This is a genomic window from Alkalihalobacillus sp. FSL W8-0930 (assembly GCA_037965595.1).
Taxonomy (GTDB): Bacteria; Bacillota; Bacilli; order Bacillales; family Bacillaceae_D; genus Alkalicoccobacillus.
In genome coordinates, this window is sequence record CP150183.1 from 3,746,027 (window position 1) to 3,861,369 (window position 115,343).

At 40.8% G+C, this 115,343-nt stretch carries 102 protein-coding genes, 5 tRNA genes and 2 riboswitches (2 of these 109 running past the window's edge); of the genes, 27 read left to right on the forward strand and 80 right to left on the reverse strand.

Annotation, left to right across the window (positions count from 1 at the left end):
* The 4 genes from NSQ54_19295 to yeiL all read right to left on the reverse strand — a co-directional run.
* On the reverse strand, positions 1–1,523 hold the 5' portion of the coding sequence (locus NSQ54_19295; GenBank protein WYP26442.1) for a beta-glucoside-specific PTS transporter subunit IIABC. The gene continues 409 nt to the left of window position 1, outside the view; only the first 1,523 of its 1,932 coding nucleotides appear in the window; it begins with the start codon at positions 1,521–1,523; the stop codon falls past the left edge of the window.
* Between the two features lie 130 nt (positions 1,524–1,653).
* Positions 1,654–2,517 carry a PRD domain-containing protein gene (locus NSQ54_19300; protein ID WYP26443.1) on the reverse strand — a complete coding sequence of 288 codons (864 nt, stop codon included), beginning with the start codon at positions 2,515–2,517 and terminating at the stop codon, positions 1,654–1,656.
* A 230-nt stretch (positions 2,518–2,747) separates the two neighbouring features.
* Positions 2,748–4,271 (reverse strand): malate:quinone oxidoreductase, encoded by a 1,524-nt coding sequence (locus tag NSQ54_19305; GenBank protein WYP26444.1) that lies wholly within the window; start codon positions 4,269–4,271, stop codon positions 2,748–2,750.
* A gap of 241 nt (positions 4,272–4,512) precedes the next feature.
* Positions 4,513–5,178: a transcriptional regulator YeiL gene (yeiL, locus tag NSQ54_19310; GenBank protein WYP26445.1), complete on the reverse strand. Its 666-nt coding sequence runs from the start codon at positions 5,176–5,178 to the stop codon at positions 4,513–4,515.
* 79 nt (positions 5,179–5,257) lie between these two features.
* On the opposite strand from yeiL, the gene NSQ54_19315 reads away from it, so the two are divergent.
* Positions 5,258–6,409 (forward strand): MFS transporter, encoded by a 1,152-nt coding sequence (locus NSQ54_19315; protein WYP26446.1) that lies wholly within the window; start codon positions 5,258–5,260, stop codon positions 6,407–6,409.
* A gap of 117 nt (positions 6,410–6,526) precedes the next feature.
* Here NSQ54_19315 and NSQ54_19320 read toward each other — a convergent pair whose 3' ends face one another.
* From NSQ54_19320 to NSQ54_19345, 6 genes are all read right to left on the reverse strand, one after another.
* Complete coding sequence (locus NSQ54_19320) at positions 6,527–7,783, reverse strand: hypothetical protein (GenBank protein ID WYP26447.1); 1,257 nt, start codon at positions 7,781–7,783, stop codon at positions 6,527–6,529.
* Between the two features lie 67 nt (positions 7,784–7,850).
* A complete protein-coding gene (locus NSQ54_19325; protein WYP26448.1) occupies positions 7,851–8,633 on the reverse strand; it encodes an HAD family hydrolase in 783 nt (260 codons plus the stop codon).
* Positions 8,626–9,765, reverse strand: a complete 1,140-nt coding sequence (locus NSQ54_19330) for an ABC transporter ATP-binding protein (protein ID WYP26449.1) — start codon at positions 9,763–9,765, stop codon at positions 8,626–8,628. The genes NSQ54_19325 and NSQ54_19330 overlap by 8 nt, the downstream gene beginning before the upstream one ends.
* A 3-nt stretch (positions 9,766–9,768) precedes the next feature.
* Positions 9,769–11,574, reverse strand: coding sequence for an iron ABC transporter permease (locus NSQ54_19335; GenBank protein WYP26450.1), 1,806 nt, complete (start codon positions 11,572–11,574; stop codon positions 9,769–9,771).
* Positions 11,575–11,593: 19 nt separating this feature from the next.
* Positions 11,594–12,775 carry an extracellular solute-binding protein gene (locus NSQ54_19340; GenBank protein WYP26451.1) on the reverse strand — a complete coding sequence of 394 codons (1,182 nt, stop codon included), beginning with the start codon at positions 12,773–12,775 and terminating at the stop codon, positions 11,594–11,596.
* A 14-nt stretch (positions 12,776–12,789) separates the two neighbouring features.
* Positions 12,790–13,563, reverse strand: a complete 774-nt coding sequence (locus NSQ54_19345) for a PHP domain-containing protein (protein WYP26452.1) — start codon at positions 13,561–13,563, stop codon at positions 12,790–12,792.
* 149 nt (positions 13,564–13,712) lie between these two features.
* Here NSQ54_19345 and NSQ54_19350 point away from each other — a divergent pair, with 149 nt between their 5' ends.
* Complete coding sequence (locus tag NSQ54_19350) at positions 13,713–14,540, forward strand: MurR/RpiR family transcriptional regulator (GenBank protein ID WYP26453.1); 828 nt, start codon at positions 13,713–13,715, stop codon at positions 14,538–14,540.
* 187 nt (positions 14,541–14,727) lie between these two features.
* Here NSQ54_19350 and rhaM read toward each other — a convergent pair whose 3' ends face one another.
* The 3 genes from rhaM to NSQ54_19365 all read right to left on the reverse strand — a co-directional run bounded on the left by rhaM (position 14,728) and on the right by NSQ54_19365 (position 16,836).
* Positions 14,728–15,042: an L-rhamnose mutarotase gene (gene rhaM, locus NSQ54_19355; protein WYP26454.1), complete on the reverse strand. Its 315-nt coding sequence runs from the start codon at positions 15,040–15,042 to the stop codon at positions 14,728–14,730.
* 225 nt (positions 15,043–15,267) lie between these two features.
* The gene (locus NSQ54_19360; protein ID WYP26455.1) at positions 15,268–15,945 is read right to left on the reverse strand and encodes an AIM24 family protein; all 678 of its coding nucleotides are present in this window, start codon (positions 15,943–15,945) and stop codon (positions 15,268–15,270) included.
* A 15-nt stretch (positions 15,946–15,960) separates the two neighbouring features.
* Positions 15,961–16,836 (reverse strand): hypothetical protein, encoded by an 876-nt coding sequence (locus NSQ54_19365; GenBank protein ID WYP26456.1) that lies wholly within the window; start codon positions 16,834–16,836, stop codon positions 15,961–15,963.
* 174 nt (positions 16,837–17,010) lie between these two features.
* Here NSQ54_19365 and NSQ54_19370 point away from each other — a divergent pair, with 174 nt between their 5' ends.
* The 3 genes from NSQ54_19370 to NSQ54_19380 all read left to right on the forward strand — a co-directional run bounded on the left by NSQ54_19370 (position 17,011) and on the right by NSQ54_19380 (position 22,011).
* Positions 17,011–17,787, forward strand: a complete 777-nt coding sequence (locus tag NSQ54_19370; GenBank protein ID WYP26457.1) for an SDR family oxidoreductase — start codon at positions 17,011–17,013, stop codon at positions 17,785–17,787.
* Positions 17,788–17,970: 183 nt separating this feature from the next.
* Positions 17,971–20,334, forward strand: coding sequence for an EAL domain-containing protein (locus NSQ54_19375; GenBank protein WYP26458.1), 2,364 nt, complete (start codon positions 17,971–17,973; stop codon positions 20,332–20,334).
* A 42-nt stretch (positions 20,335–20,376) separates the two neighbouring features.
* Positions 20,377–22,011, forward strand: a complete 1,635-nt coding sequence (locus tag NSQ54_19380) for a thiamine pyrophosphate-binding protein (GenBank protein WYP26459.1) — start codon at positions 20,377–20,379, stop codon at positions 22,009–22,011.
* Between the two features lie 350 nt (positions 22,012–22,361).
* On the opposite strand, the gene NSQ54_19385 is transcribed toward NSQ54_19380, so the two are convergent.
* The 5 genes from NSQ54_19385 to NSQ54_19405 form a co-directional block, all read right to left on the reverse strand.
* The gene (locus NSQ54_19385; GenBank protein ID WYP26460.1) at positions 22,362–23,249 is read right to left on the reverse strand and encodes an IS3 family transposase; all 888 of its coding nucleotides are present in this window, start codon (positions 23,247–23,249) and stop codon (positions 22,362–22,364) included.
* Between the two features lie 11 nt (positions 23,250–23,260).
* Positions 23,261–23,551: a transposase gene (locus NSQ54_19390; GenBank protein WYP26461.1), complete on the reverse strand. Its 291-nt coding sequence runs from the start codon at positions 23,549–23,551 to the stop codon at positions 23,261–23,263.
* A gap of 478 nt (positions 23,552–24,029) precedes the next feature.
* The gene (locus tag NSQ54_19395; protein ID WYP26462.1) at positions 24,030–24,572 is read right to left on the reverse strand and encodes a hypothetical protein; all 543 of its coding nucleotides are present in this window, start codon (positions 24,570–24,572) and stop codon (positions 24,030–24,032) included.
* A 92-nt stretch (positions 24,573–24,664) separates the two neighbouring features.
* Positions 24,665–25,582 (reverse strand): UDP-N-acetylmuramate dehydrogenase, encoded by a 918-nt coding sequence (gene murB / locus NSQ54_19400; protein ID WYP26463.1) that lies wholly within the window; start codon positions 25,580–25,582, stop codon positions 24,665–24,667.
* A gap of 167 nt (positions 25,583–25,749) precedes the next feature.
* Positions 25,750–26,142 (reverse strand): GntR family transcriptional regulator, encoded by a 393-nt coding sequence (locus NSQ54_19405; GenBank protein ID WYP26464.1) that lies wholly within the window; start codon positions 26,140–26,142, stop codon positions 25,750–25,752.
* 163 nt (positions 26,143–26,305) lie between these two features.
* On the opposite strand from NSQ54_19405, the gene NSQ54_19410 reads away from it, so the two are divergent.
* The 4 genes from NSQ54_19410 (at position 26,306) to NSQ54_19425 (ending at position 30,615) form a co-directional block, all read left to right on the forward strand.
* On the forward strand, positions 26,306–27,253 hold the full coding sequence (locus tag NSQ54_19410) for a LytTR family transcriptional regulator DNA-binding domain-containing protein (GenBank protein WYP26465.1): 948 nt from the start codon (positions 26,306–26,308) through the stop codon (positions 27,251–27,253).
* A gap of 165 nt (positions 27,254–27,418) precedes the next feature.
* The gene (locus NSQ54_19415; protein WYP26466.1) at positions 27,419–28,267 is read left to right on the forward strand and encodes an ABC transporter ATP-binding protein; all 849 of its coding nucleotides are present in this window, start codon (positions 27,419–27,421) and stop codon (positions 28,265–28,267) included.
* A complete protein-coding gene (locus NSQ54_19420) occupies positions 28,267–28,962 on the forward strand; it encodes an ABC transporter permease (protein ID WYP26467.1) in 696 nt (231 codons plus the stop codon). Before NSQ54_19415 ends, NSQ54_19420 begins: the two co-directional genes overlap by 1 nt.
* A gap of 114 nt (positions 28,963–29,076) precedes the next feature.
* Entirely contained in the window at positions 29,077–30,615 is a 1,539-nt protein-coding gene (locus tag NSQ54_19425; GenBank protein ID WYP26468.1) for an FAD-dependent oxidoreductase, read from the forward strand.
* A gap of 60 nt (positions 30,616–30,675) precedes the next feature.
* On the opposite strand, the gene NSQ54_19430 is transcribed toward NSQ54_19425, so the two are convergent.
* Both NSQ54_19430 and NSQ54_19435 read right to left on the reverse strand, forming a co-directional pair.
* Positions 30,676–32,697: a methyl-accepting chemotaxis protein gene (locus NSQ54_19430; GenBank protein WYP26469.1), complete on the reverse strand. Its 2,022-nt coding sequence runs from the start codon at positions 32,695–32,697 to the stop codon at positions 30,676–30,678.
* Between the two features lie 327 nt (positions 32,698–33,024).
* Positions 33,025–33,924, reverse strand: coding sequence for a LysR family transcriptional regulator (locus NSQ54_19435; GenBank protein ID WYP26470.1), 900 nt, complete (start codon positions 33,922–33,924; stop codon positions 33,025–33,027).
* A 147-nt stretch (positions 33,925–34,071) separates the two neighbouring features.
* Between NSQ54_19435 and NSQ54_19440 the strand changes: the two genes are divergently transcribed.
* From NSQ54_19440 to NSQ54_19460, 5 genes are read left to right on the forward strand one after another with little or no spacing between them, the layout of a single operon-like run.
* Positions 34,072–35,040 carry an ABC transporter ATP-binding protein gene (locus NSQ54_19440; protein WYP26471.1) on the forward strand — a complete coding sequence of 323 codons (969 nt, stop codon included), beginning with the start codon at positions 34,072–34,074 and terminating at the stop codon, positions 35,038–35,040.
* A 4-nt stretch (positions 35,041–35,044) separates the two neighbouring features.
* Positions 35,045–36,085, forward strand: a complete 1,041-nt coding sequence (locus tag NSQ54_19445; GenBank protein WYP26472.1) for an ABC transporter substrate-binding protein — start codon at positions 35,045–35,047, stop codon at positions 36,083–36,085.
* Between the two features lie 30 nt (positions 36,086–36,115).
* The gene (locus NSQ54_19450; protein ID WYP26473.1) at positions 36,116–37,771 is read left to right on the forward strand and encodes an iron ABC transporter permease; all 1,656 of its coding nucleotides are present in this window, start codon (positions 36,116–36,118) and stop codon (positions 37,769–37,771) included.
* Positions 37,768–38,844, forward strand: coding sequence for an MBL fold metallo-hydrolase (locus tag NSQ54_19455; protein ID WYP26474.1), 1,077 nt, complete (start codon positions 37,768–37,770; stop codon positions 38,842–38,844). The genes NSQ54_19450 and NSQ54_19455 overlap by 4 nt, the downstream gene beginning before the upstream one ends.
* The gene (locus NSQ54_19460) at positions 38,841–39,635 is read left to right on the forward strand and encodes a hypothetical protein (protein ID WYP26475.1); all 795 of its coding nucleotides are present in this window, start codon (positions 38,841–38,843) and stop codon (positions 39,633–39,635) included. The genes NSQ54_19455 and NSQ54_19460 overlap by 4 nt, the downstream gene beginning before the upstream one ends.
* Before the next feature lie 33 nt (positions 39,636–39,668).
* Here the strand turns inward: NSQ54_19460 and NSQ54_19465 are convergent, their stop codons facing one another.
* The gene (locus NSQ54_19465) at positions 39,669–40,901 is read right to left on the reverse strand and encodes an MFS transporter (protein ID WYP26476.1); all 1,233 of its coding nucleotides are present in this window, start codon (positions 40,899–40,901) and stop codon (positions 39,669–39,671) included.
* A gap of 86 nt (positions 40,902–40,987) precedes the next feature.
* Between NSQ54_19465 and NSQ54_19470 the strand changes: the two genes are divergently transcribed.
* The gene (locus tag NSQ54_19470; GenBank protein ID WYP26477.1) at positions 40,988–41,293 is read left to right on the forward strand and encodes a hypothetical protein; all 306 of its coding nucleotides are present in this window, start codon (positions 40,988–40,990) and stop codon (positions 41,291–41,293) included.
* A gap of 43 nt (positions 41,294–41,336) precedes the next feature.
* On the opposite strand, the gene NSQ54_19475 is transcribed toward NSQ54_19470, so the two are convergent.
* The 3 genes from NSQ54_19475 to hxlA form a co-directional block, all read right to left on the reverse strand.
* The gene (locus tag NSQ54_19475; protein ID WYP26478.1) at positions 41,337–42,056 is read right to left on the reverse strand and encodes a 3-ketoacyl-ACP reductase; all 720 of its coding nucleotides are present in this window, start codon (positions 42,054–42,056) and stop codon (positions 41,337–41,339) included.
* A 139-nt stretch (positions 42,057–42,195) separates the two neighbouring features.
* The gene (gene hxlB / locus NSQ54_19480; protein ID WYP26479.1) at positions 42,196–42,756 is read right to left on the reverse strand and encodes a 6-phospho-3-hexuloisomerase; all 561 of its coding nucleotides are present in this window, start codon (positions 42,754–42,756) and stop codon (positions 42,196–42,198) included.
* 3 nt (positions 42,757–42,759) lie between these two features.
* On the reverse strand, positions 42,760–43,392 hold the full coding sequence (gene hxlA, locus NSQ54_19485) for a 3-hexulose-6-phosphate synthase (GenBank protein ID WYP26480.1): 633 nt from the start codon (positions 43,390–43,392) through the stop codon (positions 42,760–42,762).
* Positions 43,393–43,568: 176 nt separating this feature from the next.
* Between hxlA and NSQ54_19490 the strand changes: the two genes are divergently transcribed.
* The gene (locus NSQ54_19490; GenBank protein ID WYP26481.1) at positions 43,569–43,910 is read left to right on the forward strand and encodes a winged helix-turn-helix transcriptional regulator; all 342 of its coding nucleotides are present in this window, start codon (positions 43,569–43,571) and stop codon (positions 43,908–43,910) included.
* A 190-nt stretch (positions 43,911–44,100) separates the two neighbouring features.
* Positions 44,101–45,540, forward strand: a complete 1,440-nt coding sequence (gene zwf, locus NSQ54_19495; protein ID WYP26482.1) for a glucose-6-phosphate dehydrogenase — start codon at positions 44,101–44,103, stop codon at positions 45,538–45,540.
* A 158-nt stretch (positions 45,541–45,698) separates the two neighbouring features.
* On the opposite strand, the gene NSQ54_19500 is transcribed toward zwf, so the two are convergent.
* From NSQ54_19500 to tpx, 5 genes are all read right to left on the reverse strand, one after another.
* A complete protein-coding gene (locus NSQ54_19500; GenBank protein ID WYP26483.1) occupies positions 45,699–48,365 on the reverse strand; it encodes a cation-transporting P-type ATPase in 2,667 nt (888 codons plus the stop codon).
* A 105-nt stretch (positions 48,366–48,470) separates the two neighbouring features.
* Positions 48,471–49,022 carry an NDxxF motif lipoprotein gene (locus NSQ54_19505; GenBank protein WYP26484.1) on the reverse strand — a complete coding sequence of 184 codons (552 nt, stop codon included), beginning with the start codon at positions 49,020–49,022 and terminating at the stop codon, positions 48,471–48,473.
* Positions 49,019–49,588: a DUF1700 domain-containing protein gene (locus NSQ54_19510; protein WYP26485.1), complete on the reverse strand. Its 570-nt coding sequence runs from the start codon at positions 49,586–49,588 to the stop codon at positions 49,019–49,021. The genes NSQ54_19505 and NSQ54_19510 overlap by 4 nt, the downstream gene beginning before the upstream one ends.
* Entirely contained in the window at positions 49,585–49,905 is a 321-nt protein-coding gene (locus NSQ54_19515) for a PadR family transcriptional regulator (GenBank protein ID WYP26486.1), read from the reverse strand. Before NSQ54_19515 ends, NSQ54_19510 begins: the two co-directional genes overlap by 4 nt.
* Positions 49,906–50,091: 186 nt before the next feature.
* Positions 50,092–50,586, reverse strand: a complete 495-nt coding sequence (gene tpx, locus NSQ54_19520; protein ID WYP26487.1) for a thiol peroxidase — start codon at positions 50,584–50,586, stop codon at positions 50,092–50,094.
* 127 nt (positions 50,587–50,713) lie between these two features.
* Here tpx and NSQ54_19525 point away from each other — a divergent pair, with 127 nt between their 5' ends.
* The 4 genes from NSQ54_19525 (at position 50,714) to pfkA (ending at position 54,324) form a co-directional block, all read left to right on the forward strand.
* A complete protein-coding gene (locus tag NSQ54_19525) occupies positions 50,714–51,547 on the forward strand; it encodes a transketolase (protein ID WYP26488.1) in 834 nt (277 codons plus the stop codon).
* Positions 51,547–52,500 (forward strand): transketolase C-terminal domain-containing protein, encoded by a 954-nt coding sequence (locus tag NSQ54_19530; GenBank protein ID WYP26489.1) that lies wholly within the window; start codon positions 51,547–51,549, stop codon positions 52,498–52,500. Before NSQ54_19525 ends, NSQ54_19530 begins: the two co-directional genes overlap by 1 nt.
* 33 nt (positions 52,501–52,533) lie before the next feature.
* Positions 52,534–53,292: a 3-oxoacyl-ACP reductase family protein gene (locus tag NSQ54_19535; protein WYP26490.1), complete on the forward strand. Its 759-nt coding sequence runs from the start codon at positions 52,534–52,536 to the stop codon at positions 53,290–53,292.
* 78 nt (positions 53,293–53,370) lie between these two features.
* The gene (gene pfkA / locus NSQ54_19540; GenBank protein ID WYP26491.1) at positions 53,371–54,324 is read left to right on the forward strand and encodes a 6-phosphofructokinase; all 954 of its coding nucleotides are present in this window, start codon (positions 53,371–53,373) and stop codon (positions 54,322–54,324) included.
* 77 nt (positions 54,325–54,401) lie between these two features.
* Here the strand turns inward: pfkA and NSQ54_19545 are convergent, their stop codons facing one another.
* The 4 genes from NSQ54_19545 to NSQ54_19560 all read right to left on the reverse strand — a co-directional run bounded on the left by NSQ54_19545 (position 54,402) and on the right by NSQ54_19560 (position 57,982).
* Entirely contained in the window at positions 54,402–55,100 is a 699-nt protein-coding gene (locus NSQ54_19545; protein WYP26492.1) for a FadR/GntR family transcriptional regulator, read from the reverse strand.
* A gap of 91 nt (positions 55,101–55,191) precedes the next feature.
* Positions 55,192–56,460, reverse strand: a complete 1,269-nt coding sequence (locus tag NSQ54_19550; protein WYP26493.1) for a TRAP transporter large permease — start codon at positions 56,458–56,460, stop codon at positions 55,192–55,194.
* A gap of 38 nt (positions 56,461–56,498) precedes the next feature.
* Positions 56,499–56,963, reverse strand: coding sequence for a TRAP transporter small permease (locus NSQ54_19555; protein WYP26494.1), 465 nt, complete (start codon positions 56,961–56,963; stop codon positions 56,499–56,501).
* Positions 56,964–56,965: 2 nt separating this feature from the next.
* On the reverse strand, positions 56,966–57,982 hold the full coding sequence (locus tag NSQ54_19560) for a TRAP transporter substrate-binding protein (protein WYP26495.1): 1,017 nt from the start codon (positions 57,980–57,982) through the stop codon (positions 56,966–56,968).
* A 431-nt stretch (positions 57,983–58,413) separates the two neighbouring features.
* Here NSQ54_19560 and NSQ54_19565 point away from each other — a divergent pair, with 431 nt between their 5' ends.
* A complete protein-coding gene (locus NSQ54_19565) occupies positions 58,414–59,016 on the forward strand; it encodes a transglutaminase family protein (protein ID WYP26496.1) in 603 nt (200 codons plus the stop codon).
* Between the two features lie 21 nt (positions 59,017–59,037).
* Here NSQ54_19565 and NSQ54_19570 read toward each other — a convergent pair whose 3' ends face one another.
* From NSQ54_19570 to NSQ54_19590, 5 genes are all read right to left on the reverse strand, one after another.
* Positions 59,038–59,886: a M23 family metallopeptidase gene (locus tag NSQ54_19570; protein WYP26497.1), complete on the reverse strand. Its 849-nt coding sequence runs from the start codon at positions 59,884–59,886 to the stop codon at positions 59,038–59,040.
* Positions 59,887–59,911: 25 nt separating this feature from the next.
* On the reverse strand, positions 59,912–60,217 hold the full coding sequence (locus NSQ54_19575) for a hypothetical protein (GenBank protein WYP26498.1): 306 nt from the start codon (positions 60,215–60,217) through the stop codon (positions 59,912–59,914).
* 86 nt (positions 60,218–60,303) lie between these two features.
* Positions 60,304–60,867 (reverse strand): flavodoxin family protein, encoded by a 564-nt coding sequence (locus NSQ54_19580; GenBank protein ID WYP26499.1) that lies wholly within the window; start codon positions 60,865–60,867, stop codon positions 60,304–60,306.
* 495 nt (positions 60,868–61,362) lie between these two features.
* Positions 61,363–62,580, reverse strand: coding sequence for an amidohydrolase (locus tag NSQ54_19585; GenBank protein ID WYP26500.1), 1,218 nt, complete (start codon positions 62,578–62,580; stop codon positions 61,363–61,365).
* A 13-nt stretch (positions 62,581–62,593) separates the two neighbouring features.
* On the reverse strand, positions 62,594–63,811 hold the full coding sequence (locus tag NSQ54_19590; GenBank protein WYP26501.1) for an amidohydrolase: 1,218 nt from the start codon (positions 63,809–63,811) through the stop codon (positions 62,594–62,596).
* A gap of 124 nt (positions 63,812–63,935) precedes the next feature.
* Here NSQ54_19590 and NSQ54_19595 point away from each other — a divergent pair, with 124 nt between their 5' ends.
* From NSQ54_19595 to NSQ54_19605, 3 genes are all read left to right on the forward strand, one after another.
* Positions 63,936–64,799, forward strand: a complete 864-nt coding sequence (locus tag NSQ54_19595; protein ID WYP26502.1) for a LysR family transcriptional regulator — start codon at positions 63,936–63,938, stop codon at positions 64,797–64,799.
* Between the two features lie 64 nt (positions 64,800–64,863).
* Positions 64,864–65,379: a hypothetical protein gene (locus NSQ54_19600; GenBank protein ID WYP26503.1), complete on the forward strand. Its 516-nt coding sequence runs from the start codon at positions 64,864–64,866 to the stop codon at positions 65,377–65,379.
* A 55-nt stretch (positions 65,380–65,434) separates the two neighbouring features.
* Positions 65,435–65,776 carry a cupin domain-containing protein gene (locus NSQ54_19605; GenBank protein ID WYP26504.1) on the forward strand — a complete coding sequence of 114 codons (342 nt, stop codon included), beginning with the start codon at positions 65,435–65,437 and terminating at the stop codon, positions 65,774–65,776.
* Between the two features lie 650 nt (positions 65,777–66,426).
* Here NSQ54_19605 and NSQ54_19610 read toward each other — a convergent pair.
* The gene (locus NSQ54_19610) at positions 66,427–66,807 is read right to left on the reverse strand and encodes a hypothetical protein (GenBank protein ID WYP26505.1); all 381 of its coding nucleotides are present in this window, start codon (positions 66,805–66,807) and stop codon (positions 66,427–66,429) included.
* Between the two features lie 289 nt (positions 66,808–67,096).
* Positions 67,097–67,834 (reverse strand): SDR family NAD(P)-dependent oxidoreductase, encoded by a 738-nt coding sequence (locus tag NSQ54_19615; GenBank protein ID WYP26506.1) that lies wholly within the window; start codon positions 67,832–67,834, stop codon positions 67,097–67,099.
* Between the two features lie 197 nt (positions 67,835–68,031).
* Between NSQ54_19615 and NSQ54_19620 the strand changes: the two genes are divergently transcribed.
* Complete coding sequence (locus NSQ54_19620) at positions 68,032–68,634, forward strand: TetR/AcrR family transcriptional regulator (GenBank protein WYP26507.1); 603 nt, start codon at positions 68,032–68,034, stop codon at positions 68,632–68,634.
* Positions 68,635–68,677: 43 nt separating this feature from the next.
* Here NSQ54_19620 and NSQ54_19625 read toward each other — a convergent pair whose 3' ends face one another.
* The 8 genes from NSQ54_19625 to NSQ54_19660 form a co-directional block, all read right to left on the reverse strand.
* Entirely contained in the window at positions 68,678–69,538 is an 861-nt protein-coding gene (locus NSQ54_19625; GenBank protein ID WYP26508.1) for a sugar phosphate isomerase/epimerase, read from the reverse strand.
* Positions 69,535–70,551, reverse strand: a complete 1,017-nt coding sequence (locus tag NSQ54_19630) for a Gfo/Idh/MocA family oxidoreductase (protein WYP26509.1) — start codon at positions 70,549–70,551, stop codon at positions 69,535–69,537. Before NSQ54_19630 ends, NSQ54_19625 begins: the two co-directional genes overlap by 4 nt.
* Before the next feature lie 14 nt (positions 70,552–70,565).
* Positions 70,566–71,717, reverse strand: coding sequence for a Gfo/Idh/MocA family oxidoreductase (locus NSQ54_19635; GenBank protein WYP26510.1), 1,152 nt, complete (start codon positions 71,715–71,717; stop codon positions 70,566–70,568).
* 36 nt (positions 71,718–71,753) lie between these two features.
* On the reverse strand, positions 71,754–73,364 hold the full coding sequence (locus tag NSQ54_19640) for an AraC family transcriptional regulator (GenBank protein ID WYP26511.1): 1,611 nt from the start codon (positions 73,362–73,364) through the stop codon (positions 71,754–71,756).
* 7 nt (positions 73,365–73,371) lie between these two features.
* Positions 73,372–75,165, reverse strand: coding sequence for a sensor histidine kinase (locus NSQ54_19645; protein ID WYP26512.1), 1,794 nt, complete (start codon positions 75,163–75,165; stop codon positions 73,372–73,374).
* 71 nt (positions 75,166–75,236) lie between these two features.
* A complete protein-coding gene (locus NSQ54_19650; protein WYP26513.1) occupies positions 75,237–76,550 on the reverse strand; it encodes a sugar ABC transporter substrate-binding protein in 1,314 nt (437 codons plus the stop codon).
* 58 nt (positions 76,551–76,608) lie between these two features.
* Positions 76,609–77,442, reverse strand: a complete 834-nt coding sequence (locus NSQ54_19655) for a carbohydrate ABC transporter permease (GenBank protein ID WYP26514.1) — start codon at positions 77,440–77,442, stop codon at positions 76,609–76,611.
* A gap of 12 nt (positions 77,443–77,454) precedes the next feature.
* Complete coding sequence (locus NSQ54_19660; protein WYP26515.1) at positions 77,455–78,402, reverse strand: sugar ABC transporter permease; 948 nt, start codon at positions 78,400–78,402, stop codon at positions 77,455–77,457.
* Between the two features lie 360 nt (positions 78,403–78,762).
* Between NSQ54_19660 and NSQ54_19665 the strand changes: the two genes are divergently transcribed.
* Positions 78,763–79,371 (forward strand): DUF624 domain-containing protein, encoded by a 609-nt coding sequence (locus NSQ54_19665; protein WYP26516.1) that lies wholly within the window; start codon positions 78,763–78,765, stop codon positions 79,369–79,371.
* Between the two features lie 197 nt (positions 79,372–79,568).
* On the opposite strand, the gene NSQ54_19670 is transcribed toward NSQ54_19665, so the two are convergent.
* From NSQ54_19670 to NSQ54_19825, 32 genes are all read right to left on the reverse strand, one after another.
* Complete coding sequence (locus NSQ54_19670; protein ID WYP26517.1) at positions 79,569–80,426, reverse strand: lysostaphin resistance A-like protein; 858 nt, start codon at positions 80,424–80,426, stop codon at positions 79,569–79,571.
* A gap of 308 nt (positions 80,427–80,734) precedes the next feature.
* Positions 80,735–81,670 carry a homocysteine S-methyltransferase gene (gene mmuM / locus NSQ54_19675; GenBank protein ID WYP28601.1) on the reverse strand — a complete coding sequence of 312 codons (936 nt, stop codon included), beginning with the start codon at positions 81,668–81,670 and terminating at the stop codon, positions 80,735–80,737.
* Between the two features lie 143 nt (positions 81,671–81,813).
* Positions 81,814–81,922: riboswitch (SAM riboswitch) on the reverse strand.
* Between the two features lie 68 nt (positions 81,923–81,990).
* Positions 81,991–84,216 (reverse strand): glycosyl hydrolase 53 family protein, encoded by a 2,226-nt coding sequence (locus tag NSQ54_19680; protein ID WYP26518.1) that lies wholly within the window; start codon positions 84,214–84,216, stop codon positions 81,991–81,993.
* A 189-nt stretch (positions 84,217–84,405) separates the two neighbouring features.
* A complete protein-coding gene (locus NSQ54_19685; protein ID WYP26519.1) occupies positions 84,406–86,130 on the reverse strand; it encodes a glycoside hydrolase family 35 protein in 1,725 nt (574 codons plus the stop codon).
* 151 nt (positions 86,131–86,281) lie between these two features.
* Positions 86,282–87,139 carry an AraC family transcriptional regulator gene (locus NSQ54_19690; GenBank protein ID WYP26520.1) on the reverse strand — a complete coding sequence of 286 codons (858 nt, stop codon included), beginning with the start codon at positions 87,137–87,139 and terminating at the stop codon, positions 86,282–86,284.
* Between the two features lie 99 nt (positions 87,140–87,238).
* A complete protein-coding gene (locus NSQ54_19695) occupies positions 87,239–87,979 on the reverse strand; it encodes an amino acid ABC transporter ATP-binding protein (protein WYP26521.1) in 741 nt (246 codons plus the stop codon).
* Complete coding sequence (locus NSQ54_19700) at positions 87,976–88,698, reverse strand: amino acid ABC transporter permease (protein WYP26522.1); 723 nt, start codon at positions 88,696–88,698, stop codon at positions 87,976–87,978. Before NSQ54_19700 ends, NSQ54_19695 begins: the two co-directional genes overlap by 4 nt.
* 21 nt (positions 88,699–88,719) lie before the next feature.
* On the reverse strand, positions 88,720–89,529 hold the full coding sequence (locus NSQ54_19705) for a transporter substrate-binding domain-containing protein (GenBank protein WYP26523.1): 810 nt from the start codon (positions 89,527–89,529) through the stop codon (positions 88,720–88,722).
* An 89-nt stretch (positions 89,530–89,618) separates the two neighbouring features.
* Positions 89,619–89,727: riboswitch (SAM riboswitch) on the reverse strand.
* A gap of 76 nt (positions 89,728–89,803) precedes the next feature.
* On the reverse strand, positions 89,804–90,856 hold the full coding sequence (locus NSQ54_19710; GenBank protein WYP26524.1) for a restriction endonuclease: 1,053 nt from the start codon (positions 90,854–90,856) through the stop codon (positions 89,804–89,806).
* Entirely contained in the window at positions 90,843–92,936 is a 2,094-nt protein-coding gene (locus NSQ54_19715; GenBank protein ID WYP26525.1) for an AAA family ATPase, read from the reverse strand. The genes NSQ54_19710 and NSQ54_19715 overlap by 14 nt, the downstream gene beginning before the upstream one ends.
* A gap of 1,771 nt (positions 92,937–94,707) precedes the next feature.
* Entirely contained in the window at positions 94,708–97,029 is a 2,322-nt protein-coding gene (locus NSQ54_19720) for a DEAD/DEAH box helicase family protein (protein WYP26526.1), read from the reverse strand.
* Positions 97,030–97,041: 12 nt separating this feature from the next.
* Positions 97,042–98,274, reverse strand: a complete 1,233-nt coding sequence (locus NSQ54_19725; protein ID WYP26527.1) for a restriction endonuclease subunit S — start codon at positions 98,272–98,274, stop codon at positions 97,042–97,044.
* Positions 98,271–99,725, reverse strand: coding sequence for an N-6 DNA methylase (locus NSQ54_19730; GenBank protein ID WYP26528.1), 1,455 nt, complete (start codon positions 99,723–99,725; stop codon positions 98,271–98,273). The genes NSQ54_19725 and NSQ54_19730 overlap by 4 nt, the downstream gene beginning before the upstream one ends.
* Before the next feature lie 415 nt (positions 99,726–100,140).
* On the reverse strand, positions 100,141–101,637 hold the full coding sequence (locus NSQ54_19735; protein WYP26529.1) for an Eco57I restriction-modification methylase domain-containing protein: 1,497 nt from the start codon (positions 101,635–101,637) through the stop codon (positions 100,141–100,143).
* Positions 101,638–101,820: 183 nt separating this feature from the next.
* Positions 101,821–102,486 (reverse strand): MAE_28990/MAE_18760 family HEPN-like nuclease, encoded by a 666-nt coding sequence (locus NSQ54_19740; protein WYP26530.1) that lies wholly within the window; start codon positions 102,484–102,486, stop codon positions 101,821–101,823.
* On the reverse strand, positions 102,467–103,660 hold the full coding sequence (locus NSQ54_19745) for a DUF262 domain-containing protein (protein ID WYP26531.1): 1,194 nt from the start codon (positions 103,658–103,660) through the stop codon (positions 102,467–102,469). Before NSQ54_19745 ends, NSQ54_19740 begins: the two co-directional genes overlap by 20 nt.
* A gap of 114 nt (positions 103,661–103,774) precedes the next feature.
* Positions 103,775–104,254 (reverse strand): 23S rRNA (pseudouridine(1915)-N(3))-methyltransferase RlmH, encoded by a 480-nt coding sequence (gene rlmH, locus NSQ54_19750; protein ID WYP26532.1) that lies wholly within the window; start codon positions 104,252–104,254, stop codon positions 103,775–103,777.
* A gap of 70 nt (positions 104,255–104,324) precedes the next feature.
* A complete protein-coding gene (locus NSQ54_19755; GenBank protein WYP26533.1) occupies positions 104,325–104,483 on the reverse strand; it encodes a CxxH/CxxC protein in 159 nt (52 codons plus the stop codon).
* A gap of 144 nt (positions 104,484–104,627) precedes the next feature.
* Entirely contained in the window at positions 104,628–105,911 is a 1,284-nt protein-coding gene (locus NSQ54_19760) for a trypsin-like peptidase domain-containing protein (protein WYP26534.1), read from the reverse strand.
* A gap of 241 nt (positions 105,912–106,152) precedes the next feature.
* Positions 106,153–106,695 (reverse strand): GNAT family protein, encoded by a 543-nt coding sequence (locus NSQ54_19765; protein ID WYP26535.1) that lies wholly within the window; start codon positions 106,693–106,695, stop codon positions 106,153–106,155.
* Positions 106,696–106,723: 28 nt separating this feature from the next.
* On the reverse strand, positions 106,724–108,322 hold the full coding sequence (locus NSQ54_19770; protein WYP26536.1) for a hypothetical protein: 1,599 nt from the start codon (positions 108,320–108,322) through the stop codon (positions 106,724–106,726).
* Positions 108,323–108,604: 282 nt separating this feature from the next.
* On the reverse strand, positions 108,605–109,399 hold the full coding sequence (locus NSQ54_19775) for an MBL fold metallo-hydrolase (protein WYP26537.1): 795 nt from the start codon (positions 109,397–109,399) through the stop codon (positions 108,605–108,607).
* An 18-nt stretch (positions 109,400–109,417) separates the two neighbouring features.
* Positions 109,418–110,278 (reverse strand): two-component system regulatory protein YycI, encoded by an 861-nt coding sequence (gene yycI, locus NSQ54_19780; protein WYP26538.1) that lies wholly within the window; start codon positions 110,276–110,278, stop codon positions 109,418–109,420.
* Positions 110,265–111,590: a two-component system activity regulator YycH gene (yycH, locus tag NSQ54_19785; GenBank protein WYP26539.1), complete on the reverse strand. Its 1,326-nt coding sequence runs from the start codon at positions 111,588–111,590 to the stop codon at positions 110,265–110,267. The genes yycI and yycH overlap by 14 nt, the downstream gene beginning before the upstream one ends.
* A 2-nt stretch (positions 111,591–111,592) precedes the next feature.
* A complete protein-coding gene (gene walK / locus NSQ54_19790; GenBank protein ID WYP26540.1) occupies positions 111,593–113,413 on the reverse strand; it encodes a cell wall metabolism sensor histidine kinase WalK in 1,821 nt (606 codons plus the stop codon).
* Complete coding sequence (gene yycF, locus NSQ54_19795; GenBank protein WYP26541.1) at positions 113,413–114,126, reverse strand: response regulator YycF; 714 nt, start codon at positions 114,124–114,126, stop codon at positions 113,413–113,415. The genes walK and yycF overlap by 1 nt, the downstream gene beginning before the upstream one ends.
* Before the next feature lie 192 nt (positions 114,127–114,318).
* Positions 114,319–114,391 (reverse strand) — tRNA-Thr (locus tag NSQ54_19800).
* 3 nt (positions 114,392–114,394) lie between these two features.
* Positions 114,395–114,470 (reverse strand) — tRNA-Phe (locus NSQ54_19805).
* A gap of 20 nt (positions 114,471–114,490) precedes the next feature.
* Positions 114,491–114,567 (reverse strand) — tRNA-Asp (locus tag NSQ54_19810).
* 7 nt (positions 114,568–114,574) lie between these two features.
* Positions 114,575–114,649 (reverse strand) — tRNA-Glu (locus tag NSQ54_19815).
* 35 nt (positions 114,650–114,684) lie between these two features.
* A tRNA-Lys gene (locus tag NSQ54_19820) sits at positions 114,685–114,757 on the reverse strand.
* Between the two features lie 176 nt (positions 114,758–114,933).
* Positions 114,934–115,343 carry the 3' end of an adenylosuccinate synthase gene (locus NSQ54_19825; protein ID WYP26542.1) on the reverse strand. The gene runs 877 nt beyond the window's last position, so 410 of the gene's 1,287 nt are visible here — the last part of the coding sequence; the start codon falls outside the window, past its right edge — the gene reads right to left on this strand; it ends in the stop codon at positions 114,934–114,936.

Here is a 115,343-nt window from a genome sequence, read left to right on the forward strand (position 1 = left end):
TTTACCTGATCAAGAGGAACAATCTTTCCTGTTAATGGACTTACAAAAATCTCATCTTTTTTAATCTCATTTGATACGTTAGTTACTGTTGGTTTCACTTCTTCTACCTTTTCTGGTTCCGTCACTTTGTTCACGCCTCCGAATAGGTACGTCAGAATAAAAGCGATGACGAATGCAACTGGCATGGAAGCCATTGCGCCCCAGAAACCTACATTTAACCCTTCAGGACCAATAAAGGAAGGAACTTGGAAAATACCTAATCCTCCGATCATATAACCTGCGCCACCACTAAAGCCAATGATTGCGCCTCCAATACCTGCCCCTACTAAGCTGAACAAGAATGGTTTTTTCAAAGGAAGGGTAATACCATAGATGGCAGGCTCAGTAACTCCAAAGATTCCTGAGATGAATGCAGGGAAGCTAAGTGTTTTGAGTTTGTCATTCTTCGTACGGATCCATACAGCAAGCACGGCTCCAATCTGTGCAAATGATGCAGCAAAAATCATGGCTAATACAGGATCAGATCCCGTAGACACGAGGTTATTAAGAGCAATTGGAACAAGACCCCAATGCAATCCGAAAATAACAATAACCTGCCATAGTCCGCCAAGAACTAAACCAGCAACGACTGGACTTAAATCATATACAAAGATCGTAGCTTGACCTAAAAGCTGACTTGCCCAAGTAGCAATTGGTCCAATGATAATAAATGTAACTGGAATAACAATTAGTAATGTTGAAAAAGGAACCAAGAACATTTTCACAACATCTGGAATGATTTTCTTAAAGAAACGCTCAACTTTTGAAGCAAAGAACGCAGCTAAAATGATCGGAATAACAGATTGCGCATAGCTCATTAAGATAACCGGTATGCCTAAAAACGTAATATAAATTGGTGATTCAAAGATTGTACCGCCAAATAACACATAAAGTGGTTCACCACTCATAATCTCTGAGATAGACGGATAAACAAGAGCCGCTCCAATCGCTAAACCAAGAAACGGATTTCCACCAAACTTCTTAATCGCTGTGTATCCAAGGAAGATTGGGAAGAAGTAGAACAAACAATCTCCGATAATATTAAGCATCAAATACGTGCCATCGGTTTCCTCTAACCAGCCAGTCGCAAGGAACAGTGCATTAAACCCTTTAATCATCCCTGTTGCAGCTAGCACACCTAGTATTGGTGTAAAGATGCTTGCGATGATATCAATGAATCGATTAAATAAGCTGCCTCCTTGCTCTTCCTCACCTTGGTCTACTTGGGAAGCGTTTGCAAAACCGCCAATTAACGTAACTGCTTTATACACATCAGGTACGTGGTTGCCGATGACTACTTGATATTGACCACCACTCTTCATAACCGTGACAATACCATCCATGTTTTTCAATACTTCCGTTTGAGCTTTACTTTCATCTTTTAATTTAAAACGTAACCGTGTGATACAGTGCACGACACTATTTACATTTTCTTTTCCGCCAACTTTTTCAATAATCTCTTTGGCTAATTGTTCGTATTTCATAATGAGTAACCTCCCATTTAACGTTTTGAGTATAAAAAAAACCCGAACCAGCTCATGGTGTACGCGACACCGCTAAGCCAGATCAGGTTATGCCCACTTAAGGTAACACCCTAATAAAGAGATATATAATTTATGATTCCATTGTTTGATCCGTTTGACGTTTGGTTACCCGATGAGTATGAAGAATCAAATACGTTTCTTCATCTTTAGAGATGTCCCAGTTCAAACTTTTGTTAAGATAGGCTTTAATTTTTTGCGTACATTCAAATGCTTCTGGATACTTTATCTTAATTTGATCATATAAGAAGTAATCTTCATCACTTGAATACTCTTCCTCCATTCGTGAATAACGAACGGCAAAGAAACGAAGATGTGTAATGAATCGCTCATAATTAATCGAATTCTCATCTAATTCCATTTCATAATGGTACTTCACAATGTTTAATACGTCGTTAACGAGTTCGGTTACCTGAACAGCCATCTCTAAGTTTCCACCTGACATAGCGCTGTTCACAAGATGTAGCGCAATGGATGCTGCTTCATCTTCAGGAAAATCAACTCCCGTATCTCGTTTTATAATCTCAAGCGCCTTAAGAGCTACTTGATATTCAGACTTATAATACTTACGAATTTCCCATAAAAGCGGGTTCTTCAATTGAATGTTTTCTTTGTGTCTCCTGATTGCGAAGGCAATATGATCGGTTAAGGCGACATAGAGATAATCATCTAACGTATAGGATAACTGTGACCTTGCATGATCTAAGATCCTAGCCGCTATCACTAGGTATAGCTCCGATGTCTCCCTTAAAAGGGTAGCAAGCTTATCAGAGACCCCATCCTTTTCAAGAATAAATGTCTTTTCAATCTTTGCTGGATCAATGCTGTCACCTGTTTTCTTCTGAAAAGCCAGACCTCTACCCATGACGACTTGCTCTTGTCCATTATCATTAAATGCAATAACCACGTTATGATTTAGTACCTTTTCGATTTTCAACCGCTTCACCTCGTTCGACTCACCCATTCATGTAAGAAAGCGATTGTTCAAAAAAAACCTAACACTAATACGCACGGATCCCATGGTGAGCCCCACATAAAAGAAGTTAGGTTTTGCCTGCCGAACAGTAACAATCCAAGTTATTGGTTTGTAATCGCTTACCTATTTTTATCATAAACAAATATATACTGTCAAGAGCGTTTTTCGACAAAAAAACTGGTTGAGTAAAATCAACCAGCTTGATGATTTGTATGAGACCCCTTTGCTTTATTAGGGTCATTTAACTCCAATACTTCCGCCGTCGAAGCATGAACATGATCAAGAAGTTCTTGGTTGTTCATCAATAATTGTCCGTAGGACGGAACCATTTCCTTGATCTTTCCTTCCCATTCTTTCATATGAGTAGGGAAACAGCGTTTAATGACATCGAGCATGACATGGACAGCTGTTGATGCGCCTGGCGATGCTCCCAGTAATGCAGCGATTGAACCATCTTCCGCACTAATAACTTCTGTACCAAATTGAAGTGTTCCTTTTCCGCCTGCTTCCGTATCCTTAATAACCTGAACACGTTGACCGGCAATAACAAGATCCCAATCTTCTGTCTTGGCATTCGGAATAAAGTCACGCAAGTCCTTCATACGTTGCTCTTTAGAAAGCATCACTTGTTGAATCAAATATTTTGTCAGTGACATATTCTTTGCTCCTGCAGCAAGCATCGTCACTAAGTTATCCGCTTTCACAGATGTAAAGAGGTCTAACACGGATCCATGCTTTAAGAACTTCGGCGAAAATCCAGCAAACGGTCCAAACAAAAGCATTTTTTGATTATTAATAAAGCGTGTATCAAGGTGAGGTACAGACATCGGCGGTGCACCGACTTTCGCCTTACCGTACACCTTTGCGTGATGCTGATTGACAACTTCAGGGTTGTTACAGGCCATAAAGATACCACTAACCGGGAATCCACCGATGTGTCTCCCCTCTGGAATGCCTGACTTTTGAAGAAGGTGCAGACTTCCACCTCCTCCGCCAATGAACACAAACTTCGCTTTGTGAACTGCCGTTGTACCGCTTTCAAGATTACGTACCTTTACTTCCCACAACCCATCATTTGTGCGTGTTAAGTCGGTTACGGTATGTTGGTAATGCATATCTACACCTAAAGACTCTAGATGATCAAACATCTTGTGCGTTAACGAGCCAAAATTCACATCCGTACCCGTATCAATCTTTGTTGCTGCGATGTGATCCTCTTGGAGACGACCGTTCATCATTAGTGGGATCCATTCCATCAATTTCTCTGGATCCTCTGTAAATTCCATACCTTTAAAGAGAGGGTTGTCTGAAAGCGCTTTAAAACGTTTTTTAAGAAACTCGATATTGGCTTGCCCTTGTACCATACTCATATGTGGTAGAGATTTAATGAACTCCTGCGGGTTTTGTATTCTGCGTTGGCTAACCAAATAAGACCAAAACTGCATAGAGACTTGAAACTGTTCATTAATGTTAATTGCCTTGCTAATATCCATCGTACCATCGGGTTTTTCTGATGTGTAATTTAATTCACATAAGGCCGCATGACCTGTCCCCGCGTTATTCCATTCATTCGAACTTTCTTCACCTGCATTTGATAGCTTTTCAAAAACTGTCATCTTCCAGTTCGGTGCTAATTCCTTTAACAGTGCGCCCAACGTTGAGCTCATAATGCCAGCACCAATCAATATAACGTCCGTACTTTGTGTGTTCGTCATATATTTTCAGTCCTTATACGTTAAGATTCGAAGAAAAATTTGAAATTGTACTTTTCTTATTGTACCACTTTCAGGACCAATTTAAAATATCACCCGCTTTTTTACATAAAATATCGTGGAAAATATAGGTATATTAGTATAACATCTCATGATTATCTTAGGCTCATTACTTACTATATGTATTTCTATACAGACTTGTTATTCATGTAGATTGAAATTGGTTTACTTTGATATCCCCCATTCATCTTAATCCTTTGGCAAGTGACCGTAATGCTTCTAAGTTATGAATGTTATATGCTTTACCTGCTTTACTCAGGTACCCCTTTTCACAGAATAACTGAAGCACATGTAATAAATGCCTATACGAAACGCCAAGATAATCACAAACCGTCACATGTTTTTCTCGGTATATGCCTTGATCAGCCAATTCTAAAATAAAGTGTGCGAGACGATTCTCAAGTGGAAAGGCCTGGCTTTGAGAAGACTTCGTCGACATAAAGGTTGCCTTTTTACTTAAAAAGATTGCTAGCTCCCGTAGAAACACCACATCCTCCAACAGGTTCGTTCTACAAGTCACAAGTGGGATAGCAAAGCACACTGTTCTTGTCGCAACCTGAATCCCTTTAGAATAATAATTCTCATGCAGCAGCTCCATTTCCCCGATATAATCGCCTGGGTTCACAAAATTAATGAGTGAAACCTTACCATTCAAATGCGTTGTATAAATCTTCGCCTTGCCCTCTACCATATAAAAGAGTGCATCCGGTTTTGTGCCCTCGCGAACAATCCACTCGTTTCGCTGAAATTCATGAACAGTCATGTATTCATGTACCGGAAAAGAAAATCGATGCGCAATGGAATGTTCTTTTATATATTGATTCATTTTTTCTGTTGTCACCTTAGTCATCTTACACCTCAAATATGAGAAATCTCCTATTTCTAACCTTCCATAACATGATACCATGCATAAGAATGGAGGATGCATCATGAATACACATCGCTGGATGAGCACGCAGTTTTTTAGTTTCTTTGTTACATGGGGAATATTCCTGCCTTTTTGGACAGGTTGGTTAGTCTATTCAAAAAATCTTTCTATAACGGATGCAAGCTTAATCATGAGTATGGGACTAGTGGCACGCGGACTTTCTACACTTTTTGCCTTTCCTTACTTATCTGGATGCTTCAGTAATAAGGTTGTTTTAAAGGGAGCCGCTATTGGAACGTTGATTTCAGTCCTTTGCTATATCCCGTCTCAAACCTTTACTAGTTTACTTCTCGTTACGATTTTCTTTCACTTTTTTTATCCACCACTCATGCCTATATTGGATACAGCAGCAAGCCGACTCGTGCAGCATAAACAATTAGAGCATTATGGCAAAACGCGTCAGTGGGGATCAATCGGTTTTGTGAGTGTAGGGATCGTTCTTTCTCTTTTTATAACAGCATATAGCGAGGACGTTATTTATTACGCTTTCCTACTTGGCATTTCTGTTCTAGTATTCTTAGCTTTTCAAAAAGCACCATTGGTTTTGTCAGAAAAACCTGTCAAAAACCCAGCAGTGACGGGCGGTTTCATGAAAATGTTTCATATGAAACATTTTTGGCTTGTTCTATTAATTGTTGTTTTACTGCAGGCAGCTCATGCATCTTACTATAATTATGGATACATTTACTTACAGGACATTGGGGCACCTGATTACTTGATTGGCGTCATTATTAACATTGCGGTCATGGCTGAAATTATCTTTTTCTCCACGGCAGATAGAGGGTTTAAACGATTCTCCATTGGATCTCTACTTGCACTTGCTGCATTTGGATCCTCGCTTCGGTGGCTGTTAGTCTTTGCGTTTCCAAGTGTAATTGTTTTTTCCTTTGCCCAAATTCTTCATGCATGCTCGTTTGCCATGGCTCATTACGCATTTATGCAATACTTGATCCGATATATCCCTCAGCATCAAATCCCAAAAGTACAAGGCCTGTACTCAGCGCTTGCACTGAGTTGGAGCACCGCTGTCTTCACATTATTCGGCGGGTACCTTTATGAGATTAAACCTGGATATGCTTTCTTAGGAATGGTGGTTTCAACGCTACCTGCTTTGCTTCTGGCATTAAGATATCGGATGGTTGAGGATAAGTGATAACATGAGGCTGGGACATAACATTAATGTAGTGAGTAAAACAAGAACACAGCAAATAATTCGCTACAGGAGAATCATTTACCATTTTCTCGTTGATTTTTAGTTATGTCCCGGCTTCTAAATGTCTTTCTCGTCTACCACGGTTCCACGATCAGCGAGAACTACTTTTTGGCAGTCTAATTTGCCGCAGAGGACAAAGCGCTTTTCTTCCTCATCGTAGACATAGTAAGGTTCGAGTGTGAGGTGCTTCCGTAATGTATGAACAGCTTCCTCTTTAAGAATCCTTAAATCTCCAGACATCTTAAACGATTCATACATCGCAGCAAAGTCACTTGTATCCAAGATATTCATTACTTTAAAATCTTGAGGGTCAATCATAAAAACAAGCTTGGCTTGAAATGCCTTCGCTCCCTTCTCAACTGGACGTGTAACTGCATGGATTACTCCCCACTCCCGAAACATTCCTGAAAGCATCCATTTTCCGCTATCATGCGGATAGAAGGAAGACACATAGTCTGTAACGATCTCCTTTACTCTCAATTGATCAATCTCATTAATTGGTTGAGCATCTACGCTTTCTTCATTTTTAAAAGCCGTCTCAATCGATACTTCACGGCTCATCGATAATTCTGTTCTTACTCTCCCTCGTGCTCCTGGCCTACTCCATGTCAACGGCTTATTCAACAAAACATAAGGTCGTTCAAGGAGAGAATAAGGGTATGTCTTCTTTAAATCGTGACGTATAAATAATTCCTCCACCATATAGACCTCTTGTATCGCTTCTTTATCAAAGTCCGGTAAGGCATACCGATCCACTTGCTTTTCAAATAAATCGTGAACATCCTCCACTTGTAAAAGATAATCTTCCTTTGCTGCCACGCTTTGATTGGGGAAAACACCATGCTTAGAAAATAGAGTCAGTTGATTTAAATCATTCCACTCAACATGTATGTACCCTCCAGGATCGGTTGGAATTCCATCTATACAACTTTTAAATCCATAGCTTCGTTCATCTTTCTGTTCAATCATAAAACTGTCAGCATGCAGTCCGGTCATCTTTTTGACCCATTTGATAACCTCAGCTTGATTTGAAAATGAGTAAGACGTCTCAGCAAAGGATGTATCTCCTCCAAAAATCACTCGACTAAAAACCTGTTCATGAATATCCAGCTCAATCGTCGCTGCCCCCTCAGGATACATATCCTCTTCCGTTATACCTTCGACTCCTTTTGGCAACCATTCCGTACATAATACATACCTCGTGTCATTTAATGCGTTTACTTCCTGCAAAATAGTATGCTTATGCAAGGTGTAATTTGTTAAACCCCACTTAAGCTTCATTTCATTAATCATTGTTTCAATCGTTGAATTCAACCCGCCACCTCCATACGATTCTTACTCTACTATAATAAAAAATCCGTCTATTAAGATAGACGAATTTTTACGCTTTTAGTAGTGAATTTGTCTCTCTAATAACTGAAGCAACTGCGTGGTTTGTGTGGTGCACAGTCTGATGAGTGGCAATGCACTTCAAATTGGGGTGGGCATTTTCTACGGCATAACCATAGTCCGCTGCTTCTAATAGAGAGCAGTCATTCATTTGATCTCCAACGGCTATAACTTGATCCACTTCAATATCCATTTGATTTAAAAGTTCATAAAGAGCCTGGCCTTTTGAAGCTCCAGTTGGAAGAATTTCTAGGTAGCTTGTATCTGATTGAATACACACTTCGTTTAATACTCCTGCGAAGCGCACTGCATCTTCTAACTCTCTACCAATAATTAATACTTTGTTTATCTTTTGTGGTGGCACTTCCGTAAAGAGACATGTCACATTTTCTTTTGCCTCATACGCGTGAATAAGTGAATGAGGTCTAGGTGTATAAATGCTTTGTGCGTCATATGCAATCACTACAGCATGCTTACTAACTACATGCCACAATGTATGCACTTCTTCCACATGCTCTGTTAAAACCATTGACCACACTATCTTTTGTTCTTTTGGACAAAAGATCTGTGTCCCGTTTCCTAAAATAACAGGCGCCTTAATACTCAGCTCATTAATATATGGAAGTGCTGCTTGTAGCATTCGTCCCGTAGCAATCGTAAAGATATTCCCTTCTTTTATAAACTGATCAATCGCTTCCTTATTTTCTCGACTAATCTGGTGGTGGTCGTTTAGAAGTGTCCCATCAAGATCAGAAATCAACAGCTGTTTAGCCATATACATTCAAATCCACAGCTTGCTGTTCTGGAACTTTGTTCAAGCGATGTCCGGAAGTAGGGTGATAGAGATTTAGTCCATCGAGATTTGCTTTCACATAAACGGTACTGTCTGGAAAATAGTTTACAATCCCCATCTGTTTTGCGAGTAGCATCGTCTCCCCGCATTGGATATGAATCGTTGTTTCTGGACCCGCAGGAAGAACGGCTCTCACTGTTCCTTGAACAGTCCCTTTTTGCGGTGTACGAGATAAAACAAGATCCTCTGGCCTAACAGTAAGAACCACTTCTTTTGAAAAGTCCTCTAGCCAGCTTGTATTCATTACAAAGTCACCTAGATCTGAGTGAATGATAAAAGACGAATGGGAGGATTCCGTGCACGTAGCATTTAAAAAATTATTGGCTGGATTCCCAACAAACTGAGCGACTGTTAAATGCGCTGGATATTGATAGAGTTGGATCGGTTTATCCACCTGAAGGATCTCTCCCTCTGAAAAAACAGCAATTTTGGTTGACATGGTCATCGCTTCTACTTGGTCATGCGTCACATAAATCATCGTTGTCCCTAGCTCATGGTGCAAACGTTTCAGCTCTGCACGCATTTCAACACGAAGCTTTGCATCCAGGTTCGATAAAGGTTCATCCAGCAAGAGGATTTTTGGCTCTGTGACAATCGCTCTGGCAATCGCAACTCGTTGCTGTTGCCCACCTGATAACTCAGATGGATATCGATCTTTATAGTCGAGAATTTGAAGCTTTTGCAAAGATGCCTCCACACGCTTTTTTATTTCCTTTTTAGGAAATTTCCGTCCTTCAAGCCCAAACGAGACGTTCTCATAGACCGTCATATGTGGCCAAAGCGCGTAGTTTTGAAATACAAGATTTAACTTTCGATCTGCAGGTGGAGCGAAATATTGAGTTTGTCCATCAGCAACGAGCTTGTCGCTAATAACAATCAGACCCTCTTCCTGCTGTTCAAGTCCAGCAAGAATTCGAAGTGTGGTTGTTTTCCCACATCCAGACGGTCCAAGGAAGGTCATAAAGTCTCCTTCCTCGATCTCAAGGCTAATGTTTTTTAAAACATGCTGACCACCAAAATGTTTATTAATTCCTTCAAGCTTTATGAAAGACATGGTTTACCCTCCAATTCCTTTAGTAAAGTCAATCTTTCCGATCTTACTCGCAATGAAGTATGTGATTAGGATGATACCAACGATGATTAACATTAGAGCATTGGCATATTGCTGGAATCCCGATTCTGCGTACTTAAACATGAGTGTTGGTAGAGTTCCGTTTTCTGGAGTAATGAGCAAGATAATTAAGTCAAGCTCCTTAATGACACTGATAAAGAGAAGCAAAAACATTGTAAAGAGTGTCTTTTTACTTAAAGGGAGCATGATTCGCGTGAAGCGTCTGCCCCAGTTTGCTCCTTGTACATAAGCTGCTTCCTCCAGCTCTCCACCAATCTGGTGCATCGTACTTGCTCCTGAGCGTGTAGCAATTGGTAATTCATTCACCACACATATTAAGATAATCAACGTGATCGTTCCGTATAGGCTCGGCATAAACCAACTCGGAGTAGCAAACATAGATAGGTAGATAGCAGAAAATGCAATACCAGGAATTAAGTATGGAAGATAGCTTAATTGCTCAATGGCTCGCCCATCTAAACGATTACGACGCTTTGAGACAATGTAGCCAAATAACAACCCCATCAATGCCGCAATACTTGCAGCAATAAAAGCGATTTTGAGTGAATTTCCAATGGCAGAAAATAGAGCATCATTCTTCAATACGCCTACCTCCCCAGACGCAATCGCTGGATTGGACTCACCTATCCAAAAGTGTAACGTGAATTGATCCAGTGAGAACTGGCTATTAGACATCATAAATGTTTGTAGAGTTAATACGATAAGTGGTAGAGCAGACACTGCGCCCATAAATCCGAGCACTGTCCATGTAATAGGTCTGTGCCACTTCTTTAACGAATACAAATGCTTTCGTGAATCTTTTCCTGTAATCGTCGCAAAGCTTCGGCGTTTTCCGATCGCCTTTTGGTTAAAGAAAATGAGCAATGCACACACCATTAAGAGTACAATACATAACACGTAGGCTTCTTGGATCATGCGGTTTTGAATACTTGAATGAAGCATGGTGGCAATCGTATAGTACTTAGTTGGCAATCCCAAAAAGGCCGGGACGCTAAACGAACCTAGTGCCTTGGAGAACGTTAAGATAAAGCCTGATGAAATAGCTGGGATCAGTAGCGGTAATGTGATCTTACGAATCGTTCTCGCACTGCTCGCTCCTAAGATACGTGCTGATTCTTCTAAGCTAGCATTTACAGCCCCAAGTGCGACCGATAGTAGTAAAAAGAAAAAGGTGAAATAATTTAACGTCATCGTTAGAACAATAGGTAGAAACCCATAAGCAAGCCTATCAGGGGGGCTTATTTGAAACACAGAATAAAATAACCCTTGTCCTCCACCGATTCGATCATTTTTAAATACAGACATCCAGGCAAAAGCCATAACCCAGGAAGGAAGCATATAAGGAAGAATAGCTAGCATGGTCATTGATTTTTTATAACGGAAGTCCGTTCGCATGACAAGCCACGCTAGACCACCACCAAGCAAAAAGGAAAGAATAGAGACTGTTAACCCAATGGATAAGGAATGAAACAGTGGCTTGTAGAATAACGGCTGGCTTATGCTGCCTGAAAGAACATTCACCCAGTTCGCAGCTGTAAGACCGCCTGATGCTGCTCCCCCTCGTCCATCCTCTTGAAACGTCTCCAAGAGGATCTGTCCGATTGGGAAAGCCACCATATACACTAGAAAAATCAAGGCGAGAGCTGAGATGACGTGTACAGGATTTGTGAAAATACGAATCAGTTTATTTAACAGCCTTGACCGTGAATGGTAGCGCGAAATCTGAATCATTGATTTGCCTCCTCCCACTTTACTGATTTGCTAAGATAAAATTCCGTACATCATTTGAATGGTCATATAAGTATTCTCCGTCATATGGCCACAGGGAAAGATCGCTGCTTGGACGTTGTCCTTCGACTGACACATCCGTACGGGTTGACCAAGAACCAGGCACATTGTATGGTCTAAATCCTTCACCTTGTCCATCTGCTTCTCCTGCCATCCAACGAATTAATAGCTTCGCAGCAGCTGTATGCTCGGCATTGTTAGCCATATACAAGTAAGATGTACCTGCTACAGACATTTTAGGCTCCACATCATATAGGAACTCCGCTGTGTAACCTTGCTCTTCAATGTGACGTGATTTACTTGAAGTGGTGATACCTACTGGTGGTTTTTCCTGACCTGGTGTCCCTACTGCTTCAACAACATCATCGCCTGAGCTCACAAATACAGGATCGTTGGCTAATAATTGTTTGATAAATTCATAGCCTGCATTGTCCGTTCCATCAAGCTCAATGGCATTCCCAAACTTCTCTTCATAGGCAGCTTCCATGTCATCAGCGTTTTGAACAATGGTTGTAAACAGATCAAGTGTGTCAGATGACAGCAACGGATCATCCATCACAATTTTGCTTTTCCATTCTTCATCCGTTAAATCCCACCAGTTTGTGATGGTTGATTCATCATATACCTCGTTATTCATGAAAATGGCTCGAGTAGAAAAGTAAAAAGGTAATCCTGGCTCATCAAGAAAGGTTTCGTCGAGTTTTTCAACTATGTCATCTGGTGCGTACTTATGAAGCATCCCTTCGCTTAACAACTCACCTGATACAACACCTCCACCATCTTTTACAAAGACAACGTCAGCCGTATTTAGACCAGCTTCCTGTTCACGAGCTACTTTTTCCACGATTTCAATCGTCCCCAAATCAAAAGCGTCAACCTGAATACCAGGGTATTCTTTTTCGAAGCTAGCCTTCACGTCCTTAATGCGACTTGACTGAGAGTAAACAACAACCTTTCCTTCTTCCTTTGCTAGCTCATACAATTCATCAGGGGTTTCATTGGCATCAAGATTCGCTTCTTCAAGCCAGCTTGAACCTTCTTCTGCATTTGCTTCATTCGTTGAGTCATTACTACACGCTGTAACTGCTAACAACGATGAAAGGGCTAGTCCTGCTGGGATCCATTTACGAAGTGTTTTATTCATGTGTTTACTCTCCTTTAGACGCTCACGATGGAGTCGTTGATTTTTTCTACCTTCCAAGCTTCTTTCATTCGTTCAGCAGCATCGACTCTTGTTTGCAATACAGGAGAAATGATGGCTCGATATGCGCCTTGCTCGATCACTTCCTTTAATTCAAGTGCTGTATCACATGATCGATCAAGCTTGTTGTAAACCACTCCATATTGAATAGGAAGATGTGTGTCACTCCCACAGACAAATGGTTTTGAAAGGGGCTTAACAAATGCCTCTACTTCCTGTTTTGCTGTATCCATTCCTTTTCTAAATAAATCTCGACCATTCAAATCAAATGCATCCATCTGCTGAAGTAGCTCAACCGAATGATTCGTTAAAGGCGTTCCTTCTCTTAAAGGATGCGCGCCAATTTTTAATAAAGGATGACCCTCAGCTAATGCCAGTAGCTTAGTTAAAGTGATAAACTGATGCTCCTCTGTGTGTGGTGACAACTGGTTTCGAATCTCTCGAATAGAAGCACGAGGACCAATAAAGAGAATATGTCCATTGTCCTCTACATCAATCTCCATTCCAGTAAACACTTTTACTCCGTCTGCATGATAATGATCGCCGATATATGAATAATGCTCGTCCAACGTATCAAATACGTCTGAAAAACGATGTGTATTAAAATGCTCCGTTAAAGCGATCGCATCAAGTCCAGACTCCTTAGCGTTCGCAAGCATCTCTTTAAAATAGGTAATGTCGAATTCCGTCTTTTTTGTCCATTTACCATGAGTATGCAAGTCAATGTTCATATCAAATCTACCTCCTGTGTCGTTCGTCTACACCCATAGCATGCCTGTGGAGTGTTAAGACAATATAAAGAGAATGTAAAAAAACCAACATCCATCAAAAATGAAGGATTTCATACATTATAATCACGGGTATATAAGGAGGAGATAAAGTGATTGGGTTTGATGAGGTGACGTTAACCAAAAATCAACAGCGAGTCGCAAACTTTCTAACGAAAAACGGAGAGAGAATTGCGTTTTTAACAGAACAAGAAATCGCAGACGCTTGCTTAGTGAGCAGCGCAACCGTTTCTAGGTTCTGGGGAGCAATTGGCTACAAGAATTTTAAAGCATTTAAGCGAAGTCTTCAGCTTGAACATGTATCCACACCCGTAAATAAAACGGAGAATACATTTCAAAAATACGGTCAACATCCGTTTTTACCAATGCTTAACGCACACATTCATAATCTTGAAACAACATTGACCCGGTTATCAGAAGCTGATTTTAAAGCCAGTACAAACATGCTCGTTCATGCTTCTCGTATTCATGTCTATGGGAATGGGGCTGCTCAATTTTTAGTAGACCTTGTCGGCTTTCGCTTACAACGATTTGATTGTGAGGTTACCTGTATGGCTCCAAGTGGGCATGAAATCTTTGAGAATCTCATTCATTTTCACTCTGATGACGTCGTCGTTGTCTTCGGATTTTTGAACTATTCGCCAGAGCTTCAGGTCATTTTTGACCTTTGTCAAAAGCAGCAGGTGCCCATCATCCTTATTACGGACAGGCTAATCTCACCTATGCGAGAAAAAGCGACAGCCGTTCTTTACTCTGAACGTGGAGAGAACAATGAATTTCATTCCCTTGTCGCAACTCTCGCCATTGTTGAAGCGTTAATCCTAGAGGTTGGACGTGGAAAGGGAGAGAACGCACTAGCTAAATTAAAGCAGCTTCAAGAGATGAGGAAGCAGTATTCGGGGATGTTGCCTAAGGAGTAGCGGTGGAGGGGTGAAACGAATCTTCTTCATACAACATGAAAAGCGGATGAGTCTCCCGATTAAGTAGACTCATCCGTTTGTTTTAGAATTATGCTGCAACAGTGGCTCCATATTCTAAATAATTTGACATAAATATGGTAATAATTGCTTTCATTCCACTTCTTTACTTAGCCAGGATTGTCTCTCCTCACGCTAAATAAAACACTTCATTTAACTCTTTTGATACTGGGCTATTATCTTCATTTGTCTCCATTATTGGCTCCATATAAGCCCACCACTTTCGGCAAATCTCAGTTTCTGATACCTGTGCATATAATGCTTCATCCTGAACAAGAAGGTAGGCAAATAACTGACCCGTTTCCTCTAACAAGAAGATCGAGTATTCGCTTACACCATGCTCCTTAAGCATCTTTTCCATCTCAGGCCACAATTCATCATGGCGTTTCTTGTACTCTTCATATTGGTCTTTGTACACCTTCATGACACTTGCTTTGCGTACCATTTACACCACTCCTTTTTTGTCATTACCTCAATATAGTAACCGCTCTCAAAACAAGAGACTATAACCTCCTTGACTTAATAAAATGTCCTTATTTGCACTCTCTTAAATGAATTGCGATGCAATCAGATAGATCATTGCAAAAATCAACAAGTATAATAGTATTTTTCGTACCATTCTTTTCTCCTTTAAAAAGAAACGGCTACATAAGAGCCGTTTCCTGGTTTTTTATTCCACTTCAAACCCCGGCTGAACAATGACAAATCCACTTCCAGTAAACTTCATCTGAATCGATTCACCGCTTCCCTTTCCAAGGAATGTTCGATAACTAATGTCCGTGTGAAATTCTGGTTTTAAATCTCCTGACCAGGCAACTGTTGCGGTTGGATCCGTGTACACTGGAAGCTCCGGTGTCACTTCTAGTGTAAGTGGTTCAAAATAAGTGGTGATCGCCACCTTGCCGTGCCCATTTAATGTCACATTAAACAATCCACCCGACATTAACCCAGCCATCTTCCGCATCATCTCAATATCCCATTCAACGGTTGGTTCAAATGCAAGCAAGTCATTTCCGTTTACCGTAATTTGTTGGTTACCAAGCTCAAGTATAGTAATCCTCTTACCCTGATCGGCGAGGAACAACCTGCCTTCACCTGTAGCCTTCATGAGCTCCTGCCCTTCAGTAGTGAAGGACTTTTTGAATGCCCGTCCTAAACCGTGTTCGAGAATTCTTTCACGTTCAAATTTAATTTCGCCTTGATAACTAATCATGGATCCCATTTTCGACCAGATCTCACCACTTAGATCTATTTCTAAAATTCGTTCAGACTGTAGAGCAAATGAATCCGTGGAGGTTTTCTGCTGTTTGGTTTTGCTTAAAAATTCATCTACGGAATACGTTGTCATCTACTGAGACCACCTTTAGTTATTCATATTTGAGCCGAATGTGTCTTCAAGCTCTCCATCAACGACTTCTACATCATCTGGCGCTTGAAAAAGAGATTCATCAAAATCAGGATTCACTTCATATTCAATGACTGCGCCCGAGCTACTCGTATCTCCGGCAGCATGCTCCGCGTCCTCTACCGCAGTCTCACTTTCCATTTTAATTTCATAGAATGTTTCTTGATCAAACCAATATTCGGTTACCTGTCCGTCACGATCTGCCTCGATATGATAGGTGGAGAAACCATTAATCTCTTCCTCGCCTACATAAGTCAGCTCCGCATTCTCTAGTAGATTCTCGTATAAACTCGCCCAGTCTGATAAATCATCCTGCGTGGGATCAACGCCTTGTTCATAGCGAATAGCTTCCTCGTCGCCTTCATCGTATGTGATCGTGAAAACAGGATCATCTAGGTCACTGAATTGATATGAGGGTGGCATCTCATCAGAAAAGGCTTCGCCGTCCTCTTCACCCTCTGTTGAGAATTCCAGGTCCATTCGCGTATATAACTCTCCATCTTGAATGAAATTCCAATGTGTTTCAGTGATTGACGTTGAAACATCACCTTCAGGCACATTTTCCTGATCCGCATCAAAATCTACACTAACCTCTCCTTCTGATACCATGTAAAGACTAGTTAATCCATCATAGAAAGCAATCGCTTCTTCTACGATCTCTTCTGCCGAAGGTGTATCCTCCGCATCTTCATCCGACTCCTTTTCTTCATTCATCGTCTCTTCTGTACCTGTTTCCGCTGTTTCGTTTGCTGTTGCCGTTTGACTTTCATCCTCACTACCGCACGCCGCCAAAAAGACAGCGCCTGTTACTGTAAGTACAATCGCCTTTTTCATCTAGCATTCCTCCCCTTTTGATCTCTCTACCCTCCTATTCACCAAGTTACTAGAAGCTAAACTTTAAATTGTATGCAGTTCCTTTATTTTCTTTTCATTATAGATTGCTTACTTTTTCTAGAAAAGGTTATAGAGAACTAGAACGTCATTCTTACGAAAAGAGGAGTGAATCGGGTGAGTATCATTGAGAAATTTAAGTTAACAGGTCAGAAAGCGTATGTAACTGGAGGAGCAAGAGGTATTGGGAAAAGCATTGCCACTGCCCTTGCGGAGGCTGGAGCAGACGTTGCGATTGTAGACCTTGATCTGGAGGAAGCCAAAAGAACAGTCGCTTCAATCAAACAAGCAACGAGTACTCAACCCATAGCGATTGAAACGGATGTAACGAGCCCTGAAGATGTTGAACGAATGGTTTCGGAGATCGTGAATGAATACGGTCGAATCGATATTGCTTTTAACAACGCCGGCATTTGTATCAATACTCCTGCAGAAGAGATGACCTTCACACAATGGAAAAAAGTCATAGATATTAATCTCTCAGGTGTCTTCTTAACCTCCCAGGCTGTTGGAAAAGTCATGCTTGAACAAGGGAAAGGGACCATCATTAATACAGCTTCTATGTCTGCCCATATTGTGAATGTGCCTCAGCCACAAGCTTCATATAACGCTTCCAAGGCTGGAGTTATCCAATTAAGTAAGTCACTTGCGGTGGAGTGGGCAAAAAAAGGTGTACGCGTAAACACAATAAGTCCTGGTTATATTGGAACAGAACTTACACTGAACTCTCCCGACTTAAAACCACTCATCAACGAATGGGAAAGCGTATCACCACTCGGCCGAATCGGAAAACCTGAGGAACTGCAAGCCATTGCCGTTTATCTAGCAAGCGATGCAAGTTCGTTTACAACAGGGTCGGATTTGGTGATTGATGGAGGATTCACGAGTGTCTGACATTTTGTTCTTATATTGCATAGTCTAGTGGCTATGCATTTTTTTATAAACATTCGACTATTTTCAACAAATTTTCACTATAATTCCTAGGATTAAGGTAATATGAAATAAAGACTATAAAAAAACAATTATAATGAATAACCAACCCTAAGTTCTGAATCTATGAAAAATGGAGGCCTTTGAATGAACGAGGAACAGACAAGGTATTCTCGACTTGCTAATATTACAAAGTTGATTAATTCAAAGCTTGAATTACGAGACATGCTTGAACAGGTTACACAGGCTATATCCGAAGAAATTGTTCGTTGTGATTCTGTTGGCATTTATCTGCCTCAAAGAGATGGTACATTCAGAGGCTACGTTGGTAAGCCTGACACACTTAATGGCTGGACTTTGGACATGCATGTCATTGATACAGACTATGATTTACTCGCGAAGGAAGTCATTGAAACAAGAAAAACGATCTATATTCCTGACACATCAAAGGATCATCGCCCTGATCCTAGAGCCGTAAAGGGGTTCTCCATTAAATCCTTATTAGTCCTTCCGATTTCATTTGAAGATGAGCTGTTTGGACTTGTCTTTTTATTTGATTATGGGATTCCTATGAATTTAACGGAAAAGGAGATTCAAACCGTTGAGGCTTATGTCAGCATGGCAGGGGTGGCCATTTTAAATGCAAACACATTAGCTCACAAGGAGCAATTAATAACGGATAAGCAAACGCTTCTTGATGTGACACGTGAATTATCAATGTGTTCCTCCCTGCAGGAAAGTATTGATTTATGCTTCTCCTATTTAACAAAAGTAATGGCAAATCCTAATATTGGCGTTCATTTACTAGATCCGATTGCTGAACAAAAGGTGAAACCAGCGAAGCTAAGCAAAGAGAGTGAATGGACTGAGGAGAATTGGAAGAAAACACATGAAAACATAGGTTTTGACCAGAGTAATGATCTCGTGATGAAGGAAGTTTTCGAAACAAAAAAGCCTATTATTATCCCTGATGTCTATGCTGATCATAGACCTAATCATGAACTATGCCATAACTTTGGAATCAATGGTTTAGCGATGTTTCCATTGATCTCTATGGGTCGGATTTTAGGACAGATTTCCATCGTCAATTTAAAAAAGGATCCGATTCACTACACTGAGGCAGAGATTGAACTCGCTCAATCCATTGTTGATGCAACCGCTTCTACCTTGGCCAACTTGATCTATATGGAAAAGCAGGAAATGATTATTGAAGAGCGCACGTCAGAGGTACGCTTTCATGCGTATTTTGATAGCCTTACTAACTTGCCAAATCGATCCTTACTATCCGATCGCCTATCTCAAGGCTTAAAGTACGCAAAGATAAACGATGAAAAAGCGGCCATTCTTTCCTTAGATTTGGATCGATTTAAGCTTGTGAATGACACATTCGGACACAGCTACGGGGATCAACTATTAAAAGACGTAGCCACACGATTGTCGGAGTGCGTACCGAGAGATGCCACCGTTTCAAGGCAAGGCGGAGATGAGTTTATTATTTTCCTACCTACTATAAAAAACGAGAAAGACATTCTGGATGAAATACATTGTATTCAGGAGGCTTTTAGTACGCCTTTTCAAATTGGAGATACAGAGCTTTTCGTAAAGACAAGCATTGGTGTCAGCATATTCCCGGATAATGGTCTTGAAGGGGAAGTTCTCATTAAACACGCGGACACCGCTATGTATAAGTCAAAGGCGGTACCAGGTAATAGCTATCATTTCTTTAGCGAACGACGAGATAATCGAACCATCGATCGAATTATGTTTGAAAACGATCTCTATAAAGCGTTAGAGCAAAATGAACTCTCTGTATATTATCAACCACAAATTGATTACCCAACGAATACAATTAAAGGTGTGGAAGCCTTATTACGATGGAACCATCCCATAAAAGGAATGATTCCTCCTGATACATTTATTCCTATTGCAGAAGAAACAGGCTTAATCGTTCCAATTGGTGAATGGGTCCTAAGACAAGCTTGTAAGCAGTTAAGGGAATGGCATGATGCTGGTTCTCCACTCATTACGATGGCTGTGAACTTATCTGTTCAACAATTTGAACACGATGAATTAGTAGAGACCGTCCAAACGGTTCTTCAGGAAACAGGGATTTCATCTGAATACCTTCATCTAGAACTAACAGAAAATGTGATTGTAAAGAACACAGAATCCATTGTACTCACAATGAAACAATTAAATGAGCTAGGCATAAAGCTTGAGATTGATGATTTTGGAACAGGGTATTCCTCCTTGGGTTATCTAAAGAATTTACCTATCTCTACTCTGAAGATTGACCGGTCATTCGTTAAAGACATGCTTAAAGATGACGCAGCGATTACAAAAACAATCATCACACTTGCTCATAACCTCAATTTAGAAGTCATTGCTGAAGGTGTCGAAACAAAGGAACAGGCTGACTTTTTGCTTTCACTAAATTGCGAACGAATGCAGGGATATTTTTTCAGTAAACCAGTACAATCGTCCGACATTATGATAAAATATTTCCAGTAGTATCTGGTTATATAATCCAAAGGAGACAAGGAGATTGTCATAATGAAAGCAGCACGCATGGTCTTAGAGTATTTAAAAGAGAATGGTGTAACACACATCTTTGGTATTCCAGCCGGTTCAGTTAACGCGTTTTTTGATGAACTATACGACATGAAGGAATTAACACCTGTAGTCACAAAACACGAAGGTGCCGCTACCTATATGGCCGCAGCATACGCTAAGTATTCTGGTCATTTGAGTGTGGCAATTGGTTGTAGTGGTCCAGGCGGCACGAATTTAGTAACTGGAGCCGCAAATGCCATGCGAGAACACTTGCCTGTCTTATTTATTACTGGTGCTGTGCCAGTTAGTACGGTCGGCTTAAATGCATCTCAAGAATTAGATGCAGAGCCGATCTTCCGTCCCGTAACAAAGTATAGTGTCACGGTCAACGAATCAGGAAATGTTCTAAGTGAAATTGCAAAAGCTTGTGAAATCGCTATCTCTGGAGTTCCTGGCCCTGTGCACGTGGCGCTTCCAATTGATGTTCAGCATGGAAGCGTAGACACTCTAACCGTTCCTGTCCTTCCATCAAGAGAACAACTTGTTCCTGACCTGCAGACGATCAAGCACGTAGCGGACGAGCTCGTATCGCGTGAAAAAGGAATCGTGTTTGTCGGCCAAGGTGTCAGAGGAGCCGTTGAACAATTAGTCGAACTTGCAGAGTTACTAGATTGGCCGATCATCACGACACCACAGGCTAAAGGGTACATACCTGATACCCATCCACTTTTAGTTGGAGTGTACGGGTTTGCAGGTCACGAAGCAGCCTCTAACCTTATTGCTGAGGGAGATGCAAACGTATTATTGATTGTTGGATCAAGCCTCGGTGAAACAGCAACCAATAACTATAATGTGAAGCTGACTGAAAATCGTTTTACGATTCAATTAGACTTTGACGAAACCGTTTTTAACCGTAAGTACACAACTGATTTGCCAGTACACGGAGATATTAATCTAAGTCTCGTATTTTTAATAGAAGAATTGCGTAACAGAGGACTGACACAAACAAGCTATGAGCATAAGCTAGTCGAGGATGAGACAAACCTTGAAGACTACAATACAAAAAACGTCATGCTGAACCTACAAAACCTTCTTCCACCATCAACTCGATACACGATTGATATCGGGGAATTTATGGCCTATGTTATCAACCATATGAGCGTGAAAGAGTCTGATACTTTTGGTATAAACGTTCACTTTGGCGCGATGGGTACTGGTATTGGTTCGGCAATCGGTTCTAAGCTAGCAGAACCCGATCGTCCAGTCGTTTGTGTAACAGGAGATGGCTGCTTCTTTATGCATGGTATGGAAATCTTAACGGCAAAAGAATATAACCTCCCTATTCTCTTTGTTGTCATGAACAATGCCCGACTAGGCATGGTTTATCATGGACATGCATTGCAGTTCAAGCGAACACATCCTTCATTTGAACAACAGCAAATTGATATTAGCGCAATGGCCGCCGGAATGGGTGTTCCAAGCTTCCGCGTGAACTCAATGGATGATCTCAACCAAGCAACAATTGATCATTTAATGAACGGAAATGGTCCTGCTGTACTAGAAGTTGCACTTATTGATCAAAACACCCCTCCAATGGGAGATCGAGTGAAGTTTTTGTCTTCATTTGGGAAGTAGGAAATAAGAGAAGAGTGACTGCCGAGTGTTTCGGTAGTCTTTTTCTGTTTGTGGGGAGATTTTCGGTTCAGGTGAGCAGAAGTTCTTGATTTTCTAGCCGAAGAGCTTGGTAAAGAGCTACATGTTCTTAGTTTTATGAGGTCGAGCTTAGTTTTAGTGTCTAGCTACTTAGTAGAGTATTGGTTCTTCTTGATATTGGGGGTCGTTTCTTGCTTCAGCTCTCTGTGGTGGTCTTCTGTCAAGAAAGTGGACACTAAAAAGTAAGAGTGATTCCTCTCGAAGCCTATCTTACTGCCTCTTACGGAGATAAATGAAATCTTATCTAAAAGTCTGGAGAAACGTTCTTTTGTCTAACTAATTGTTTTTTGCGAGTCATGATTGGTCCTTTGTGCGTAGGTTCTCTCAAATTGGTTTGGGGATTGGTAGTTCAAAGTCGAATGCCTTCTCGTTTCATTGTACCGACTGTAAATGTAGTGATGAATGGATTTCATCGCCTCGTTTCTTGTTTGAAATCGAAAACGATAGATGAGTTCTCTTTTAATGGTCGCGTGAAACGATTCAATACACGCATTGTCATAGGGATCGCCTTTTCGGCTCATACTTATAGTGGCTTTCACTTGAGTAAGTGCCTCGATATACTCGTTTGAACAATATTGAGCTCCTCGATCAGAGTGGTGAATAAGCCCCTTCGGGGGGCGTCTAGTCGCTATCGCACGCTCAAGAGCGTGTAACACAAGGTCTTTTTCCATCGAATTACTCATATTTAGGCCCACAATTTTTCGAGAAAACAGGTCCATAATGGATGCGACGTATAACCAGCCCTCTAATGTCCGAACATACGTAATATCTGTCACCCATATGGCATTTGGGTACGCAGCTTGAAACACTCTCTTCAGTAAATTGGGATACACATGTAGAGTGTGCGTGGAATCCGTTGTGACGACATATCTCGCTTTAGGCTTTGCGCTAACCTTCATTTCTTGCATATATCGCGCCACCGTTTTTTGCGAGATCACATAGCCCCATTCGATTAGATCCTGATGGACGCGAGGACTTCCGTACGTAGCCAAGCTCTCGTGGAACGATTGACTAATCTTCTTTTTTACGTCCGCTTTCCGTTTTTCACTCTCTGTTTTCCCACCGCGTAGTTTGGCTTTCCACTTGTAGAATCCACTGGTCGAGACTTGAAGGACTGAACACATCTTCACAATGGAATGTTCATCTTGATGAGCATCCATAAAATGAAATTTTATTTGGGCTTTTGCGTGAAGATGTGCATGGCCTTTTTTAAGATCTCGTTCTCCTCTCGAAGAGAGAGCATTTCCTTTTCATGATGCTTCTTTAACTTCTCCACTTCGGATGGAGTCAAATAATCGCCTGAATTTGGCTTTTCTTGTTTCTTCTTATAATCTTGAACCCAGCGGTGGATGGAGGAAACATGAACTTCCAATTCATACGCCATGTCGCTCGCCTTTTTGCCTTCTTCGATGATTAACTTCGCCACATACTCACGATAATCAAGAGAATACTTTTTCGTCATAGGAACACGTCCTTTGTCAGATTAGATTTAGTGTACAGAGAATCAAATTAACGTGTCCACTTTTTAGACTAACCTCAGTGGGCTTAATAGATTTGGTGATTTTCTTGGTAAGAGGCTCTGGCTCTTGGTTGGGCTAAGTCTCTTCTTAGTATTGAGTACGTGTTCTTGATAAAGCGGTGAACTTCCTTGCTACATGCCCCCTGCTTAGTCGTGACGTTCCTCCACCCTCCATTTTGAGCCTGGTTCTTGCTAATGCACCTAACCTTCTTGGTACTTAGACGCGTTTTCTTGTTAACAGAGCTACCGGGCTTGGTATCGACACTCCCATCTTGGTAAAACATCAATTCTTCTTGGCATTGAGGGTCGTTTCTTAGTTGGCCCCCCCTGTGAGCTTACTAAAGATCGCATTTTTCTTGATAAGAGGAAGCGATTCTTGCTAAAATCTGCTTCCTCCTTACTAGCTCACTTGTTCTTCTTACTAACTCAGGTTCATCCCCCGCACAACCTGCGATATCGCTCCCATCGTTTGTCTTTTAAAGGAATCTGGCACAGATTGTCCGGTTGGATTTTCGTAGTAATAATAGCTCCCGTTTTCTTCGGGCCAATATCCTAATGTTCGTAATGAATTTTCCAATTCGCTAGGTAGTGATGAGGTGTTTGTCTTATTTTTATATAGATCGGTTGGATAGATTTTTACGTCAACATCACCAATCCCCGTCCAGACCACAAAAAGATCTTGTTCATCTTGAACAATCCACTGATTTTTGGAATAGAGGGAAATGTGTGTTCCTTCTAGAGCAGAGATCCCATCAAGGTTAATCCCGTAATTCTGATTGATAAACAGACGAATGTCCTGACCCGAATGGCGTTCTTTTAAAAATTCAGTGAAGGTCTGATCCTGTACGATTTTATCACTTAACTCCATTTGATATGCAGCTTGTACCACTTTATGAATATCGGTCGTTTGAATAGGTGGTTCCATTTTCTCTAAGTACTGATCCATCTTTTCTACCTTTTTCATCAATTGGCCCCCATTTAAATGAATGATTGTATGTATCTCCCTTATTTTACTATAAAAAAGAAGCGTAGAGTATATTCTACACTTCTCCTTCTTTATTCAAGATCTTCACCAAGCACGATGACTTCGGTATCTAATTCAACATGGAAATTGGTTTTTACTGTTTGTTGGACGAGTTTAATTAAGTCTAGGTAATCTTTTGAAGTAGCTCCATTAATATTTACAATAAAGCCTGCATGTTTTTTGGAAACCTCGGCTCCACCAATCCTTGTTCCCTGTAGGTTACTGTCTTGAATAAGCTTTCCTGCAAAATGACCAGGCGGACGCTTAAAGACACTACCACATGAAGGGTACTCGAGTGGCTGTTTCGATTCTCTTGCTTCGGTCAACGCATCCATTTTTGCCTTGATGACGACTGGATCCCCTACTGTCAGTTTAAACTCACCTTCAAGAATGATGTAATCGTGGCTTTGGAACGTACTCTGTCGATAGCCAAGGTTTAGGTCTTCCTTTTCAATCGTTAGAATCTCGCCTTCCTGAGTCATAACCGTTGCTCGTTCTAATACCTCAGAGATTTCTCCACCGTATGCCCCTGCATTCATATATAAGGCGCCACCCACACTGCCAGGGATCCCACATGCAAATTCAAGACCGGACAAGTTGTGATCCAATGCTTTTCTGGAGGCCCCAATAATCGTTCCGCCGGCTTGGGCAATCATTTTGTCTCCTTCTATAAAGAGATTTGTTAATTTGCCCATGCCAATCGTCATCCCACGAATGCCACCATCTTTGATAATGACGTTCGAGCCGCTACCAAGGATTGTGAGTGGCAAGTCGTAGGTCTTACAAAGATCTAACGCTGCTTTTAATTCGTCTATACTCTCAGGTGTCACAAATAGATCGGCTTTCCCACCCATTCTTGTGTACACATGCGTTCTAAGAGGTTCTGCGAGACATACATTTTCTGATTTTATAGTTGTTGTTAATTCTTGATAAATCGTTTCAAGGTTCATTATACTTGCACCCCATCGTTTAAAATAAACTAATACCTAGTATACAATATGACAGCAGATTGGCTATCGTTCATTTGAATGAATTTTAACTCTTTACACTGTAAGAAAATAGAATCTTTACATTGGTTAGAACTTTCATCATAACACGGTAGCACGTGCACTTATAGTTATCCTTCTTCTATTGGTCTAAGTTCAGTAAGTACCTCTTTATAAAGATCAATTAGCTCGTTTCCCTGTAACTCTTTGCACAATGCCTCAGCCATAATTGGCTTGAGCGTTTGCTTTAAGGTTTCTTTATAATCAATATCGGCCTTTTTTACTCCCTCAGGATGAACAACCACACCTTTTTGTCGATGAATAAGTATGTAGCCTTCTTGTTTTAAATGCTGATAGGCCTTATTCACTGTATGTAAGTTAATCCCAATATCAGAGGCCATCGCACGAACAGACGGTAATGGATCGTTTGGCTGCAGCTCTTTCTTTGCAATACCAATCACAATTTGCTGAATGATTTGTGTGTAGATGGCATCCTTCGATTCAAAATCTAACGAAACGTTCAACTCAAAGCCTCCCCATTTTAACTGTTATACTTATATTATAACAGATAGAACCAAGAGACAATTATTTTCGAGGAAATAATACAAATTATTAAATTGACATTACTCTCCAATATTGTACGCTTAACAAAAGACTACAAGAATGATTGTACAAAGGGGTTACGTCATGACTACTTTCAGCATTGATCAAGACATGATTTCATCTGAATCCATTCCTGCATTTTCTCTAACTACTAGTGATAAAGAAGTGACAACAGTCTATTGTAATACGGATATGCAAACAGAGATTATTAAAACATTACAAACTCAACTAACTACACCCATCTTTGATCAGAAGGATGGCTTATATACTCGTTTAACCGTTCAAGAGAATGTTTCCTTTTATCATAAATGGTTCGGATGTAAATTAACGCTTCACGAACTTCTTGTTCAATTTGAATTAGCCTCCATAGCAAAAAAGCCGTTACATAAATGCTCGGTTTCTGAGGTACGCCGGGTTCATTATATAAAATATCTACTAAGTGCTCCTAGCGCTATGGTCTTTATCGAACCCATTCACGGAGTAGACGTTCAGACAACACAAACGTTTATCGCTATGCTTGAACGAATAAAACAAGACACCATTCCAACATTAATTTTTGTTTCGAATATGGAGCATGCTCTCCTTTTAGGGGATATCCCTTATAAACTACAACAAAGTGGCTTAAACAAAATTGAAATTGATGAAGAACCAAATGAGTTAGAAACAGAAAACGCACCTAAAACCTCATTTGATCATCTATTCAAAATCCCTGCGAAGGTTGATGACAAGATCATTCTATTTGATCCATTAGAGATTGATTACATAGAAAGTCAGGACGGGAAAGGTAAGATTGTGATTAATGATCAATCTTACTTGATGGATCTCACTCTTTCAGAGATTGAGAAGAAGTTAAATGTGTACGGATTTTATCGGTGCCACAGATCTTATATTGTGAACCTGCAAAAAGTACGTGAAATCATCACTTGGTCAAAAAATGCGTATTCACTTCGAATTGATAACAGCGTTCAATCGACGATTCCGTTATCTCGGACAAAGATCCAAGAGATTCAGGAAAGATTTAGCTTACGGTAGGTACCGTTCATCGAATGAAGCGAAACATGTATAGAGAAATGGACACCATTCAAACGAAATCTAGGTACCATTCGGCATCTTTTAAGTACATTTCGTACTGAATCGAATGCGACAATCCCTTGTGCGGTCTATGATAGAAGCAGATAAACAAGGGAGGGCAACAAAATGGAAAACGTAATCGAAGTGAACGGATTAAAGAAAACATTTGGCTCACATACAGCCATTAAAAATGTAACGCTACATGTTAAAAAAGGAGAAATCTTTGGCTTACTAGGACCAAGTGGATCTGGGAAAACAACAACTAATAAAATACTCACAGGTGAGTTATCACCAACATCTGGTGAGGTAAACGTACTCGGAATGACATCATCTAAATTTGGATCTGCTTCATTTAGATCAAAGATTGGTATCTTATCTGATAATAGTTCTTTATATGAACGACTGACTGTTTATGACAATTTAAAGCTTTTTTGTAAATTGTATGGAGTTCCTGTTTCACAGATTGATGTTCTTTTAAAAGAAGTTAACTTACAGGATGACGGTTCTCGCATCGTTTCTAAATTATCAAAAGGAATGAAGCAACGTGTTCTACTGGCTAAAGCATTGATTCATAAACCAGAGCTTGTTTTTCTAGATGAACCAACATCTGCACTAGATCCCGGAAACATGACACACATTCATCGTGGATTGCAACGACTAAACGAAGCCGGAACAACAATATTCTTAACAACCCATAATATGGAAGAAGCAACTGAGCTATGTGACCGCGTTGCATTCCTTCATGAAGGTGAGCTCCAGGAAGTGGATAGTCCATCTGCACTTAGATATAAGTACTCTACAGGAGCATTCCATGTGGAAACGCATGATGGCGAACAAATGGTGATTAAAAACAAACCAGAAAATGCAAACCAGATTCAACAGCTGATCGCAACCAATCAAGTTAAGTCCATGCATTCAGACCACCCAACGCTTGGCCAAATCTTCTTAAAAGTTACAGGAAAGGAGCTTGTCTAATGAATACTCAACGCATAGCTGCCATTTTTGAAAAGGATTATAAGGATTTCTTGAAAAATTCATCATTACTTGTTACAGCTGCTATTCCTATCTTCATGGCTCTCCTCTACAGTCAAATTGATTTTGGTGGTGAGATGACCTTTGCAGTATTTATCGTCGTTGGCATAACATTTTCAGCTGTGACAGCCGGTTCTATGATAACAATGATGGCTGAAGAAAAAGAAAAAAATACACTAAGAGGGTTAATTCAATCTCCTGCTTCATTTATTGATATTATTATTGGAAAATGTCTATTGACGAGTGTGGTAACGATCATCGTTCTTGGCATTTCATTACTTCTTATTGGGTTTGAACCCTTATTAGAAACTAGAATGATCATTGGAACGATTTTAGCTTTTATTTTCTTTCTTTTTCTTGGCATTGGCGTAGGACTTTTTGCAAAAACACTCGCATCAACTTACGTGTATACTACACCAATCATGTTAGTGTTTGGTTTTACACCGATGTTTTTAGCAATTGATTTCTTCATAAACAATAAGGTTGCTTCTACAATCATTGAGTATTTTCCGATGATACAGCTTTTAGAAATTGATGAAACGTCCTCATGGGCTCCGATTGGAATCATTGGAATATGGCTAGTCGCTTCAATTATATTTGCCTTTGTTTTATTCAAGAAAGCTGTAAAAGACGATTAAACCTTTTTAAGACAAAACACACCCGCTCCCCCGAGCGAGTGTGTATTTTTGTTTAGGCTCATCATCCTAAAGGGTATAGCGCGTAGTACTAGTCAACTTAGGAGGAGATTCATGATGAGTCAGGTTACTATCCCAAAGTACCCCCACTCGCTTTGGCAGGCAGGGCGTCACAAAGATTCATTCCCAGCCCTTGATCGAGACATTCACGTAGATGTTTCGATTATTGGCGGAGGTGTTACAGGCCTTACTTCTGCTTATTTATTAGCGAAGAAAGGGTTAAAGGTTGCGCTAATTGAGGCCGATCAGCTTCTAAGTGGAACAACAGGGTACACAACTGCTAAGGTCTCTTCTCAACACGGAGCGATTTACCAGAAACTTATTAAACAATTTGGGAAGCGACACGCTCGGTTGTATTATGAGGCTAATGAAATGGCATTAACATTTATTAGAGAGACTATTAAAGAAGAACAGATAGATGCAGAGCTTGAAACAAAGGATGCCTTTATCTACGCTACAAGCACCGACTATGCGAAGGTGATCGAAAAAGAAGTAAAAGCATATGAGAGTTTAGCAATTAATGGAATCTTAGAAGAAGGCGACGTTGGCCTGCCTTTCAAAGTGAATAAAGCCCTACGCCTTAAGGAACAAGCCCAATTTCATCCAGTTACTTTTTTCAAAGGACTCATCTCAACCATTCTTCAAAATGGCGGTCAGATCTATGAAGGTACTCGCATTCAGACAGTTAAAGGAACAGATGAACCTAAAGCGGTCACATCGGATGGCCACACGATCACAAGCAAACATTGTATTGTTAGCACACACTTTCCAATAAATGATAAGACAGGGCTCTATTTCACCCGTCTTCATGCAGAACGATCCTACTGCTTAGCGGTTAAGCCAACGTCTCCTCTCCCTGATGGAATGTCATTGAACATTGAACCAGGTGGGACATCACTCCGCACTGCGTCTAGTCCAGAGGGAGACCCTTTATTATTAATAGGAGGCGCAGGTCACCCTGCAGGGAAAAATGAGGGAAGTCAGTTTCAATCCTATGAAGAGTTACAGCAGTTTGCTGAAAAATGGTTCGGCGTTGAAGCAATCCCTTATCGCTGGTCATCCCAGGATTTAATTACCCTTGACTCGCTTCCATATATCGGTCAAAATGTGGCTGGCGAACCTCATACCTATGTGGCAACAGGCTTTGGAAAATGGGGCATGACCAACGGAGTGGCTGCTGCTCTCCTTTTAAGGGACAAAATCCTCGGCGAAGTTCAAGACAATCCTTATCACGTATTATTCGACCCTATGCGTTCAAAAGTAAAAAAGACAGACATTACTAGCTTTATTAAAGAGAATACAGGAGTGGCCAAGGAGTTTGTAAAAGGTAAAGTACAATCCAGCGATAAGAGCGTAAGCGACTTAGGACTTGATGAAGGGGCCGTTGTTAAATATAAAGGCAAACAAGCAGGAGCTTACAAAGACAAAGAAGGAAACACATACATTGTCTCAACTACCTGTACTCACATGGGCTGTACACTTAATTGGAATGACGCAGAGCGTTCATGGGACTGCCCCTGTCACGGTGGCAGGTTCTCTTATAAAGGGGATGTGTTAGAAGGCCCACCGGTAAAAGATTTAGAGCGACTAGACTGATATAGATGCAAAAACACCCCAAACAATATCTAGAAATGTTTGGGGTGTTTTCAATTTTACTTACTTAGTTTTGTCTTGTTTTTCTAGCTCAAATCGCAACGCCAAGTCCTGCAGCTCCTCCGCTACTTGCGAAAGGCTTGTAACAGATGCGGCAATTTCCTGCATCGATGCAAGCTGCTCTTCAGTGGACGCTGTCACGTTTTCAGAGTTGGCTGCAGTCATCTCTGCAATCATAGAAATCTCTTTAAAGGCTTCTATAAATTGCTTGGTTCCTGCATCAAGGTGCTTGGTTTCCTCATGAACGTTTTGGACGTCGTCTGAGACGCCTTCCATAAATTTCTGTACTACATTAAAGGTAGTACCCGCTTGGTTCACCACTTCAATTCCTTTTTGTACTTGCTCTGTACTTTCATTCATTTTCAAAGTGGTTTGGTTTGTTTCTTTTTGCACTGACTCAAGTGTCGATTTGATCACCTTGGCAGAGTCCGCTGATTGTTCGGCAAGCTTGCGAACCTGCTCGGCAACAACGGCAAAGCCTTTTCCTTGCTCGCCTGCACGTGCTGCTTCAATGGCTGCATTTAAAGCAAGAAGGTTGGTTTGTTCAGCAATTCCCGTAATTTCATCAATGACTTTTGTGACCTCTGTTGCTTTGCTGCCAAGACCTGTGACACTAATTGAAAGCTCTTCAACCGTTTGCTTTACCTGCTGCATCTGTTGAATGCTACTCGAAATGGCTGTGTGTCCATCTTCTACAGCCTGTGTGGCCTGCACCGTATTTTGAAGAACCGCATGCGCGCGGCCTGTTACAGATGAGACGCTTTCTGTCATCTTCTTCGTTGCCACGTTTCCTTGTTTGATTAAGTCTTTTTGTCTGTCTACCTTATGTGCCATTTCCTGCACGTCTGCTGAAATTTGTTCTGTCGCTTTTGTATTTTCCTCTGCACTTGCAGACAGCTCCTCAGCAGAAGCAGCCACATATTGAGACTTGTCCTGAACCTGTGAAATCATGTTTGCTAGTGATTGTCTCATTGTTTCAAATGCCCTACTCAGACGATTAATTTCGTCTTTATCATTATTGGTTGTATTAAATGCTACCCTCAAATCTCCTTCACTCATCTGTTCAGCAGAGTTTGTCAATTTACGAAGAGGTCCAGTAATCGATCGAACCAACAGCAATACAAGCGCCATTCCAACAACGATTGAAGCCACTGTGACGATTCCCGAAGTGGTTAGGATTGGTTGTGTTGCCTGACCCACTTCCTTATCAAAGGAAACTGCAACGATCTTCCATCCTGTTTCTGGGTTTGTTAAGAAGGTAAGCGTTGTTGCATCTCCATTAACATTTGAATCCACTTGACCTGAATCCGACTCTTGAAAAACTTGATATTCTTCACTTGCCTCTTCCCCCACAGTTTCTGTAGGATGGGCAAGATATCGATTCTCTTCATCTAGCAAGAAAACGTACCCTTCTTCTCCAATAGAGAGGCTTGAAAATAGCTCGGTTAAGGCATCGAGTGTGATATCAATTCCTGCTACACCTAGTCCGTCATCTGTTGTTTTCGCAATCGTTGTGACAAGGGAACCTGTTGATGCTGATACATAAGGAGGAGTTATGACGGCCTCACCACTTTGTCCTTCAGCTTGCTGATACCAGGCTCGTACACGTGGATCATAATCCGCACCTACAGGAGAATCATTAGGAGATTGCATAAAATGCCCCTCCCCTGTTCCTACAAAGGTCAGCTCCACATTCGTTCGCGAATCTTGAAAATCATCTAAAAGCAATCGTTGCTCTGGTGTATCCTCCAATAAAAAGGAGCCCACGTTACTTGTACTGGCTAGGTAATCGATATTTTCTTTTTGACTTAAAATAAAACTACTAATTGTATGATTAATAATATATACACTTTCTTCAGCCGACCCCTTCAATTGCTTATCCACGTTCTGACTTGCACTGAGAAAGGAGATACTCGCAATTAGGAAGCTAGGTATAATGAGTACCAATAAAAAGGAAAGAATGAGTTTAGATTTTAACGACATCTTTAATCCTGCTGGTACAACTTTTCTTTTACTGTTTGACATATGGTGTGGTCCCCATTCCTAAAGTTTCATCTACACATGTCCATTTGAGACAAACATGTATTACTTCATCTATCGGACGGTATTCAACCACTTTTTATAGATGTTACGGCCACCGAATCAATCTTTTTTGTGAAAACGTCACCTTCTGTAAAAAGGTTGTTTGAATGGTGAATTTATAGGCTATCAGATGTTAAAAAGGAGGAGCATTCCCATGCACCCACCAGAAAACGAACGGCTTAAAGACCCGAAAAAGCCGTCCTATAAAAAGCTACTTATCGCCCTTTTTCTAGGAAAGCTCTCTGCAGTTGTATTTGTTCAATGTGTGATCTAACTTGTTAGATGCGAATCATCCAATTCTCTTAATTCTCCTACCAGCTTCTGAAAATGTTTAAACGGAGCTCCCATCCATAACTCTTTGTGGTACACAAAATAAATGTTCCGTTCGAGCTCCGAATTATCAAACTCAATATAGGCCAAATGGTCCTCTTTTTCAATTAACTTCTTAGAAATCAGCGCAACCGACTTCCCGTAAGAAAGCATTCGACTAATCGTTGAAACCGAGTCAAGCTGAATCATCTCCATCTCTAGGTTCTGTTCTCTAAGCCATGTTTCCGAGAAATGACCAGTTGAACTTGAAAGTCGATGAACGAGTAGAATCTGGCCCCTCATATCAACCTTCTCAACAATTGGCATAGTGGAAAATGGGTGGTTTGTGCTGAATGCAAGTACAATCTTGTCACTTGCAATCGGTTCATAGTGAAGTTCAGGTTCTTTTTTGCCTGTTTCCATAACTAAACCACAATCAAGCTCTTGTAATAGGAGCTTTTTTTCTATTTCAGGGGCCGTCTGTACGTCGAGTGATACCTTAATTTTTGGATAATGTTCTGCCAGCTGATGAATCAGCTTAGGCATATAGATTTGTGCTGGCACCCCACTTGCTCCAAGCATGATGGAGCCGTGTCCCCCTTGCTTATAATCCTCCACACTTTTCTCCATCGCCTGGTTCACTTGGTTCAGCTGCTTCGCGTAATGGTATAACATTTCACCTACATCTGTTAGTTTATAGCCACCCGCATTGGTTCGAAAGAGCTTCACTCCGTATTCTTCTTCTAACGATTTAATATGGAACGAGACAGTTGGAGTAGACAGCCCTAGAAGTCTGGCGGTTTGAGTCATTTTTTTCGTTTCAACTAAAGAGAGAAAGACGTGCAGCTTTTGAATATTCACTTGGGTCTCCTACAGTATTTTAGATAAATTCTAATGATGTGTTGAGTTTATCAGAATCGTTTTAACGTATTGTTAACAATCCATTAATCCTTTCTAAATACTTTGTCCCTAAACTAAAGACGAAGAGAAAAATGAGGAGAGGGTAACATGATCATTCGCTTGAATGGGATCGAGAAACGATTTGGCTCCGTACAAGCAGTCAAACCAATTGATCTCACAATTAAAGACAGCTTTGTCACCATCCTCGGTCAATCAGGCTGTGGAAAGACCACTTTATTAAAAATGCTGGCCGGTCTGACTGAACCCACTGCGGGTGAGTTAACATTTGATGAGCGTACGATTTTCTCTAAAACAAAGAAAATCAACGTGAAGCCAAATAAGCGAGAGATCGCAATGGTCTTTCAGGACTTTGGGTTGTGGCCTCACATGAATGTGCTAGATAACATCGCGTTTGGCCTTCGTGGCAAAGTTTCTAAACGAGAGCGACTGACCCTGGCACGCGAGGCACTAAGTCGGGTGAAGCTTGAGGCTAAAGCGAACATGTTGCCCGGTGATTTGTCCGGTGGTCAACAACAACGTGTGGCTCTCGCACGAGCGATTGCCGTCCAGCCAAAATTGACCTTGTTTGATGAAGCATTAAGCGCACTTGACGCGGTACTACGTGATGAAATGCGCGAAGAAATACTAACGATCCTTCAGTCCATCGGATCCCAAGGGATTTTTGTTACACATGATCAATCAGAAGCAATGGCGATGTCTGATTCGATGATTGTGATGGATGCTGGTTCTATTGTTCAAACCGGCTCTCCAGAAGAGATCTATCACACGCCAGCTAATTCCTACGTGGCAAATTTTATTGGAAAGACCAACTGGTTAGAAGGAGAAGATCAGATGATTCGCCCAGAGAATATTACTCTAAACCCTCGAAAGCACACCATCCTGAGATCGGGTGTTGTGGCAAAAAGCATGTACGAGGGCGACCGCTATGTCATTTTTGTAAATACGCATGGACAGCTATGGAAGGTCTATGATCATAAACCTCATGAAGAAGGTTCAGCGATCACCCTTTATATTAACGAGCACTCAATCCATTCACTAATGAAACGGGAGGCATAATAATATGAAAAAACGTAACCTATTAACGATTGCAGGGGTATCAGCATCACTTTTTCTACTTGGAGCTTGTGGAGATAATGCCGAAGCCACGGAAAAAACAGAGAACACGAACACAGAAACAGCTGCAGCCCAAACTGACTCAACAAGTGATACATTAACCGTTTACTCTGCTGGACCTGAAGGATTAGCTGAGAACATTCAAGCTGCATTCGAAGAAGAAACAGGCTTAAAGGTTGAAATGTTCCAAAGCACAACTGGTAAAATTCTTTCTCGTCTTGAAGCAGAATCCAATAATCCGATTGCCGATGTTGTTGTTCTAGCATCTATTCCTTCAATGGAAGGACTAAAATCTGAGGAGAAGCTTCAACCCTACGAGCCTGAAAATGCAGATCGTATGAACCCAGATTGGAATGATTCTGACCATTACTACTATGGCTACAGTGCTTCTGCTCTAGGTGTTGCCTATAATACAAACCAGGTTGAATCTCTTAATGCAGATTGGGAAGCATTTGGGGAGGCTGAATGGGAAGGCCGCGTCACAATGCCTGACCCAACCTCATCTGGCTCTGCCGTAGATTTTTTATATGGACTTACAGATAGCGATGAAAAAGGCTGGGATATCATTCAAAGTTGGAAGGATAATGGCCTTCTTGTTGCAGGAGCAAATAAGGAGTCTCTTGATGCAGTGATTACTGGAGATAAAGACGTTGTTGTTGCGGCTGTCGACTACATGACGTACAAAGCGAAGGATAGTGGTGAGCCGGTTGACATTTACTATCCTGAAAGTGGTACTGTGATCAGCCCACGTGCAGCTGGGATCGTAGCTGATTCTAAAAACCTAGAAGGTGCAAAGGCCTATATGGACTTCCTTTTGTCTGACGCGGCCCAAGAGCTTGTTGCAGATGCATACATCCTACCAGGAAATGCGGACAGTGAGTTAAGCAACCGCGCACCATTAGCTGATATTCCTACTCTTCCATTTGATTTTGAAGGCATCGAAGACAAGCAAATTGAAACGCTGAATACCTTCTTATCTATGGAGTAATTCGCTACGACGCACATTGGAGGTATCCACATGATTATACAGAAACACGCGCCTTATACGATCCTATTAATCATTGTTAGCTTACTAGCAGTAGCACCTTTGTTTTCCGTCCTCATCTACACATTTGTAGATGAGGGTTCTCTATCATTTGAATCTATGCAATATGTGCTATCTTCCAATCAAATTCTTCAAACGATGCAGAACTCCCTATTGCTTGGTGTGTACGTAATTGCTTCAACAACACTGATCGCCCTACCACTTGCGATTATTCGTACAAAAACATCTCTTGCACGTCACAACTGGCTTGATCTTGTGTTTGTCATTCCGTTTATGACCCCTCCTTACATCGGGTCTATGGGATGGATTTTATTTATGCAGAACAATGGCTACTATGAGCAATTATTTGGCGGCAAGTTCCCTTTTACCTTCTTTCATGTTGCAGGAATGGTCTTTGTGATGAGCATGCACCTCTATCCATTCTTGTATCTAATGTTAAAAAATGCTCTCCTCAGAATGAATGGATCCTTTCTAGATGCAACCTTAATCTATGGGCGTAATCCTGTTTGGAACTGGTTTCGTGTGGTCATGCCACTACTCATTTCAAGCTACGTAATGGCGAGTCTCCTTGTTTTTATTAAGACATTAGGAGAGTTCGGTACACCAGCTACATTTGGTAAACGAATTGGGTACGACGTGCTTACAACAGATATTCATGCCTATCTATCTCGCTGGCCGATTAATATCTCAGCGGCTACCAGCCTATCACTCATTCTATTAAGTGTATGTATGGTCATTTGGTATCTTCAGAATGTGATTAGTAGAAAGTATTCGTTTGGGATTCACTCGGGGAAATCAGGCAGTAGCGCCAAACCAAAAGACACAGGTCTTGTTCGATTGATCTCAAGTGGCTATGTTCTAATTATCCTAGGTCTTTCCATTGGAATTCCTTACTTTTCTATCATCGTGACCTCCCTATTAAATATTCGCGGAGATGGTCTCAGCTTCAGCAATCTGACGTTCACTCATTATGCAGACTTATTTACCATTGGCTCCTCGAGCTTTAAAGCACTGATGAACAGTATAAATTTTGCCTTTATCGCTGCTACGGTTGCAGCCGTTATTGGCTTTTGTGCCGCGCTTATTATTCGTGAGGGGCAAAAGAAATCACAGCAGGTGCTAGATTTTACAAGCATTCTATCAAATATTGTTCCCGGCATTGTCTTTGTTGTGGGTCTGATTTTATTTTGGAACACCCCATGGTTTCCATCGACCATCTACAACACAACCTGGATGCCGATCGTCACGTACATTGTGCTCTTTCTGCCATATTCCGTGCAATACACAAAGTTTGCCTTATCACAGCTTCATTCATCCATCCACCAATCAAATGCGGTCTTTGCTCACAACGAGTGGCTTGTCCTCATTCGAGTCTGGTTACCTCTTCTAGGGCAAGGAATTCTAGCAGGATGGGTGATGACCTTTATTATATCAATGCGTGAATTGGTTGGTTCCTTACTTATTCTTCCGCCTTCTGTAGAAACAAGTGCAACATTTATCTATAGCCAATTTGAACAAGGAGATGTCTCAAAAGGAATGGCCATGGCTGTTGTGACTGTTTTATTGACCATCCTTTGTATCTTCGTGGTCGAGTCGCTGCAACGAAAGGCCCTGCGAACGAAATCATGATGAATCTCACCACTCTTGGAGGCGTAAAAGAATACGGTCGAAATTGCTTTCTTCTAACCGACCACACAACCAACACACGTATCATGCTAGACTGCGGCGTCAGAAACGGCACGCCCGAAGTGTACCCTGAGATTACCGAGGAAATCGCTCAGTCGCTTCAAGCCGTCTTCATCTCACATGTTCATAATGACCATATCGGAGCACTACCCTTACTTGCGAAAAAAGGATTCAATGGAGAGGTATGGATGTCAGAAGCTAGCCTTGCTCAGCTTCCTCCTATCATCTCTTCGTGGCAGCAAAAGAACCCGGATGTCTCCCTTGCCAACCTTCAATTTCGTGCATTTCCTAAACAAACACGGGGCAAGGAGGTTTCCTTAACGAAGAGTCTACACGTAACCTGGGGCTACAGCGGACATATGTTAGGCAGCGTCTGGTATATCTTTCGAGTGAATGAGGAGACATTCTTTTTCTCCGGCGATATCGCGCTTGATGCACCTTTGTTAGTTACAGATCAACCAATCCTTCGTTTCTATGATCACGCATTAATTGATAGCGGTCATGCTGCCTATACCATGCCTTATCAAAAAAGTATTCAAAATATCATGGCCGTTCTTTCAGATCCACTTGAGCCGTACCATGTTCCGGTCAATCTCTCTGGCAAAGCCTGTGACCTTTTGTTTTCACTCTATCACGCGCTACCTGATCGAACGTTCTTTATAGACCAAGCACTAAACGATCACCTCCTTGCCTATCTGCAGTACCCCGATCATATGCGCAAAGAGCGAATGCACGAGTTTACGGACATGCTTCAAAGCGATCGATTGCAGCTCGCATCAGAAAAAAAGCAGCCTGGAATCTATTTGATGAAACAAGCACCTTTTGAAATGACTAAAATTCAGACGGGCATCTATCTTGATCAATCTTCTCCCTTTTACAAGTCGCATCCAGATCGAGATGATCTTTCAAAAATACTTTCTTATATAGAAGCAAGTCATGTCACATTTTTTCATAGTAAGGAGCAGGACTTGAAGGTTATCTTAAAACATCAGACAAATGGAGGAATCATGTTATGAAAAAAGTGAGTTTCGTAGGCGCATTAACTATTGCATTCTTTACAAGTTTCGCCCTTCCCGCGCAAGCAGAAAGCCCCATTGAACCAGGGTATGAAGTGAAATTCAACCTAGATCTCGACTCATTCTCCAATCAAGAAGACATTGTTCAAACGTTTAATGCTACACATGACGAAGATGTTAAAGTCTATTACTTTGATACTCCAGACCAACAATTCCGAGATCAGGGCTACATACACCGCCTCAGAATCTACGCGAGTGATAAAAAGACAAATATCACTTATAAGAAAGTCTTTCCTGGAATTACTGTAGAAGACGCAATCGCAGAAGCAACAGCAAAAGGGTTCCATAACGACATGTCCAATTACAAATTTGAGAATGATCGTAAAGAAGGTACCGATACATTCTCTATTAGTCGAAAAGAAACCTTTAAACAAAACAAAAAGCTAACATTTGATTCAATTGACGCAGATTATGCTATTAAGCTCTTTAAAGAAGAAGCTCCAAAGAAATATCGCACATGGGATCAAGAAGACTGGTATCAGGACACACTTAGCCAGACCATTCCATACGGACCTGCCCTTGCCGAAACCTTTGAAGGCGAATATCTAGGGGTGGACGCGGACCTTGAAATCTGGACATACAAAGGAGACACGATCGCCGAAATCTCAACAAAAGTTGGTGAAAAAGAGCAAGCTGATCAAATAGAAGAAAGCTGGTTAGACGGGTTAACTGAATCTGGTTGGTTAAGTGACGAACAAACATCGAAAACAGGATTTGTGATGGATAAATAACAGAAAGGCTGTCTCACATACGAGACAGCCTTTTTATGTCTTGATTGAGATCGGTTTAATGTCCCCGAACCTTGAACTGTATTTTTGCCACCTCATTAGGAAAATTGCCGGCAATAATAAACTTAGAAAGCCAATAAATAAAGATACATAGGATGAGAGAAGCTCGGGAATCATGCCAGCTAGAAACGTCCCCATCATTGCAAACAATCCGCCAGTCACAAAGGTGGCGCTTCTAACTCTAGTTATGTATTCATCTGGGGTGATCCCTTGATGTACTGAAATTTGAGCGACAAAAGCCATTGATAATGCACCATCAAAGAAAACCATCCCGGTTGATAAGATATATAGATTTTCACTTAAACAGATCATTAAAACTCCAACTGAGGACGTGGCGAGTAACGAGCATAGGAGTGTAAGCCAGTTCATCGTTCTAAACCACTTCATAATCAATACACCTATTAAATTTCCAATGCCTGCACAGCTTAAGATGATCCCAATTTCACCTGCTGATAGCTGTAAGAGTGTATCCGCATGAAAAATAACCGTTAGCGGAATAAATACTGTTGCAAAACTTAACACACAGTGGCTAAATGAGATCATTCTTTGAGTAGGATTTGCCAAAAGGATGGTCAAGCCTACGAATGACTCTCTAGTGAACGTGTGTAGATTCACTTTTCTTTTCTCGTGAGTTGGCTGGACCGTTTTTACTCTTTTTATCAGAGAGAGAATCATCATTCCTAAGATAGACAATACCCCACAGATAACTAAAGTTGGGCTGGCACCTATTTGACTTAATAGAATTCCACCTAATACAGGACCGATAATTGTACAAACTGCATCGGCACCTTCAAGACTCGTATGTGCTCTTAAAAGATTTTCTCTTCCTGAAATTTCTGGAATCATAGCAGCAAAAGCTGTGCGACTGATTAAAGCTAACAGACCCATGATAAATAAAATCATTGCACTTAGTAAGGAATTCAGTTCATCGAAGCTGAAAATATAGGCCAACAGAAACAAACAGATACCATAGAAAAAGTTACTAACAGAGGCGTACAAAACTTTGTTCTTAGCTTCTAGCCAAGTACCAATCGGGATGGAGAAAAGAACGGCTCCTACTTGCTGGGAAAGTGCAACAAGAGCTGTAATGAAAGGGGACTGAGTAAATCCTAGAACAATTAGAGGGATGACTAACTCCCGGAATCGTCCATTTAAGATAGAGGTAAAGTTATAGAACCACATGAGGGAGAAATTCTTGTTTATAAACAATCTGTTCACCTGCTTATCTATTTACTGGTAGTTAACATGTTATCATTGTTATAACATATAATTGTAAATAAATTGGAGGTAATGAGATGGAACATTCCAAAAAATTAGGCTTAGGAAGTTTTTCTTTGGTTCTTTTTTTAGTTAGTTCCATTCTCTTGTTTGCGAGCGATAAAGGCTACACTGCAGGGGAATACTTACTTAAGTTAGTAGGCCTTAACGTGCATGAACTGGTCATTGCCGTTATTCTTTTATTACTAGCAGTCTTTATTGCAAGAAAGTTCCCTACTCACTTATTCTCCAAGTCTGGATTGATCTCATCCTCGATTTTATTAGGTCTTATTTTAACCTTAGCACTTATTGATCTCATCTTAAGATTTGTTAGTTTGTTTTAACAAAAAAGCCAGAGACTGAGTCTCTGGCTCCTTTCAATTCCAATTAAGGATTCGTTGACCACATACCTGCTGATTTGATGAAGATACGTGGGTGTAATTTTAGTTGTGACACGATAATCTCTGCTAAGTCTTCTGGTTGCATCACTTTTTCAGGATTGCCATCCGTCAGGTTCTCTCTAACAGCAAGATCTGTTGCGACCGTACTCGGTGTAAGAGCTGTTACACGTACGTTATGCTTACGTACTTCAAGTGCAAGAGACTCTGTAAGTCCAAGTAATCCAAACTTAGAGGCGCTGTAAGCACTTGTTGCCGGTGCTCCTTTTTGTCCCGCTGTTGAAGAAATATTGATGATGTCTCCGCCTTGTTTTTCAATCAGCTGCGGAAGCACCGCTCTTGTTACGTAATATGTTCCTGTTAGGTTCACGTCTACAATGTTTTTCCACTCTTCTGGATCTAAGTCCATAAAGCCACCGAACTTACCGATTCCTGCATTGTTAATCAGGATGTCAAATGTGCCAAGCTCGTTTGTTAGTGAATCAACTGCTTTATTTACTTGCTCAAGTGATGAGATATCAGCTGTTGCAATCGCTACCTTCACACCTTTTTCTTTAAGCTCTTCTGCAAGACCTGTTAAGTCTGCTTCTGTACGGGCAACTAGACCCACGTTTACTCCTTCGTTTGCAAGCGCAATCGCTGTCGCTTTTCCGATTCCTTTACCAGCGCCAGTGATTAACGCTGTTTTTCCTTTTATCGTTTGTGCCATGGAAATCCCTCTTTTCTGTAATCTATTCTACTCATTTTACTGAGTTCAAGACTTAAAGTGAAGTAATGCGCTCTATCGAATGCGATGAAAAAACACCTTTGATTCCTGTATGATACAGAAATCAAAGGTGCTACGTTATCTATTCAAGATTGGCATGTTTGCCGTACATCTGCTTTGAATTCAGTTCTTTCTTTTCCATAAAACACAGAATGACTGCATCATAAAAAAGAAGAGATGTCTGTTCAAATAATGATCCCATTGGTTGAATGGTCTCGTATTCACTACCTTCTGCACGGTCCTTTGGTGCTCCAGGAAGGATAACAGTGAGATCGGCAAGCTCTCCAATCGTAGAATCTGGAGAAAGCGTGACAGCAGCAACTGTGCCACCAAGAACTTTTGCCTTTTCTACAATTGGAATTAAGCTTTTCGTTTCACCTGATCCTGTACCTACGATTAACAGATCACCTTTTTCAAGGTTCGCAGTAACTGTTTCGCCTACAGCATACGCATCAATACCCATATGCATCATACGCATCACAAAGGATTTGCCCATAAAGCCGGAACGTCCAGCTCCTACAACAAAGACTTTCTTCGCTTGAAGAATCGCTTCAACCAGCTTGTCCGCCTCTGCTTCGGAGATTGACTGAACTGTCCCTCTAAGTTCTTGAATGATTGTCTCAAGATACTCGGTCGTATTCATTGATTACCCTTTGTTAATAAGTGCTTTGATTTCTTGTGCAGCAGTTTTCTTATCGTCTTTAGACGTGATTCCGCCACCAACGATTACTAGATCCGGCTTGGCTTCAATTACTTCTGGAAGAGTCTCAAGCTTGATACCACCAGCGATTGCTGTTTTTGCATTTTTAACAACAGATTTGATTTTGCGTAGATCTGCGAAAGAATCTTTTCCTTCAGCTTGAAGGTCATAACCAGTGTGAACGCAGATGTAGTCTGCACCAAGCTGATCTAATTCTTTTGCACGTGTTTCGATATCTTTTACAGCGATCATATCAACAAGGATTTCTTTTCCTTCTTTTTTCGCTGCTTCAACCGCACCACGGATTGAGCTATCTTCAGCTGCACCTAGGATTGTGATGATGTCTGCTCCAGCATTAGAAGCTTGTTGTACTTCATATCCAGCAGCATCCATGATTTTGATATCAGCAAGAACGGTTAGGTTCGGGTATGCTTCTTTAACTGCACGAACAGCTTCGTGACCAAGGCTGTTGATGATTGGCGTACCAATTTCAACGATATCGATTGAGTCTTGAACTTCTGCTACAAGCTCAATTGCTTCTGGAATATTTACTAAATCTAATGCTAATTGTAATTTCATGATGAAAAAACTCCTTTGTCTCTTTGGATTTGACAGCCTGTATAGTATCTCTCAATTCACTATTTACTAATCTGCCTAAAACAAACTATACTAAGTACGTCACCAAATGAAAAGTACGCACATTTATCACATATAGTGTGGAAAAGTATACTATGGGTGACGAAGGATGTGAAAGTATGCCGAACTTAGGTGAACGGACATTTAACTGTGAAAAGGAACTAACATTGTCTGTCATAGGTGGAAAGTGGAAGATGCTCATTCTATGGCATTTAGGAAAAGAAGGAACAAAACGCTTCGGTGAGCTGAAAGCTCTTATGCCTGGAATCACACAGCGAATGCTTGTGAATCAGTTACGTGAGCTTGAGGATCATGAGATTCTTCACCGAGAAGTCTACCCAGTTGTTCCACCCAAGGTTGAATATTCCCTAACAGAGCACGGAAGAAACCTGATGCCTATTCTTGATGCCATGTATGAATGGGGTAAGGATTACATCGAAAATGTGTTGGAAAAAGAATAAGAAGAGAGCCACGTTCGCATTGATCCCAGTCAATGTGATCGTGGCTTTTTTATCGTTCCTTTGATTTCATTTAGTATACATTTCCACACTTCCTGCAAAAAAAGTGCGTACTTACGCAATTGAAATGAACGTTTTATACTGTGTGAGCACAGGCAAGCCACACTCATTTTTCAAGAAAAGGATGATGAACATGGATTCAATGTCTTTTATTTTATTTGGTGCAACGGGAGATTTGGCGAAACGAAAAATCTATCCCGCGCTCTTTAATCTGTATATGGACAATAAGCTTCCCGAAGCCTTTTCTGTTATAGGAGTTGGTCGGGAACCACTCAATACAAAAGAATTTCAATCAACTGTGATTGATTCTCTTTATGAATTCTCTAGACATTCAACAGATGACAAAGCGAAGAAGCTTGCGTTTGTTCAGAAGCTTTCGTACGTGAGCGTGGATGTCACGCAAGAAGAGAGCTTCAACGAACTGAAAACCTTTGTTGAGCGTCAGGAGAAAGAAGCCGGACTTGGGAATAACCGCATTTTCTATCTGTCCGTCACACCAGCCTTATTTGATGTGATCACCACAAATATTAATAAAAGTGGACTCGGCGACACATCCGGCTGGAAACGAGTCATTATTGAGAAACCGTTTGGTCACGATCTTGAGTCGGCACGCGCGTTGAACAGCTCGGTTCTTCGTGCGTTTAACGAAGATGAAATTTACCGGATTGACCACTATCTAGGGAAACCAATGGTGCAAAATCTTGAGACACTGATCTCAGCGAACCCGGTGCTTCAATCAATTTGGAGTAACCAATTGATTGCGAACGTTCAAATTACTGCAAACGAAACAGTCGGTGTCGGCTCACGCGCCTCGTATTATGAGCACTCCGGCGCGATTCGCGATATGGTCCAAAATCACATGCTGCAGCTGGTTATGATGACGGCCGTGCGTATGGTCGATAGGCAAAGCGTATCTGAGTTAAGAAGTGAAAAGATCAAGCTGATGAATGCAATTGAGCCAACTTCTCCAGAAGACGTGGTTCGAGCTCAGTACACGCGACTTGCCTCGGAGAACGAGACGCTCGTAAGCGGATATACAGAGGAACCTGGTGTAAGAAGTGATTCAACAACGGATACGTTTGTTGCCGCTCGTCTGCAGGTTAACACCCCTACGTGGCAGGGCGTCCCATTTTTCATTCGCACCGGCAAGCGCCTCAGCAGTAAAGAAACAAAGATTGTAGTTGAATTTAAGGACACGTTAAACCTTAGTCAGAACGCAACGGATGCAGCACCTAATTTACTCGTTATTCATATTAATCCAAACGATGGTGTGACGCTTCAACTGAATAGTAAGCATCCTCTGACAGGTAAACTTGAACCAATAAAGGTTGAATTCTCGGCTAGTCATAGAGAAACACCTGAAGCATACGAATTTTTATTAGCTGATGCCATTAAAGGGGATCCGACATTTTTTACGCATTGGGATGAAGTTGAACTCGCTTGGCAGTGGATTCAACCGATTCTTGAACAGTTTAAATCAAATGCGATTCCGCTCCATCACTATCAAGCTGGGACAAACGGTCCAGAGGAAGCTGACAAGCTGCTTGAGGTGTATGGATACAAATGGTGGTAAAAGCTAAAAAAAGAGACAAATGCCCTGCCGGATAGCGTGGCAGGGTTCCTTTTATTTCATTCATCTATTTCTTTTAACAACAGCCTCTTTAGTATTTCAAGCTCTTCATTTGTTGGCTTGACATCTTCAGCATACATCTTCTTAGGAGGCCACCATCACTACCTCGCCCTTCTCTCCACAACACTCTTCGTAATCCGCTTCTCAATCTCCACAATCACAAACACAGCCAGTCCCATTAATATTGGAATCCCCCACTCTGTAAGGGTTAGCGGTGTGGTTTGGAAAATGGTGTTCATGAAAGGTAAATAAGTGATGGCTACCTGTAAGACAACCAGAATTCCGGCAACTAGAAAAGCCATCCTGTTCGTAAAAAAGTCTTTGTTAAAGGCAAAACCAAGCTCACTTCGGCAGTTAAACAAGTGAAATAATTGAGCCATTACAAACATTTGCAGGATAATCGTTTGATGCGCACCATTGTGATAATCTTGACTCTGTAAAAAGGTGTTCATCCACAGGGTGCCTATTCCAATTAGGATAGAAACAAAGGCAATTCTGAATGCATAGTAAGATGACAAAAGCCTTGCCTTTGGATCTCTTGGTGGCCGGTTCATTGCGCCTTCTTCAACTTTTTCAAAGGCAAGCCCCAGAGAGACTGTCACTGATACCACCATATTTACCCAGAGAATTTGTACGGGTGTGAGCGGCATGGTCATCCCAAGAAAAATACTCGCAATGATCAGTATGCCTCCTGCTCCATTTGTTGGCAGGATAAACAGAATCGTCTTCTTAATGTTGTCGTATACACGCCGGCCTTCTTCGACTGCATGGACAATAGTCTGGAAGTTGTCGTCAGCGAGTACCATCTTCGCCGCATCCTTTGTTACCTCGGTCCCCTTAATTCCCATGGCTACACCAATGTCTGCACGCTTTAAGGCGGCAGCATCATTCACACCATCACCGGTCATGGCACAAATATGTCCCAGCTTCTGCAGGGCTTTTACAAGTCGCAGCTTATTTTCTGGGCTTGTTCTGGCAAATACATGCGTTGTTTCTGCCGCATGCTCGAGCTCTTCATCATTCATTTTATCTAAATCGCGACCCGTTAAAGCCGTTTGACCATCTCCAATCCCTAACTGCTTACCAATAGCCTTTGCTGTTTCGGCATGGTCCCCGGTAATCATTTTAACTTGAATGCCTGCTTTAAGGCAGGTTTCTACGGCCTGCATCGCTTCCGGACGCGGAGGATCAATGATTCCTGCAATACCAAGGAAAATTAGACCATTATCTAGATCATGATGACCAAGCTTCTCGGTCTTAGAGTACACCTTCTTATAGGCTGTTCCGATGACCCGTTCCCCAACGCGTGCCCGCAGAGACATCCGCTTTTCCCAGTGCGAGCGATTAAAATCAGTCTGATTATGCTTGGCCACCATCTCGAATATACGGTCAGGCGCACCTTTTACAAAGATGTATCGTTCCTCGTTTATTTCTGCAAGCACAGCCATGTACTTATAATCCGAATCGAACGGGATTTTAGAAATGATTGTATAGCTTGGTAGCTCCATATCTGACTTTCGACCTAGCGTTAGAAAGCAGCCATCTGTTGGATCTCCATCAATGGTCCAGTGACCCGTTTCATCCTGACGTAAGTTCGCATCATTACACACCTGCACACATGTGAGAAAGTGCTCTAGGATTTGGTCTGCATCCTCCGTCCGATGTTCATCCTTCAGTTGAATGTCACCAGTTGGCGCATAGCCTGTACCTGTTACCTCATAAGCTGCTGAGGTCGTTTCAACATTCGTGACGGTCATCTCATTTTTCGTGAGCGTACCGGTCTTATCAGAACAAATCACTGAAACTGAACCAAGTGTCTCAACCGATGGAAGGCTTCGTATGATGGCGTGTCTCTTTGCCATCCGCCTGACTCCAATCGCAAGAATGATCGACAGGACAGCGGGCAGCCCTTCTGGTATCGCAGCAACAGCTAACGTAATAACCGATAATAACAGCTCCCCTGCCGGAAACGACCGGACAAAGTAACCAAATAAAAACATCAGTACAGCTACACCAACAACAAAAAGAGCGATAGTCCGTCCAAACCCATCTATTTGACGAAGCAATGGCGTCTGTAGATCCTCTACCTCGGAAATGGCCTCATTAATCTTACCAAGCTCGGTTTGCGGACCAATGGCGCAAACGATACCAACTCCACTACCTGCCGCAACCGATGTACCGGAAAACGCCATGTTGATTTGGTCGTTTAATACTGTATCTGACTCAAGTACGGTGATTTGCTTATCAACAGCAGTTGACTCACCCGTTAATGCAGACTCCTCAACGCGAAGATTATGCACCTCCACAAGTCTAAGATCAGCAGGCACTTTGTCTCCAGCACTAAGGATCACAATATCGCCAACAGCTAAATCTACTCCGTCGACTTCTTTTCGCGCACCATTTCGTCTTACATTCGCCGTAGAACTAAGAAGCGCTTTAATACCATTTAACGCTTTCTCCGCTTGATTTTCTTGAAAAAAGCCGATAAACGCATTGATAATCGTTACTAGCACAATCACCGTTGTATCAATAAAGTGTCCCAAGATCGCAGTGATGACAGCAGCTGCAAGTAACACATAGATCAACACATCATTAAATTGACCTAAAAATTTCTTTAAATTGGATTCCTTTTTCTTCTCAGGGAGCTCGTTTCGCCCATCTAACTCTAATCGCTTAACCGCCTCATCGCTCGTTAATCCAGTATCAACTTGAGTTCCAAGTTGACGCTCGACCTCGCTTACCTCCATGTTAAACCACTTATATTCCATCCTTCTCACCTCTACTCGCTTGTCTCTCGGTTAGTATGCGCTTAGATAAATGGAACATGCGAACAGAAGAAAAGGCCGCTCTCGTTGATGAAAGCAGCCTTTTTGTTATGGTGTAAATGCAGTGGTTTCAATGCCTTTTTCTTCTAGAAACGCTTCGATTTTTGCTTGTTCTCTTCCACTTACGTTGTCTGGAATATTGAATACAGACGTCCAATCCTCCATTTCTTCTATCATGAACTCATTCGAGCTTGATACATAAGAATATGTTCTTAATGTATCTACCTCGTAACCATTCGGTAAGGTATTATCACCGATGTAGTCTGAGAAATTGTCATCATTTTTCTTTAACTGTCGATTCACTTGCTTCATCAGGTCTTGTTCTTCTCTACCTGACTCCTCAAACATTCTATCCATTAACTCAAACTGAATGTTCGATAACTCTCCAAACGTGTCCAAATAGGTTGTTAAGCTTTCCTTCATCTCATCTTCTGAGATCACTTCATCTTCTTTATCCGACTCAAACACCGTATCAGGGATCTCAACATCCTCTAGATTAATGATTTCAAGACCCTCAGCCTCAGCATCTTCAATCGTTTCTTGATTACAACCTGCTAGAATGGCTAACCCTATAGCCAGACTAACCAACCACTTTTTCATATCACTCTCTCCCTTTTAAGTAAGGATACATTCCATTTAAGATGACGAATGAACAAGGACACAAGTGCTTTTGCGATGAGATAACCGACAACGGCAAGTGCTGAGCCAATGACTACAGCTCTTGTTACTTCTGCGATTTCCTTTAACGTAATCATATCGAAGCCGTATATAAAGCCCACTACAAGTAAAATGACAGGAGATGCAATCATAAGTGGTACAGCAATGACAAATGCAAAGACAACGGGAGATACGAGCAGCAACAGACCAAAGCACATGAACATCACAAATACATTCCAAATACTTAGCCCGCCAATGGATATACCTGCGCGAAACAGGTGAGACAGGCTTTTCTTATCCTCTACCCTTTGAACGGCATGCACCGCATTTAACTCTTTGGCAAGCACCTTCGGATCCCCCAGCTGCCTCGATACTTGTTCGGCATTCTCGCTGTCCTGCTCCCCTTCTTTAAAGTGCATCGCATACTCACGGATGATCTCATTCTTTTCCTGCTCCGACATGTACGTTAAATGCATGCGCAATGTCCTTAAGAACTCACTTTGCTTCAAATCTCTCCACTCTCCTTCATAAAAAAGTCGATAATCGCAGCAAACTCATGCCAATCACTCTTTAGTTGAATCAGCTTTTCCTTACCTGCCTCCGTTATGTGATAATACTTCCGGATTGGTCCCTCCCCCGAAGGCTTTTGGTACGTTGAGACATATTGATCCTGAACCAGTCGCTTTAAAATCGGATACACCGTACCCTCTGATATGCTCATCTGATTTGAAATCTTTTTAATAAGCGAATAACCATATTCATCGTTCTGGTTGATGATTAATAGCACCAACAATTCCAAAACACCTTTTTTAAACTGTGCGTTCATTCCATACCACCAATATGATTTTATCTTCGTTTACAGTATATGGGATACTACTATATAATGCAAGGTAGCGTGGAGAATTTTAGAAAATATAATTTAAGAGCACACCAAAAAGCAGCTATATACTAGCCTATAGCTGCTTTTTAAACATTCTATACTGATATGATTAACAGTATCTACTGTATATGTTTACTTCGCCTCTTTTGCTTTTAATATTACTCTCTCATAATCCGGATGATCTGAAACCTCTGATACAACCTCAGAATGAATAATCGTTCCTCCGCTATCTATAACAAAAACAGAACGAGCCAGCAGACCTAGTTCCTTAATTAAGACACCAAACGCTTGACCGAAAGAACCCGTTTTATAGTCTGAAACTAACGTTGCATCCGGTAAATTAGCACTGCACCATCTTTTATGTGCAAAAGGTAAGTCATTACTAATTGTGATGACTTCAATATCACCTAAACGACTGACTTCATTGTTGAATTTTTGTGTTTGTGCATCACAAACATCTGTATCAATGGAAGGAATCACACTGATAATTCTTTTAACTTTATCTTGATGGTTAATCGTTACATCCTCTAAATCACTGTTAACTACTTCAAATGAGGGTGCTTTAACTCCTGTATTCACAGTTTCTCCAACTAACGTTACTGGTTTTCCTAAAAATGTAATGTTCATTTTTTACCTCCAATAGATAATGTATTGTTGACATTTACATGATTGATTGTATACTAAAGGTACTTAGTATACAAGTTAATTTCGTTGTAGCTAAGTATGCTAGTAAAATGTATAAGAGGTGAAAAACATGAGTGCAATCAGTGTACAAGAATTAAAAGATAAAGCAATTATGATGAGAAAAACAGCAGTTACAATGGTGCATAAAGCACAATCTGGTCATCCAGGTGGTTCGCTTTCCGCGGCAGATATAATGACAGCGCTATATTTTAAAGAAATGAATATTGATCCAAGTAATCCAAATTGGGAAGATCGCGATCGCTTTGTACTGTCGAAAGGTCATGTTTGCCCTATTCTTTATTCTGCATTAGCTTTAAAAGGTTATGTCCCTTATGAAACCGTATACACGCTAAGAGAATACGGTTCACCCTTCCAAGGTCATCCGGACATGAAGAAATGTCCTGGTGTAGATATCTCTACAGGATCATTGGGTCAAGGTCTTTCTTGTGGGGTTGGTATGGCTATCGCTGCTAAAAGAGATAAGAAAGACTACCGTGTTTTCAACTTACTTGGTGATGGTGAATGTCAGGAAGGACAAATCTGGGAAGCGGTTCAAACAGCAGTGAAATACGAATTAGATAATTTAGTAGTTTTTGTTGATAATAATCGTTTGCAAATAGATGGTTTTTGTGAAGAAATCATGCCACTTCAAGACTTAGGAAAGAAATTCGAAGCTTTTGGTTTTGAGACTACACGTATTGATGGTCATTCTATGGAAGAAATCGTTGAAACATTAGATGGCATACGTGAAAGCGCAAACAAAAAACCTAAGTGTATCATCCTAGATACGGTAAAAGGTAAAGGTGTATCGTACATGGAAGATGTAGGAGATTGGCATGGAAAGGCACCTAATGATGAAGAATTTGAACAAGCTATTAAAGAGATTTCAGGAGGGTTGAACTAATGACAGTTGTAAAAGAGATCACCCAAAAGAAAGCAACCAGAGCGGCATTTGGAGACGAAATTGTAGAGTTAGGTAAACAAAATAAAGACATCTATGTTATTGATGTTGATATCGCAAAATCTTGTAAGACAACAAAGTTTATTGAAGAACTACCTAATCAGCACATTAACGTAGGTATTGCAGAGCAAAACGCTGCTGGTTTAGCTGCTGGTTTAGCTACTACAGGCAAGATCCCATTTATTTCAACATACGCTGTCTTTGGTTCACTACGTATGGCTGAACAAATTAGACAAGAGGTTTGTTATCCAAACCTAAATGTTAAGATCGCGTGCTCTCATGGCGGGCTTACACCAGCAAATGATGGAGGAAGCCACCAAGCTATTGAGGATATGGGTGTGTACCGAAGCATTCCTAACATGACTGTAATCATGGGGGCTGATTACCAATCAACCCGCAAACTAATTAAACAAGCTTCCGAGATACATGGTCCGGTGTACTTACGATTTACGAGAGATACGATTCCTGTTCTCTATTCAGAAGAAGAAGAGTTTGAAATTGGAAAAGCCAAAAAGATCCAAGATGGTAACGACGTCACTATTATCGCAAATGGAGACACCGTTCATTTAGCTCTTGAAGCGACTAAGCTTCTTGAAAAGGAAGGCATTTCTGTAAAATTCTTTGATATGCATACCATTAAGCCACTAGATCGCGAGGCAGTCGTTGAAAGCTTAGATACAGGTCGTATCGTGACTGTTGAAGATCACAATATTCTAAATGGTTTGGGAAGTGCAGTAAGTGAAGTAGTTGCCGAAGAAGGCAGAGGGATTGTTCGGAGAATTGGTGTTCAGGATACATTTGGCCAATCTGCACCTTATGAAAAGTTATTAGAATTAAACGGTATTACCGTTGAGAATATCTTTGAAACAGCGAAGCAATTGGCAGGAAATAAATAATAGATTACACAGCTTAATTAGGAGGATATAATTATGTTTAGTTTAGAGAAAAGAGTGGCGATTGTAACAGGTAGTGGATCTGTTCGAGGAATTGGACGAACTATCGCACTTACTCTTGCCAAACAAGGAGCAACTATTGTTGTTGCTGACTTAAATAAAGAGGGAATTGAAGATACTGTTCATGCTGTTAAAGAGCTAGGTGGAGACGCTTTAGGGATTGAACTCGACGTTACAAGTAAGGAATCAAACGATGCAATGGTTAAGAAAGTAAAAGAAACTTACGGTCGTATCGATATCCTTGTAAATAATGCGGGTATCTCCCAAAAAGCTACGGTAGAAGAACTAACACTAGAGGATGTAACACGAGTATTTAACGTGAATATGTTTGGACTATTCTTGTGTACACAAGCAGTTCTTTCTACAATGAAGGAACAGGGATATGGACGCATCGTGAACCTATCTTCTGTTTCTGCTAAAAGAGGGGGAGGCGTGTTCGGGGGAGCCCATTATTCAGCATCAAAAGCAGCTGTATTAGGTTTCTCTAAGAACCTTGCAAGAGAGTGTGCCGCAGATGGGGTGACAGTGAATTGTGTAACTCCAGGCTTAATCAATACCGATATTTGGAAAGGACTGCCTCAGGAAGTAGCTGATGTTGTCATTGCAGGAATCCCTATGAATCGACCAGGTGAAACATCTGAGATTGCTTCTACCATTGCTTTTCTAGCGTCTGAAGAAGCTTCCTATATTACAGGAGAAGAAATTGATATTAATGGCGGTTCACATATGGACTAATGCGCAAAACGTACGAAGAGATTCAGTGACTGCTTGTCGCTGGATCTCTTTAATTTTTATAGATGAGGAGATGGAACATTGAAAAAAGTTGCAGTTTTAACTAGTGGAGGAGATGCTCCCGGTATGAATGCGGCGATCAGTGCGATCGTACACTCGGCCCAAGTTCATCATATCGACGTGATAGGAGTAAAATCAGGTTACACCGGATTACTTAACGGAGATTTTATTCCGTTAACCATACAAGATGTCGAGAATCTAACTTCTACTGGCGGTACGTTCTTAAAAACCTCACGATGCACTCGTTTCGTAGAGGAGGAAAGTAGAAAGCAAGCGGCGCAGCATTTGAAGAGTCATGGGATCGAACATTTAATTGTTATAGGCGGGGAAGGCTCCTTAAAGGGTGCAGAGAAGCTACAACAGCTAGGTATACAAGTCATCGGTATCCCTGGCACAATTGATAATGATATCCCCTATACCGATTACTCCATTGGCTTTGACACCACACTTAACACCGTTTTAGATTGTATTAGTAAACTAAAAGATACCGATTATTCGCATGACAAAACTACCATTGTTGAGGTGATGGGCAGAGCATGCGGTGATCTTGCTTTGCATTCAGCTATTGCCGGAGAAGGAGAAATCATTTCAACCCCTGAGAAGCCACTTAGTTTTCAACAGATTTCGACTCAATTGGAACAGAAGATCCAAAATGGAAAGCTAAATAATATCATTATCATCACAGAAAAAATGTTTAAGATTAGTGATCTACAAGACCATATCAAAACACAAACAGGGGTTGAGGTAAGAACTGCTGTTTTAGGGTTTTTACAAAGAGGTGGACGCCCTTCTGCATTTGACCGGATCCTCGCCAGAAAAATGGGGGTAAAAGCAGTCGAATTATTAGTAAACGGCGCCGGAGGAAAAGCCATTGGTATCCGAGAAAATAAGATTGTGGATATTTGTTTCACTGACGTGATGAAGAAGCCATCATCTAATGAAGAAAGCTATGACCTGTTAAACCTATTGTTATAAATGTGACGATCTGGCTCACTTCATCGTAAACTAAACATAAGCCAATGAATCTCAGATTCATTGGCTTATGTATTGCTTTATTCCTTCCAATACCGTGTAAACAAATTGTTCATATGATCTGTCATCATTTGAGCAGCTTCATTTTCATCATGGTTCTCGATTGCACGAATAATTGTTTTGTGCTCCTCAAAATTGACCCTTTGATAATCCTCTCTTGTAACAGTCCGATCTCGTATAAACTCCCACATTTCTTGCTGACGCATCGTCTGACTGATCGTTGACATAAAGTTAACAAAGAGATCATTATGAGTGGCTTTGGCTATTTGATTATGCAGTAGCTCGTCGGTTTCTGGATTATAGTAACCTTCCTTCGTTTCTACTTCCATAATAGAGATGATTCGTTGTAACTCCTCAATCTCTTGATCTGTCGCTCTCTTTGCTGCGTATCGTACAATTAATGGTTCAATATTCATTCTTGCTTCAATAATATCTTCAGGCGTGGTAGCATTTAATATTTGTGAAACGCTACTTTCTTTCTTTTCTTCGATCGTGTTCACGTAAACGCCTTCACCTTGTCTAGAATAAATATATCCGTTTAACTCTAATGCACTTAACGCTTGTCTAACAGGTACACGACTCACTTCAAATTGTTCACAGAGCTCTCTCTCAGATGGAAGCTTGTCTCCCACTTGAAAAGCACCTGAAAGAATTTGCGAAAGCATTTGATTATAGATTTGGATATATAGTTTCTTACTTGTTACTGGATTGAATTTCATTTAAACCACTTCTCTCCTGTAGTGATTAAGCGTCTTAATTATAACGATTAATGACTTAATCATCAACTTGATCAGGGAATTAAGAACTACTTTATAATAATAGGAGTGTGATGCTCGGGATCAAGGCAATAATGATTAAGCCGAAAAGCATTACAAAGAAGAAAGGAATGCTTGCCTTGACTAACTGAGGAACACCAATTCCTGATATACTTGAGCCAACGAACAAGTTTACACCTAAAGGCGGTGTGATAAATCCAATTGCGAGCGTAACGATCATAATGATACCAAAATGAATAGGGTCCAAGCCAACTTCGATAGCCACTGGCAATAAGATTGGCGTAAAAATGATTACAGCAGCTGATGTATCAATGAACAGTCCTATGAATAACAATAATGCGATCAATAAGAATACGATCAACATCGGATCAGTTGACACAGATAAAAATGCATTAGCAATTGTTGATGGAATATCTTCTAATGTAAGAATCTTTCCAAACGTATTTGCCGTACCAATAATAATTAGAATCGCCACGGAGCTCACGCTCGCATCTGCCATAATTCTTGGCAGTGAACGAAATGAGATCTCTTTATAAGCGAACAGGCTAATGATTCCTGCATAGACCACAGCAATAACAGCTGCTTCGGTAGGCGTGAAAATCCCCCCGTATATACCTCCTAAAATGATCACTGGGATCAATAAAGACCACTTTGCAGCATTTAGAGCAGACAACAGCTTTTTAAAAGAGAAAGCTTCACTACTTCCATGGTAGCCTTTCTTCTTTGAGTAGATGTAACTCCAAATCATTAACAGGATTCCAATTAGGATTCCAGGAAGAACGCCTCCTAAGAAGAGATCCCCTATCGATTGGTTTCCTGAGATACCATACAGAACCATCGGTATGCTCGGTGGTAGGATAATTCCCAATGAACCAGCAGTCACAATGATGGCTGTAGCAAATTTCTTATCGTAGCCCTGTGCAACCATTGCGGGAATCATAATACCCCCTACAGCTGCAACCGTCGCCGGACCAGACCCAGATATGGCCGCAAAAAACATACATGTGATAACCGCAGCAATTGCAAAGCCTCCAGTGACCCTACCTACCATGACATTCGCTAAATCAAATAATCGATTCGAGATTCCTCCTTTACCCATTATTTCGCCAGCAAGGATAAAGAATGGGATCGCTAACAACGCAAAGTTATCTGTAGAAGTAATAAGCCCTTGAACTAAAAAGGACATCGAAATATTAGGAGAAACCAGCGCCGTTAATAAACCAGAAAGCCCTAACGCAATTCCGATTGGTACTGATAAAATCATCAGGATAAAGAAACTAGCAAATAAAACAAATGTAGTCATACGCTATACCTCTTCTCGTTCGTTCTCGTTCATTATGATTAGAGAGCCTTAATTTGAATCGTAATATTCTGTATCAGTCGTATCGCAGTTAAAAACATTCCGATTACTGGCGCCAAATAAACCCAGAAAAATGGAATTTGAAGCGCTGCCGAGCTTCTCGACACATTGCCTAATATCTTAATACCGTGGTATGTAATGAGCACCGCAAAAATTAAGAACAAGACGTTTGCAATAATGCCAAGTAGCGTTTCTCCTTTTTTCTTAAATAGAAGCTTAAATGCATCAACGCCTAGATGTCTGTTGTACTTAACCCCTGCACTTACACCCACATAAATAAACCAAACGAATACAAATCTCGCAATCTCTTCTGACCAAGAGATAGGAGCATCAAAGATATAACGCATAAATACCTGAGCAAAGATCATAATGACTAAAAATCCACTTAATATAATAAGCATGTACTCTTCTAAATACTTATCCATCCATTTAATGGTCATTTTCATGATTAATCATCCAATTCCTCTTCATGATTTTGTATTGCATCTAAGACCGAATCAATAAGTGCATCTCCAAATATCGTACGATAATTGTCATATACAACTTCTACTTTCTCGCTAAATAGTTCTTGATCTGGTTCAATAATAGTCATGCCTGCTTCCTTTAATTCATTCAATATAACGCTTTCATTTTCATCAGTTAACGTTCGGTGAAAATCAGCAGCCTCATGCGCACTTGATTCAATAATGTCTTGCTGTTCCTTCGTTAAGGAATGCCAAAACTCGTCACTTATTGCAGCAGGCAAAGGCATATATTGATGAGACGTTAAGATAAGATGGCTCTGAACTTCGTTAAATCGACTCGCATAGATTGTTGACAGTGGGTTCTCTTGCGCATCAACTGTTCCTTGTTGTAATGCCATATAAAGCTCACCGAATGCCATAGGTGTTGGTCCAGCTCCCAGCGCTTCAAACGTTTGAAGGAACATAGGGATCTCAGGTGTTCTGATCTTTAAACCACGTAAGTCAGCAGGCTCATTGATTGGTTTGTCTGATGTGATATGTCTAAAACCGTTTTCAAAGTATGAGAGAATTCGAATATTATAGTCTAGTAGCGGTTCTGCGACTTCTTGACCAATTTCCCCATCCAGAATACTCCATGCCTGTTCCTTTGAATCAAACAAGTAAGGAAGCTCGAACACACTAATTCTCTCGTCAAATTGACTAAATGATGAAGCGACTACCATTTGAAGATTATTGAATGAAAGACTTTCTATCATGGCTGCCTCTGACCCTAATTGTTCATTAGGATAGATCAACACTTCTATGGAACCATTCGATTTTTCTTCAACTAAATCCTTAAAATGTAGAATCGCCTTATGACGATCATTTGACTCTGCTGAGCCATGACCTAATCGAATGATAACTTGCTCATTAGAGTCATCGCTTGAGAAAACGGTTACTGAAAACAATACACATGAGCATAGAATGATACTGACTATAAGTATATTTCTAAATATCTTCATTCATCTTCACTCTCCCACTAATTAATTCATCCAATGTAAACGCTGACATATTTGAATAAGATCATCTCTCATAAGATGTATACTTGTATGACAAGTAGGTATGGTACATAGTATACATATTAAATAAAACGCTGTCCATAATAAAATTTACAATAGATTTCCTCATAGTAGAAGGATCAATACTCACAACTTCACTTGATCATACTTGTATGTTATGATACTTTGTATACAAGCTATTTGAAATTCCTCCTGACAAAGTTTTTTCAAATGGCACATTGTTAATCCCCATGATGAAAACGCCATCATGGGGATTAATTGTTGTAGCTTTCGTTATGTAATGAGACGATACTACTCACTTAATTTGTAAAAATAATTGGGTAATAGGTTTGCTGACTCTATAATGAAGAGAGTAATGATGGGAGGTCCCATGTATGGTGTGTGATTCACCTGACTTAAATGATTACGTTATTGAGTTGCCTGAAATAGATATGAACCATCCATTTATTAGAAAGAAAAGTGCTGAACTATTTTCTTCTGCAAACAATGAAGTCGAAAAAGTGAAGCTGGCTTTTCACTTCGTCCGTGACGAGATCGCGCATTCATGGGATATACAAAGCAAAAGAATCACCTGCGAAGCATCAGATGCTCTGACACACAAAGAAGGCATATGTTATGCAAAATCAAATCTTCTCGCCGCTTTACTTCGCTCACAAGGTATACCAACAGGCTTTTGTTATCAACGCTTGATGCTGTTTGATACTCCAGCTGGTGGGTACTGTATACATGCATTAAATGCTGTTTATTTAACCTCTTTCGATCGATGGATACGATTAGATGCTAGAGGAAACAAGAAAGGAATTGATGCACAGTTTTCGATGATAGAGGAGAAGTTGGCGTTTACTGTTAATGAATCTCTTAATGAGAAGGATTACCCAATTATTTATTCCAAGCCACATCCAAAAACATTGGCCGTCTTAAGAGAGCAAACCAATGCGTTGGATATGTATAAGAAGTATTTACCTGATTCATTGTGATGGGTTAATGAATTTATAACCTCAAACAAAATCTCCTTTTATCGGTTCATCGTGCGCGAATGTAATACGGATGGATTCAGCCTTGTTGATATCATAGGAGTTCATTACTTGAAAATGAATATGAGGCTCTGTTGAGTTTCCAGAATTCCCACATTTCCCAAGATACTGTCCCTTTTTCACTTGATCACCTTCTTTTACACTAATGGACTCTTTTTTAAAGTGAGCGATTAAACTGTATTCCTGATGTTCATGTTCAATAACAATAAAGTTACCAAGTACATTTTCTTTGTCTACTTGTCCTGGTTCGTTATCAATCATGTTGTTTTGGATCGTCATAACCGTGCCGTCTGCCGGAGAAACGATAGGACGGTCAAAAGCGTAGTAATCTGAATTCCTAAGGCCCTCGTTCTTACATGTAGAATGGTTGTTTAACTGTACTAAATCATACGCATAACGTTGACTCGTTAATTCATAATGATAATTAATGAACACATTGCTGCCACCCCAGAAGACAAACCACTCGCTACTAATGGGCATGATATACTCATTTTTTGTATATGTACGATCATATGTAGGATATACGTTATATGGAGAGAGTAAAAACCCGACGATTTGATTGCTAGAATCAAAATAAACATTAACTGCTTTTCTTTCCAGGTTATCTATCCAAACATATTGTGTTACTTGATCGGGATTTAAACATGTATGAAGTAGCTTATATTCCTCTACACCTTTATTAAAGTCTTTCCCTAAATCACAAAATTGTTCTAAAGTAACTAGTTGTTTAAACTCATCTGAAGTCGTATGATAAATCTTTTCGTATTCCCCTTCATACCAGCTTGCTATGAAATCTTCTTGATTTATGGTCATATCGTCTCCTCCAATAACATGTCATTTATTCAACCACTTTCTTCAACCCTTCAATCATACGCGGCAAATAACTTTGATCAAGCTGAAATTCAAAGGTAAGCTGATTCTCTACACTTGGCAGCTCCTGGATTGTTCCCTCCACGTGCAGTTGTCCGAGTGTTTGGGTAATCACCTTAAGGAATAACGAGTTATCCCGATTCGTTAAGACAACTGTTCCCTTTAATTCACGATGCATTTGCTTCAGTCCCTGGTACCATTGTTGAATAGTCGAAGAAGGAATGTAGATCTCTGCATTTTGTACACTGTAATGACCACTTTGAACTGCAACCACACAAACAATCTCTTCCTCCCCTTTTAATGGAGGGATGGCTAGTTTAATAAAATGGTGATGATCTCCAAGTAGAACATGTTCACTGTCTATGATTCATTCTCCGTTCTTTGCTTAAGTACTTCTCCAAGCTCACGCGCTTCTTCTAAAGCCCTATGATCCATTAAGATATCATTAGGTTTTGCACCTTCACCTAAAAGAAATCCCTTGTAGTTTAACCCAATGAATCCACAGATGTAATTAAATTGTTGAACGAGAGGTAGGCCTTTCTCTCGAGGATTATCTCCACCAACTGCGATGATATACGCATCTTTTTCACTCATTCGCTCCTTGAAATTTGGATAGCGCTCGTCACGTACAGCTTGAGACCAACGATCAACAAATCGCTTCATCACACTAGTCATCCCGTACCAATAAATCGGCGTTGCAAAAAGTAAGACATCACACTCGAGCACTTGATCAATGATGGTATTGTACTCATCCTCTACCGGTGAAAAACCATTCGCATCGTGGCGTTGGTCTGTAATATCCTTGAATTGATAGTCTAGTAGATTGATTCTCGTTACATTCGGAAGCTCTTTAACAACCTCCTCCGCTAACCGTACTGTATTCCCATTCGCCCGCGTGCTCCCATAAATGACACCAACCTTCATTTCATCACCCCACGTGAAAAATATAAAATTTGTCGAAAAACGGAAGATGACCAACTTTATCTAAATTACATCATAAATTAATTGTAAGGGTATGTGGGATTTAGTTCCAATGTTTCAACTTAGATATTGTATTGTATTTTTACATTATATGTTTGACGAATGTCTAATACTCTTTATTTAGAGCGGGGCGTCTGGCGTCTTCTTGGTAAGGAGGCGTTGTTCTTGATTGGTCGGCCTTTCTTCTTGCTTCTCCCCCCGAGGTTCTTGCTAAACGGACTCCGTTCTTGGTATCCTCCACGTTCTCCTTGCTATCAGCACCTGTTTCTTAATTGAACCCGCTCCAGGCTTGGTGCACACGTCGTTTTTCTTGCTAACGCTTCTTTCTCCTTACTTAATTCTGCTAACTTCTTGGTATCCCTCGCTCTCTTCTTACTAACCCGCCCGACTGCCCACAAAAAAACTAGAAATCACCTAATGATTTCTAGTTTCTATCACTTATTTCGATCTATTAAATGTCACTTCGCCCTTAAACAACGTCATCTCCGGCTTCACACGTCTTGCTACCATTTCTGCTGTGGATTCTGCTGGAACTAGGATCAGATTCGCCTCTGCTCCCGGTTTTAACCACTCAGTACGACCGTCTTTTTTCTCAATGGCTGCTCGTCGATCCGTAATGTAGTTTAAGCTTTGGGCAAGCTCCCATTCGTCCGTCCATTTTGAGGATTCGGCAAGGCGGCTGACTCTTTCAATTAAGTCACCGTTTCCGAACGGGGACCATAGGTCAAAGATGTTATCACATCCAACCGCTACTCTAACGCCGTTTTCTTCTAAAAAAGAAACGGGTGGATACGGTCTGCCGATTGGAACACTTGTGATGATGGTAATACCTGCTTTTTTCAGCCAGTCCGTTGTGTCTTTTAGTTGGGTTGTCGGGAGGTCTGCGAGTCCGAAAGCGTGACTAATGAACACGTCCTGCTTTAGTTCCGCTTCCAACACGAGCTGCGCCATTCTTTTCATTGTAAAAGTCCCGAGGTGATCCGCATCATGAAGGTGCAGATCGATCCCTACTTCATGCTCCTTTGCGAGTGTGACCATGGTCTGCAGAGATTTTTCAATGTCACCATCTACGCTTGCTGGATCCACTCCGCCTACATACTTCACCACACCATAGCTGAGTGCTTTTTTCAAAAGTTCAATCGTTTCATCAACTAAAAGTCCATGCTGAGGAAAAGCTACGATCTCTACTTCTAATTTTCCTTTATATGTTTCAATCGCTGCCATAACTTCAACCAAATTTTGAAGCCCGACCTCCGGATAGATATCCACATGTGTACGAAGATGTGTGACACCACCCTGTACATACGTTTCTAGCAACCGTTCTGCTCGCTCCTGTGTAGTTGTTTCAAGATGCGGCAGGATGGTTTTCTCCATTTCAAATCTCTCAAAGATTGAATGTACTTTCTTCACCGGACGCCATTTTTCTCCGAGTAATGTTTTATCGAGGTGGCAGTGCTTTTCAATGAGTGACGGTAGTAAAAGCTGACCGCCACCTTCTATTATGGGATAAGACTCATCAAGCTTCTGATCCGCGGGTATCACTTCTTCCACCCGTCCATCTGCAATCTTCACATGAACTGCTTTTGTGTTTGTTCTCGCATAATGCTTGTCCTCCATATGAAAGCCTGTCTCGATCCGTACATCCTTTAACCACATTGTATTCTCCCCCTTACTCATTCATTGCGTTCACAGTCATATTCCCCCTGAACCAAACAGCCCTCCGCTTCGCTCGTCTTGCCACAGCTTCAGCGGTGCAGCTAGCTTCCACTAATACAAAGTCAGCAGGGGAACCAACCTGCGGCCATACACGGTTTCCGTCTTGGTCAAGTGGTGTAATTCCTCCTGTGATAAAGGCTAGTGCCTGATGGAGTGTATCTTCTTCCTTGTGTCCAAACCGTTCAGCAAATACTGCTGCTTTGTCTAAGCTATCTCCTGTTCCAAACGGGGACCAGTGATCCGTAATACTATCCGCACCAAATGAAACGGACACGCCCTCTTTATGTAAAAGGGGGATTGGAATGGTTTTCCCAGGTGAAACCGTTGAGGTGATATCGATGTTCTGAGCGCGCAGCATGTGAGCGGCTTCCACCACTTCTGGTGCGCGCAAGTCAGCAAGCGCCAGTCCATGACTGATCGTTACACGTCCTTGAAGCTTTGCTTCCTCGGTTAATGCAGCTAGTCGCTTCATCGTAAATAATCCTAGATGACCACTGTCGTGAAGATGAAGGTCAATTCCTGCATTTTCATGAACAGCAAGCTCCACCATCGTTTGCAGCGACCGTTCAATGTCACCATCAATACTTGCTGGATCAACTCCCCCCACATAGGAGGCACCATTTTTTAACGCTTTTCTAACAAGTGCTGTGGCATTGTCTCGAAGTAAGCCCTGCTGCGGAAAAGCAACGATCTCAATGTCAGCCATCATTTGATAGGTTTCTTTTGCTGCAAGTGTCGCCTCAAGCTGATGCAGTCCTTCAACCTGTCCGACATTACAATGCGTACGGATCTTTGTTGTGCCTTTGCGAACGAGTAAATCAATGAGTCCCTCCGCGCGTTCCTGAGCGACAGGACGAAGCTCTGGGAGTAAGACCTTTTCCTCTTCTAACCGCGTGAGGATTCCCTTTTTCGCTCGCGTCGGTGCCTTCCATGGTCCTCCGTAAAACGTTTTGTCCAGATGAATATGCATGTCTCTAAATGAAGGCAAGAGCAAGAACCCTTTTGCATCAATTAGTGGCAGATCTTCATTTGGCGGTTCCTCTTGAAGGGCGACGATAGAGCCTGATTCAATTTTTAGGTAATAAGGTTTGGTCTCAGTACCAACTACCTCATGATCTTCATAGATAAAACCTGTTTCAAGCGTGACTGGTCCAATCCAATGTGCAGACATATTCCTTGTCTCCCCCTTACAACTCTTTATATAAATCGTAGCACACGTGTAAGAGATTTCATTATACGAATAAAATGGAGTAAAGTAAGGTTTAGCATATATGAAACGGTAAGGGTGATTTTAATTGGACCTTAAGCAATTACGTTACTTTAAAGAGATTGTGGAGCAAGGAAATATTTCCGCTGCTGCTGAGAAGCTATATATGTCCCAGCCTCCCCTTAGCCAGCAGCTGCGAGCTTTAGAGGAGGAGCTAGAAACACGGTTATTCGACCGGAATGGTAGAAAGCTTGAACTAACAGAGGCAGGTCGCTCACTTTACCAATACGCAGAAGAAATTTTGCAGCTTACAGAAGAGGCGAAGCAGCATACGCGGGACGTGGGAGCAGGTCTAAAGGGAACCTTAAGCGTGGGGGTCAATACCTTTTCGTCAAGTGAATTACTAGAGGAGCTTCAGCACTTTCATTCGCTCTATCCAAAGGTTCATATGAAGATCCAACAAAATGAATCCGGACACCTGTGTCAGCTTGTAAAGGCCCGCAAACTTGAGCTTGCCCTAATCCGGCTGCCACTTAATTTAAGTGAATTCGAAGTCTTGCATATAAAAGATGAGCCCTTTTATTTTATGACATCGATCGATTCGCCATTCGGTGATTCAATCACCTGGAAACAGATCACGGAGCAACCCTTTATGTTGCCAAGTACAGAAGGCCTCGGAGTCTATTCGCTCATACGTGAACGATTAGCTAAAAGAGGCATGAACCAGCCAGTCGGTGAATGCTCAGACATCCAGCTACTCGGTCAGATGATCGCAAGCAACATGACAAACGCTATTGTGCCAGAGGCCTTTATGAAACAGACTCAAGATGCACGATTGAAGGCGTGTAGAATTGAAGATGAAGAGCCATTTCTCTCACCAATCGCTCTGATCTGGTTGAAGGGACATACGCTTTCTAAGCCTGCGGAAAGATTGGTGGAGGGATTAAAATAAAAGAAACCAAGTCTTCTTTCCTTCGTATACTAGATAACAGAGTTTGGTAAAGGGGCGGTTCTTCGTGGATACCTATTCACTGATTCGGAAAGGGCATGAATTTCTAGTGCAAGATTCAGATGGGATTGAACTAGCTGATATACGTGTGCTAAAAGCAGATGCATTTGAAAAAGGACATGCATTCATCTACACACAACACTCGGATGACCAGTCAATGCATGTAGGAATTAAAAAAGGACGCTTGTTGTTTGCTCAATATGACTATCAGGTACGTGATCACTCCTATTCTCTTCAGGATCATAAAGGAAAATCACTGATTTATTACGCTGTTTCAGGAATCGTGGACGGTAAGATGATTTACATAGAGGAAGACTGGGACGGTGGGTTAGAATTAAAGGTCGATAAAGAAAAGATTGCTAAATTAAACCCATTTCCAGTAAGAAAAGGGGCAGAATTAACGTTTATTAGTGGAAAAGAACAAGATGTCTATCTTCCTCTCCTCACTCTTTTCTACTTCATGTTTCAGATTTATAAGAAGGAAGTAGCGTTTGTGGAGGATTTGATTGAAGAGGCGTTGTAGGTGTAAGGAGGGTTTGGTGAAAAGAAAACCAACTTAATAAAGAGGAGGCTTACGTATGAGATCAGAAAAAGTAAATATTAAAGAATGTACAGATAAGATAGAATCACAGCATGAAAACTTTGTTCTATCAAAAGTAAATGATCATTGTGTGCGGGTTGCTGTATTTGAGGGGACGTACAAATGGCACCATCATCCTAATTCAGAGGAAAGCTTTTTAGTACTTGAAGGAGAGCTGATCATTGAAATAGAAGGAACATCAGAGCCAGTTATTTTGTATCCAAACGACTTCTACACTGTTCCTGCGGGGATCGTACATAGAACACGCTCTGAGTGCAGAACGGTAAATATATGCTTTGAAAAAGAAGAAGCGGAAACGATTTTTGTAGGAAAAGATTAAAAAGGATATCGTTGTATCGATTTCTATTAATCGTGTACACTGGGTGCTCGATACATACATCTTAGAGGAGTGAAGCATAATTACACATCAAGAAGCAGACATTCATGCGTCAGGAACATTGACCTATTCTGAATATAAAGAGTTCGTTAATCATCATACGAAGAAATTTAAAATTTTCTACTATCTATTTGCTTTTCTAGTAGGTCTTGTTATAGCTCCCCTCACCATCTCCGGAAATGTAGTTCTTGTCTTTATTTACATGTTAATAATAGCATCCCTTGTTCTAGGATTATCAGTTCTAATTTTAAATGGAATGCTCGCCTTCCGCTCGAAAAGAGAATTCAAGAGTGACAAGCTGATTCAGTCGGAAATAACATATGATGTTTCAACAGAAGGCGTTCACCAATAAGTTAAAAGGATGAGTAGCTTTTTTGAATGGAGCGACCTTCTTAAGGTTCAAGAGCTTGAGCACATGTTCCTTCTTTACCTCTCAAAAAATAAGGCTGTTGTTTTACCTAAACGACATTTTCAAACGTGGGACGACATTAACCTGTTTAGAGACTTCGTAGCAGCTCATGTAGTCTCATCTAAATTAAAATGAATGTATAAACGCTTGGACCTAGTCTAAGCGTTTTTTCTTATTGTGTTTCCTAGTTAATCTTCGCATTAGGTATTCCTACAAATTCAAGGGCTTCATTCACATCTGTAAATGCTCGAACGTTATCATATGTTCCAGCCGTTTTTGAGATGCGGTTTAACTGCATCTTCAATGCATCGCTTGACGCAATCGTTGCGTTTTTCTCGACATGTTTAGAAACCGAGCTCATCAATTCCACCCATACAGAGCTTACTTCAGGATTGGCAACAGTTGTTACACTTCGGTTATCATTCAAAAATTTCTTGATGTGTGGTTTACTAAGTAGACTGCGTACAAGGTCTGCCTGCTCATGTGCTTGAGCGTCTGTCGTTGCCATCTTTAAATAATTAAAGTAAAACACGTCACCTTCAATTTTATATTCATAATCTGCCATGGTTTATTCCCCTTGTTAATCTTCTTTAAATATGTGAACCACGTGTGCCAGATCTTTTTCGCATCACTTCTACTACGATTGTACCATTTTATGAGTTTTTTCGACATAATCTGCACGGCAATTATAATGTATAAAAAGTAAACCGATCTTAAGAACAATCAGCTTTAAAGAGAAACGAGTATAGATAATCTTCAACAGTTTACACTTACCTACTATTTTATAGCAGTAAAACAAAAAAGCCTAATGATTCTATGTTAGAATCATTAGGCTCTTACGTATGTTGTATGCACTACTGTGCTGTGTATCCACCATCAACAATTAGGCTATTACCTGTCATATAAGATGAATCGTCAGACGCTAGGAATAGAACGGCTTTTGCCATTTCCTCTGCTTGTCCAAGACGCTTCATTGGTGTCATTTGTGAAAGTGTTTGCTTGTCACCCTCAGGAATGATTGGTGTATCAATGAATCCTGGGCATAGTGCGTTTACACGGATATTTTTGTCTGCATACTCAAGAGCAAGAGAACGAGTTAGGTTTACTACTCCACCTTTTGCAGCGTTGTAAGCAGCTGATCCAGGAGATCCGACCCAGCCGTACATAGACGCTGTGTTGACGATTGTACCGCCACCTTGTTTAAGCATTTCACGAAGCGATTCGCGAGCTACAAGGAAAACTCCATCTAAATCAACGTTTACTGTGTTACGCCATTCAGAGTATTCTAGATCATGTGAAGGATGTACGCGCCCAATTCCAGCGTTATTGAACACAACGTCAACTTTACCAAACGCATCAACCGTTTGTTTAAAGACGTTTGCTACCTCTTCTTCGCTTGTGATGTTTGCTTTTATAAATAGAGCTTCTGCATTCTGAGATTTTAATTCTTCTTCAAATGCTTTACCCTTTTCTTCATTTAAATCAACAAGAACCACTTTGGCTCCTTCTGAAACGAATAACTTCGCCGTCGCAGCGCCAATTCCAGATGCACCGCCGGTAATCACTGCTACTTTATCTTGTAATTTTCCCATCGTAATGCCCCCCTAGGCCAAATCTTTATCTACATAAAATAGACATGTATAATACATAGTATCGATTATAAATGTCTCATTTATGTAACTAAATTGTACTACTTTGTTCACAATAGACAATCAGTAGCTTTTCTCCAAATGTCTAGTAGGTAGACATTTGAATGAGAAGTGTCTAGATTGAAGGAGATTTTTTTACGATGGATCTTGAACAGGCAAGTCAACGACAAAATCGAACAAAAACACATTTCAGACAGGCTTTAATTGAACTAATTAAAGAAATAGGCTATCAGCACGTAACGGTTAAACACATTGTTGACCGAGCAGCCTATAACCGCAGTACGTTTTATATTCATTACAAGGATAAACTTGACCTAGCTGAGGACACGCTTAATACCGTACTCCGGGGGCTTGAGCAATCGGTCGGAGCTTCCTATGTACCAGGACAAAAAGTACACACAACTCATTTAAAGAATTCATCCTTTGATATTGTTTCCTACATCTATTCGAATCGGGACTTCTTCTCTTTAATAAAATACGAGGATACGTTACCTGGACTACATACTTGCTTCCCGCAGACTATCTTAAAGATCTACCGAGAGCAATTTGAATTTGAAACCTTTCATCATGCTCCTGTAAATATGGATTATTTTAAAAAGTATACGGCCTATGGATTTTATGGTCTGCTAAAGTATTGGATTCGAGATGACTTTAAAGAAGACCAAGAGACATTCATTCATGAAGTGATTGAGCTGACGAAGACACATATGCATTCTGTGAAGTATGTGGGTATGAATGAATAAAAAGAAGAGAGATTGCGTCTAAGCGCCCTCTCTTCTTAATTGTTTAAAACAGATGACCATACCCTAACGTTCTTACATGCTCTCCAGAGATCCTCAAGCACTCAAACGGATCTCTTCCATACGTGTCATCCTGTTCGATGAAGAAGTGCTCGACACCCGCTTCAAGACCAGCTTCAATGATTGCTTTTAAATCCAAATTTCCTTCACCAAGCTCAGCGAATTCAATCAGGTTGGTAAAACGACCGAAGAACGCCTTCATATCCTTTAACGCCTCTTCGCTCGCATCGATCTGTCCAATGCGATAATCTTTTAAATGAAGAAGAGCTACTCTACCCTGATATTGTTTGATCATCTTAATTGGATCCTCGCCTGCTCGTTGAATCCAGTGGACATCAAGTTCAAATCCTAACGTCTTTGTATTGTTTTTCATTAAATCGAGTAGATACTCGCCGTTATACTTTTGGAACTCGATATGATGCGTATGGTAATAAAGCTGAATGCCCTCATCAGCTAGTCGTTCGGCTAATGCCTCAGCGCGATCAATAAACGCCATAATTTTCTCTTTATCTCCCATGATATGCACCGGTAGCATGCCAATTCGGAGATAGGTGCAGTCGAGCTCCCTACAATCACCGACAATTTTATCAAAATCATCTGTAAGGTTCTCCATTTGAACCCCGGTAGCCATTGGTTCAACAGGGGCAGAGAGTGCCGAGATCTTAATTGAAAAGTCCGCACTGCCTCTTTTAAGCTCAGCCACGTTTTCTGTTGTCATCAGAATCTGTGAAACTTCCACTGAGCTGTACCCTAGATTCTTCAACTCTTTAAGCGTTTCATAAACTCCGATCTCCTCTGCCTTTTGCTTTAGCATCATCATTTGTACGCCGATTCTCGGTTGTGTCATGTTATCGTCAATCCCTCCATGTTTATTCGTTTATCTTTTTCAGATGATTCTCGAATTGCATGAATGAGTTCCATCGAGCTTTGCGCTTCATGAAGATGGATGTACTCATCTGAATCTGTTGCGATACATTGATAAAATTGGTGAATGAGCTTGGCATGACTAGCTCCGTAATAGAACTTTGTACCAGCTACCTTTTCGTCTTCTACGACAAATACCTTCTTCCCATCAGCCAACTTCTTCGTTAACACGCTGTCCTTAATGATGCATTCACCTTGTTCAAATGTGATCTGCAGCTCAACAGAATCGTTTGTTGCATTGGCATTGGTTGCGAAAAATAAACCAGTCGCTCCGCTTTTAAAGGTGAGATGTGCAATCGCTGTGTCTTCCACTTCATGCTTGTTCTCGGTCAAACTCTCGATAGACCCTCGAATAGAATGAACGTCTCCTCCAAGTAATTGCATCAAATCTAATGTATGGATGGCTTGATTGATCATCACTCCTCCTCCTGCTTCCTTCATCGTTCCTCGCCAGGGTTTGATGTCGTAGTAGGATGTTGGACGATGCCAAGTAACGAGTCCTTTGATTCCGATTATCCGACCAAGCTCTCCGCTTTTCACAATAGTTCTTAATTCTTGAACCGTTGCATTTAAACGATTTTGTAGGCAGATGCAGACTTTGGCTTCCTGCTGATTTTCCACTAGCTCTATTAATCTCCGACTGCTATCTGCGGACGTAGTGATGGGTTTTTCTAAAAAGACATGCACACCCTTTTTAACGCAGGCTCTTGTCACTTCATCATGTAAATAATGCGGAAGGCAAATGTGTACACAATCTGGATTTTCTGTTGTGAGCAGCTCCATATAATCTGTATAAAAAGGTACACCAGGTATCTTATCTTCTAAAGAAGAATCGTGGTCACAGACTGCCACAAGACCTGCCACCTCACTTCCTTGAATGGCTGCCAGATGTAGGGCAGAAATATCACCAAGTCCAATTACAGCTACTTGTAGCATCAGCGAACCCCTTTCTATGAATGCTGCTTCTCTTCTTCCACCTTCTTATTTAACTCAGCCAGGTACTGCTCCTCATCAATTGGTAGCTCTACCTCTTTCCCCAACCAGCTTGATAGATGAATCGCATTGGCTAGGTGCACCCCGTGAATGCCATCGCTACCAGGAGCCACAAGTGGTGTGCCATCGAGAATATTGGCAGCAAAGTTCTGTAGCACGGCGATGTGCTGCTCTCCCCACGCACTTGTAAAATCCAATACTTCCTCGTCATACATACCACTTGGTCCCTGATCTTTCATCATTTCCATCACATCCTGCATACTCATGCTGGTGCTCATCTCAGGCTCTGGCTGTTTTAATCGCTTAATCGTCACCTTGCTACTATTATCAACAACGATCTTTCCCTTATCTCCTAAAATTTCAAAGCGATCGGTCCCTAGCACATCATGGGTACACGTAATAAACATTCCGGTTGCCCCGTTTTCATATTCTAGTAGCGCTGTTACCTCATCCTCTACCGCAATATCTCTTTGAAAGCCATACTGGACCTTTGAGTACACCTTTTTTGGCATTCCGCATATCCATTGCATCAAGTCCAGCTGGTGTGGAGCCTGATTGACTAGGACTCCACCGCCTTCTCCCTCCCATGTTGCGCGCCACGCACTTTGATCGTAGTACCCTTGAGGTCTCCACCAAGTAGTGATGAGCCAATTCGTTCGTCGGATAGCACCAATATCCCCTTGATCAATGACCTCTTTCACTTTCTGGTAAAGCTCATTGGTTCGTTGATTAAAAAAGATGGCAAATGTCAGCTCCGGCTTTGTTGCTGCAAACTCATTTAGCTCTTTGACTTGCTTTGTATAGACACCAGCTGGCTTTTCTACTAATGGATGAACGTCTCTTTTTAAGGCTTCAATCGCCATGGTTGGATGGAGATAATGTGGAACGGTCGTAACAACAGCATCCACGTGTCCGCTTTCTAGCATCTCGATATAATTTTCATAGAAAGGAATCTCCCCTCCCATCTCACTTACCGTTGTCCTTTTACTCGCATCAATATCACAAATGGCACCGATCTCCATATTCGGAACTCTCCCCGATGAAATGAAGCCTGCATACGTACTTCCCTGCACACCTAGTCCAATAATGCCTAATCTCACTTTTTTCATGTATATCCTCCTCTGTTTAAGTAAGCGCTGTCAATTCTAACTACATACATCGTCTTTTTTGTACTTATAGGCTTTGGGTGACACGCCAACATATTTTTTAAAGGTTCGAATGAAATAGCTTTTGCTATCAAAGGCTAAATCATAGGAGATCTGCTCCACTGTTTTTGTACTGTTATCAAGAAGCCCCATTGCTTTTTCCATCTTTAATGTGGTGACATATTCGATAAATGTCTGCCCTGTCTCTTGTTTAAAGAGTCTACTGAAATAACTGCTATTCAAATGTAGATGAGCAGAGATATCCTTTAGTGAGATCTTCATATGAAGATTTGAATAGATGTAACGTTTCGCCTTTGCGATATCCTCGTTTTGAGAGGCTGAGTCGATTTGGTTTACCTGCTCCATATAGGTATGGAAGATATCCTTCATGAGCAATTCGAGATCTTGAATATTCTCCGCATCCTGGATCCGATCACTTTTTACAGAGAATGAGCTTGAACGGTCAAAATGATGAAGGGCATTCAAGCTAACCTTTAGGTCTAATGTGAGCATGGTAGCCCAATCCTTTAGTGCCTCGGGTGAATGCTGATGGACCCTATCAGAATGAAACTGTTCAGCAAACCAATTGTCCAGCTTGTTAGAATCTTTATTCAAAATAGCCGTTTTCACCTGTTCAACATCCGTGGTATAGCTTTTGAAAACAGATCCCTTCTGAAACGTTTTCACTTGGAATTCCTCAATAGAACCGTAACTATAATGAAACCGTTGATCCTGATGATGTATCAGCTCTTTCATTCGCTCGAGCTCACCCTGTGGCTCAAAAATGGGATGAATCGTACAAGTCATTGTCGTTTTAAGACATGTTTGAAGTTTCGCTTGCAGCTCTTTGAGCGATTGCTTGATGATGGCCAGGCTTGTTCGTTCAATGAGGGGGTAGAGAATAAAGAAGCTTCGATTCCAGTAGATGAGGTGAACCCCCTCTTGCCTCTCTGCTAAAGCTTCTTCCATAATATTTGTGATACAAGCCTTAAGTAGCGTTTCATCCTGAAATCGATCTGCTACAAGTTGATGTTGATCAATATAACAATGAATCACTGCGTAATGATCAAAAGGAAAGCTCAGACCTAGCTGTTCCTCCGCTTCTACCCGCCAATTACTTGATTGATTTGTGGACTCTCTAATCACTCTCTTAAAAAAAGTAGACTTTAATACTGAGTGATTTTCAGACAGATACTTCCTGATCTTATTTTTGTTAAACAACTCTTGTTTCTGTTGATCCAAATGACTTTTAAGTTTTTTAAGCATATCTGTGATATCTTCTTCATTCATGGTCTCTTTCAAAATGTAATCAAAGGTCTTTAGCTTTAATGCCTGCTGTGCATACTCAAATTCTCCATGACACGAGATGATGATGTTGCAGGAGGAGGCATTCTCTTCTTTAATTTTCGTAATGAGTTCAATACCATTCATCCTTGGCATCCCAATGTCCGTCATTAACACATCATACGAGTTTGATCGTAAGTACGCATACGCCTCCATACTATCCGAAAATGCCGCCTTCACTTCAAACCCGTACTCCTCCCAAGGGATCATCTTCTCAAGAAAGGTGGTAACAAGTCGATCATCATCTACTAAAACGATTTGATACATTGTGAATCTACCCCTTTTTAATCGGAATACAAAACAGATAGGATGTCCCGACAGACTCTGTACTACGAATATCCATCGTAAAGTGGTCACCATAGATGAGTTTCATTCGTTGGTACACGTTTTGAATACCAATGCCATTAAAGGAATGATGATTGCTTGTTTGATGCTCAGCAGTCTTTTGAGTGAGCTTCTCTTTAATGCTATTCATCGTCTCTTCTGACATCCCTCTCCCATTGTCTGAGATATGAAGGATTAATTGTCCAAGATTATTTATGCTTGCTTTGATGGTAATGGTTGTTTCACCATGGGAGTGACCATGTATGATAGCGTTTTCAACAATCGGTTGAAGAAAAAAGCGTGGGACCAAAAGATGTGATGCTCCATCACTCAGATCAAGATCCAGTTTGATTGTATGTTGATGCCTAAAGTTCATTAATTTGATATAGTGCTGATTGGTCTCAATTTCCTCTTCTAACGTGATGAATGAATTATTCCGATTCACCGTCATTCTCAGCAAAGAAGATAAGGATTGGATTAAGTCTGCACTCTGTTTATCTCCATTTAACATGGTTTGCATGCGTATGGTATTTAACGCATTAAACAAAAAGTGCGGATTAATTTGTGCCTGTAGCATTTCAAGCTCAGCATTTCGTTTTGCATGTTCCTGAACTCGTACTTGGTCAATCATTTCCTCAACCGTGTCGAGCATCTCATTAAATGATGAGCTTAGGTGCGTGATATCGTTGTTTCCATACATCTTTGCTCGCTGACTTAAGTCTCCTTGCTCTACAGCCTTCGTCACAGATCTTAGCTCCATAAGTGGCTTTGTCAGTTCCCGAACAAGAACAATGAGGCCGATCATGAAGATGAATAACAGCACACCTTGTGTTGTAATCGTTAGTTTGTTCATTCGATTAATATTACCAATTGATTCGTTATATGGTACGAAATTTACTAACCGCCAGTCTGAATATGCAACAGGATGGGTTACCAGGAAAAATCTCTCCCCGTTCCTCTCCACAATCTGCTGTTCATTTGAATTCACATCATATGGTAACGTTCGAGTAATCATACCTTGGTCTACACTTGAGTACACTGTACCTTCTCCATCTGTTAAAAAGTACTCAGAACCATCGTCCACTTGATAATTCTCAAGTAAGGCGCTAATTTGTTGTTCCCGTATACTTATGATGAGATAGGCATTTTGACTATTTACTGAACGCAGATAACTCCCGAAACTAATTAAGAAGCGATTCTCACTTTGGTCTGATTTAATATACGTAGGGTGAGCTCCAATCCAAAGCAAGTCGTAGTAGCTTAATGTATCGAGCTTTTCAAACCAGGGCTCTTTTTTAAAATCCAGTGGGTGAAATTCACTTAAGGGATAATTCATGTAATATAGATCATTGCTAAATAGAATCGTGACATACTCTGGTGACACGGTATTCGTAATAGGAGACAGGTGACTCGCCACCTCAATCAAGCTTAATGCAATCTCCTGACTTGCACCTGGTGAATCAGGATCAATCAGTTGATGCTCCCTCATGACTTGATTAAAGCTAGAATCAAACTTCACATAGTTGGAGGTGTACATCACATCATCCAAAATTTGTTGAATACTCATCCCAAGAAGATTTAACGATTGCTTTGATTGATTCACAGCAAGTTCTTCTAATGCGTCCTCAGTCAAATAATTTGAAACAAAATACGTAAGGACCCAAGGAAACAAGATACATAGAATGGCAGCAATCATTAACCGGCTACGAAAAGATAACTGATGCAGCCGCTTGAACCAGGTCATATCATCACCACCACGATCAATACAAGGAGTGTAATGAGAGAGTGATCTCCCTCATTACACTAATTATAGGCTCACTTATTAGAGTCCGCAATATTCTGAATTTGGGTCTCTAGATTCTCAATGGTTGCATCAATATCCTGATCCCCAAGGAGATATCGCTCTACTTCCGCTCCATAAGCCGTGTGCACCTCCGTGATATACGGCGCAGGCATGTATGTGTCTAAAGGTTCAACATCCAACGAATGAATAATGGATTCAAGATGCAGTGCTTCTGGGTTACTCGTGCCCGCTGCGATAGTTTCAACCACTTCATCGAGGTTAGCTCCGTTCCATGAAGGTACCCATATACCCTGTTCAACAATGCCTTCCGTTGTTAACCAACGAATAAAATCATATGCTTCTTGCTTGTGTTTAGATGACTTTGCAACGGATAGTGCATCACCACCAACACCTGAATAGTTAACTCCTGTCACTTCATTTTGTGGCCATGGTGCCCATGCCATCTCAAAGTCTGGTGTAAATTGTCCCCACTCTGAAAGCATAAATGACCCTATTGGCACCATACTCGCTTCCTGAGTAAAGAATTGCTGACGGTAGTCCATTTGTTGAGAGAGAATTGAAGAAAAAGGAACCGAGCTCTCATCTTCATTCTCTAAGGCATAACGTAACTCTAGTGATTCCTTTACAAGAGGATCATTAATATTGGAGTCTCCTGATTCAGTAAGTAATCCATTATCCCCATCAGGCTTACTATTTAACTTTAATGCTGAGTGAAGATTATGCCAGGTATGCAAGTACGAGCCATAGTGATCATCGGTTGTCAGTTCTTTTGCATACTCACGGTACTCATCCCACGTCCATTCAGTAGGAATCTCGAGTCCCGCTTCGTCTAAGTGATCCTTATTCATTAAGATCATCTGGTTTACCTGCTTCATCGGAATACCATAATAATCCCCATCGATCGCTTGAAAGCTATTTGTGTATTCTGTATTAATATCAATTCCTTCATCATCTAAGAAGGAGTTAAGCGGCTCGAGTAGGCCAGCATTTATACGAGACACATAGTCATTTGGGTTACTAAACATGACCACGTCTAAGTCTTCTCCAGCTGCTGCCATGAGATCAAGCTGTTTATAATAATCCTGTGAGTTCATGTTTTCAACTAATGGCATGGATTCAACCTTAACTCCCGGGTTTTCCGCTTCGTACTTCTCAATGAGAGGCTCCCATTTTCCATTCTCTTCATTAAACCAATGCACAAATTTGATCGTTACTTCATCTTCGCCGTCAGAACCGCCTCCTGTACTACTTTCCTCCCCAGAACAAGCGGCTGTGCCTAATGCTAGAACGGATACCATTCCGAATACAAGCCATTTTCTATTCATCATACCTACTCCCCTTTTTGTCCGTATTATAGTGAACCATTAGATGGTTGTTGCCTGTTTATCCCTTGACTCCTCCTAATTGGATGCCTTCTATCACTTGTTTTTGTCCGATGATAAAGACAATTAAGAGTGGAATGATGGCTGAAACTGAGGCTGCCATCATAAGCGAATAAATACTTCCATGCTCATCTGCAAAGCTCTGCACCCCTAGCTGGATTGTAAAAAGCTCCTTGCTCCGTAAGAATATAAGTGGGTATTGGAAATCGTTCCAAGTCCAGATGAAACGCAGAATAGCGTAGGTTGCAATCGCTGGCTTCACTAAAGGAAAGGCAATGGCTGTGAATATACGGAAGTGCCCAGCTCCATCCATCCTAGCTGACTCAATAATTTCATTTCCAACTCCTAAGAAGAATTGCCGAAGCATAAAGGTTCCAAAAACACTGAAGCTATTTAATAGAATTAATCCTGTATGCGTATCGTACAAGCCAAGCGTCCGGTACAGGATAAATTGTGTGACAAGTAAGGTTTGAGGTGGAATCATGAATGTCGCTAATACCAGCATAAAGACTAAATTTCTGCCCTTAAACTCAACCTTTGAAAATCCATATGCTGCAAGCGCTGAGACTGCAACAGATGTAACGGTTGTTAGCACCGAAACTTTAATTGAATTCCAATATAATAAGAAGAACGGCATGGTTCCCGTCCAGACCTCCCGATAATTCTCAACTGCATTCCACGTTGTCGGAATCCACTTAATTGGATAGGTTAACACCTCTTCCTCCACCTTAAGAGATGCAGAGATCATCCATAGGAAAGGAGTCATGAAACAGATTCCCAATATGAACATCAACACTGTCACTAAGATCTTTTTACCATTCATCGGTTTCTTCATTCGCTCACCCCCTTAATAATTAACCCATTTTTTCTGTCCCTTAAATTGCAGGTATGTGATGATTAAAATAATGACGAAAATAACTAGTGAGATCGATGAGGCATAGCCTGCACGTAAGTCCAAAAAGGCTTTTTCATATAAGTAGACAACTGGAACCTTTGTCGAATTCGCTGGTCCACCATTTGTTAAAACAATAATTAAATCAAAGATCTTAAAGCTAGAAATGATTCCCGTTACAAATAACAGGAAGGTTGTTGGTGAAACAAGTGGAATCGTTATGCTCTTAAACTGATACCAAGCAGAAGCACCATCCATTTGTGCAGCCTCGTACAGCTCCTTGGGAATGCTTTGTAAACCTGCCAAGTAAATAATTAAGTTAAAACCAATTCCCGTCCAAATCATAATGATCATAACGGACGGCAAGGCAAACGAAATGTCCGCAATCCATCCTGGTGGGTTATCAATTCCAAGTGTCATTAACAATTGGTTAATCGGACCTTGAGTTGGATGAAATAGCACCCGGAAGACTACAGCGACTGCCACAATACTTGAAATAAAAGGCATAAAGAAGATGACCTTAAAGAAGTCCTTGAAGTAAATATATTTGTTGATAATCGTAGCCAACGTTAATGAAATAAATAAGGTAATCGGTATCGCTAATAAAAGAATAAAATTATTACCTAATGACTTAATGAAAAGCGGATCATTAAACAATGCCACGAAATTATCGAGTCCTATAAACTCCGCATTCTCATAGCCTGCAACGATATTCCAGTTCGTAAAACTTAACGTTAATGAAGAAAGAATCGGAAAGATAACTAAGATGGATGTCCCAATGAACATTGGACCAATAAAGACCCAACCTGCAACTGCATCACGCCAACTGTTTAAGGGACTTTTATTCTTTTGAGTCTTTTTACGAAAGAACTTTTTTGGTTGCGCTTTCATTTCACTGTTCATTCACTTCACCTCTCTAGCTGGGTTAATCCCATCTTACCCTTTTAAAGCGCTTACATAAATGAACGATCTTGACTCTTCCGCGCACAAATTTTACTTACTTTGTTGTACGGATAACTTTGAGCGCAGCACATTACATTGAATGTCTCCACTTCAGAAAACATTTTAGAATCAATGCTTTCAGCTTGTTAATAAGATCATTCACTCTAAACTTTGTCGATACTTATCCATATGACACGTCCATAAAAGGTGTAGATCTTTGACTTTTTAGAGATTATCTTTACCTCCCTTGCCTTTCTTACAAAAATATACATGAAGCATGATATAGTCTATATCAAAACGCTATCTAGAGGAGGAAGCTCTATGTACCTTAATGCTATCTCTGGCCCCATTTATACATTTTGCATGTGGTTTTACCGGTTAGCATTCATTAATCTACTTTGGATCCTTTTTACGATCCTTGGACTAGGACTCTTTGGATTCTTCCCTGCAACCGTGGCATTGCTTGCAACAACTCGACAGCTCCTCAACCAGAATGAAGGATCAATCTTTAAGACCTTTTGGACATTCTACAAAGAGGAATTTGTAAAAAGCAATGTAGCGGGACTGTGCGTCATCCTTTTATCCCTAATCCTTATTAGTAACATTCAATTTCTCCAAACGATGAATACAGGCATCTCTCAAGCCTTTTATCTAGCAACCATCATCATAGCCTGTTTCTTCCTGCTGGTTGTCTGTTACTTTCTTTCCTTATATGTTGAATTTCAGGCACCATTCAAAACGCATCTAAAAAATGCCGTACTGCTTGCCATTTATAACCCGGTTGCAAGTCTGACGATGATCTTTGGATTTTTTGCGGTCTATCTTCTAATTACGTTTGTTTCCGGAATTGGTCTTTTCTTTAGTACGAGTGCGCTGGGGCTAGTAATTTTATCGTCTGCGAAGTTAGCTTTTCGGAAGGTCAATGCCTAAGAAGAACCCTTCTTCCGCCAATTGGGACGGAGAGATCTTTATATGAAGCTCTTTTTACTTCGACGTTTCTTAAATTTTCTAGTCATAGGGATGAACCTTTCTAGAATAAAAGTAGTAAGACAAAATAAAAACCAGGGTTCTAGTCAATCTAAAACCCTGGTTCTTTAATTACTGTATAGTTTTATCCAATGGTGCATTTAAGAAATTTTTAATAGTCTTTTACGAAAAATCAACACAAAACCTAGCCAAAGAAGATTCATTCCATATATAGTAACCAGAAAGGCCGATGTAGAGTAATTTATTGTCCACAAGGCCATAGGAGCTAGTAAGGCATTCTCACTAAATAAGAAAAAGATCATTAGAAGCATATTGTTTGCAGCATGGACTCCAATGGTAAATTCAGTTCCTTTCAGTACAAAAGCACTTACTGTGTAGGAAACTGACATTATTACGTAGCCTCCTGCTACAACAAATGGATTCATAGCCATTTCGGGATTAAAAAAGTGCAAAGCAGCAAATATAATAATAATAACTGTACAAAGAAGTAATGTACTCTTGATAAATGTTCCAAACCATTGTAATAAAAATCCTCGAAAGAAAAGTTCTTCTAAGGTTGTTTGAATTGGAATAGCAAAAACTGCTGATAACACAACAAATAAGAATAACTCATTATCTATGCCGTTATATTCAAATTCATTTGGAGAAATTAACATAGCAATTGGATATGTAATAGCCATACATATAGCGAGTACGCCCATCCCAATAAATAGTAGTCTCCAGCGTATCACAGCATGACCTGTAATTAATGTTTTAAAGGGACGCTGATGCACAAAACGAACAGAGAAAAGAAGTCCAATTATCATTATTAGAGCAAAAATTGAAAACCCAAGAATATCAATCAATTGGACAAGTTTATTACTCATACCCGGTTTTAAGATTGATTCTGTAGTCTCTAAGTAAATGATCATTCCAATGATAAATGAGAAAAATAAAACTAAACAGGATAATAAGTAGTGCTTAAACTTATTCCGGCCTATTTGAGGACGAGTAAACAAATAAAAACCACCAATCTAAGAATATATTATATACGTTTTATTTTAAAAGAATTAAGTAATTACTAATCGTATATTCAACCTCCTTAAATTAGGAATCTTCCTAATTAAATTGGAACAAAGTTAATATTAAGCACATTAATTTTACATAATATACAAGTTTATGACAATCAAATCAGATAAATTCCCACCATTTATTTGTTATTCCATGCGAACTAGAAGAAAAAAGGTATAGGTTATCCATAAGTCCTATGAACGCTTTAAAGGCATTCAACAAAAAAGGAATCGACCCACAAGTCGATTCCCTCTCTCTACCCCCGCGCCCACTCACATATTCCGCGAATATCCTTTGGCGTCGTCCGACAGCACCCGCCAATCACTGTTGCGCCTGCTTCAAACCACCGTTTTGTGCTCAACACAAACGGCTCATCGGCATCCTCATCACTCCACTGCTTACTCTCTGGATCATATGCTTCTCCTGAGTTTGGATACACAATAATTGGTTTCGCTGTATTCGCCTTCACTTCAGTAATTAATGATTCTACAAACTGCGGAGCCGTACAGTTGATGCCAACGGCTGCGATTTGCGTTTCTCCTTCAAGCCACTCTGCGCAATCGGCTATTAGTTCTCCACTATTAATATGCAGCTCGTCCTTTGCACTAAACGAGATCCATGCATACACATCAGGAAAGTCCTTTAACACACGTGCAATGGCTTTTGCCTCTACTAGACAAGGAATGGTTTCACATGCCAGCACATCCGCACCCGCTTCAACTAAGAGTCGGATTCTCTCTCGATGAAATAAAACGAGCTCCTCTTCGCATAACCCATAGTCCCCGTGATATTCCGAGCCATCAGCAAGATAGGCACCGTATGGACCAACAGACGCAGCAACAAGTGGCTTTGGTCGTCCTAGCTGGTTCGCCTCAACACTCCAAAACGCATCCCGCGCTTCCACCGCAAGCTCAACTGATTGCTTAATCAGCATTGCGGCTTCAATTTCGCTTAAGCCTCTTTTCCGATAGCCTTTTACAGTCGCCTGGTAGCTTGCTGTGATGGCACAGTCGGCTCCGGCTTCAAAGTAATCCGTGTGGACCTGCTTAATCACTCTCGGCTTCTCAAGTAACACCTTGGCTGACCACAACGGATCGTTTAAGTCACAGCCATAGCGTTCAAGCTCGGTTGCCAGTGCCCCGTCTAAAATCATGAGGGGAAAGTCCGTTAGAATGTGTTCAATTGGATTCATGTTCAATCTTCGCTCCTTCTTCAATAAATTGTTCCATCCATATGTCTTTTCATCATGTAACCTTTGCCCTAAATGTAGCTGCATAGAGTACGAGTCAATCATCAAAAAAAGCCCCTTTCATCAGAAAGAGGCTTTTCATAGAAAACTTATCTCTCAGAATGAAATCATTCTGCAGGAAGTAGCACCTTTCATGTCGCACATGATGGTTGCCGGACGTCATCGGGCCTGTCCCTCAGTCACTCTGGATAAGATATGAAGTTAATTGTATGTCACAATGTTATGAAAGATTTTCGGTTTTGTCAATTAGAGAAAAAGGAACCCTAGCTCACTCTTTCTGACTGCTCCAGCAATAATCTCGTTTTCTTTTCCAGTTCTTCCTTCGCAAGATCCGTGATATATTTACTTTGTTTATCTAATTGCGTGAGGAGCTTGTTTAGGAAATGCTCGTACTGTTCTGTTCTTCCTGCATCATAATGATGTCTGGCCTGCTTCAAGCTATTCTGAAGCTGTGACACAAGTGGCCCCTTAATATCGCCGGAAGCAATATAGCTCTCAAGCGTTTCCGATAGCTGCTCATTTAAGTCATACTGATCGACCTCACCAACACGAACGAGACTGAAATCATCAATTGTTCCCCATGCGTTAGCATTTGCTGTTACATTTGCGCCAATGGTTAGGTTTCCATCTAATACTAGAATCTCATTTATTTCAGGCTGATCCCAGTTGCTCCAACCGCGAACCCCTGTATCCTGTCGATAATCTTCCCCTGATGTATGTGCGTAAAGATACATATCTGATTCACTGGCATCTCCACCCTGGATAAACATCGATAAATCATAGTAGCCAGGCTCCAAGCCAGTTATGTGCTGCTCTACCTTGAAATCAACCTTTTCATCTGAGTAAAAATGCAACGCATAGCTCCCTGTTCGTGCATCGTTTGGGTTATTCTGAAAGCTTGTGTGAGGAGCCAACCCTTCACCATACGTGATCTCCCACATCGATCTCTCGCTATCCTCAAAACTAGGATTCTTCACAACATTTTCTTGGATGATTTCAAGATGTGCTTTTACTTGCTGTCCACCTTCTACTTTCCCATTAATCACATATGATCCGATTCCACTTTCTAGAGCTTGCTGGAACGCTTCCTCGTCCCAGCTTACCGGTACCTCTTGAGTGCTTCGATCATTAAAGATGACTGTTACGGTTTCAGGTAAGGTTGCTGTTTGACCCAGGTTCATCTGAAGTTTAACATCCTGTATTCGATCTACCTTTAATTCTGTCACGGCTCCAGTGTAGACCTGTTTGAACACATTGATAGATGGTAATGGATGTCCATGATAATCAAACAATCCTTCATCATCAGCTGAGGTTCCTCCGTAATATTTACCCGCATCCTCTGGATCGTAGGCAGCTGCGTAGCTTGATGCCCAACCCGAGCCATGTGTTTCCCGAATATCGTATAGCTCGTCCTCTGTATATCCAGGGGGATCAATCCAAGCCGGCTCCCAGTAAAACACACCGATGCCCGCATCTCCAATACTCGCCACCGCACCGATTGCATCTCTAATCACATTTGCTTGACCTTGTACGGAGATTGAATAACCCGGGACTTCCTCCGTACCAATCGGATCTCCATTCCGGTCTTCATTTGTATACGAATACGAGACTTCTGCCATCATCACTTTTTTATCATAGTTCTCCGCTATCTCGTTAAAAATAGTCGTCAGATTCTCTAATGTTCCGTGCCAATTCGGGTACCACGAGCTAGCAAAAACATCATAGTCTACATTCTGCTCGTCTAATGTTTGAGCAAAGAATGCGTATCTTCCTTCTCTTTCAGGGTTCGTAAAGTGTACGGCGATCAGAATATCCTCGTCTACCTCCCTTACCGCCTTACTTCCTTCATTCATCAATGAAGTGATGTTAGACCATTCGTATTCGCCGGCCATCCCATTTGTTGTCTCATTACCGATCTGAACCATCCCAATGTCGATTCCTTCAGCAAGCATTTGCTCTAAGCTTTCCTTCGTGAAGTCATATAGCTCAGCTTTTTTATCTTCAAGACTTAGATTCTCCCATGCTTTTGGTGGAAATTGCTTACCCGGATCTGCCCAAAAGTCGGAATAATGAAAGTCTACTAATACCTTCATCCCATTCTCTGTGGCTCTTTTACCAATTTCAATCGCCGTTTCTAGATCATTATTTCCTCCGCCGTAGCTGTTCCCTTCCGCATCGTATGGATCATTCCACACACGCACTCGCACGTAATTGGCTCCTGCCTCCTTAAAGATCTGAAACACATCCTGCTCTTCTCCGGCTTCGTTGTAATAAACCGTACCGCTATTTTCCATAGCAATAACACTCGATATGTCTACTCCTCTAATAAAATCCTCATCTAGTCCCTCTACCTTCTCTACGAATAGGTCGGATGGTACCGGTTCATGTTGTGAGGCTGCATTTGCTGTCCCAGCCTGTCCAATTAGAGTCGGTATACCTATGACACCAGCAGCTAAACAAGTAACGAACAATCTTTTCATTTGAACCATCATTCTCTCTCCTCGTTTCGTTTTTGCAACCGTTCTTACGAATTCACTTTATTATAAGCGCTTACATAAATGTACGAATACGAAATTCTTCTAAGAATATATGAAAATATGAAACTCAACGAGAAAGAGCCCAGTCAATCCAAATGAATTCAACTGGGCTCCACTGCAAGTATTTTATTAAGAGTTTCGTTAACCTAGATTTGGCCGATCAACTAGCTTAATGTCTTCCGTTGTTGTTCCCTCAAGCTCTAGTATCGTAATCGTATTGCCAGTTTCCTTTAGTAATGGTCCAGGTACGTATAATGTCCGCTGCGGTCCCATCGCGTTCCAGTAACGCCCTAAGTTAAATCCATTGATAAATACATTTCCTTTTATAAAGCCTTCCGTGTCCACAAATGTATCGTGACATTCACTCACATCAAAGGTTCCCTGATAGAACCTTGGAAAACGTTCTTCTTTCCCTCCTACATATTCACTAGGAAGGACATCTAGCTCAATCATATGCATCTTCCAATCAAACCAGTATTGCTCGCCTAACCAAAGGTTACGAACAATTCCTTTTTTATCTGTCAGATGCTTACCATAATTAGCTCGACCCATGTTCTCAACAAGGATCTCCAGTGTGTTCACATCATTAGGAAAATGTAGCTGCACGGCTTTCTCTTGATCGTTAATGTAGATTGTCTTCTCCAGCTTCCCGTTTACATACACATAGGCGCGGTCACGGATAGGCTCTGTATCTAACGTTAATTTCCCTTTTCGGTTCACTTTCGTTTCATATAAAATAAGCCCGTATGCTTGTCCTGCATCCTCCATAGATAGTGGAACCAAGTGTTCCTTCACAGAGCAAATGTCCTGTAAGGTATCAAATAAACTGACAGACTCCTGTAGTTTCACGGAACCATAGCTTTTTGTTGGAATCTCATTCTCGATGTCTTCTGGCACGTCCACGTATTTCCGTAAGACATCCTTCACTTCTTTATACTTCTGAGTGATATCTCCGCTCTCCGTTAACAAGCTGTCGTAATCGTAGCTTGTGATGGTTGGATAATACTCGTCATAGTGATTGGCCCCATTCATGAAGCCAAAGTTCGTACCCCCATGGAACATATACACATTCAACGATGCATTAATCTTCATTAAGTCCTCAAACACGTTTGCAGCATCTTTTGGATCTCTTGTATGATGCTTGCCTCCCCAGTGATCAAACCAGCCGATCCAGAATTCAGCAACCATCTTCGGAGAGCCGGGCTTATACTGTTCTAACGTATGAAATGCTTCCTCTACCCGCGAACCAAAATTCAGCGTCGTTGTCACATCTGGCAACGAGCCTTGTTCGATAAACACCGGCCCATCCGAAGTGAACAGAAACGTATCAATCCCATGCTTTTCGTATTGCCCTTTAAAAAATTCAAGGTACGCTTGATCATTCCCATACGCACCGTACTCATTTTCAATTTGCATCGCAATGACTGGGCCCCCGTGCTTACTTAAATGCTTCTCAATCTTTGGTAGAAGTACATCAAAATACTCCTCAATATGACGCAAAAACGCCGGATGACTCGAGCGAAGCACCATATCTCCTTCTGCTAATAACCATGCAGGCAACCCACCCATCTCCCACTCTGCACAAATGTATGGAGACGGCCTGACAATCACATACAAATCTAGCTTCTGAGCTGTTTCAATAAACGTCTCAAGGTCTGCGAGACCCGAGAAATGAAACTCCCCTTTCTTAGGCTCATGGACATTCCAAGCAACATAGGTCTCCACCGTATTCAGACCAAGTGCCTTCAGCTTGCGAAGGCGGTCCTCCCAATATTCAGGCACCGTTCTAAAGTAATGAATGGCTCCAGACAACACTTGAAAAGGCTTGCCATCTAACTTAAACTCTCCGTTTTCAGCTTGTAGCATAATGATCGTACCCTCCTTGGATCACTGACTCTTATACAATTCATACAGCTAATATTAATCGCTTTCATTCCATTTTAGTATGAATATCTTCTACAGTTATATGAAAATATGAAAGGTATCTTCTTATCCTGCATTGATTAAACAAAAAAGACTACCCCTCACTCGGCAGTCTTCCTGTTTGCTGTTGATAGCTTTGGCGATAGACTTTCGGTGTCATCCCTTCGATTTTCTTAAAGGTTGCAACAAAATTACTGACATCATTAAAGCCCACCAAGAAAGCGATATTCTTCAACGGAACATCCGCATTTTGAATCAGAATTTCCTTCGCCTTTCGGATTCGAAGCTGGATCAAAAAGGAATAGGGACTCATGGTAAACGTATGATGAAACAACCGATTCAAATATTGTGAGCTCACATTCAGATACGCAGCCATATCATTCAGTCCGATATCCTCCGCATGCGCCTGCTCTAGCCACTCCACCAACGGCCGAAGCTTGTCATAGTTATTCGATAACGAAGGCTGATTATTCACCTTCCCGTACTTGCGTAGATGAATCAGGAAATCATATAGATGACTAGATAAATCCAGCTTTGAAAATTCCGCATCCTCTTTAATCTTCTCGAGCATCCCCTTAAGAATCGAAGCAAATCGCTGGTCCTCCAAATCCGTATACAAGGAAGAAGCATTTAACGTTAACGCATCCAGGATGGAGACAACCGATGCCCCGCCAAACGTCACATACATCGTCGACCACTTCTTTCCCAACGTAATATATTCATGTGGCGTATAAGGCTTTAACAACACCCCACGCCCCCGAGACAGCCGATGCTCCTGCCCATTAAAGGAAAACATCCCTTCCCCCTCAATCGTCTGCAGCCAATGATACTGCGGATACCCATCCGGCCGCGACCAATCCTGCTCCCACGGATTGTAGCCGATACTCTCAACGAATAACGGAAAGGTATCGACGATTGTGGAGTAGGTGTAGCGTAGTTTTTCGTTGTGCATTTTAGACCTCCTTGCTGGTGAAACCATATTATTAATTATACCTCTCATTTTTAAAAAAGCCCCTTTCTTAGGAAAGAGACTTTTCATAATAACTTTTAATTAATTTTGTTCAATAAATCTTCCTAGAAATTTTCTCGTTCTCTCTAACTTAGGATGTGTGAAGATCTGTTCTGCTGTCCCTTCCTCGACAATCCTGCCATCCTCCATAAAGATGACGCGGTCCGAGATCTCTCTGGCAAACTGAAGCTCATGCGTCACAATAAACATCGTGTTGCCTTCATTCGCTACCTCTTTGATCGTTGCCAGTACCTCATCAACAAGCTCTGGATCAAGAGAAGACGTCGGCTCGTCAAACAGTATCACCTCAGGGTTCATCGCAAGCGCACGAGCAATTCCAACCCGTTGCTGCTGTCCTCCTGATAGCTGTGCAGGAAAATGGCCCAACCGGTTCCCAAGACCCACACGCTCTAATATATCGATGCTTTTCTGCTCCGCTTCATTCTTTTTCAGCTGCTTCACACTCGTTAAGCCAATCATTACATTGTCGAGCACCGTTAAGTTTTTAAAAAGGTTGTACTGCTGGAACACCATGCCCGTCGAGGTCCGTAGTGCCAGAATCTCCTTCTTACTAGCCGACTCCACATTCACTCGCTTCCCACTCACTTCAACAAAGCCGCTTGTTGGCTCCTCGAGAAAGTTCATGCAACGCAGGAGTGTTGACTTGCCTGAGCCACTTGGGCCTAATATGACCACAACCTCTCCTTTGTTTACCGAAAGATCAATCCCTTTTAGCACATGATGCTTCCCAAAGTACTTATGTAAGTTCTCAAGTTTAATCATGATGCAATCCCTCTTTCATATCTGCGCGCACACTTCTCGATGATCATAAGCACCCTCTCCACAATCAGGCACACGATCCAATAAATAATTGACACCGCAATATACACTTCAAAAAAGGCTAACCCGCGCGAGCCAAGAATCTTCGCCTGGCCCATAATATCGATTACGCCAATAATAAAGACAAGTGACGTGTCCTTGATCGTTGTAATGAACATATTTCCAAGGTTCGGGATCGCCACAATTAAGGCCTGCGGGAAAATAATCTTCAGCATCATCTGCGTCGGCTTCATCCCTATCGCCTTAGCTGCTTCAAACTGTCCGCGATCCACCGACTCAATCGCTGAACGAATCGTTTCAGATAAATACGCCCCTAGATTAAAGGAAAAGGCTAAGAGAGCGTACACCTCAGGAGCAATTACATTTACATCGAGCCCAAGCAGCCAGCCTTGTTCCCTCTGCAGAAAATAGATCACCTTAGGAATTCCGTAAAAGACGAGATACAGCTGAACTAAAAGCGGTGTCCCTCTTACAAACGAAACATAGACCGATGTAATCACCCGTAGCACAGGAACTCGGTAAATTTTAATCAATGCGGTCCCAAGCCCAATCACTAAACTTAAGATGAGCGACCCGACCGCAATACCAAGCGTAATCGGCAGACGCGCTAGAATATAAGGAATGCTTTCAATTAGAAATTGAAGGTCTAGTAAGTTCTCCATGCTGTCTTCCCCTCTTCCACTCTATTCCGGAATATATTCTCCACCTGTCCATTTCACCGAAAGCTCGGCAAGCGTCCCATCTTCCTTTAGTTCCTTAAGAATCGGATCGATCAGCTTCTGTAGCTCCTCGCCCTCTTCCGACTGCGCAAAGACAATGCCCATATTGTCATTCACTAACGACTGACCGACAATCTCAACGTCCAGATCATATTTATCAAGCACCGTATCAATCATAATTGGATCATTCACATACGCATCCACGCGCCCGTTCTGCACGTCCTGCAGGATCTCAGCAGGCGTGCCACTCTCACTGTACTCCAATTGAATCGGGTTCTCCGCATCCTTGTTGTACTCCTCAAGCAGCAGCGTATACGAATCCCCAGCAAGCGCCCCGACCTTCTTACCCTCAAGATCCTCAATCGTCTGAATACCCTCTTCACCCGACTTCACCACAATCACCGTCTCCGCCGCAAAGTACGACTCCTCTGAGAATAAGTACTTCTCCTCGCGCTCAGGCGTTTTCGCCACCTGATCCGCCACCGCTTGAATCTTATTGGATTCAAGAGCGAGGAACATACTATCCCAAGGCGTCGCCACAAAATCAAACGCATAGCCATCCAAGCGCTGATCGATCTCCTGGACCACCTCAATATCATAGCCAGTCAGTTCATTGCTCTCATCCGCAAACGCGAACGGCGGATAATCATTCTGCGTCCCAACTAAGATGACTTGTTCATTTGTTGTAGTATTTCCAACAGAACACCCACCTGCTAGAACTGCCAAACCAAGAACCGCAATAACCGATTGAGTCAAACGAGTATGTCTTTTCATGTTGTAAACTCTCCCCTTTATGTAGATGCATAGTTGAAGAAAAAATCAAAAAACGCCCCTTTCATCAGAAAGAGGCGTTTCAATAATAAAACTTATCTCTCAGAATGAAATCATTCTGCAGGAAGTAGCACCTTTCATGTCACACATGATGGTTGCCGGACGTCATCGGGCCTGTCCCTCAGTCACTCTGGATAAGATATGAAGTTATATGTATTTCACAATGTTATGAAAAAAATGAGTTTTTGTCAATTAGATAATATATAAATCTATAACCTTACTCATCAAAAAACCTAACCGCAAACCCAATCAACTCTTCCTTAATTCCACCAAACTCCTGATTCAAATCAAGCGATACCACAGAAATCTGATTCCCCATCATCGAATACGTATGGTTCGGCTGATGTAAGGCATTCGTCTTTGCATATAACAGCATGCCGCCTACTGATTCATTCTCAGACGTTCTCTCCCAGTTCATCACATAGGAAAAGATCTGATAGAGGTTGCCTGTTTTCTGCTTGGCTGCGCCCCCTTCAAAACGCGCGACCATGTTATCAGTATAGAATTTTGTATCAATTATTAACGTTTGGTCACCCTTCTTCAAAACCACATCCGTACGCATAATGGGCAACGCGTCATAATACTCATCATCCACCTTCCAGCGAAATTGTGGACTTGAGACGTGATAACTTGTTTCTCGCTTATAAAAGGCAAAAACAAACTTTTCATACAACGCAGCAAGCCTCTGCTCATCCTGGACCTGCCTCATCGACTCGGAGGTTGAACTCTCATCTAGTAAGAGCTCCTCATAAAGATATCTGCACACATCCAGCACAAACTGATAACGAATGTTCTGTCGGTTGTACTGGATCAGGCTCCATAATGAGAGCTTTAGCTCAACATCGGACACTTCAGAGAAATAAGGAAGCAGTCCATGAAAAGCTCGCCTTGTATGCTTATGTATGTGTGAGGAACGAGCTAAGTAGACCAACGTTGCTTTGATGATCTGGTTAAAGAGAATATCCTCAGAAAACTCATCGTAAACAACAATCAGCTTCTTATTCACTAACGCATTCTTCTTGATCGTTGCGTTCAGATCAATCTTACCCTTCACCACATTAGACGCTTCCTCAAAGCACACATAATCCTTTAACAAGCCTCCACGGATCAATACAGGGATACCAATTAATAAGATCTCCGCATAGAGGTCCTTCACATGCTCAAATGACTCTGAACCGACATCTTTGTATTCCGAGAGATGTAATGTCTGATAGGCGTAGGAAAGCATGTGATAGATGTTACGAATGGAGATGTTCTCATTCCGCTCCATGTATCGAATCTCTCAATCGCTTGGCCCAATCATTTGCCTTCTGCTCATCATCAAACCAATACTCCAGAAGCTGAGGAATAATCTCAAACTCAATGACTTCCTCCACACGACTCAAAGGATTCACCTTATACGCATCCCCCACAAAGTAACTATGCCCAATCTGGAAGCCTATCCCGAGTTCACTCACGATCTGTTGATTTAAAAGCTTCACTTCCCCAATCACGCGCAACAGCCCCATCGGATCATCCAATTCATTCACATACGATTGGAATGTCTCGTTCTCAAAGGCCGGCTTCATTTCAATAAAGGAAAAACGTCTTCTGAGTGCATAATCAAGCAAAGCCAAGCTTCGATCCGCTGTATTCATCATCCCAATGATATATAAGTTAGGTGGAACGGAGAACTTCTCGTTTGAATACAGAAGATTCACCTGCTCGCCTCGCTTATCTGTTTCAATTAGCATCATTAACTCGCCAAAGATCTTACTCATATTTCCACGGTTAATCTCATCAATGATAAAGAAATAATCACGCTCAGGATCACGTGCAGCCTTCCTTGCAAACTTCACAAATGGACCTTGTTTCAGCTCAAAACCATCTCCATCTGCTTTTGGACGGAAGCCTTCGATAAAATCTTCATAGCTGTAGCTTTGGTGGAATTGAACCATATTAACTCGGCTCTCATCCTTTTCTTCCATCATCACGTAAGCTAGACGCTTGGCGATAAAGGTTTTCCCGACTCCTGGAGCACCCTTCATGATCAGGTTCTTTTTATTCTCAAGTACAGAGATCGTTCGTTTTAATTCCTCATCATTAATAAAAACCTCTGAAAGGAATTCCTCGGTCGAATAAGGATCGTTCTCGAGTATCGTAGGCTTTGATTCAATGTAACGAATATAGTAATCAATCGCACTTCCAGAAACCCCTTTATAGCGTTGATACGATTCATTGGCAATCACAACATCTCTTAATTGCTTTAGCTGGTCCGTATCCTCTTCACCAAAAATAGTCGTTTCAAAATAAGATTCAATGTCTTGGAGAGCATTGATTTTCTGTGTGATCGTCTTTTCATTTAAGCTCATTCCAGTATCAGTCACTTGATTCGTTAACCAATTCCGGAACTCATTCACTTCAGTCGTTTTTGGATCAACCACTGTATCATCAAGCACCTGTTCTATCTCTTGAATCAAATCTGGGTATCTATTAATGTTGGTCACTGTTTTCTGAGGCATATTATGACGCAGATTCCATTGACCGACTTGCTTCCAGTCTACGTCTCTACGGTGCTTGTATTCATTTTTTCCTTCATCAAACTGATACTCACCAACAATCACACCACTAGCAACAATTCGGTTCATACCCGCTTTCACATAAACAAGATCGCCTACCTGCATCTCATGGTAAAAGTCCCAAACCGCTCTTGTATCATGAGTCGGGTGTTTCCCATTGTCACGATGCTGCGTGAGAACCGCTGCAACCCGTTCCTTACTCTCGTACTCTTTGAGATCACCAAGATAATCCCAACCAATCGCAATCACATTCTCAGAGTGAAAGGACTCCCAAAGCCTTGCCTGTTCTCCCGGAGAGATCAACCAATAATTAATACTGTCATCAATGCCATCAATGTCCGCCTTTTTCTTTTTCGGGTAGCTTAAATTAGGATTTTCATTATAATATAAGTAAATCAAGTACGATCGTAACAATACGCCCCAATCAGGAATGCCTCCTAGATTCGTAGGCTTGCTTCTTACACCACGTTCAAATTCATCCTCAGCAAATTTCTGTCTAAACTGAATACGCTTTGCACCAAAGTCTTTAGGATAACGAGGCACTTTCCCTTTCACAATACGCTCAATATCATTGTCTGTTTGTTCAGTCATTTGTTGATAGACTTCTTTGAACTCTTCATAAGATTGGTAGTCAAAGAAGTTATCCTTGTATCCAGTTGCGAGTTCAAATTGATTGAGTAAGGAACCCAGCTTTTCTAGATAAGGAGAATACCACATTCCGGTTTTCTCACCTAGGTTTTCGGTGACCCAGGATTTGTAGTTTTGTTTTTGATTTTGAACGAGTTCGTCCATAGAAATCCCTCCGTAATCCATAGTATTCTTCATAATCATACTATGGGTACAATTATAAAATTGATATAAATATTCAAAGAAAATCATTTCCTAAATTATGTGACGCTATTCTAAAAAAGAATTGAGGCTAACCCAATGTCAGATGAAAAGGGAAACTTCACTAAAATAGATACATTTATAAACTACTCCAAGATATAGATTCTCTATAATGAAAATTTTTGCCACTCTGCATATATTGAGCTAACGGTACGCGACCGACCGCAAAGGAAGACGCCAATGGGGTGATATCAAAAAACTGATTAAGGAAATAAATAAATTTAAGTTTCCCATAACTGGAGGTAATACCATGATTAAAGGATTGTCCAAATCTATCTTATTTGCAGCTGAGCTTCCAGAAGAATTTCAGTGAGTTATCATTAAAGAAGCCTTTGGGTCGGAATAACGAGCATATAAAAGAGGAAATTTCAGATGTTCTAAACTACAAATTGATGCTCTGTTCTGAGCTGGAGATGTATGTGAGGTTGTGAAAACGAAAATTAAAATAATACATTCTGTAACCACATATTATTTTATATGACAAAAACAGTTTTAGATTACCTGCCTATTCAGTGTCCAAGAATATGGAAGATGTAATGATAACTTAGTAAACAAAAAGTCATCTGAGAATACCTTAACTTTATAAAAAAAGAGTCTCCTGAAATGTCAATTTAGTTTTAATTAAATTTTCCTCCCTTCTAAAAATATTGTATTTAAGAAAAAATTGTATCTGCATTATGAAGAATAAATTATAAATAATTCTAATAATAGGTGATTAAAATGATATCAGATACCGAGATTGAACTAATGAAAGAATCATATAGCTTAATATATAAGGTTGAGAATATGTTAAGACTTAATATACGTTTAGAAATGGAATCATTTTACGGATTAAATTGGTACAATGTAGCACCACGTCAAGAAAGGTTACCCTCTTACAAGAGATCATTCCAAAGACTTTATTTCCATGAATTAATACCTTTTCTAGTAGTATATCCATGCTTTAGAAAATTCGCTTCCGAAGATATCATTTTTAGTCTCCGACAATTAATACCCCTACGTAATAAAATTGCTCATAATGTTTGTTTGAATACCACTGAATACAATCTATTATGTAAGAATTATAAAAACATAAAACTAGCTTTAGACAATTTAAACCTCCTATAACTCTCTAGGCTAATTAATAGTTTAATTAATATATTTTAAAAATAAAGAACCATTAAAAATTACCTTCTAACTTTTTTGTTTTTGGAGTTCTTACTTTTATTAAAGTTCTTATGTCCCATTCTGTATCCATTATATATTGAATATTTTAATGCGAGATAATTTGTACTAACTGTTTCATGCATGTTTATTCTTTTTTGTTTATCTTTTTAGTCTTACTATTTTTCTCAGCAGAAATATAAAGAGTACTCAAATATAAGAGAACTATTTTCTCGTTCATCAATAAATCTATGTGGCCCTATTAAAGTAGACAAGAAAAGCAAGGAAATGATAAGTAGATCTCTTCAATCCTTATTTTTCTTGCCTACATATTTTAAACAAATATTACTATTAAAAGTACAAGGTACTACTGTTTTAAAAAATTAATTAAGCTGAACTTTGACTGGCTGTTTGGGTAATTACTCTTGTCAATATCGGCTGCCCGTTTTTCAGGTAAGCAACTATTAAGGTGTAAAAGTTAACAGTAACTACAAATTGGTTGGGAATTATCTATTTATTGTTTATTGACAAGTTAAGATGCCTCTTGTTGATACAAAGCTTTTTGAAAAGAAGTAAATGTTTCTTGGATCTTGCTAACACCTCCAAGAACTTCCACCGCATCAGTAATTGAATGGTATTTAAGTTCCAGTAATCGTGGTAACTTTTCTTGATCAAGCTCTTCATAGCCAGTTTCAACGTACTTAGAAAGCACAAAATCTAGAAATTCTTGTTCTTTATCATCTAGATCCTTAAAGATACTCAACTTGGCTTTAGCAACACGTTCTTTTCTTGAAATTGGTTTAATAGCATACGATACAAATTCAAGTACATCGAACAAATCACTGTTATCAGCATTTATCAAACTTTGTAATGCAGACAATTCATCTTTTCCATACCCTGTATTAGCAAGTTTCTCCATTAAAGCCTTTCGTGTCATCGGGTTTGACCATATATCACGCAGTTCTTCTTCGCTTTTGAAAAAGTCCGGTAACGTTCCATACAAGTTTTCTATGAACTCCTCGGCAGTAATTGGCTTCCCATCAGCGCTCCAAAAACTAGTAGCAACCGTATGTTGGATCTCTCGTTCTTTTCCATCTCTTAGTTTTATCTTTATTTTTTTCTTAGGTTCTCTGGGGTCATCCGGATCTCCCGGATTACCAGGATCGTCTGGATTTCTTGGATCACCAGGATTTCTAGGACCTTTTGGCTCTTTCGGTTCTGGCTCTAAAGGAGGACCATCCCATTCAGGGTCATTAAAATTTTGATAAGCATCAACAAAGTCATAAATCGTAAAAAATTCTTTTCCTTCGTATAGTCTCGTTCCTCGACCAACAATTTGTTTAAATTCAATCATCTGTTTTATCGGTCGCATTAAAACAATATTTCGAACATTTCTAGCATCTACTCCCGTAGAAAGTTTCTTCGAAGTAGTTAATATGGTTGGAATAGTTTTCTCATTGTCCTGAAAGTCTCTAAGATAAAGTTCTCCTAAAGCTGAGTCCTCTGCCGTTACTCGAACACAGTACAAAGGATCTTTACTGTTACTATATTGATTAATTAAATCCCGAACGAGAGCTGCATGAGGCTGTGATGCACAAAAAATAATAGTTTTCTCCTTTTGATTTATTTCCGAAAGGAAAATTTTTATACGTATTGCTTCTCGTTCTTTAATTTCAATGATTTTATTAAAATCTTCTTCGGCGTATAACTTACCTTCTTCAACTTCCCCTTCTATAACATCATCATCCGAAACATACATATAATCATCGATTGTAGTTTTGATACGTTTTACTTTAAAAGGGGTTAAGAAACCATCATTAATACCTTCTTTTAAAGAATATTCATAAATTGGTTTGCCAAAGTATTCATAAGTGTCAGCATTATGTTTTCTCTTAGGCGTTGCAGTTAATCCTAATTGAACAGCTGGATGGAAATATTCTAAAATATCTCGCCAACTACTTTCATTGTTTGCTCCACCACGGTGACACTCATCAATAATAATAAAATCAAAGTAGTCGGGAGGATAGTCACCAAAGTATAGCTTGTTATCCTTCCCACTCATAAAAGTCTGAAAAATCGTAAAGAAAATATTTCCATTTGTGGGAACTTTTCCTTTTTTCGCAATTTCTTTAGGATTGATACGAACCAAAGCATCCTCTGAAAAAGCGGAGAATGAATTAAATGCTTGGTCGGCTAAAATATTCCTATCAGCTAAAAACAAGATGCGTGGCCTACGCGACCCGTCACGTTTAATATTCCAACGTGCATGAAAGAGTTTCCATGCAATTTGAAAGGCTATAAAAGTTTTTCCTGTGCCTGTAGCTAGGGTGAGTAAGATTCTTGGCTTTTCTTTTGCTATAGCTGAAACAGTTTTATTAACTGCTATTTCTTGATAAAATCTAGGTTTTTTTGTACCCCCAAAGTCTTCAAAAGGTACAGCATTAAACTTATCTCTCCATTCATTTTGATCGGAGAAAACCCTATTCCAAAGTTCATCAGGAGTAGGAAAAGAATCAACTAAACCCTCAGTTCCGTATTTAAGACACATCTCGTAAATTTCTCTTCCATTACTTGAATATGTGTAATCTAACTTTAACTTCAAGGCATAATTTTTTGCTTGAGCGACTCCTTCTCCTATTTCTAATTCGTTACTTTTTGCCTCTATAACTGCTAACTTTATTCCTTTATAAACAAGAATATAGTCAGCTATCATCGGTTTAGCACGACCTCCAGCCTGAATTTTTCCAGTTGTAATATGAAATTCTCTTAATACTTTTGAACCTTCAACTACTCCCCAGCCACTTTCTCTTAGCTTCGGATCGATAAGCTCAGCTCTTGTTTCTGCCTCATTCATAGCCCTACCTCCTTAGAGTTCACCGTTAAATGCTTTTTGTAAAATTGATTTCTTCAGTTTGTCTAAGTTAGCTAATTTCTTTATATATATTTCTTCGAGTTTCTTTGTTTCTTCTGCTAATGTATCTAGTTTTTCAACAATACTTTCTTGTTCGCTTATTGTTTGAGGAATAAATATTGAAAATGCGAATAAATCATCTTTGGTTAAAGCTTCTCTAGTTGAACCACCTGATCTAGCTATATTTAAAAGTTTTTCTTTATTCGGCTTCGATATTAAGGAGTATTGTAAAAAAGATGATTGAATTATATCAACAATCGGACGAAGTATACTTACATGCTGATTAACTCTAGCTGGTAATATCTCTTCTGGTACAACACAGCATCTTGCAATAGACGCACCTGTAATATTAAGCAGAACATCATCTTTAAATATTTCTACATTATTTAATTTTTTTGCTTGCATTTCATCAATGAAAGCAAGATTCAATTCCCTGAAGCCATCATCATAAACATTCTGACTTCTTATTAGAGAGATCCCCTGTTCTTTGTAAGAGGCCTTTCCGCCCTTTGGAGTTGCTCCACTTCCAATTTTACTTGTAATTTCCCCCAACCTTTTTTCTTCCCAATCTTGAGGTGGATTAGCAAATACACCTTGCAGATATGATTCAAAAAGCTCTCTAGCATTTTGTAGTTTTTTCTCAGTATTTTCTTTTGCTTTTTCTATAGATTCGAAAGCTTCGTCTATAAGTTCTACTACGCGCTGTTGTTCCAAATGAGTTTTAGGAAATGGGATTTCTGTATTTTCTACAAAGTCTAGAGGTACTCTTTTGTGGCCCACAGCCCCGGTCATGACTTTTTGACCATTTAGCCTAAATTCTTCTTTTGATAAGAAATAAAATAAATAATCAGGTATTATTTCTCCTTTTGTTCGTAAAACAATATACTCACTCGATCCAAAACCTATACCATTTTTTAAATTCCGCGCAATTCCTAGCTTCCCATTTTCAAAGCAAGGAGTGATTTTAGCTAGAAGCACATCTTCTTCACGAAAAAAAGTATAACCTTTATAAACTTCTTTTAATGCTCTTTCATTTTTGGCAATGAAGTTTTTTGAAAGTCTTTCCAGGTTCTCCATAGGGACAAAAGACACTAGCTCTTCATCACTTAACCGATCTTTTGCTTCTTTTTTAGGAGGTCTTATTTGACAAACTTCTACTAGTTTTTTTACTTCCCAACCTTGCTTCATAGTAGCCCCCTGATAGTTTCAAAAATTGCAGCACTTTCTTCATCAAGGGCTACTATGTCATCTAATATTTCTTCAGGATCACGCAAGGCTACTTCATCTTTTTTATTTGGATTTCTTACGGATAAATCATAAGTAGTAGTATCTACATCCGTAATATTTATCTTCCATGAATTTATAGAATCAGCTTTAGTTTTCTGTAATTCAATAAACTCTGCTAAATCATTTTCATTTAGCGGATTGGTTTTACCCAAGTTTCTATCTAAATTCAACTGGTAATACCAAATATTCTGTGTTGGCTTTCCCTTTTCAAAAAATAACACTACAGTGTGTACTCCAGCGCCTAAAAAAGTTTTTGCTGGTAAATCTAATACTGTATGTAAGTTACAGCTTTCTAAAAGTTGCTTACGAAGATTTATGGAAGCATTATCAGAATTAGATAAAAAAGTATTTTTAATTACTATCCCTGTACGTCCTCCACCTTTAAGAATTTTGATAAAATGCTGCAAGAATAGAAAAGCAGTCTCCCCTGTCTTTATAGGGAAGTTCTGTTGAACTTCGGCACGTTCTTTGCCTCCAAATGGAGGATTAGCTAGTATAATATCGTATCTGTCTTTTTCTTGAATATCAGATAAATTTTCAGTCAATGTATTAGTATGAACAATATTCGGAGCCTCAATGCCATGGAGAATCATATTCATAATTCCAATTATATACGCTAAAGACTTCTTTTCTTTACCATAAAATGTTTTTTTCTGAAGGATCTCCATTTCATTCGTGCTTAAGTTTTTACTTGTTTTTAAATATTCAAAGGCTTCTACTAAGAATCCGGAAGATCCAGCTGCCCCATCGTAAATCCTGTCCCCAATCGTTGGGGCTACAACATTTACAATGGTCTTGATAAGAGGTCGCGGTGTATAATATTCTCCTCCATTACGACCAGCATTTCCCATGTTCTTTATCTTGTCTTCATATAAATGTGACATCTCATGCTTTTCTACATGTGAACTAAATCTTAATTCGTCTACATAGTTGATGACTTCCCTAAGATTGTAGCCACTTTGAATTTTATTGTTAAGTTCAGAAAATATCTCACCTATTTTATATTCAATAGTATCAGCATCTGTAGCTTCTAATTTGAACTTTTTAAGATAAGGAAATAACTTTCCATTTACAAATTCTCTAAGGTCATCTCCAGTCATAGCCTTATGATGATCTAAATTACCATTTTCATCTTTCGGAGCCGCCCAAACGTCCCATTTGAAATCAGGCTTAATAATTTCCTTAAATGAATGAGCAGATAGTTCAGCCATTGTTTTTTTATCTCTTTCGAGATCGTCTAAATACTTAAGAAAAAGAATCCATGAAGTTTGCTCTATGTAATCTATCTCACTACCACAACCTGCATCTTTCCAAAGTACATCATCTATATTTTTAAAAGTCTGTTCAAACACTATACTTCATCCTCCAAGTCTTTTGGTTCCGCATCTATTAGAATTTACTAAACATCTTTTATAGCTCGTCCATTTCCACTATATTATTATACAACAATTGTAAGAAGCTTACCAAAAGTCTTTTTATAAGGCTCTTTAAAGGTACGCTTCTCTATCTGTTTTAGAACGAAGATTGACTGGGTAAGAAACTAAGAAACAGATTATGCAGCAGTCGGATAGCTCTTCTTAAAGATGGACACATTCAATCTTGAAGTTATGCTTCCCCATAATTTACGCCGAGAAGAAGTAGGTAGAAGTGATTTTAATAGTGATATGCAAAAAATGAAGCTACTTAGTAAGAACACATCTACGCTAGAAGTAATATACAAAAATAAAAAACGTTAGTAGGCTGGTCCAAAACATCTTTTCTGTATATTTAATTATGAAATACATATATATCTAGCAGATCATCAAATGTACAATCACTGAGATGCCCTGACCTATACATTCTACCTATTATTTTTAACTGATCTTTACTAGGATATTTCAAATTTTCCTTTAAATCAGTAGCATTAATCTGAGTATTTCCACTAAAAGTTCTAAAATAGAAATCAACAAAATCTGAATTCAAGTAAATCCATAAGCCCGTAGCTAAATTAACATCACTTATTTCATTTTTTTTCATATGAAAGTAACTAATTTTATTATCAAAACCAACTTTCTCGCCAGGATATTTTCTGCCATCAAAAATTGCAGCTTTTATTCTGCTAGGTTCTTCTTTAGAACTCATTCTATTTACAAGAACATATAGACCTGAAACCCTTAAATAATTTGCACATTTGTTAGTACTTACTATATAGCCCGGCTTATTGTTTGTAACATTAAACTCAATATTCATATGTCTAATATTATGGGAATACACCATGTGGAAACTATTTTCTACTCTCTCACTTCGCAAAGCATCGCGATTTCGAAAATCTACTACAGGACCTGTTGAAATATTTAATCCTAGATCCTCTAATCCGAAATTTAGACTCTTCATTCTATTTTCTATTTCCTTATCGACTTCTGGAATTATTCTTATTACTTTTAGTTTGTCTGTTGGAAAGACAATTTCTTCGTATTTTTTTTCTGAAACAAGTATATTTGATAATTTATTATCGATTGATGTTGATAAATCAACTTTCGCCTGTTTGCCCTCTTTGACTACTTTCATTATTACTGTTTCTTGTAACACGTCATCATAAAAAATATCAGTTCTTTTTTCAAATAAATGAAGGTTATTCAAAGAACAAGTTTCTAATAAATTGAACCTGAAGTTTTTAAAATAAGAACCATTACAAAAACTTCTGGGTGTTATTGAAACCATTTGTCCATTCTTAACTAACAAAGCCTTTCCTAATGATAAAAAAGCAGCATAGTAATTTGGGACAGTAATGTTCATCTGCTTTAAAAGCAAATCGTGTTCATTATAAGCTTCCAACTTTCTATACGGTGGATTCATAATAATATATTCGTAAAGTTCTTCTTTTTTTAACTTTTCTTGGGCATCCTTTATAAAATCACTATTTATTATATTGAAGGTGAGTTCAATCTTGTTTTCGATACAAATGGCTTTACATTCTTCAAGAGTTTCTTTTAATTGTTTTACAAACTTGGTATCTATCTCAAGTAGATCTACATGAACACTTTTGGGTTTTGTTTTCCAATTTACTATTTTATTTATAAATGCTAGGGTTAAATTCCCTGTACCTGCTCCTGGATCTAACATCTTTATTTTTTTCTTTTTTGTTGCGTTAAAGAAACTTGCCATATAATTAGCTACTTCTAATGGTGTAAAATACTGAGCAAACTTCTCTTTATTTTCTTTATTCGAACCTTGTTTAGAGGTTGTCATTGATTGTTCATTAATCATTCTATTGAGTACATTCAAGAAAGACTACCTCCTTTTTTCTTTTTCATTATAGCTTTTATTACCTTTTTAATCTAATCCTTCAATTTCCATTAAGCATTACAACTTTATATTTAATTGATTATGAAGATGAAATAATATTCCATTATAAATAGGCCAGTATACATGTTAGTATACTGCCCTATTATTGTTACATTTAGACCATTAATTAATGTGTCTTTTTTCTTCAGCTGCACCAATGATTTGATCCCTAAAATCATTCATTATCCACATTACCTCATTATAGAGTTCATCATAATTATAGTCTATTCTCCTATAATCTTCACCGTGAACTATTTCATGTCTTTGCTTTAACATCTCACGATCTATATACTTATCTCGAAGTGTATATCTTGAATGGTCCAGATTAAGACTAATTAAAATTTCTTTAAATAATTTATAACTTAAGTTGGATTCGGTATTTACAATTCTTTTGAAGGGTTCATCAACGTATTCTAGATTAAACTTTTTTGTTGATGTTTTGTCTATGTAATCCAAAACACTAGTATATACCGAAATTTTATTCGTCTCCTCCAATTTAGGGAAAATTTCTCTTAAAAAATAAGCTACAAAATTATTTTTCAATTCATTAATTTTACATCTATTATCTATAATATGTAAAACATAATTATTTGCAGCTGAACGAATAAAACCTTCCCAATGAGCACACAATAGGGAAATACCACTTCGAATTAGAGTACTTTTACTCAATGAAGTGTTATTTCTCTTAATAGCGAGTTTTAACTGAAGTAATTCTCTCTTTCTCCAACTAAGATCAAACTCAATAGCATCCTCTAAAGCTTCTAGTTCTTTAAGATTGTTCCGTCTCATATATCTCCTTAGACAATTCAGTAAGCATCTTAAATCTTGTTATTGCTCTTTGTCCTTTTTTAGTTGCTTCAGAAAATTGTTGATGACTAGTAATTATTTCGATTTTAGAACTTAGTTCTTCTTTTTTAGTTTCCCAATAATCAATATTCTGTGATAAGCCTGTAATGAGTGCCTCATACATAGCGTGTGAGAATTTAACATTAGACTTCTTAAATACCTCATCACCTACCACATCTTCTAATATCTGAATTGACCTTAATAATTCTTCTCCGTATTTTTTTATATCGGAGGTGTTATCTTCCATCATATTTATTAATTCATCTGTGAAATAGTCTCTAATGTTAACATTAGAATCAATGTTAGTGGTGTTAATATACCTAGACACAAAATACCTTACTACTAATTCTTTGTCGAACTGCTCTTGTAATTGTTTCTTTGTTAATTTAATTATTCTCTTGAATACAGCATTATTGGTGACTGTATTAATAGTATCTAGATAGCTAGATCTAATCATTGCCATTAGACAATTTCTGATTTCCTGAGGCTTTAACTCCGAAATGTTAGTGTTCAACCTCTGGAACATTTCATACTTCGCTTTGGGATTTTCTGTACTATCAATAATAATTATATCTAACTTACCTCTTTTAAATTTTCTTCTTAAGTTGGGATGTAATGATGCCCAAGTTACATCCTGTAAAGATGATAAATATTTTGTACCTATTAATTTGCTTTGTGTAAGTTTTTTCATTTGTACATCAGGTGATTCAACTGCCGCGGTTTGTCCTTCTTCATTAGCTGGATCTAAATCAACAGATTCTTCTTCATTCTCTTCTTCAACATCTTCATCAACTTCATTGGCGAACTCAAAGTCTGCTGGTACGCGAAGTTCTCCCATAAATTCTAGAATTGTGCTGACTCTTTGTAACCCATCAATTACATTCCACTTCCCATCATTCTCCTGAGCTACAAAAACTGGAGGAATCGGGATACCTAAAAGAATTGATTCAATTAAATCCGATTTTTGTTTTATACTCCATCTAAAATACCTCTGATATGAAGGAGCAATATCAATTTCATCATCATTATAAATATTAGCTAGTTCACCCAATGACATAGAATATGAAAATGTTTTAATTTCATTAATATTTCTCTGTATTTCTTCTTCTAAAGACAAGATCTCAACTCCTAATTATTTTTATATACCTTATTCTACCATATTAAAAGATTTTTTATAAATATTTTTAGAGAATCTGAATTATAAATTTAACCGAATTATTAAAAACCTCACCTACTTATGATAAGGCTCCCCCCGATTAATCCTAAACCCCCGATAAACCTGCTCCACCAAAATCAATCGCATCAACTGATGAGGAAACGTCATTTTCGAAAAAGACAGCTTCTCATTCGCTCTCTCTAATACTTTATCGGACAATCCCAGTGATCCTCCAATGACATAACAGATCTTACTCTTCCCGTGCAGGGCGAGCTGGTTGAGGTTGGCTGCTAGTTGTTCGGAGGTTTGCATCTGGCCGTCGATGGCGAGTGCGATGACGTGGGCGTCTTGTGGGATTTTGGCTAGGAGGCGTTCGCCTTCTTTTTGTTTGATGATGCGCATGTCCTCTTGGCTTAGGTTCTCGGGTGCTTTTTCGTCGGGGACTTCGGTGATGGTGATCTTGGCGTAGGCACCGAGTCGTTTGGTGTACTCGTCGATGCCTTGCTTGAGGTATTTTTCTTTTAGTTTTCCGACCGTTAGAATGGAGATATTCACAGTGTTGATGGCTCCTTTTTCATTTGTTATCCACAGAAGTTATCCACATATCAACATTGTGGGTATCTGATTATTTTGTCACGGAGTAAATGGCTTGATTTTTGCAGAAGCTGCAGGCTGTGGATAAGGCTTGTTCTTGTGTAAGCTTTTCCATGACCGGGAAGACTTCATTTTCATCAACTACCACATCGAGGGCAAGCTCAATATGCTCGTCGCATGCGTAATACATAAGATATCCGTCCTTTCGTTTTCTAGCATAGTATACCACAGGTTAGGAGCTGATCCTAACGATTGTGGATAGGTGTGGATAACCTTTTACACAGGAAAAAAGCAGTGCCGACGATCGGTCACTGCTTTTTTGTGGATATCTCTATTAGAAGCTTTGTGGTTCTTGTAATTGAACGTCGATGTCTTGTTTCTGACCGTCTCTGTATAGTGTGACGGTTACTGTGTCACCAACTTGTCTGTCCGTGTAAAGGAAGCGACGGAGGTCTGCGCCTTCGTTCAGATCTTCCCCATCAATTTGGACAATGACGTCATATTCCTGTAGTCCAGCTTTTTGAGCGGAAGAGTTTGGAGCAACGCTTGTCACTACCACTCCATTTTCAATGTCTTCCGGCAGGTTCAGTGTCCCTGTACGGTGCTGGGCTGGGATATCTGCTAGAGAGCGGATACCTACGCCAAGCTGAGGGCGTTTGACTTCACCGAATGTTTCTAGATCATTAATGATTGGTTCAGCGACTGCAGTTGGGATCGAGAAGCCGATTCCTTCTACCGCACTTTGCGCAATCTTCATCGAGTTAATTCCAATCACTTCACCATTTATATTAATCAGTGCGCCACCACTGTTACCAGGGTTAATGGCTGCATCGGTTTGAAGAACCTCTGCGTTCCAGTCTGGTTGTCCATCACCATCAAGGTCAACCGGAATGCTGCGTTCTGTAGCAGAAATGATTCCTTGTGTGACGGAGCTCGCAAAGCTTTGACCGAGTGGGTTGCCTATTGCAATGGCAGGTTCACCGGCACGTAGGTTTTCAGAGTTACCAAATGTCGCAACGGTATCAACGTGCTCGTCATCAATTTCAAGAACAGCAAGGTCTGTAATTAAGTCTGCACCAAGAAGAGTAGCTGGGACGTCTGTTCCATCTGTGAGTGTGACCGTTAATTCGTTGGCACCCTCAACGACGTGGTTATTCGTCACAACATAGGCTTTGCCATTTTCTTTTTTATAGATGACACCAGAGCCCGTTCCCTCTGCTGCTTCCTGCTGTGAGAAAATGTCGCCCTGCTGCATATTCGTTACGCCAACAACAGCGTCAGATACCTTTTCAACGGCATCTGTGATACCAGAGCTAACGTTTAAGTTAACGGCTTGGGATGCTTCTGAATTGTTGTCGATTTGCGTGCTATTCACCTGTTCGTTAGGTGCATTACCATCGATCTCATAAGGAAGCCAGCCTAAGCTTGAAAGAGCTGGTGTTGACATCACAACGATCAGTCCACCAAGTACAGCCCCTCCAAAAGCAGATAGTGCTGTGCGTCCTTTGCCTTTCTTCTTGCGGTAGCGTTCCTGTGGTTCTGTATGTCTTGGTTCGGATGAATACTGTCCTTGCTGCGTCGGTCTGTTATTTGGGTCTTGAGAATCATAATAGCCCATCTTGTCTTACCCCTCTCTGTCTCCCTGGGAGTATAATGTCTTGCTTTGATCCTATTATAACGCTAGATTTGGCCGGGTCTAGTTCTGCGAATTGTTTTTGTACATTTTTGACAATGCTCAGATAATTTGCAACAAAGATGACGCGAACTTATGCAAATAGACGCAAATTAAGGTGGGGCTTTTAGCCTAATCATGTATAAGATCATGTTTCCACATATGAGAGGGCGTTAAACCAGATTGCTTAGGAATCTGTTTTTAAAATCGAATACATGAGCACGTCCTGGTACGCACCAGCAAAGTATTCGTATTGGCGCAGGCGTCCTTCTTCGATGAAGCCGTGCTTTTGGAGAATCTGTCTGGATCCCGTGTTTGCTGGGTCAACAATCGCCTCAATCCGTTGCAGGCCATATGTGTCAAAGCCGTAGGAAAGGACAGCCTGGATCGCTTCGCTTGCAATGCCTTTGCGCCAGTGAGCGGGATGGAGCTCAAACCCGATCTCAGCGCGACTATGCTGCTTGGCTCGGTTCAAGAAGCCACAGCTACCGATGACGATGTTCTCGTCTTTTAGTGTGATTCCCCAGCGGATGCCTGTTTCAGCTTTGCGGATCGAGTCATACCATCGAATCTCCTCATCAGCAATGGCTTCAGGTGATTCGTAGGGATCGAGGGCCATTTGCTTGGTGACTTCTGGGTTGGACAAGTATTCGAACATCGCTTGCGCATCGGTTGGGGTGATTTCTCTTAAGTTGAGTCGTTCGGTTTTGATTGTTGGAAATGTTGTCATATGTTCGGCTCCGTTCGTTGGTTTGATTTTACTCATAGGTTGGTGGAACAATGCCGGGTGATTGGGTGGTGACCCATGCTCCCGCTTCAAGCGTTTGGATCTCGTTGCCTTTAATTTGAAATGGATAGTCGGTTTGTTTGTACGTGAGTGTGCCCGTGATGGTGCGGACGGACATACCGACGATTGAGATTGATTGGTCAGCTTCGTTTAGGATGAGGCGGATCCCAGCTGGGAATGTGGCGAGTTCCACGCGATCCTTGTACAGTGTGCATGTTTCATTAGTGTGAGTGAGTGCATATTCGTGATGGTTGTGATGGCTGCTGTATGCTACTTCGTGCTGCTCATGCTCCTGATGGAATGGATACGGCGTTAAGCCGGTGATCCAGAGCTCCCCATCTGGGCGTGGCAGGATGCCGGAGAGGCGCTCGGTGTAATCTAACAGGCACAGAATCGACGGTGAATAGACGTCTGTAAAGCCGGCTTCGCCTGTCCACGGATGGAGCGTTTGTGGGAAGCGGTCCATATGCGCAAACGCAGTTAATATCGGTTGAAGCACCCACGAGAGTTCCACATAATGTCCATGTGCTTCAAAGGCGTGGGGCGCACGGATCAGACTTAAGAAATTACTTGTACCGGACCAGCTGTTGTACGCCGTTGAAGTCGGGTCGAACCTTGGATCATCGAGTGCAATCGACGTGAATGGATAAGCTGAGAAAAACTTTTTTGTATTGAGAAGGTAGCGCCTGAGTGCTTCGGTGAAAAAGTCGTGATCACCAACTTCGCAGGCAAGCACTCGCAACAGTACATCGGATTGGACTTTTACATATTGATTATGTTGGTCAAGATCATAGAAAAAGTGATCGTCCTTATGATAGCAATACTTCATCAAACTGTGGAGGCTTTGGTTGGCGAGCGTGAGCCAGTTGTGAGTAGTATCACCAAGCTCAGTTGCTATTTTTGCTAGGTAGAGACGCTGGCAATACACATTCGCCGTAAGATCGGGTGCAAGAAACGGCAGATGCGGTGAATCCGGGTGGCACTGCGTTGCATCTCCTGTATGCGGCACATCAGGTGCGTGCCAGAAGCGAGGCGAGCGATCATGTCCGGTATCGAATGTGGAGAACGCTTCAACGCAGCCAGTCTGACGTGTGTTCCGGAATGTGGTGAGCCACGTGTCGTATTTGGCCATCGCGTCATACATCTTTTTCAGGAATGCTTTGTCACGGCCGTTAAGCTGATAATGTGTCCAGACGCTTCGGGCGAGCGGCGAGACAAGTTGGATTTGCCGGTAATTCGGTCCGTCGGGCGTTATCTTATAAGGGATGAGACCGTCTGCGCTCTGATAGGTGGCGAATTGCTCGAATGTGTGTTGCGCAATGTCGGGTAAAAAGCGCGAAAGGATCTCCGCATTGATCGTGCCAGTGCTCTCGAGCCAGGTTCCGTGGTAGATGCCGCCTTCATGCAGCACCGGTTTGCCTGTACCGTGGTCTTTGATGCATTGTGCGAGCTGTGCGTGAGCTTTTGTGACCATCGCTTCAAGCTGTTGATTGGTTGAGACAAAGTGTGTGGTGCGGTTTGTGGATTGGTCGATCTGATCATATAAACGAGAAAGGATTGCCTGCGTCATCGTATTCTCCCCTTTTATGATAGGTTTGAGATTAGTTTACCTGTTTATAGGGGTGTGCGGGGACGGAATTTTGGGTTGAGCGGATGTATTTGAAGTTTTTCCGATGTATTTCGGCTCTAACGCGATGTATTCACTCTTTCTCCGATGTATTTCCCTTCTAGCGCGATGTATTCACCCCATCCTTCTTACTAACGCGCCTCACCTTCTTGCTAAATGCCGCACAGCTCTCACACTCCACAACAAAAAAAGACCCAGCATCAGCTGGGTCTCCTCTCCTCATCTCTACACCACCGTTAATGCGGTAGGCTTTAATGGATCGGTATCATATAATTCGAATTGTTCGCCAACGCCCATGCCTTGTTCACGGAGGCTCTGCTCGACGGTGAGTCGGGCGAGGTCCTTCATGTTGTTATCAAGGCTAAGGTGCGCGAGGTAGATTCGGCTTGTTGTGTCGCCAATCACGTCTGTAAGAGCAAGTGCGGCGTCTTCGTTGGAAACGTGTCCGACGTCACTTAGGATGCGGCGCTTCACGTTCCATGGATAGCGGCCGATGCGCAGCATGTTAAGGTCATGATTGGATTCGAAAACAAACATGTCTGCTCCTTTGATGGTTCCTTTAATCCGGTCGCTCACGTAACCCATGTCTGTCGCGATAACTAGCTTCCGTCCGTTATGACGGAATACGTAAAACATTGGCTCGGCAGCATCGTGGGACACGCCAAAGGATTCGACTTCAAGGTCGCCGAAGCTGCGGACGGTTTCCATATCAAAGTGAAATTTCTGATCTACTGGGATGTTGCCAAGATTACTTTCCATGGCGTTCCATGTTTTTTCGTTGGCATAGATCGGTAGCTTGTGGCGTCTAGCGAAGATGCCGACACCTTTTATATGATCACTGTGTTCATGAGTGACCAGGATCCCGTCAAGCTCCTTGGGATCTCGATCAATTTCCTGAAACAGCTCGTCCATCTTTTTTCCGCTGAGGCCGGCGTCAACCAGCAAACGCTGTGTCGGTGTTTCCACATACATGGCGTTTCCGGTACTGCCACTAGCCAGCACACTAAATCGCAAGGCCATAAGTGGCCTCCTTTCCGGTTAATCCTCTATCAACTCATCATCATCGGGTTCACGGTCTGTAGGCTGTTCAAGCTCCGGGTCAATATCGTCTTCTTCGTCGTCCAGTATTCCTTGCTCTTGAACGATTCCTTCAAAGGCATTTACGAGATATGTGACCTCGCCTACCTCTTCGCCTTTATCAACCACGATTTTCATGATTGGAGCAAAGACTCGAGATTCTTTGAAAAAGCTGTAGTAGCCTAACTGGAAGTCCGTGACCCGTTGATTCATCGTAATATATTGTTGGTTAAATAACGTCTCAATCGCACGCAGGTTGATCAGTGTATCCTTGGGGTCCCCTTGCTTCTCGAAATTCCAATACTCTTGTTCATAGGCATATACTTCATTATCTGTATTCACAAACAATCGCAAGGGCTCGTTTTGATTTGTGAAAACGGGCAGTTCATCAAAAATCTGATCAAGGTAAATGACACTGTTTTCTTCACGAACAAATTGATATTGTTCACCATGAGTGACGTAAGCCGCTAAAAATTGATTCAGGGTCTCTCGCTTTTCTCCGATTGGAAAAGGGTCATCAAGCGTTGAGATCAGGGTTGTTTCATCCTTCAACTCTGCTGTTTGTCCGTTTAGCGCGAGTGACTCAACGTCATCTGTTTCCATCGTTTCTTTTTGTCCAACAAGGTATTCCACTTCTTCTAAATCATCGGGCAGCTCAACATCGATACTCACTTGATTTTCTCTTAATCGGTCCTGTGTGCTGTTCCCACTTATTAAGCTCAGTTGGTTTTCATCATTGACCTGATACAGCTGATAGCCAAGAAAAAGGTTTAAGAGAAGGAAGGTCATAATGAATACGGTCTTGGTTCTACTCCAATTCATTTGCCCCTCCCTCTGCCGGAACCTTTTGCCAGCTGTTGTTATTATCAGTGAACACGTACCATGCTGGTTCAAACGTCACGAGGCCACGCTGATTGTCTTGATCAATCATCTCATATCCAACTCGAACATCTTGAATACTTTCAAGATCAAGGTTTTCAGCAGCTTGTAGCTTCTCGATTACACTCTCTCCTGATTGTAATTCAACCATGCTTTCATCAATTGGTGTCGGATCGAGTTTAAGAAGAGGTCTGATGTAGCTTGTTGTCTGAGTACCTGACTTATCTACACTAATCGTCATACTATCACGGCTATTTTTAAAGTTATAGACAGGTAGATGATTCACATATAAACGGTACACTGCTGACTCTCGCTCATTTGATTCTCTCCACCAGCTTAATACGTAATCGTTCGTCCACCCGTTGTGGTTATTGATATAGTCAAAGCTTGTTTGCGGAATGCTGTTTGTTGGTGAACTCGTTGAATCTGAGGTTGACGAGTTCCGATACGTCATAAAGTTCTCATCATCACGCAGATTTAGAATTCGTGTCCCATCTGTATACGTATATTCCCCGTTGCTTTGTCGATAATTACGCACTGTTTTTGGATCAGGGAATAGGGTTTGGGTAATATCATCTCTTGGCACACGATCGGTAGAATACTGAAGACGTGCATATTCGTGTGTAACAGCTGGGATATAGATTTTTTCCTGATTCAATAAAACCGCTTGGCTATTTGTAGGATTCACGGCCATTGCCGGAACGGCTGTATTGTCATCTAGAAAACGATTTAGATCTGATGACTGAAAGGTTGTTGATATTTCAAATGGTGCCTTGTCTGCAGCAGAGTACACTTGTAGCTTTACTCCATCTCCATCATCATAAAGTAAAATTCGATCCACTCCACGTAACGGCATCTCATCGTCTTCTCCGTTTTCCCCAAATAAACTCATAAACATCTTGATAGGAATGCGATCCGGGAAGACAAACTCAATACCTGTTGTGACATCCGTTGGTGGGAAAAGATTGATATCATACAACTCTGCATCTAAAAGTGTTTCATAGATTTGATGAAATAAATCATCTGTTTCAAGCACCATATAACTTTCTCCAAATTGGTGTTTAACGATTTTACTCGGTCGTATGACATCTTCAATCGACTTTTCTTCGCCAATTCGGTTTAATTCAACTGCTTCAGAATCCTGTTCCATCAAATCAGGCTTATAGGTCCAGATAAACCAGGTTAAGACTAAACTTAAAAGGACCAAAAATACGAGTAACCATGTTTTAAGTCGTTCATAATATAGCCCTCTCACGTTCACATGTCTCCTCCCTTAGATGTTGAGTAGGGTAATGTGAAGTAAATGGTTGTTCCTTCGCCGTACTCACTGTGCACCCATATGTCTCCACCGTGGGCTTGAACTAATTCTTTGGCAATTGCTAGACCGAGTCCAGTTCCGCCTATATTACGCGCACGCGCGCGGTCTACACGGTAGAATCTGTCGAATATTTTCATCTGACTTTCCCGGGGAATACCCATACCTTGGTCAGCAATACTTACGCGCACATGATTTCCTTGATGGAGCAAGGTTGTTGTGATGTTCGCGCCCTCAGCTGAATATTTCAGCGCGTTTGAAATAATATTGTCCAATACTTGAATCAACTTATCCTGATCCATTTCAACATAACTTGGTTTTTTCGAGATATGTCGATTTAATTCGATATTCTTTTCCTGGGCAATAATTTCAAAACGATCTAATACTTCATGCAAAAATTGTCCAAAATCAATCCATTGGAGATTAAATTGGTAATCATCGCTGTCGATTTTTGAAAGTTGAAGCAAGTCATTAACAAGACGAATCATACGCTCTGTTTCGTTTTGGGTCACCTTTAAGAAGCGAGGACCCATTTCCTCATCTCGCATCACACCATCTTCAAGTGCTTCAAGATAACTTTTCATCGTTGTCAGCGGGGTACGTAGCTCGTGGGACACGTTCGCTACAAACTCACGACGCTCCTGTTCAATCTTTTCTTTTTCCGTGACATCATGTAGAACCGTGATAAGTCCGTTTATTGGCCCCTCATCCTCTTGAATAACGGAGAAATTCGCCTCTAGTAGGTATTGCCCTTCTTCGTTACTAAAATCGAGTAGAAGGGATCCTGAGTGATCATAGAGATCATAGACTCCATACGTATCGGTTAGCTGAAGAACGTCTGTTAATGGCTGACGCATCACTTGTTTGCTAGAGACACCAAGTAGCTCCTCTGCACGCTTGTTTAAAAGAATGACACGGCCATTCTGATCCGTTGCAACCACGCCGTCTGTCATGTTAGAAAGCACAGAGCTTAGACGTTTTTGCTCTCGGTCACGAGTTAGCGTCGCATCATGAAGCTTCATCGTCAGTTGGTTAAAGGACGTTGCCAGCTGTCCGATCTCGTCGGTACTATATACCTTTACCTGGCGTGAAAAGTCTCCATGACTCATACGTAAGGTTTGCTTTCTCATCTCCAAAATCGGCACGATAATCGTTCGTGCAAGTAAAATAACGAGAATCGCCGATATAACTAGTGCAATCGTCGTTCCCTTAAAGAGAATGCTATTAATTTCACTAATTTGCGTATAAATATCCTCAAGCGACGCCTGAATATAAATAACCCCAAGCACCGTTTCATTGTCCTGCATAATCGGTACAGCCATGATCCGGAAGCGTTCATTATTCGAGTCTTTTACCTCACCCTCCTCGGTTGAACCAAGCAAGGCGCGTTTCACTCGAATTTCGTTATTCCGCATCCCGATTTGATCTCGGGCACCCGTATTGGATGTACCAAGAATCACTTCGTTTTTATCAATGACCTGCACGGTTGCATTATCAATTGTAAAGAAATCGCGTAAGAGCGAATTAATGTCTTCTGTCAGCTGATCCTTTTCCTCAGGTGGATTCGCTAGTATTTGGGTCAGCTGATAGTTTAACAGCGTAGAGCGCTCGCTCAGAACGTCAAAATGGTTCTCTAAAAGATCCTGCTCAAGCTGCCTTGAAAAATACACACCAATCACTTGAACAGCCACAAGGATTAAAAGAACATAGGCGATAATCAGCTTAAACTGAATCGATTTAAAGAAGCCAATCCTTCTATCCATTAGGACTTCTCCTGCTCCTCTGGCTCTGGTTCATTTAAGAAATATCCAACTCCACGACGGGTAATAATCCACGCAGGAAAGCTTGGATTGTCCTCTACTTTTTCACGTAAACGACGTACGGTTACATCAACGGTCCGCACATCTCCAAAGTAATCATAGCCCCATACAGCCTGTAGCAAATGCTCTCTGGTCATGACTTGACCAAGATGCTTAGCAAGGTAATGGATTAACTCAAACTCTCGGTGCGTCAGCTCAATCGGTTCCCCGCGTCTCTTAACCTGGTAGGCATCCGGATAGATTACGAGACTTCCAATCACAAGCTCTTTCTGAGCCGGCGCTTCCTCCGTTGTCTTTTGACGACGCAGGTTCGCTTTCACACGTGCCAGAAGCTCTCTTGTACTGAATGGCTTCGTCACATAATCATCTGCCCCGAGCTCTAGTCCTAATACTTTATCAATCTCCGAATCTTTAGCTGTAAGCATAATGATCGGAATATCATAGCTTTTTCGTACCTCTCTACATACTTCCATTCCATCTTTATGAGGAAGCATAATATCTAATAAAATTAAATCAGGCTTCTCCTGTTTAACTTGTTCCATAGCTTCAACGCCGTCATAGGCACAGACGACCTCAAACCCCTCTTTTTCGAGGTTAAATTTCAAGATATCTGCAATGGGACGTTCGTCATCCACAACGAGAATTCGTTTATCCATTAACAAGTCTCTCCTATTCTGTTCTAGCTTCTTTTAGTTTAACACAAATAAACCCGTGACCAAACGACATCCATATGTACCGTTGCACGGGGTAAACTCATCTATATACGTTCATTCAATATCAATACATGTCACTCGTACAAAAAGAACCCTCAATCAAGTATTCATGATGAGGGTTCTCTAGCGAATGAATGCCGGCCAGAGGACTTGAACCCCCAACCTACTGATTACAAGTCAGTTGCTCTACCAATTGAGCTAGGCCGGCAAATGGTGGCTCAGGACAGAATCGAACTGCCGACACACGGATTTTCAGTCCGTTGCTCTACCAACTGAGCTACTAAGCCACACTACTATTCAAATAAAATGGCGGTCTGGACGGGACTCGAACCCGCGACCTCCTGCGTGACAGGCAGGCATTCTAACCAACTGAACTACCAGACCGAATAAATGGTGACCCGTACGGGACTCGAACCCGTGATACCGCCGTGAAAGGGCGGTGTCTTAACCGCTTGACCAACGGGCCACTGTTAGTACTATGTACTAGTTTTAAAAAAGAAGTGAGCCATGAAGGATTCGAACCTTCGACCCTCTGATTAAAAGTCAGATGCTCTACCAACTGAGCTAATGGCTCATGTTTTTAACATGTTGTCTTTGACGACAAGATTTATCTTAGCACATATGCTTGTCCTGCGCAACATTTTTTCTAAAAAAAGTTGTGATTTCTTGTACTTTTTTCTCTTCATCAAGAATATAGGATAAAACAGGGGAATGCAAGGAGCAATTTCGCTCCCTGCGCCCTCCTGTTTCTTACGCAAATACTCCACGAACAAGATTCGTTTGATCACGATCTGGTCCAACAGAGAAGATTGTTAATGGAATCCCTGTTAATTGAGAGATACGCTCAATGTAGTGACGTGCATTTTCAGGAAGATCAGACAAGCTTTTCGCTCCAGTGATGTCCTCAGTCCAGCCTGGAAGCTCTTCAAATACCGGCTCACACTCAGCAAGTACTTTTAAGCTAGCTGGGAACTCTTCCATCACTTCTCCACGGTATGTGTATGATGTACAAATCTTTAACGTCTCAATTCCAGTTAATACATCAATGGAGTTAAGAGATAGATCTGTAATACCACTTACACGACGAGCATGACGTACAACCACACTATCAAACCAACCTACACGACGTGGACGACCTGTTGTTGTACCGTACTCATTTC

Excerpts from the sequence above, each read along its gene's own strand:
- NSQ54_19305 (WYP26444.1), bottom strand. The coding sequence starts at position 4,271 with ATGACGAACACACAAAGTACGGACGTTATATTGATTGGTGCTGGCATT.
- yeiL (WYP26445.1), bottom strand. The coding sequence starts at position 5,178 with ATGACTAAGGTGACAACAGAAAAAATGAATCAATATATAAAAGAACAT.
- NSQ54_19315 (WYP26446.1), top strand. The coding sequence starts at position 5,258 with ATGAATACACATCGCTGGATGAGCACGCAGTTTTTTAGTTTCTTTGTT.
- NSQ54_19325 (WYP26448.1), bottom strand. The coding sequence starts at position 8,633 with ATGGCTAAACAGCTGTTGATTTCTGATCTTGATGGGACACTTCTAAAC.
- NSQ54_19330 (WYP26449.1), bottom strand. The coding sequence starts at position 9,765 with ATGTCTTTCATAAAGCTTGAAGGAATTAATAAACATTTTGGTGGTCAG.
- NSQ54_19335 (WYP26450.1), bottom strand. The coding sequence starts at position 11,574 with ATGATTCAGATTTCGCGCTACCATTCACGGTCAAGGCTGTTAAATAAA.
- NSQ54_19340 (WYP26451.1), bottom strand. The coding sequence starts at position 12,775 with ATGAATAAAACACTTCGTAAATGGATCCCAGCAGGACTAGCCCTTTCA.
- NSQ54_19345 (WYP26452.1), bottom strand. The coding sequence starts at position 13,563 with ATGAACATTGACTTGCATACTCATGGTAAATGGACAAAAAAGACGGAA.
- rhaM (WYP26454.1), bottom strand. The coding sequence starts at position 15,042 with ATGGTACGCAAAGCAAGTGTCATGAAGGTGTACAAAGACCAATATGAA.
- NSQ54_19360 (WYP26455.1), bottom strand. The coding sequence starts at position 15,945 with ATGACAACGTATTCCGTAGATGAATTTTTAAGCAAAACCAAACAGCAG.
- NSQ54_19365 (WYP26456.1), bottom strand. The coding sequence starts at position 16,836 with ATGAAAAAGGCGATTGTACTTACAGTAACAGGCGCTGTCTTTTTGGCG.
- NSQ54_19375 (WYP26458.1), top strand. The coding sequence starts at position 17,971 with ATGAACGAGGAACAGACAAGGTATTCTCGACTTGCTAATATTACAAAG.
- NSQ54_19380 (WYP26459.1), top strand. The coding sequence starts at position 20,377 with ATGAAAGCAGCACGCATGGTCTTAGAGTATTTAAAAGAGAATGGTGTA.
- NSQ54_19385 (WYP26460.1), bottom strand. The coding sequence starts at position 23,249 with ATGGATGCTCATCAAGATGAACATTCCATTGTGAAGATGTGTTCAGTC.
- NSQ54_19390 (WYP26461.1), bottom strand. The coding sequence starts at position 23,551 with ATGACGAAAAAGTATTCTCTTGATTATCGTGAGTATGTGGCGAAGTTA.
- NSQ54_19395 (WYP26462.1), bottom strand. The coding sequence starts at position 24,572 with ATGAAAAAGGTAGAAAAGATGGATCAGTACTTAGAGAAAATGGAACCA.
- murB (WYP26463.1), bottom strand. The coding sequence starts at position 25,582 with ATGAACCTTGAAACGATTTATCAAGAATTAACAACAACTATAAAATCA.
- NSQ54_19410 (WYP26465.1), top strand. The coding sequence starts at position 26,306 with ATGACTACTTTCAGCATTGATCAAGACATGATTTCATCTGAATCCATT.
- NSQ54_19415 (WYP26466.1), top strand. The coding sequence starts at position 27,419 with ATGGAAAACGTAATCGAAGTGAACGGATTAAAGAAAACATTTGGCTCA.
- NSQ54_19420 (WYP26467.1), top strand. The coding sequence starts at position 28,267 with ATGAATACTCAACGCATAGCTGCCATTTTTGAAAAGGATTATAAGGAT.
- NSQ54_19425 (WYP26468.1), top strand. The coding sequence starts at position 29,077 with ATGAGTCAGGTTACTATCCCAAAGTACCCCCACTCGCTTTGGCAGGCA.
- NSQ54_19430 (WYP26469.1), bottom strand. The coding sequence starts at position 32,697 with ATGTCAAACAGTAAAAGAAAAGTTGTACCAGCAGGATTAAAGATGTCG.
- NSQ54_19440 (WYP26471.1), top strand. The coding sequence starts at position 34,072 with ATGATCATTCGCTTGAATGGGATCGAGAAACGATTTGGCTCCGTACAA.
- NSQ54_19445 (WYP26472.1), top strand. The coding sequence starts at position 35,045 with ATGAAAAAACGTAACCTATTAACGATTGCAGGGGTATCAGCATCACTT.
- NSQ54_19450 (WYP26473.1), top strand. The coding sequence starts at position 36,116 with ATGATTATACAGAAACACGCGCCTTATACGATCCTATTAATCATTGTT.
- NSQ54_19455 (WYP26474.1), top strand. The coding sequence starts at position 37,768 with ATGATGAATCTCACCACTCTTGGAGGCGTAAAAGAATACGGTCGAAAT.
- NSQ54_19460 (WYP26475.1), top strand. The coding sequence starts at position 38,841 with ATGAAAAAAGTGAGTTTCGTAGGCGCATTAACTATTGCATTCTTTACA.
- NSQ54_19470 (WYP26477.1), top strand. The coding sequence starts at position 40,988 with ATGGAACATTCCAAAAAATTAGGCTTAGGAAGTTTTTCTTTGGTTCTT.
- NSQ54_19475 (WYP26478.1), bottom strand. The coding sequence starts at position 42,056 with ATGGCACAAACGATAAAAGGAAAAACAGCGTTAATCACTGGCGCTGGT.
- hxlB (WYP26479.1), bottom strand. The coding sequence starts at position 42,756 with ATGAATACGACCGAGTATCTTGAGACAATCATTCAAGAACTTAGAGGG.
- hxlA (WYP26480.1), bottom strand. The coding sequence starts at position 43,392 with ATGAAATTACAATTAGCATTAGATTTAGTAAATATTCCAGAAGCAATT.
- NSQ54_19490 (WYP26481.1), top strand. The coding sequence starts at position 43,569 with ATGCCGAACTTAGGTGAACGGACATTTAACTGTGAAAAGGAACTAACA.
- zwf (WYP26482.1), top strand. The coding sequence starts at position 44,101 with ATGGATTCAATGTCTTTTATTTTATTTGGTGCAACGGGAGATTTGGCG.
- NSQ54_19500 (WYP26483.1), bottom strand. The coding sequence starts at position 48,365 with ATGGAATATAAGTGGTTTAACATGGAGGTAAGCGAGGTCGAGCGTCAA.
- NSQ54_19505 (WYP26484.1), bottom strand. The coding sequence starts at position 49,022 with ATGAAAAAGTGGTTGGTTAGTCTGGCTATAGGGTTAGCCATTCTAGCA.
- NSQ54_19515 (WYP26486.1), bottom strand. The coding sequence starts at position 49,905 with ATGAACGCACAGTTTAAAAAAGGTGTTTTGGAATTGTTGGTGCTATTA.
- tpx (WYP26487.1), bottom strand. The coding sequence starts at position 50,586 with ATGAACATTACATTTTTAGGAAAACCAGTAACGTTAGTTGGAGAAACT.
- NSQ54_19525 (WYP26488.1), top strand. The coding sequence starts at position 50,714 with ATGAGTGCAATCAGTGTACAAGAATTAAAAGATAAAGCAATTATGATG.
- NSQ54_19530 (WYP26489.1), top strand. The coding sequence starts at position 51,547 with ATGACAGTTGTAAAAGAGATCACCCAAAAGAAAGCAACCAGAGCGGCA.
- NSQ54_19535 (WYP26490.1), top strand. The coding sequence starts at position 52,534 with ATGTTTAGTTTAGAGAAAAGAGTGGCGATTGTAACAGGTAGTGGATCT.
- NSQ54_19545 (WYP26492.1), bottom strand. The coding sequence starts at position 55,100 with ATGAAATTCAATCCAGTAACAAGTAAGAAACTATATATCCAAATCTAT.
- NSQ54_19550 (WYP26493.1), bottom strand. The coding sequence starts at position 56,460 with ATGACTACATTTGTTTTATTTGCTAGTTTCTTTATCCTGATGATTTTA.
- NSQ54_19555 (WYP26494.1), bottom strand. The coding sequence starts at position 56,963 with ATGAAAATGACCATTAAATGGATGGATAAGTATTTAGAAGAGTACATG.
- NSQ54_19560 (WYP26495.1), bottom strand. The coding sequence starts at position 57,982 with ATGAAGATATTTAGAAATATACTTATAGTCAGTATCATTCTATGCTCA.
- NSQ54_19565 (WYP26496.1), top strand. The coding sequence starts at position 58,414 with ATGGTGTGTGATTCACCTGACTTAAATGATTACGTTATTGAGTTGCCT.
- NSQ54_19570 (WYP26497.1), bottom strand. The coding sequence starts at position 59,886 with ATGACCATAAATCAAGAAGATTTCATAGCAAGCTGGTATGAAGGGGAA.
- NSQ54_19580 (WYP26499.1), bottom strand. The coding sequence starts at position 60,867 with ATGAAGGTTGGTGTCATTTATGGGAGCACGCGGGCGAATGGGAATACA.
- NSQ54_19585 (WYP26500.1), bottom strand. The coding sequence starts at position 62,580 with ATGTGGTTAAAGGATGTACGGATCGAGACAGGCTTTCATATGGAGGAC.
- NSQ54_19590 (WYP26501.1), bottom strand. The coding sequence starts at position 63,811 with ATGTCTGCACATTGGATTGGACCAGTCACGCTTGAAACAGGTTTTATC.
- NSQ54_19605 (WYP26504.1), top strand. The coding sequence starts at position 65,435 with ATGAGATCAGAAAAAGTAAATATTAAAGAATGTACAGATAAGATAGAA.
- NSQ54_19610 (WYP26505.1), bottom strand. The coding sequence starts at position 66,807 with ATGGCAGATTATGAATATAAAATTGAAGGTGACGTGTTTTACTTTAAT.
- NSQ54_19615 (WYP26506.1), bottom strand. The coding sequence starts at position 67,834 with ATGGGAAAATTACAAGATAAAGTAGCAGTGATTACCGGCGGTGCATCT.
- NSQ54_19620 (WYP26507.1), top strand. The coding sequence starts at position 68,032 with ATGGATCTTGAACAGGCAAGTCAACGACAAAATCGAACAAAAACACAT.
- NSQ54_19625 (WYP26508.1), bottom strand. The coding sequence starts at position 69,538 with ATGACACAACCGAGAATCGGCGTACAAATGATGATGCTAAAGCAAAAG.
- NSQ54_19630 (WYP26509.1), bottom strand. The coding sequence starts at position 70,551 with ATGCTACAAGTAGCTGTAATTGGACTTGGTGATATTTCTGCCCTACAT.
- NSQ54_19635 (WYP26510.1), bottom strand. The coding sequence starts at position 71,717 with ATGAAAAAAGTGAGATTAGGCATTATTGGACTAGGTGTGCAGGGAAGT.
- NSQ54_19640 (WYP26511.1), bottom strand. The coding sequence starts at position 73,364 with ATGTATCAAATCGTTTTAGTAGATGATGATCGACTTGTTACCACCTTT.
- NSQ54_19645 (WYP26512.1), bottom strand. The coding sequence starts at position 75,165 with ATGACCTGGTTCAAGCGGCTGCATCAGTTATCTTTTCGTAGCCGGTTA.
- NSQ54_19650 (WYP26513.1), bottom strand. The coding sequence starts at position 76,550 with ATGAATAGAAAATGGCTTGTATTCGGAATGGTATCCGTTCTAGCATTA.
- NSQ54_19655 (WYP26514.1), bottom strand. The coding sequence starts at position 77,442 with ATGAAGAAACCGATGAATGGTAAAAAGATCTTAGTGACAGTGTTGATG.
- NSQ54_19660 (WYP26515.1), bottom strand. The coding sequence starts at position 78,402 with ATGAACAGTGAAATGAAAGCGCAACCAAAAAAGTTCTTTCGTAAAAAG.
- NSQ54_19665 (WYP26516.1), top strand. The coding sequence starts at position 78,763 with ATGTACCTTAATGCTATCTCTGGCCCCATTTATACATTTTGCATGTGG.
- mmuM (WYP28601.1), bottom strand. The coding sequence starts at position 81,670 with ATGAATCCAATTGAACACATTCTAACGGACTTTCCCCTCATGATTTTA.
- NSQ54_19680 (WYP26518.1), bottom strand. The coding sequence starts at position 84,216 with ATGGTTCAAATGAAAAGATTGTTCGTTACTTGTTTAGCTGCTGGTGTC.
- NSQ54_19685 (WYP26519.1), bottom strand. The coding sequence starts at position 86,130 with ATGCTACAAGCTGAAAACGGAGAGTTTAAGTTAGATGGCAAGCCTTTT.
- NSQ54_19690 (WYP26520.1), bottom strand. The coding sequence starts at position 87,139 with ATGCACAACGAAAAACTACGCTACACCTACTCCACAATCGTCGATACC.
- NSQ54_19695 (WYP26521.1), bottom strand. The coding sequence starts at position 87,979 with ATGATTAAACTTGAGAACTTACATAAGTACTTTGGGAAGCATCATGTG.
- NSQ54_19700 (WYP26522.1), bottom strand. The coding sequence starts at position 88,698 with ATGGAGAACTTACTAGACCTTCAATTTCTAATTGAAAGCATTCCTTAT.
- NSQ54_19705 (WYP26523.1), bottom strand. The coding sequence starts at position 89,529 with ATGAAAAGACATACTCGTTTGACTCAATCGGTTATTGCGGTTCTTGGT.
- NSQ54_19710 (WYP26524.1), bottom strand. The coding sequence starts at position 90,856 with ATGGAGCGGAATGAGAACATCTCCATTCGTAACATCTATCACATGCTT.
- NSQ54_19715 (WYP26525.1), bottom strand. The coding sequence starts at position 92,936 with ATGGACGAACTCGTTCAAAATCAAAAACAAAACTACAAATCCTGGGTC.
- NSQ54_19720 (WYP26526.1), bottom strand. The coding sequence starts at position 97,029 with ATGAATGAGGCAGAAACAAGAGCTGAGCTTATCGATCCGAAGCTAAGA.
- NSQ54_19725 (WYP26527.1), bottom strand. The coding sequence starts at position 98,274 with ATGAAGCAAGGTTGGGAAGTAAAAAAACTAGTAGAAGTTTGTCAAATA.
- NSQ54_19740 (WYP26530.1), bottom strand. The coding sequence starts at position 102,486 with ATGAGACGGAACAATCTTAAAGAACTAGAAGCTTTAGAGGATGCTATT.
- NSQ54_19755 (WYP26533.1), bottom strand. The coding sequence starts at position 104,483 with ATGTATTACGCATGCGACGAGCATATTGAGCTTGCCCTCGATGTGGTA.
- NSQ54_19760 (WYP26534.1), bottom strand. The coding sequence starts at position 105,911 with ATGGGCTATTATGATTCTCAAGACCCAAATAACAGACCGACGCAGCAA.
- NSQ54_19765 (WYP26535.1), bottom strand. The coding sequence starts at position 106,695 with ATGACAACATTTCCAACAATCAAAACCGAACGACTCAACTTAAGAGAA.
- NSQ54_19770 (WYP26536.1), bottom strand. The coding sequence starts at position 108,322 with ATGACGCAGGCAATCCTTTCTCGTTTATATGATCAGATCGACCAATCC.
- NSQ54_19775 (WYP26537.1), bottom strand. The coding sequence starts at position 109,399 with ATGGCCTTGCGATTTAGTGTGCTGGCTAGTGGCAGTACCGGAAACGCC.
- yycI (WYP26538.1), bottom strand. The coding sequence starts at position 110,278 with ATGAATTGGAGTAGAACCAAGACCGTATTCATTATGACCTTCCTTCTC.
- walK (WYP26540.1), bottom strand. The coding sequence starts at position 113,413 with ATGGATAGAAGGATTGGCTTCTTTAAATCGATTCAGTTTAAGCTGATT.
- yycF (WYP26541.1), bottom strand. The coding sequence starts at position 114,126 with ATGGATAAACGAATTCTCGTTGTGGATGACGAACGTCCCATTGCAGAT.